The sequence below is a fragment of the Streptococcus sp. 2018037 genome (assembly GCF_019754195.1).
Classification (GTDB): Bacteria; Bacillota; Bacilli; order Lactobacillales; family Streptococcaceae; genus Streptococcus; species Streptococcus hashimotonensis.
The window spans coordinates 1-115,343 of the sequence record NZ_JAIJZQ010000003.1 but is presented as its reverse complement, the minus strand read 5'-3'; the positions used below and the strand labels follow the sequence as shown (position 1 = coordinate 115,343).

Sequence of the window (115,343 nt, the reverse complement as noted above, 5' to 3'; positions counted from 1 at the left end):
ATGTATCGCCACAATCGTTGGACTATTGGTGGCACTATGTATCCAGTATAATACTATAAGGAAAGAAATCAGTATTTTATTTATATTTCGTTATCTAATTAAGTATTTATCAATGGCCTTGGTTATGGGATTAGTCATAAAGGTTTTATTCTTTAATGCAGAAAGCGTTATCGCTACTACAGCTTTTCAAGCTTTAATTGGTTTAGTTGTATATGTTTTAATAGGTATCGTGCTTGGAGATGAAATATTATTTAAATTGTATAATCAGTTTACAAAGAGCTTTGGGAGAAAATCATGATATCACTTTTGTTTTACTTTATGTTTTTTGTTAATTTATTTCTTGTGGTAAACAAAAAGAGTTCAAAAACAATAGCTAGTATATCCTGGGTAATTTTGTTATTTGTATATGGTGGTAATATTAGGGCTGGTTTTTCAGATTTAACTTATTACAGACAACGTTACTATGAAAATCTTAATTCGATTATTTTTGATGATAAAGGGTATGTATGGTTGGCAGACTTCTTTTCTCACAATGATGTATCTTTCCAAGTGTTTTTGGCAGTCATTTTTATTATTTCATCAATCTCTATTTATTTTATCGCTAAAAAACTGCAATGTAACTATAATTTGTTAATATTACTCTTTTCGTTGTTTTATTTTTTCTATAGTTTAGAGGTTATTCGTTTTTTTATTGCAAATAGTATCGCTTTGGTTGCATATTATTGGTTATTTCATCAAAAAAGGTTATTTTTTATTTTAGGAATGATTATAGCTTATTTTTTCCATGCCTCAATTATTTTTTTGCTACCATTTGTTTTCTTCTATTCTATTAAAGATGGAAATAAAAAAATCAGCTTACTAATAGTCGTCTCGGTATTTTTAATTGTTATGAATTTACTGAATGGGAATCAATCAAGTTATTTGATAGGTTTATTCGGTCCAATTTTTAATAGTGATAGTTTGAAAGAGCGTATTCAATTTTATACAGGTGCTTCAACAAGATTAGGTTTTTTGATATATTATCTGTATTTTATATTTAATATGGTGACAATTTATCATATTCGAAAAATTAGCTATCATATTGAGAATCTTCCCTTAAATAAATTAAAGGTTGTTGCTGGGGTCTATCAGCAGAATTTATATTGTGTAATATTTCTTCCATTGATAATGTTCAATGTTACATTTTTCAGGTATATTATTTTTACTACAACTTTAAACTTTGTATGCTACGCAATGATTTTTCCTTATCTAAAGAAATCATTTAGTAAAAATAATAATCATTTAGTGATAATTCTCTCTATCACAGGTTTTACAATTTTATGGTGGATTATGAAAGAAAATGTTTTAATGTTTTATGAGGCGCTACAGGTGAATATGTTTAATTAGGAGAAAAAAATGTCATTATTTTCAGGAAAAACACTATTAATTACAGGTGGAACAGGTTCTTTCGGGAATGCTGTGTTAAATCGCTTTTTGGCGACAGATATTGCAGAAATTCGTGTTTTTTCTCGCGATGAGAAAAAACAGGATGATATGCGCCATGAATTTCAGGCTAAAATGCCCGAAGTTGCACATAAAATTAGTTTCTACTTGGGAGATGTCCGTGATTTGCAATCGGTTAAAAATGCCATGCACGATGTGGACTACGTATTTCATGCGGCTGCTTTGAAGCAGGTGCCATCTTGTGAATTTTTCCCTATTGAAGCAGTGAAGACAAATGTGATTGGAACGGAGAATGTGCTGACAGCGGCTATTGACGCAGGTGTTGAAAGTGTTATCTGTTTGTCAACGGACAAAGCTGCATATCCAGTGAATGCTATGGGAACTTCTAAAGCGATGATGGAAAAAGTTGTTGTGGCTAAGAGTCGAACAACTACAAAAACGAAAATCTGTTGTACTCGTTATGGAAATGTTATGTGTTCACGTGGTTCCGTTATTCCTCTCTGGATTGATCAGATTAAATCAGGTCAGTCACTGACAATCACAGATGGTAGCATGACACGTTTTATCATGAGCCTGGAAGAAGCTGTGGATTTGGTCCTTTTTGCTTTTGAAAATGGGGAACCAGGAGATATTCTTGTTCAGAAGGCTCCTGCTTGTACGATTCAAACACAAGCAGAAGCAGTGTGTGAGTTGTTTGGAGGAGATAAAGAAGCGATTCGTGTCATTGGGGTTCGTCATGGGGAAAAAATGTATGAAACCTTATTGACAAATGAAGAATGCGCCAATGCAATTGATTTAGGTGATTTCTATCGAGTTCCTTGCGACAATCGCAATTTGAATTATGATAAATATTTCAATCAAGGAGATGTTGATCGTAATCCACTGACAGAATTTAATAGCAATAATACAGAGTTGTTATCAGTAGAACAAACCAAGGAAAAAATTGCTTCCCTGGCCTACATTCAAGAAGAAATGGCAAAGTTAGGAAAATAGGAATGACAAAATATACAGAAGTAAATTGGAAAAACAATGGCAAGTTAAAACTCTTGATTATTGTTGGAACTCGGCCAGAAATCATTCGCCTATCAGAGGTTATTAAGAAAACTCGTCGTTATTTTGATGTAGTTCTAGCCCATACTGGTCAAAACTATGATTACAATTTAAATGGTATTTTCTTTCACGATTTGAATTTGGAAGATCCAGAGGTCTATCTGAATGCGGTAGGTAGTGATTTGGGTGAGACCATGGGAAATATTATTGCAGAAAGCTATAAGCTAATGGTTGCGATTCAACCAGATGCAGTACTTGTTCTAGGTGATACCAACTCTTGTCTTTCTGTTATTGGTGCTAAACGCCTGCATATTCCTATCTTCCACATGGAAGCTGGAAACAGAAGTAAGGATGAGTGTTTACCTGAAGAGACCAATCGCCGTATCGTAGATATTATTTCTGATGTCAATATGGCTTACTCTGAGCATGCCCGTCGTTATCTGGCTGACAATGGCTTACCTAAGGAGAGAACCTATGTAACAGGTTCGCCGATGGCTGAGGTTTTGAGGGTGAATTTAGAAAAAATTGAGTCTTCGGATATCCATCAGCGTTTGGGTCTTGAAAAAGGGCGCTATATTCTGTTGTCTGCGCACCGTGAAGAAAATATTGATACCGACAAGAACTTCATCAGTTTGTTCACTGCTGTAAATAAGATGGCTGAGAAATACGATATGCCAATTCTGTATTCTTGCCATCCACGCAGTAAAAACAAGCTGGAATCATCAGGTTTTGTTTTGGATAAACGTGTTATCCAGCATGAGCCGTTAGGATTCCATGACTATAATTGTTTACAGATGAATGCTTATGCTGTCGTTTCTGATTCAGGAACTCTACCAGAAGAATCGAGTTTCTTAACTTCAGTTGGCAAGCCTTTCCCGGCAGTTTGTATTCGGACCAGTACAGAGCGCCCAGAAGCCTTAGATAAGGCAGATTTCATTCTTTCTGGAATTGATGAAATTGGTCTTCTGCAGGCAGTTGATGTGGCTGTAGCTATGAATGAGCACAAACATTTAGGGTTGCCAGTACCTGATTATGTGGATGAAAATGTTTCAGATAAGGTTGTAAAAATCATTCAGTCCTACACTAGCATCGTCAATAAGATGGTTTGGCGCAAATACTAAGGAGACTTCCTATGAAAATTTTAGTAACGGGCGCAAAGGGAATGGTTGGAACAGCATTGGTAAATCACTTGAAGACGATTCAAAGTGGAAAAAACAGAACGCGACCCAATATCCATATCCAGTCCATTTTTGAATATGATATAGACTCGACGATTGAGGAATTAGAGCAATATTGCCAAGAGGCGGACTTTGTTTTTAATCTTGCGGGTGTGAATCGTCCAGAGAATATCGAAGAATTTATGCAGGGCAATTTTGGCTTTACCAGTCAGCTATTGGAACAGCTCAAAAAGTACAATAGTAAGGCCCCTATCATGTTATCTTCTTCTATCCAGGCAACCTTAATTGGGCGCTATGCTGAGGGAGAATATGGGAAAAGCAAGCTGGCAGGAGAGGAATTATTCTTTCAACATGGCCAGGAACAGGGAGTAAAAGTAGCAGTTTACCGTTTCCCAAATTTGATGGGGCATTCCAGACCCAATTATAATTCGGCTGTATCAACATTTTGTTGGGCGATTGCTAATGATCAACCTTATTCTGTTTCAGATCCCAAGGCGGAAGTCGAACTGCTCTACATTGATGATTTAGTAGATGGTATGTTGGATTTGTTGGAGGGCAAGGAAGTTTATTGTAACTATGAGGGGCTAACTCCAGTTGAGGATACTAATGGCAAATATGCTTGGATTCCAACCACTCATCGTGTTACCTTGGGAGAAATTATTGCTCTCTTGCAATCCTTCAAGCAACAACCATTGACTTTAATGATGCCTAAGATACCAGCCGATTCCTTTGCGAAAAAACTATTTTCACTCTATCTGACTTACTTGCCGACAGAAAAGTTCAAATATGGTCTAAAAATGAATGTGGATGATAGAGGTTCTTTCACGGAGTTGTTACACACAGCTGATTGTGGTCAGGTTAGTATCAATATTAGCAAGCCAGGTATTACCAAGGGGCAACATTGGCACAGTAGCAAGTGGGAGCAATTTATAGTAGTTAGTGGCAGAGGTCTGATTCAGCAGAGAAATATTGTCACAGGTGAATTTGTGGAATTTGAAGTATCTGGAGACACTATTGAATCCATTTACATGATTCCTGGTTGGACTCATAATATTATTAATCTATCAGATACAGAAAATTTAGTTACAGTTATGACCTGCAATGAGATTTTTGATCCAAATCGACCAGATACCTTTTTTGAAGAAGTTTAATAAAGTGACAGTTTTCTTGAATATATAGTAAAATTCTCCTAATTATGGAACATAACTACGATTAATAATTTCTATGTGGTGTTTGGAATAGTTCTTTTCCAACTCTTTATCAAGAATGATATGTTTTGGTAGTCCGGAATGTTTTCAGAATAAGTATTGAAGAGTCAGCTAGAATATGAGGGTTAATTGTATTTTTTGAAGTTTTACTATAATCACAATTGTTATTTTTAATGGATTCATTTTATATCTTAGATAGGCAAGGGTTGTGGAGATGTTTTAAGAGTAGCACTGATAAATGGTTGATAATGGTTGCATATTTTGTAACCGCCCAATAACGGAGTATATTGAAAAACGTTCCAAAGCATAAAACTCTGGAACGTTTTTTATGGTAACTGCCTAATAACAAGGCATCTATCCAATCACTCCCTCCTCCAGTATACTGTTATAAAAAACAAAACTGGAGGATTTTTTATGTCACACCCCATCGTCCCATTGACTGTTCCCCAATCTCGCCGCTTTGAGAAGAAAGGCAGAAATGATATTCTGATGAAAATTCGTCTCGGAAAAGTGGAAGTCACATTCTTTCAATCTATCAACCAAGAAATATTAGAAACAATCTTGGATAAGGTACTGTTCTATGACAATCCGGCTCAGTGATTTAGGACAAGTTTACTTGGTTTGCGGTTACTTATGTATGAAGTAGTGGTGTGATTTGGTTAAGAGGATTATGCTCACTTAGAATTTCTACCTGCTTGCTTTGAGAGACATGAGTGTAGATTTGTGTCACATTGATGTTACTGTGACCCAGTAAATGTTGTATTTGTCGAATATCGACACCATTATCAAGTAACATAGTTGCAAAACTATGTCGAAACATATGTGGAGTGATATGTTTTTTCAGTTGTAGCGAGTGAGAAATATTTTTCAGAATTAAGCGCACACTTTGTTCTTTAAGATGATCATCGTTTTTCACACCGGTAAATAGATAACTAGAATGACCACAATGATGCGCTATATAGTCTTCAAGTAACGAAAGTGTTTCATCGTTTCCAATATAGAGTAATCGCTCTTTCTTTCCTTTTCCGAGTATTTGAATGGTTCTATTTTCCAAATTGATATTATCAAGTTTTAAATTACATAATTCAGAGATGCGTAGCCCAGTTGATAAAAGTAGCGAGATAAGGAGTAGATTTCGCATAGCTTTCCGCTTAGAATGCCTATTTTTAGAATTTTCTATTTGTTGGTGGGCGAAACAATATATTTTTTGTAAATCTTTCAAGGAAATCGTTTTAGGAAGCTTTTTCTCTTCCTTGTAGTGGAGTCGAAGCTGATGGAAGGGATTTTTTGAAATTAGTTTTTCTTCTTCCAGAAATTTATAGTATGATTTAAGACTAGCAATCTTACGTTTTAGCGTGCTAGTCTTTTTTATATGTTGGTTGAGAAAAGTAAGATAGGACCTAATATCATTGGTCCCAAAGTTATAATACTGATGTAAATCAGATTTGTATGCTCGGATAGTATGAGAACTAAGTCGTCTTTGAATAGCACAAAAGTCAAGATATCTCTGGATAGTGTCGTAATTCATAATATAATCTCCTTAATATGTCGTAATAAAGCTATTATATACGATAATTTATCAATTTACTAATGATAATAAATTGTTATCGGTAGGAAAATGCTATGAATATATGGATTGTTGATAAAATTCTTTCAAAAAAATGTCTATGGGGCATTATTTTTACATGCTGGATTTTTTTTGGAATAATTCTATCAATTTTTGACTCTTCGCTGAAGAATAACTATGTATACGTACTCGGTGTAAATCTTTTGCTATTTGCACAGATTGTAACGTATCATTGCCTAATGAGGAAAGAAGATCTACTTTCATTGTCTATTTCAGGTATTACTATTGATGGATATTCGCTATTTTCGATATGTAACAGATTTGGAACTTATCTACAAAAATGGTATAGTATCATTATTTCTATAGCAATCGGAATTATCTATATCATTTCATTGATTTTGCTAAAAGTATTAATGTGGAATAAAGTTATTACAGTATACGGTAGTATTACTTTAATCTTTACAGTTTTTATTGCAATACAACTATACTTAAAGTATATATTTTACATTCTTACTTTAAGAAAAATTGCAAATCTAGAATTTAGTACATTTACTCCAATTTCTCTTCATAATCCATCTGAGACTACTTGGATTGTTAAATTCACAGACACAATGAGCACTTTTGGTAATTACTTTGGTGTCCTTGGGATTGCTTATACTTTATTATTTTATTTAACAACTCCTTTATCAGCTATATCATTTTCAAATAATAAACTAAATATAAATACGTCTAATGATACTGTATTCATAATAACATGGGGAATTATCGCTATATTAATTGGTTTGGGTTATATATTGTTTGATTATCTATGGAAAAATTATATCAAGATAATTATAAAAAAAATAAAGAGAAATAGACTTTTAGAATATGACAATATCCCGAATCAACAATCACAATTAAATAAAGACTTTATCGATCTCTTTAATTTATATAGAGACACACCTAATTTCCCTGAATTATTCAACGGGCAATACGTAAATCCTCTTGGTTATATTCCAGTTATAATCAACCTGTATAACGTAATAATACCTTTTCTATCACAATAATAACTGAACAAAAACCTAGAAACATTAAGTTGTTTTCTAGGTTTTTAATTGATACTTGCCCTTGTTTTAGCTAAATTTATAGCATAGTCAATAAAGAATGATAAGCGTTGCACATTCATAGTTTCTCCTAAAATATTTAAATTATTCTGTATATCTAATTCAATACAATAAATTTCTTTTTTTATTGAATCCAATATGTTATATTTATTCAATAAATTATCCAGAATAGAGTACCTTCCGCAATCAAGTTCGGATTTTTCTTTATAGTTAAGAGACTGTTCTAAGTATGAGTAACATAAATTTTTTCGCTGCTTGTTAATATCAAAATTCATATTTCCTTTATATTGTATGGAAAATTCAGGATTAAAAAATACTTCACAATCATTCAACAATTGAAACAGATACCCTAATTTATAACCAACTATTTCCAAATATTGATTATTGATAGATTCATTGTAGGATTTCATGCCAATCAATAAACTATTCTGTATCACTTGAGAAGTTTGATTGTCCAAAATTTTTCTAATATCTGCAATAGCTGTCTCATCGTTAATATTTAATTCACTCAATGTTCCTTGGCACATCTTAATAATCATCTGACTAAATAATCTAACAGTAGAATCATCAATATCTGACAGCATTTCTATACACTTTCCTAGTAAAAATACTGATATTATCAAAGCTTCATTAAGAGAATATTGTTGATGAACAGTTGGCATACCATGCCTTTTTTTATCCTGATCAATAATATCGTCAATTATAATAGAAGCCTTATGAATTAATTCGATTGCTGTAGCTGATTGATAAATAGTTTCATTTAACTCATCAGAATATAACGTATACCCATAATATGTTAATAGGGGGCGAAAACGACTTCCTCTTACAATTTGTAGGCTATTATGATATGATTCAGGCAACTCTAGTAACAATGCTTTTATTCTAGAATCAATTTCAAATAAAAAGAGTTTTTCATCCTTATTTAATTCAATTTCAGGCAAATTTTTCATAGTTCTCCTCTACCGATAACAATTTATTATCATTAGTATACCATAATCTACATTTGTTTTATAGATTTTATTAAAATTTTTATAGTAAATATTTTTAGTTTTTTGTTTCCCAAAATGTAATGTAATGTAATGGAGATTGATTTTTCACAAGTAATTGTCATAAAAATCAGAAAATATTTTATAAATATGATAAAATAGAAGTGATACTAGTTTGAGGTAAGGATATGAAATTAAGAAGAAGCGTAGAAAAACTACAGGGTGTGATTCGTGTCCCAGGTGATAAATCAATCAGTCATCGTTCTATTATTTTTGGTTCCCTTGCAAAAGGTGTTACCCGTGTTCACGATATTTTGCGTGGAGAAGATGTCTTGTCAACCATGCAGGTCTTTCGTGATTTGGGTGTGAAAATTGAAGACAATGGTGATATTGTTGAAGTACACGGTGTTGGTTTTGATGGTCTTCAAGCACCCAAAAATGATTTGGATATGGGAAATTCTGGAACTTCGATTCGTTTGATTTCAGGCGTTTTAGCAGGTCAAGATTTTGAGGCGACTATGTTTGGTGATGATTCCTTATCCAAACGTCCTATGGACCGAGTAACTATTCCACTCAGTCAAATGGGAGTAGAGATTTCTGGACAAACTGAACGTGACCTACCTCCGTTGACCATCAAAGGGAATAAGAATTTAAAACCAATTCGCTACCAACTCCCTGTAGCCTCTGCCCAAGTAAAATCAGCTTTGATTTTTGCTGCCTTGCAGGCTGAGGGAGAGTCGGTCATCGTAGAAAAAGAGTTGACTCGAAACCATACAGAAGATATGATTGTCCAGTTTGGTGGACAGTTGGAAGTCAATGGCAAGGAAATCCGCATCCAAGGTGGTCAGGAGTTTATTGCCCAAGAGATTACAGTTCCAGGAGATATTTCAAGTGCTGCCTTTTGGTTGGTTGCTGGCTTAATCGTACCAGGTTCAAAAATTGTCCTTGAAAATGTGGGAATCAATAAAACTCGGACTGGTATTTTAGATGTCATTAAAGCTATGGGCGGTAAAATGACTCTTTCTAACATAGATGAACTTGCAAAATCTGCTACCATTACAGTTGAAACGTCGGAATTGAAGGCTACGGAGATTGCAGGCGAATTGATTCCTCGTTTGATTGATGAGTTGCCAATTATTACCTTACTAGCGACTCAAGCACATGGAACAACGATTATTCGTGATGCTGAGGAGTTGAAAGTTAAAGAAACAGATCGTATTCAGGTTGTTGCAGATGCTCTAAATAGTATGGGAGCAACTATTGAACCAACAGAAGATGGTATGATTATTCACGGACCAACTGCTTTACATGGTACTGAAATCAATACATTTGGTGACCACCGTATCGGTATGATGACTGCCATTGCCGCCTTGTTGGCCAAAGATGGAGAAGTTGTATTGGAAAGAGCAGAAGCTATCAATACTAGCTATCCTGCCTTCTTTGAACACTTAAATAGTTTGATGGATTAGGAGAACGTATGCCAATCGTTTTACTTGGATTTATGGGAGTTGGAAAAACAACAACAGCACATTTGTTAAATCTCCCCGTTTACGATATGGACCATATCATTGAAGAACGGATTGGTATGCCTATTGCTGACTATTTCAATCTTGAAGGAGAGGCTTCGTTTAGACAACTGGAGACAGAGGTGTTGAAAGAATTGCTGGACTTACCTAGTAATTGTATCGTGTCAACTGGTGGTGGTGTGATTAAATCTGAAGTAAACAGAGAATTGCTGTCGGCAAATAGGGAGGACAATGTACTTCTTACTGCCTCCTTTGAAGTTTCCTATCAGAGAATTCGTAAGGATAGACAATCGCAAAGACCTCTCTTTTTACAGTGTAGTAAGGAAGAGTTTGAAGCCCTCTATCGTGAACGAATGGCACTTTATCAAGGTTTAGCCGATACTGTAATCGATACAGATAAACTGAATCCAGAACAAGTAGCAAGGAAAATTTTATGCAAGTAGCCTATCTAGGACCTCGTGGTTCTTTTACACATCAAGTGGCCCAGCAGGCCTTTCCGACTGCGGATTTGCAGGCTTTTGAAACGATTACAGAGGTTATCAAGGCCTACGAAACGGGGGAAGTTACCTATTCCGTTATTCCAGTAGAGAACTCGATTGAAGGTAGTGTTCATGAAACGATTGACTATCTCTTTCATCAGGCGGAGATTCATGCGGTTGCAGAGATTGTTCAACCGATTGCCCAACAACTGTTAGCCACGAGTGCTGATAAGGCTGTAGAGGTTATCTATTCTCATCCGCAGGCAATTGCTCAGGGGAAGAAATATATTCAGGAGCATTTTCCTCAGGCTCGTATTGAAATAACAGCTAGTACAGCCTATGCTGCTCGCTTTGTGGCAGAACACCCTGAACAACCATTTGCGGCAATTGCTCCGCAAGCGGCAGCTGTTGAATATGGACTGGAGGTAATTGCGCAAGACATCCAGGAAATTAGCGAGAATTTTACACGCTTTTGGATTTTGGGGGATAAGGCTCCGTCTATTGCCCTGGAACAAGTAGCTAAAAAAGTCAGTCTTGCACTGACATTGCCAGATAACCTGCCAGGAGCCTTGTATAAGGCTATGTCTGTTTTCTCATGGAGAGGAATCAGCTTAACAAAAATAGAAAGCCGACCCCTGAAAACGGCTTTGGGTGAGTATTTTTTCATACTGGATCTTGACAATCAGTCTGAGGAATTATTAGCCTATTCTCAAAAAGAATTGACTAGTTTAGACATAACCTATAAAGTACTAGGGAATTACCTGGTCTATATGACCAGCTAGGATGAAGACAGATGAATAAAAACAATAATATCCTAACCCATCATGAACAATTGAGGTTAGATTATTTGCAAAAAAATATCCACTACTTAAATGACAAAGAAAGTCGTGAGTTGGATTATCTATTATATAAAAAAGAGCTGAGAGAACGGCATGGAAGTCCAAGGCAATCTCTACGTAGCTTCATACCAACGGCTTACGAAGATGACTTCGAGGAAGATTATTTTGAAGAGGATGATGAGCAAGAGGAACTGTTGCCTCGCTATCCTGAACGTAGATCCAGAAAAACAAGACAAGCCAAACCTCAACGGTTTCAGTCTCCTCGTATCGAGCCCAAAGCGAAAGTACCTAAACCTAAAAAAGCTCGTAAAAAGGGTGGTTTCAAGCGCTTTATTAGTTTCGTATTGCTTGCTATAGCGCTAGTGATTGTAGCGATGGGCTATAGTTTTTTCAAAGGTATGAATAGCGTGAGTGAGAAGCCAGTAGCTGAGGTCTTCAACGGCGTAGATACATCGAATGGGACAAATATTTTAATTTTGGGAACAGACGGTCGTGTTGGCGAAAGTTCCGGTGAAACTCGAACGGATACCATCATGGTTCTAAATGTGAATAACACGGATAACAAAGTCAAACTTGTTAGCTTTATGCGGGATACCTTGGTGGATATTGAGGGATATGAATATAAACTCAATACTGCCTATACTTTGGGAGAACAGGATAATCAGCAAGGGGCTGAAGAAGTTCGGAAGGCGTTGAAGAATAATTTTGACATCGATGTCAAGTACTATGCGATGGTGGATTTTGCAACATTTGCGACAACGATTGATACACTTTTCCCTGAGGGCGTAACGATTGATGCACAGTTTTCAACTATTAATGGTGAAGTCGTTAGCTCAGTAGAAGTGCCGAATGATTTACAGCTGGAAGAAAATGCTCCTGCTTATCAAACGATTCAGGTCGGTGTACAGCAGATGGATGGTAAGACATTGCTTAACTACGCGCGCTATCGTTCGGATGATGAAGGTGATTTTGGTCGTACGAGACGTCAACAGGAAGTGTTATCTGCTGTTATGACACAGGCTAAAAATCCAATGAAACTATTCTCTGGCTCCGAAGCTATAGGTAAGGTTGTGGCGATGACTCCGACAACAGTGCCACAAAGCTTTATGTGGCTACAGGGACCAGGCCTTCTATTGGATGCGGCAAATGGTATCGAACGTGTTACAATCCCAGAAAATGGAGACTGGATTGACGACTATGATATGTATGGTGGTATGGCTCTTCGTGTTGATTTTGAAAAATACCAGCAGCGCTTGGCTGAGTTAGGCTTGCGTTAAGAAATATGGTATACTAGAAGTGACTTCGGTCACTTTTTTAGTGGTCCAAAAATAGAAAGTAGAATTATGTTAAAGAAAAACGATATTGTCGAAGTAGAAATTGTAGACTTGACCCATGAGGGGCAGGGTGTGGCAAAAATTGATGGTTTTGTCTTCTTTGTAGACAATGCTCTTCCAGGCGAGAAAATTTCCATGCGCATCTTAAAACTTAAGAAAAATATTGGTTTTGGTAAGGTGGAGCAATGGCAGAGCTTCTCACAAGACCGTAATCAGGACTTGGATTTGACCTATCTAAGAACAGGTATTGCTGACTTGGGGCATCTCACTTATCCAGCCCAACTAGCTTTTAAGAAAAAACAAGTTGAGAATAATCTACGTAAGATTGCAGGTCTGCCAGAAATAGTAGTAGCAGATACTTTGGGAATGGACAATCCTCTTGCTTATCGCAATAAGGCAGCTATTCCTGTTCGTCGTGTGAATGGGCAGTTAGAAACAGGCTTCTTCCGAAAAAATTCACATGATTTAGTTCCGATTGAGGATTTTTACATTCAACATAAGGAAATTGATGCCTTGGTTCTAGCGACACGTAACCTGTTGAGAAAATTAGACTTGAAGCCTTACGATGAAAAAGAACAGACAGGACTTGTGAGAAATATCGTTGTTCGCCGTGGTCATTATTCAGGTCAGTTGATGCTAGTTTTAGTTACGACTCGTCCGAAGATTTTCCGTGTTGAAACCCTTGTTGAGTGTTTGACAAGCCAATTTCCAAATCTTGTTTCTATCGTTCAGAATATTAATGACCAGAATACCAATGCTATATTCGGTCAAGAATTCCGTCTTTTGCATGGCAGTGAAACTATTACAGATACCATGTTGGGCAATGAATTTGAAATTTCTGCACCGTCTTTCTATCAAGTCAACACAGAAATGGCTGAAAAACTCTATCAGACCGCCATTGACTTTGCAGAATTGTCAGCAGATGATGTCGTGATTGATGCCTATTCAGGTATTGGGACAATTGGCCTCTCCTTTGCAAAACAAGTTAAGCATGTTTACGGTGTAGAAGTCGTTGAAAAGGCTGTCCTTGATAGTCAGAAGAATGCTGCTCGAAATGGCATTGACAATGTTACCTATGTCTGTGATAGTGCAGAATCCGCTATGCAAAAATGGGTGGCAGATGGAGTCAAACCAACTGTGATTTTTGTCGACCCACCACGAAAAGGTTTGACAGAAAGTTTTATCAAAGCAAGTACTTCTGTAAAACCAGAGAAAATCGTCTATATCTCTTGTAATGTGGCAACCATGGCGCGTGATATTAAACTTTATGAGGAATTGGGGTACAAATTGACGAAGGTACAGCCGACTGATTTATTTCCAAATACGCATCACGTCGAGTGTGTCGCACTGCTCGTAAAAGCCTAGAAACCTTGGAACGAAAGGGATAATGAAAAGCCTTTGTTGCAAGGCTTTTTGCTTTATGGTGGGTAAGTATCAGAGTGAGAAAATTTTTGGAATGAGTAGAAGTGATAGCTAGAAATTATCAGTTTCTATTTCCATTTACCCTGTGGGTACGTGTTTGTTTCCATTGACAAGGAGTTTGTGGGAATAGAAATGTACCCACCTTGTTTGAATCAAGTGAAGTGTAGTTGAAGGAAATCTGTTGAAAGCAATACTTCATTTTACCGAATAAGTAATAATTTAGGCAACTTCAAATCGATTAAAAAAAACTATTTTAAAGGTTAAGAGTAGACAAAAATTGTCCACTCTTTTTTGTAAACTCAATTTATCAATAAATGAAATGAGGGAATGTAAAATGAAATATTTTGAGGTTGAGTTAGAAAATCCTGATGAATTTTTAAAACTACAAACAGAAGATTTTGTGAAAGCTAATCGCTTGCTACTAAGGAAGATAATCCAGAGCGTTACAGTCTATGAAGAACACTTCGTCATATCCTTTAAATCTGGCATCGAATTGGAAGTATGAGACTCATTCCATAACTTTTATATTGAACATATCATCTTGTTGTGTTATACTATAAATTGAAGTTAAATTAGATGCTAAAAATTTGTAATTAAGAAGGAGGGATTCGTCATGTTGGTATTCCAAATGCGTAATGTAGATAAAACATCTACTGTTTTGAAACAGACTAAAAACAGTGATTACACAGATAAATAAATACGTTAGATTAATTCCTACCAGTGACTAATCTTATGACTTTTTAAACAGATAACTAAAATTACAAACAAATCATTTAACTTCTGTATTTATTTACAGATGTAATCACTTCAGGAGTGATTACATGAACAAAAATATAAAATATTCTCAAAACTTTTTAACGAGTGAAAAAGTACTCAACCAAATAATAAAACAATTGAATTTAAAAGAAACCGATACCGTTTACGAAATTGGAACAGGTAAAGGGCATTTAACGACGAAACTGGCTAAAATAAGTAAACAGGTAACGTCTATTGAATTAGACAGTCATCTATTCAACTTATCGTCAGAAAAATTAAAACTGAACACTCGTGTCACTTTAATTCACCAAGATATTCTACAGTTTCAATTCCCTAACAAACAGAGGTATAAAATTGTTGGGAATATTCCTTACCATTTAAGCACACAAATTATTAAAAAAGTGGTTTTTGAAAGCCATGCGTCTGACATCTATCTGATTGTTGAAGAAGGATTCTACAAGCGTACCTTGGATATTCACCGAACACTAGGGTTGCTCTTGCACACTCAAGTCTCGATTCAGCAATTGCTTAAGCTGCCAGCGGAATGCTTTCATCCTAAACCAAAAGTAAACAGTGTCTTAATAAAACTTACCCGCCATACCACAGATGTTCCAGATAAATATTGGAAGCTATATACGTACTTTGTTTCAAAATGGGTCAATCGAGAATATCGTCAACTGTTTACTAAAAATCAGTTTCATCAAGCAATGAAACACGCCAAAGTAAACAATTTAAGTACCGTTACTTATGAGCAAGTATTGTCTATTTTTAATAGTTATCTATTATTTAACGGGAGGAAATAATTCTATGAGTCGCTTTTGTAAATTTGGAAAGTTACACGTTACTAAAGGGAATGTAGATAAATTATTAGGTATACTACTGACAGCTTCCAAGGAGCTAAAGAGGTCCCTAGCGCCTACGGGGAATTTGTATCGATAAGGGGTACAAATTCCCACTAAGCGCTCGGGACCCCTTGTAGGAAAATGTCCTAAGTGTGGCAACAATATTGTATTAAAAAAATCGTTTTATGGTTGTTCAAATTATCCTGAATGTACCTTCACTTTAGCTGAACATTTTAGAAAGAAAAAACTCACCAAAACAAATGTAAAAGAATTACTAGAGGGAAAAGAAACCCTGGTAAAAGGAATCAAAACGAAAGATAGAAAGTCCTACAATGCCAAGGTAATGAAGTAATTAAAGATTAAAGGAGCTAATATTTTATGATAGGACCAGATAAGAAAAAACTTTATCCAAATGAAAATATAAAGACGGTTTGTTTTATAAGCAATCTACCTAAAAGACCCAATGTGGAGATTGGGGAATATACCTATTATAGCGATAATAAAAAAACACCGGAGAAATTTTATGATAATATAGAGCACCATTACGAATTTCTAGGGGATAAACTTATAATAGGAAAGTTCTGTGCAATTGCAGAGGGTGTTAAGTTTATTATGAATGGTGCAAATCATAGAATGGATGGAATTACAACCTATCCCTTTAATATCTTTGGCCATGGATGGGAAAAGGTGACTCCTACAATTGAACAACTTCCTTTTAAGGGAGATACAGTGATTGGCAATGATGTATGGATAGGTCAAAATGTTACCATTATGCCGGGTATTAAAATTGGTGATGGTGCGATTATTGCCGCTAATTCAACAGTAGTGAAAAGTGTTGAGCCATATACAATATATGGTGGGAATCCAGCTAAGTTTATCAAAAAACGCTTTAGTGACGAAAAGATTGAATTCTTGCTAAAGCTACAATGGTGGAACTGGAGCGAAGAGGAAATATTTAATAATCTTGAAATGTTAACATCCAAAGCAGGGTTAGAGCAATTCATGAAAAATTCCTAGACTTGGGGCCTTTCTACCACGGCACAAAAGGGAACTTAAATCTAGGGGGTGCTGGAATCTCGATTTAGCTCTAATTATTGCGAGCTAAAGAAGGCAAGCTTCATCTTTAGCTTTGATTGGAACAATAGACATTATATTATTAGGAGAAATAGCTTTGAGATTTATCACTTATAGATTTAATTTGAACGGAGGGATTACATGGTAAGTAAAACTGATGCCATTGAGATAATAACATATGCTGAAGAAAATGATATTAACATTTGGATAGATGGTGGTTGGGGAGTAGATGCTCTATTAGAAGAAGAAACAAGAGTACACAACGATATTGATTTATTTGTGGAAGAAAGTAATGGTAAAAAGTTTATTGAAATATTAAAAGAATATGGCTTTGCTGAAGTTATCGAAGCATATACCACCACATCTCATACGGTTTATAAGGATAGTAAAGGTAGGATAATTGATCTTCATATATTTAAATTCAACGAACAAGGATACATTGTTTTTGAGGGAGAAGCATATCCTCCAGAAGTCTTTAGCGGCATTGGGAAAATAGGCGATAAAACGGTAAGATGTATCGATGCTGAAAATCAAGTGTTATTTCATCTGGGCTATGAGCATGATGAAAATGATATGCATGATGTAAAACTATTGTGCGAGAGATTTAATATTCCTGTACCGAGTGAATACAAGTAACTGACAAATTCCGATTTAATTAGAATTTAGAGGAGGAAAAGATACGGCACGTTCTATTAAAGATTCCCTTTCTGGATTTGGAAGTGAACTGTTGGAACGAATAAGAGAAGATAGCAATGCAAGGCTAGATGAAGCTGACTTTGAAGAAAGAGTCATTGGGATTTATGCCTTAGCGAAGCAAAGGAATTTTTGCAGCAAGAAAGATACACTGAAGAAAAGTAAAGGATTCCTGTTGTAAACATCCCAAAGATAAATTTAGTTTAACGATACTAATTACATGTAAGGGAATCGACAATACTGTGCACAGATTGTCGGATGGATAAATGCATCCTCTGATAATATTGATGATGAAAGGAGGTTGTTTGATGGATTCTTTAAGAAGTATGAATAATGCATTGGAGTATATTGAAGAGCACTTAACAGAGGAAATTGATTATATTGAAGTATCTAAAATCGCATATTGTTCAGAGTATCATTTCAAGCGGATGTTTTCTTTTTTAGCAGGCATAAGTTTATCAGAATATATTCGGAGAAGAAGACTGACGTTGGCTGCACTTGATTTGAAAGATAGGGATTTGAGAATAATTGATGTAGCCGTCAAATATGGCTATAATTCGGCTGATTCATTTTCCCGTGCTTTTCATTCTCTGCATGGCATTCTCCCTTCTGAGGCAAGGAGTGAGAATACACAATTAAAAGCTTATCCTCGAATGACCTTTCAATTATCAATTAAAGGAGGATGCGAAATGAACTATCGTATTGTTGAGAAAGGACCTTTTAAGTTAGTAGGATTTAAGAAGAGAGTTCCAATTATTTTTGAAGGTGTCAATCCAGAGATTGCAAAAATGACTGAACTTTTAACCATGGATGTTATTAATCAATTAAAAGCAATTTCAAATGTAGAACCTACAGGTATTATTAGTGCTTCCACTAATTTTTCAGAAGGTAGAATGGAAGAGAAAGGAGAATTAGATCATTACATCGGGGTAGCAACATCAAGTAATGAAACTGCAGATTTTGATGTATTAAAAATTGATGCTAGTACCTGGGCTGTATTTGAATCGATTGGACCATTTCCGGAAACACTTCAAAATGTGTGGGGTAGGATATACTCAGAGTGGTTTCCATCTTCAGGATACGAGGCGGTTGAAGGTCCTGAAATTTTATGGAATGAGAGTCCAGACACTGGAAATCCAAAGTATCGAAGCGAAATCTGGATTCCAGTAAAGAAAAAAGACTATTGATTACATTAATGTTTATTATTGAGGGCGCTCCTAGTAAGAGTGCCCTTTTCGTAAACGGTACGATTGGTGGATATGTTCCCGTCTACCGATAGTGCCAAAAACGCAGTGGATATGTTTCCGAGAACGGACACACTTATATGACATTCATTCTGTCCTCTCGAGCCACGTCGAGTGTGTATTATTGATGTCAAGGGTTAAGGTAAATACGATGTTTTAGGGATCATACAGAGGATTCTGATAATAGATATAGGAATCTATTACAAATTAGAATCATTTGACCTGACAGCGATTAACCAAATTGCTACAGAGTTGGATGATGAGAATAGAAAAAACCTTGTTGTACCTCCCGGAGCGTGGGGTGATTGGGTTAATGGCGGAGGATGGATAGTTATAAACGGGTATCATGTTGACTTGATTTTACGTGATATAAAACGGGTGGAACAAATAATCAAAGATACGGAGCAAGGAATTGTTACTACCAATTATCAGACTGGGCATCCCCATGGTTATATAAGTACTATGTATCGTGGAGAATTGGCGATCAGCAATATACAATATGCTAAGAATGAAAGCTTATGCGAATTAAAAAATCAGGCAGAAATATACCCTGGTGCTCTAAAGAAGAGCTTGATAAACTTTTTTATATTTGAAGCAGAGTTCTCTTTAATGTTTGTAAAAGCGAATGCGGGAGCAGAGGATAAATATTATATTGCAGGCCATGTTTTTCGTATTAATTCATGCTTAAATCAAGTACTATTTGCATGCAATAATGCTAATTGCATTAACGAAAAGAAAGCTATAAAACTGCTTGAAACTTTTGAATATAAACCTGAAAAATATGCCGAAAGGGTTAATCATATTTTTGAAGTACTCGGTCTTTCACTTTTTGAATGCTACGATATGACCGAGAAGCTTTATAAAGAAGTGAAAAAAATTGCAACGGAGATAAATAACTTTTTAAACGAGGGGAATTCAGATGAAAGAAAACAAATATGATGATAATATATTTTTTCAAAAATACAGTCAAATGAGTCGCTCACAGCAGGGATTAGCCGGTGCAGGAGAATGGGAAACATTGAGAAAACTGCTGCCGGATTTTAAAGATAAGCGTGTGCTTGATTTAGGATGCGGCTATGGATGGCACTGTATTTATGCGATGGAACACGGTGCTTCTTCTGTTGTAGGTGTTGATATTTCTCATAAAATGCTCGAGGTAGCCAAAGAAAAAACACATTTTCCACAGGTTGAATATAAATGCTGTGCTATAGAAGATGTGGAATTCCCAGAGGAGAGTTTTGATGTAATATTAAGTTCACTTGCATTTCACTATGTAGCAGACTATGAGAATTTAATAAAAAAGATATATAGGATGCTGAAGGCTGGTGGCAATTTAGTTTTTACAGTTGAACATCCTGTTTTTACTGCTCATGGAACACAAGACTGGTATTATAACGAAAAAGGAGAAATACTGCATTTCCCGGTGGACAATTATTATTATGAGGGCAAACGGACAGCTATGTTTTTGGAAGAAAAGGTTACAAAATATCATAGAACACTGACCACATATCTAAATACACTGCTTTCAAATAGTTTTATAATAAATCAGATTGTGGAGCCACAGCCGCCAGAGAACATGATGGATATTCCGGGGATGGCGGATGAAATGCGACGCCCAATGATGCTGATTGTATCGGCAAAAAAGAAGATGTAATAATATAGAAAAAATAAACGAGGAGTATGTAAATGAGATCAGAAAAAGAAATGATGGATTTAGTACTTTCTTTAGCAGAACAGGATGAACGTATTCGAATTGTGACCCTTGAGGGGTCACGCGCAAATATTAATATACCTAAAGATGAATTTCAGGATTATGATATTACATATTTTGTAAGTGATATAGAACCGTTTATATCTAATGATGACTGGCTTAATCAATTTGGGAATATAATAATGATGCAAAAGCCGGAGGATATGGAATTATTCCCACCTGAAGAAAAGGGATTTTCCTATCTTATGCTATTTGATGATTACAATAAAATTGATCTTACCTTATTGCCCTTGGAAGAGTTAGATAATTACCTAAAGGGCGATAAATTAATAAAGGTTCTAATTGATAAAGATTGTAGAATTAAAAGGGACATAGTTCCGACTGATATAGATTATCATGTAAGAAAGCCAAGCGCAAGGGAGTATGATGATTGCTGCAATGAATTTTGGAATGTAACACCTTATGTTATTAAAGGATTGTGCCGCAAAGAGATACTGTTTGCAATCGATCATCTGAACCAGATTCTACGGTTTGAACTACTTAGGATGATGTCGTGGAAGGTTGGGATAAAGACAGAATTTTCATTAAGTGTTGGGAAAAATTATAAGTATATTAACAAATACATTGATGAAGATCTATGGAATAGATTATTATCTACATATCGCATGGATTCCTATGAAAATATTTGGAAGTCATTATTTATATGCCACCAATTGTTCAGGGAAGTGTCCAAAGAGGTAGCAGAACTACTGGGGTTTGATTATCCAGAGTATGGTAAGAACATAACAAGATATACCGAGGACATGTATAAAAAATATGTTGAAAATGACTATTTTTAAAGATTAGCAAAGATTATTAACCATAAGCAAGGGGTGTAAATGTATGGAAAGTACTGATGTTATAAATGAAATTAGAGGTATATTACCTCGTAACTCAATTGGAAAATATAGATATGATGATAATGCCACAAATGTTAAGGCAATGAAATATTTAATTGAGCATTACTTTGATAATTTCAAAGTAGATAGTATTGAAATAATCGGTAGTGGTTATGATAGTGTGGCATATTTAGTTAATAATGAATACATTTTTAAAACAAAATTTAGTACTAATAAGAAAAAAGGTTATGCAAAAGAAAAAGCAATATATAATTTTTTAAATACAAATTTAGAAACTAATGTAAAAATTCCTAATATTGAATATTCGTATATTAGTGATGAATTATCTATACTAGGTTATAAAGAAATTAAAGGAACTTTTTTAACACCAGAAATTTATTCTACTATGTCAGAAGAAGAACAAAATTTGTTAAAACGAGATATTGCCAGTTTTTTAAGACAAATGCACGGTTTAGATTATACAGATATTAGTGAATGTACTATTGATAATAAACAAAATGTATTAGAAGAGTATATATTGTTGCGTGAAACTATTTATAATGATTTAACTGATATAGAAAAAGATTATATAGAAAGTTTTATGGAAAGACTAAATGCAACAACAGTTTTTGAGGGTAAAAAGTGTTTATGCCATAATGATTTTAGTTGTAATCATCTATTGTTAGATGGCAATAATAGATTAACTGGAATAATTGATTTTGGAGATTCTGGAATTATAGATGAATATTGTGATTTTATATACTTACTTGAAGATAGTGAAGAAGAAATAGGAACAAATTTTGGAGAAGATATATTAAGAATGTATGGAAATATAGATATTGAGAAAGCAAAAGAATATCAAGATATAGTTGAAGAATATTATCCTATTGAAACTATTGTTTATGGAATTAAAAATATTAAACAGGAATTTATCGAAAATGGTAGAAAAGAAATTTATAAAAGGACTTATAAAGATTGATTATATAATATATGAAAAGCTATTATAAAAGACATTAGTATTAAATAGTTTAAAAAAATGAAAAATAATAAAGGAAGTGAGTCAAGTCCAGACTCCTGTGTAAAATGCTATACAATGTTTTTACCATTTCTACTTATCAAAATTGATGTATTTTCTTGAAGAATAAATCCATTCATCATGTAGGTCCATAAGAACGGCTCCAATTAAGCGATTGGCTGATGTTTGATTGGGGAAGATGCGAATAATCTTTTCTCTTCTGCGTACTTCTTGATTCAGTCGTTCAATTAGATTGGTACTCTTTAGTCGATTGTGGGAATTTCCTTGTACGGTATATTGAAAGGCGTCTTCGAATCCATCATCCAATGATGCGCAAGCTTTTGAATATTTTGGTTGATCGATATAATCATGAATCAATCGATTTTTAGCCTCACGCGCTAAGTTAATATCTGTGAACTTAAAAATTCCTTTAACAGCTTCTCTGAAAGATTTTGAATTTTTTTTAGGAATGGTGGTAAAGATATTTCTTAGGAAGTGAACTTGGCATCTTTGCCAACTTACGTTGGTGAAGGATTTTCTAATGGCAGAGACTAATCCGGTTCTGTTGCAAAGTTTTAAATCTACTATCAAATAAGGTAGAATAATAGAAAAAGATAGCAGGAGGAATGACGATGAATCATTTTAAAGGAAAGCAATTTCAGCAGGATGTGATTATTGTAGCCGTGGGCTACTATCTTCGTTATAACCTTAGCTATCGTGAAGTTCAAGAAATCTTATATGATCGTGGCATTAACGTTTCTCATACGACGATTTATCGTTGGGTGCAAGAATATGGCAAACTACTCTATCAAATTTGGAAAAAGAAAAATAAAAAATCCTTTTATTCATGGAAAATGGATGAAACGTACATCAAAATTAAAGTAAAATGGCATTATTTGTATCGAGCCATCGATGCAGATGGTTTAACCTTGGATATTTGGTTACGTAAAAAACGGGACACACAAGCAGCCTATGCTTTTCTTAAGCGGTTAGTGAAGCAGTTTGATGAACCGAAGGTTGTAGTCACAGATAAAGCCCCCTCTATTACAAGTGCCTTTAAGAAACTAAAAGAATACGGCTTTTATCAAGGGACAGAACATCGTACCATTAAATACCTGAATAATTTGATTGAACAAGACCATCGTCCAGTAAAGAGACGCAATAAATTCTATCGAAGTTTACGCACTGCCTCTACCACGATTAAAGGCATGGAAGCCATCCGAGGATTATATAAGAAAACCCGAAAAGAAGGCACTCTCTTCGGGTTTTCGGTCTGTACTGAAATCAAGGTATTATTGGGAATCCCAGCTTAAATCATAGATACCGTAAGGGATTTTATTCTTTATTTAAAACTTTGCAACAGAACCCTTTTGTTCCATGAGAAGGTTGTGAGTTAGCTCATCGACCTTCTTTTTGTTTGTCTTGTTGAGTTGTTTGTAGAGGGTGAGGTGGGGATGTTCTTCTTGAAGGTTACTTGCTTCTATATGGAGGACTTGAGCCAGTTCTTTGAGGTGTTTCTTATTAGGGACAGTTTTGCCTGTCTCCCAAGCAGACAGTGTGGCTCTTGTGACCCCTAGTTCGTTTGCGATAGCTGTTTGGGATAGATGATTGGTTAATCGATATTCTTTTAACTTACTGGCAGAAAACATTTTCTCACCCCTTTTGTCATTTTATAGATTGACAAAATTATATCATAGTGTATAATATAAAGCAAGAGTAAAGAGTAGGTATGTTTGTAATTCAAATCTCGATAGCACTATGTTTTAGGAGAACAGGATATGGCGTTTAATTCATTCGAAAAATTGCTTCAATCAAACTATTATAACGATATTTTCAAAGCAGTAGATAATTATATTTACCACCACCGTTCCTATATATCGGTCAAGTCACATACTGTTGAAGACCCAAACTTTAAGAAGTTGGATGATTTTGCGATAAAGAAAGTCTTGTCTCGTAAAGTTAGAGACGGAATAATTGTTTCTGAACTTCAGGTCATTGCTTCTCTTGAAATTAAGGGGCAGACGAAGTATGGCTATGAAATAGATAGTGCCAATCTGTGGTTAAGAATGACGGTTGAGTATGAGTTGAATGAAGGAATACATAATTTTACAGTTCTTCAGGTTAATCCCTTTGATCCAAAAGATTATGATAATAGTGAATTAGGTCTTAGTCCAGAATTTGTTCCATACATTAAAGCTAAGGATATGGATGAGATTGCGGAAGGAATTTTGAAGCAATATTACCCTCAAGCACTAGAAGCTCCCATGGCTTTGCCGATTGATGGCTATCTTGCCAATATCGGATTGACTAAGATGGAGGGTAAGTTAACAGAGGATAGTTCCATTTTTGGAGAGATGGTCTTCAAAGATACAGAAGTTCTATTTTATGATGAGGATACTCCAGAATCAAGACTCGTGAAGAAAAAGACTATTTTAGTAGATCCCGAAGTTATCTGCTTGCGTAATCAAGGGAGTTATAATAATACAATAGTCCATGAATCAGTTCACTGGTTGCTCCATCGTCATCATAATGAGTATAAAATGCTATTTGATCAGAATCATAAACGAAGTAGTAGTCTAAGAGATAACACTATCTCTAGTTCATCAGAGTGGAGAGACTATGACTGGATGGAGTGGCAGGCAAATGGAATTGCTGCTAGAATTCTGATGCCTAAGTCCATGACAAGGCAAAAGGTCAATCAACTCTTTACAGACTACTCCTTAAAATATGCTAGTGATGAGAAATTAACCATGTTTGAAAGAATCATAGATGACCTCGCAGAATTCTTTCAGGTCTCTCGCCTAGCGGCTAAAATTCGGTTACAACAATTGGGCTATCATGAATTTGAAGGCATTTATAATTTCGTTGGAGATGAATATCTACGAAGCTATGGTTGTGAACTTAAAGCTATGACTGAAAACAAAAGCTTCACTATTGCCTTTCCCAACGCTTGTCTGTTGAGTTGGAAGAATGAACAGTTTAGGAAGTTGATGGATTCAGGTCGATATGTTTATGTGGATAACCATTTTTGCTTGAATGATCCTCAATATGTGAACATGGTGGAGTACGGTATTTACGAAATGACAGACTATGCATACAAACATATGGATGAGTGTTGCCTATTGTTTGATATTTTCTATAAGACAGATAAAAATAAGTCTATATCGATCACTATCTTTAATGAGTATGTGATGTATCGTGGAAAATCGACGGTTGAAATAGAGGTGGATTTCTCTGAGTTCACCAATATTGTTAATGGTTCAATAATTCTAGATAGTGGACGAATATTTGAAGAGGTAGTCAGAATCAATGATGAGATGCCGAGTGGCTTTTGTGCCATGCTTATCTACCATCGTACACGCAAAAACATCACTCAAGAAGATCTTGCTGAGGCATCAGGTGTTAGTTTATCTACTATTCAGCGTTTTGAAACTCAAAGAGATGCGAGTAGGAAACTGGAAAAGATGATGGGGATTACTCTTGGAATGAAGCTATATCCTGACTTTAGCTTTAAGTTGATTGAAAAGAGTGGTACAACATTTAGAGATGAGATGCCGACTCATTGTGCTTATAAGATGTTGCTGAGATATTACTATCATTTGGGAGCTTATGAATGCAACCAGAAGTTGATAGAGATGAAGATTCCTGAATTTTGGGAAAAATAATTTTAACGACACCCTTCAAATTTTGAGGGGTGTTTTTTTGTTTGTTATGCGTGTATTTGAGAGTGGAGGTCATCAAGTTAAGTATGTGAAAGGAAGTTTCAAAAACACTGATTTTAACGATTTTATTGAATGAGGGAAGCTGTTCTACCCCTCATTTTTTGCTGTGTACCATTTCGTTCAATGGTACTATACTAGACTTATCAAGAACACCTTCTGTCAATACGGAGTCATGACGATGACCATAATTTCAGATGTAGAGATGGTGGGAAACTATTTCAGCTTGTGAAATTGGCTGACCGATAACATAGAGGAAAGTAACTATGCGGTCAAGAATATTTTTTGCATGCCTTGATTTGTCATGTGTGCTTTCGGTATTAACTGGAAAGCCAATCAATCATGACAATCAATGTCAACTTTTTCAACTACTGCCAAGCTCAATCTTCATCAACTGGAGTACATCCAACTGAAAGTGAAGTACTAGCACCTATGTTTGTACAGGATTACTACATGACTTCACATCATTCAGGTTTGCTACGTGGCACGTTTCGTCAATGTCGTATCATGGGTATTTCAATACTAACTGCCTTTGTTCCAGTCGCAGAAGAGGACTATGAACAGATGGTCTGGTGGTATAACAACTCAGTTAATGATTATCTCAAAGATTTTCGTAAGCCGAGTAAAAATGCCCCTAAAGTTTCATCCTGGGAAGCATTCACAGAGAAACAAGATTTACCAGTTATTGATGATGGGATTGAGCTTTATCTATTCATGGATCAATTTGAGTTTTTGAAATCAAAACTTGCAGAATCAAACTTTCAAGCACCAGAAATTTTGGAAATGCTATTTGATGGTTATGAGAATAAGGAAATCTTTGAAAAACTAGGAGTTCAGAAATCTGCAGGCTATAAAAAAGTCAATAATACTAAGAAAGAAGGGTTTGAGCTTTACAAAGAATTAAATAAATAACAGAATCGCCATCTCAATTATGAGGTGGCGATTTTTTGCTAATCTTTCTGATAGAATATGCATTCGTATCCATCGGCACGAAGGTTAATATCAGACATCCAGTCTGGTGCAATCCCCATTAATAATGCAATCTCATCAAGTTTTTGTTCCATTGGGCATTCGATTATTACTTCATCATGTACATGTCCTACAATTTTAAACTCTTTCAGTTGTTTCAAAGAGTATGCAAGAATGTCACGGCTGATAGCTTGTACAATGTTCTCCACAAATTTTGGACCATAACTTTCTAACCTCTCCCAACGTTTAGCAGTTCCAGTTCCCTCATAAGTGACGGACTCTCCACCGAACTGGTTCTCTCCAATTCTTGGTTTAATATATGCTAATTTACGACCAGATGGGAGTGTAATGAATAGAATGCCACTTCTTACTTCAAATTGAATACCGTGAGTAGATGTTGGAATTTGTTCCTTTACAGCAGTCTTTACAGCATTATCGACATCCCACCATAAGAGAACGATATTGGGATTTGCTTGTCGCCAAGAGTTCACTAGTGGTTGGAGTTCTTCCTCCGATAGTCCCATATCAATTGCTCCCATGGCTTTGAGTGCACCGACTGAACCACCATATCCGCAAGCAAGTTCCGCAATTTTCCCTTTTTGTCTCAATTCAGAATTTTGTCCGTGTTTTTCAACTGGTACTCCAAACATCTGAGAAGCGGACATACAGTAGATGTCTTTTCCCAGTTCAAATACCTTACTACGCCATCTCTCCCCTGCCAAGTGGGACAGGATTCGAGCTTCGATAGCTGAAAAGTCGCAAACAATGAATTTCTTTCCTTTACTAGGGACAAAGGTCGTTCGGATAAGTTGAGATAAGGTATCTTGTGTGTCGTAGAGTAGCTCAGTAGCTTCTAAGTCACCTGTTCTGAAAAGTTCTCTAGCTTCCTCTAGGTCAGGAAGATGGTTCTGTGGTAAATTCTGAAGTTGCACTAAGCGTCCAGCCCAGCGCCCTGTTCGATTGGCTCCATAGAATTGAAACATCCCTCTAGCACGTCCATCCCTACAGATACAGTTCATCATGGCTTGGTATTTGGAGACACTAGATTTGGCAGCTTGCTGACGAAGTTTGAGAACTTGAGCTGTTTTTTCATCAACCGTTTTGAGTAATTCTTTCACAGCTTTTTTGTCTAGAGAATTGGTAGTTACTCCATGTTCACGTAGCCAGTCAATCATCTGCAGAACAGAGTTGGGATTCTCAAGGTCAGTTAATGCTTTTAGTTCCTCTTGGATTTTAACTTTGCTCTCTGCATCCATTTTGATTGCGGCTTTTACAAAGTCAACATCTATGCCAATACCTCGGTCGTTGATAATCTGATCCTGGAGGTACTCATTCCAAACAAAATCAGGTACTGGGAAGTTTTTCAGTCGTTCCTTGATGGCCAATTCGACCTCAACATCACGTCTGTTGTAATCGATAAAGGTAGCCCACTTGTCAGGCGCGTGATGAGGAAAGTTGCGAACTCGTCCCCCATTGACTTTGGTTGGCTTACAAGGTACGCAGAAGTAGCGAATGAGGTCAGTACCCTCACTCATCTTTTGGTCTTTGAGTTTGAGAACTGTTCCAACTCCTTCAAGGGAGAGGGGAAGTCCTAAATAGGCTGACCAAATCATGCTACATCTCCATGAAACTGGAGATAAAAATCTATCTAATAATAAATCAGGATGATATTTCTTGAGCCAGTTTGATAGACAAATTCGCTCAAACGAAGCGTTGAATGCCCATTTGATGACTCTATCGTCTATTAAAGCTTCAAGAATGTCTTGTGGTAATTTCTCCTTAGTTAAGTCGTAAACAGTCACTGGTCCATTATTGACAGATACTGCAAACAGAAGGAGTTCAAAACTGTCATCTTCCGCATAGCGATAGACACCAGATTTTCGTAAGTCAATTTCACAATAAGTTTCGAGGTCTATACTAATCTCTTTAATTGGCATAGTTTGTCCTTTCTGAAAAAGGTGACAGAAGTACTGCCACCTAAAGTTCTATTTATTTATTCTACTGAGTGGTGTTTGGCTAAGTTTTTCTTTATTTTGCTTTGCCTTTCGTTCCATTTCATTTCGAATATCATCTCTAATGGTCATATACCCGAAATATAGTCCGATAAGCACCCAGAGTCCCATAATAGTACAAGTTAAAATAGTATACATCATCAATCTCATTCTCTCTTTCTAGTTCAAAAAGTCATCATCTTCTTCTGTCGCAAAATCATCCTCGGCACGAGTGCGTCCTCCGAGTGGTTCACCATCACGCAATTTTTGCAAGTTATTCAAACCGCAAGCAATACCTTTATTGCCATTGGAATTAAATGCGTAGAAGGTGATAGAAGCACGTCCGTAGATGCCTGAATACAATTCTGATGTATCAATGATTTCTTGACGATTTCCGTCAACCACACCAGGTTTGTGTGGAGAGTTAGCATTTACGAAGTAAGCATTTTTGTATGCCTCATCATCCGGGCGTTCAAGGTCACCATCACGAAGTGGAGTTTTCAGAGTAGATAATGCAGGTACCGATTTGCCATTGCCTTTGAGTTTTGACTCACCTTCTTTGTATGCTTGCTCAATGGCGGCCTTGATTTTGTTAATGGTTACAGTATCCTCTTTTGGGATGATGAGTGAGGCACTGTACTTAGGAGTGCTACCGTTAATCGACTTTGGCTCATTGGCATTTAAGTAGCTGAAGCGAGTGTTTGGTCCTGTAATTACTTTAGTTGTCATATAGTTAATCCTCTTTAAATTCATTTTTTGCTAGGTTCATCTCTTGACGGCTATCGTCAATTGGAACGAGTATTGGTTTACCACTTGGTTTTATTACGAGACCACCAAGTAGGTCGTTAAAAGTTTTCTTGCCAAGTAACTTAGTCATGGCAGTGATAGTGAGCAGTTTCTTCTCATAAGGGTCATAGCCTGCTTCAATCACTGCTTGGCTAACGGCTGACTCATCTGAGAATTTACGAACAGAGCGACCTTCAACCAGTTTGTATCCTGGGATAGGGTGTCCATCTGTGGCTTGATTTAAAGCATAAGCTTTGATGTCGTTTGCCCATGAAATCAACAGGTCTACTTTAGGCAAAATCTCTGCAATATCCTCGTTATCAAGGGTAGCTGGATTCGCAAACTCCATCTTGGCAAGTGCCAAATTATCCTCAGCACGTTTGCGACAGACATTCTTGAGTTTACAGAATTGGCAGTGTTTACCAGACTGCATCTCCCCCTCACCTTTGAATGCAAGTTCAGCTTTTGGAGCGAGTTCGTTTTCTGCCCATTCAAGCAACTCAGCTTTTTCCATCTCAAAGGTGGAGATGTTGTTCTTGCGTGGTTGAAAGATAGTCATGGTAACTTTTTCAAAATCATAAAGTCCATCAAACATCTCAAGAGCACCTAGGGCATAACACATCATTTGTGGGTTATGGTCTGCATCAACTAGAACACCAAGTCCGTGCTTATAATCAATAACCTGAAGAAGTCCATCTGCCACAATAAGGCAATCTCCAGTTCCAAATCCTTCAGGTACCCACTTAGAAAAGTCCAGTCGTTGTTCGATAAGAACTGTAGGGTCACGAGAGTAGCCTCTGGCTTTCTCAACTTGCTCCATGACATAGTTGCGGTATTCTTCTGCGCAATTCTGCATGTCATCGTTGTAAAATGCCAAATCCTCAGTTGGATCACGCGCATTCCTACCTAAAGCTTTCTCGACTAGATAAGCACATAACTCGTGAGCATCCGTACCTTCAAGGGCAAACTCAGAGTTTACATCTGGCATATCTTCTGTTAACCGAATGGAAGGTGGGCAGTTCAACCAACGATGTGATGCAGAAGCAGATAGAATGGCGTGGTTAGTCATTACCAATCCCTCCAGCTTCTTCAAGGACTGCCGCAAAGTGTTTAGGGTCAAGAGCTGATAGAGAAGAAGCACCGTATGCATTTAGAAGAGCACGAACCTCATTCTTAAAGCCATCTTTTGCCTTTGTTGCAAGGACTGCACGGACATCCTCCAATTGAATTTCCTTTTGTAGTTCATTTTTTGGTGGATTTGATTTAGGTACTGTTTCATCATCAGTAGATAGGAGTTTTTTGAACTCATCCACCAATCGAAGGTAGTACTTTGCAGTTTCTTCCATATCATGAATTAGTCTATTCAGTTCTTTCATTTTGCTCATTGTTTTCTTCCTCCATAATTTTTCTAGCGAGTAGTTTTGAGATGACGCTGATAGCGATGAGAGTATCAGCTACGTCTTCATCAGGTTTGATGTATGGTTCGTTTACCATATTTGGACCTCCTATCTTACTAAGTAAGGATTTTATTAAATTTTCCACTTTGCAAGAGATTTTTTTAGACATATCTCTTACACATTACTAAGTAGAACCAAGTGATGTTTTTCCGTTAGATTTGAAAAAATTTTTGAATATCAAAAAAAGTTTCCTGTGCAATTAATAGGAAACTTCTTTTTTTTTGAATAATTTTTTCTGAGAGAGCGGAAAGATTTGTCAGATTCTTACTTAGTAAGTTAAGAAGATATATTTCTAAAAATACTGTAAAAATATGGAGGGTGCATAATGCAATTTACCTTGTCTCATTCTGGACAGACTGGAGTTCAGACAACCACGGTTTATCCCAATCAAGTAACTATTACTGATGAAATATCGCTACAAACTGTTGCGCAATTTGACCATGTGGCAGGGCTGTTTTTAAACAATACACGATCAAATACCAATTTCGTCAAGTCGGACGTCTTGGTCATGGATATTGATAATGACCATTCTGAAAATTCAGATGAGTGGATAACTGTAGAGAGATTAAAAGAAATCTTTGCGGATTATAACTTTGCCTTGGTAACTAGTCGAAGTCATATGCAGGCAAAGGACGGAAAAGCACCTAGACCCAAGTTTCATATCTACTTCCAAATCAATGAGGTAACAGATAAAGACATCTATGTAGCCATGAAGGAAGAACTCTGTAATCAATACAAGTTTTTTGATGATCATGCCAAGGATGCGGCACGGTTCTTCTTTGGAAATCCCAATGCACAGGTTATATGGCATGATTCATGGCTAACTATTGATGAAGATTTGTTTCAAGCTGTTTCTATTGACGACGAGGAAGATTTCGATGCAGACTTCTATACTCCTCCAAGTGGACCAATCCAGCAAGGGAGTCGTAATTCAACGATGTCTGTATTTGCATCTAAGATTGTCAAACGTTTAGGTGTAACGCAAGAAGCAAGGGATGGCTTTGATGAGCAGGCTAAGAAATGTGTACCGCCACTTGATAAAGCAGAGTTAGACACCATTTGGGGTAGTGCTGTGCGATTCTACAACAGAACTATAAAAACATCTAAAGGTTATGTGGCTCCCGATGCTTTTAATAGAGAAACATTAAAACCTGATGATTACTCGGATGTTGGGGAAGCGGGAGTTCTTGCTAGAGAGTATGCCAATAAGCTAGCTTACACCAATGCAACGGACTATCTTTACTATGATGGAACTCACTGGCGTGAGAACAAGCAGTTGGCATTAGGTGCCGTTGTACAATTTACCGATGAACAACTTGCTGAAGCGAATGCACTCTTGGAATCTGCAGAGAAGCAACTTCAGTCTTCAGGTATTGATGAATTGACCATTAAGGCTGGAGGAAAGCGTCTAGAAAATGCAGTCGAAACTCCACTTCAGTTGAAATATTTAAAAGCCTATCTAGCAGCTAAAGAGTTCCATAAATTTGTTATGAAACATCGTGACTATAAGAATTTGATGGCTGTATATAACACAGCTAAGCCAATGCTTTCAGTAGAATTGTCAGAATTAGATAGTGATGACTTATTACTCAATACGCCAGAGGCTACCTATGATTTACGAAAAGGAATAAATGGGTCACAAGAACACAATCCTGAAGATTATATAACTAAAATGACAGCAGTCTCTCCAAGTGATCAGGGAATGGGCTTATGGCAGGAAACTTTAGCTACCTTTTTCTGTAATGACCAAGAGTTAATTGATTATGTTCAAGAAATTATTGGTATGGCGGCAATCGGCAAGGTCTATCAGGAACACATGATTATTGCCTATGGAGGCGGAGCGAACGGCAAGTCTACTTTTTGGAATACCATTGCTCGTGTGCTAGGTAGCTATTCAGGTAAATTATCTGCGGATGCCTTAACCATGTCAAACAAGCGAAATGTCAGTCCTGAGCTTGCAGAGCTTAAAGGAAAACGTCTTGTTATTGCTTCTGAGATGGCCGAAGGGATGAGACTCAATACAGCCGTTGTTAAGCAGATTACCTCAACTGATGAAATCCAAGCTGAGAAGAAGTACAAGGATCCCTTTCACTTCGTGCCATCACACACGCTGGTTCTTTACACCAACCATCTGCCTAAAGTAGGTGCGAACGATGATGGAACGTGGCGACGTTTGGTCGTAATCCCATTTAATGCCAAAATCACCGGTCGCTCTGACATCAAAAATTTTGCGGACCATTTGTATGACAATGCGGCACCAGCAATTTTGTCTTGGATCATTGAAGGAGCTGAAAAAGCCATCAAAGCGAACTTCAAAACAAATGTACCAACTGCTGTATCAGCTTCCGTCAAAGCCTATCGTGAAGCCAATGATTGGTTAGGACACTTCCTTAGTGACTGCTGTCAAATTGGTGATCAGTTGACAGAAAAATCAGGAGAACTCTACAGTCAGTATCGTGCTTATTGCGCCAAAAACATGGAGTATACACGCAGTACGACCGATTTTTATTCTGCTCTTGATCAGGCAGGGTTTAAACGAAAACGGACAAGTAAAGGTAACTTCATTCTTGGTTTGAAATTGGTAGATGATGGCTATGATTTTCTAGACTAGTGACCGTCATTTTTTGAGACCGACATCCACAAGAAAGGTGGGGGAACTATTTTAGGTGTGTAGGTCGTTGACTAAATGGTTGAAACTTATTCTGAATAAAGGTTCTGAAAAATGCTTAAAACGACCAACATGAGTAACATTTTTTGATTTTGTGTAGGTCTATTATGGTCTTTTCTAAAACTATCCTATAAGCAAAAATTACTATAAAAAAAGCCTATAAGAGGAGTTTTGGAAATGACTGCACTAGACCTACACACTTCAATTTGACGAAAGGATTTAGAACGATGAGAGAAAAGTACGTTGAGCAAGCCTTGGTGAAGTCTGTGAAAGCTCGAGGAGGCATTTGTCCTAAGTGGGTATCACCATCTTTTTCTGGTGTGCCAGACAGGTTGGTTTTTTTACCCAATGGCAAGTTTGGCTTGGTGGAAGTAAAAGCTCCTGACCAAAAGCCAAGGGAGTTACAAGTGTCAAGGCATAAACTGTTCGAGCGGTTAGGTTTCAAGGTTTACGTTATTGACCGAATTGAGATGATTGGAGAGGTGCTAGATGAAATTGACATTACATAACTATCAGGTAGTCGCCAAGGACTTCATCATAGGTCACCCTAATGCAGCAGTCATCCTAGACATGGGGATGGGGAAGACGGCTACAACATTATCCGCTGTGAATGAATTGATGTTTGATAGATTTGAAGTCACTAGGGTTTTAGTTATTGCCCCACTTCGAGTCGCAAATACAGTATGGAGTGATGAGATTGAGCAATGGGCGGAGTTGCGTCACTTACGGTATTCGAAAATTGTGGGAACTCCCAAGCAACGAAAAGTAGCTCTCCAGAAAGATGCGGATATCTATATTGTCAATCGTGAAAACCTTCCTTGGTTGGTGGAACAATGTAGTCCCTATTTCAAGTGGGATATGGTAGTGATTGATGAATTGAGTTCTTTCAAGTCTTGGCAGTCCAAGCGTTTCAAAGCCTTTATGGCAATGCGTCCTTACATGAAACGTATCGTTGGGTTGACTGGAACACCAAGTTCAAACGGACTAATGGATTTGTTTGCAGAGTTTAAAGTCATTGACGGAGGAGAACGCCTTGGTCGATTCATTGGTGAGTTTCGTAGTCGTTACTTTGAAGAAGGTCGTCGCAACGGAAACATTGTCTATGAATACATCCCCATGGACTATGCGGAGTGTCAAATTCAAGACAAGATTAGTGATATTACCATTTCCATGAAAGCATTAGACTATCTGGATATGCCTGAATTGATTTCAACCAAGAAACTGGTGCGTATGTCAGAAAAGGAAAAAGAAAAGTACAGTCAGTTTAAGAAAGAGTATGTAATGTCAGAGTTAGATGGATTAGAAGTGACTGCCGCCAATGCTGCAAGCCTGACGAACAAGTTAGTTCAGTTGTCCAATGGAGCCGTATATACTGATGATCATACGGTTGTGGCATTACATGAACAGAAACTAGATGCCCTTGAAGATATCCTTGAATCCGCAAATGGAGAACCTGTCTTAGTTGCCTATTGGTTCAAACATGACTTAGCTCGGATTATTAATCGTTTAGAAAAACTCAGGGTAAAGAGTCGGGTGTTGAAAACAGAAGAAGATATTCGTGAATGGAACAAGGGAAATGTCCCAGTTGGCTTACTTCATCCAGCTGGAGCAGGTCATGGGTTGAACCTCCAAAAAGGTGGTCACAACTTGGTCTGGTTTGGTTTAACATGGTCGTTGGAACTATACCAACAAACAAATGCACGACTTTGGCGTCAAGGCCAGGAGGCTGAAACAGTTGTTATCCAACACATTGTGACTGAAGGAACGATTGATGAGGAAATCCTCAAGGCACTAGAAAACAAAGATGCACAACAAGAACGGCTGATTGCAGCTGTAAAAGCACAAGTAGGAGGAGCAGATGGATAAGGCAGAGCACATTCTGACGCATTACAATGAACTTAAAAGTGACTTGGAGATGTTAAAGTATCGTTTGGATCATTTTAAACCAGTGACAGAAAATGAGGTTATTGGTTCGCTAGTTTTTGAGAAATCTGATGAACCTAGGGTTAAAAGTACACCTACCAATCGACGATCAGAGATGATTGCACTGAATTTTCGTGAGAAGATGATTCAGGAAAACGAGGAACAATTGGCAGATTTATCTCAGCGGTATATCCGATTGGCTAATGACCTTGATAATTTTGAGATGGCTTTAAAATTTCTAAAGGGAGATTTATATGATTTTGCTCAATCCATGCTTAAGACAGATAGTAATTGGGATAGCTTGATGAGAGAGTTTCATATTAGCCGAAGTACTGTTAGAAATTGGCGACGTAAGGTCTTAGACCATGTTAGGGAAGTTTATCTGAAAATGGGATTTTCTTTGGAAAAGTAACCTCTCCCTGACCTCTCCCTAACCTACCAGTAACCTACCCCTGCACTAAGTGTGACCCAACATTGACCTCACTTTGTCAAAATTTGTGGTAGAATTGTAAGTGTCAAAATAGATAAAAATCTCCCTCAAATGACTGGATATTCTTTGGCTGATAGGGTAATATACACCTAGAAAAACCAAAGGAGAATAACCATGTGGACTGACGGACGGATTGATTATCAAGGACAAAAAGTGGATTACATTGCCAAGGTTAGTCCCCAACCTTCAGAAGTTGGAATTGACCTTGGATGTGTTTTCAAATTAGATATTGAAGTAGCTGAAGAAACAATCGTTTCTTACGACAGAGGATGGGAAATCTATCCTGAAACAGAAAATCGTGAAGCCATTCTTGAGGCGGTTTTGTTGGTTTTAACTGTTTAAAATATCTTTAAATTAATGCAGAAAAGACTGGATATATCTCCTTTTTAGAGTTAATATGTACACAACAAAAGAAGAGGAGAACAATACAATGACAAAACGCCAAGAAGAAAAACTCAATGCCCTTTTAACAGAGATTGCTAAAGAAGAACTACTAGTTGAAACTTTGGAAAAACGTTGGAGTGACAACCTTGATTTCTACGATGTTTCGGTTTGGGGAATCAAAAGAGCATTGGAGAGAGCCTACGAAGCAGGCCGACAATCAGTAAAATAAACCAAAGCCTAGCCCAAGGGTTGGGCTTTTTGCGTGGAGGAATTATGATTATTTCTAGTGAACAAGTGTCGGTTGGACACCCAGATAAAATCTGTGACCAGATTTCAGATGCCATTTTGACGGAGTGTCTCAAGTATGATAAATCAAGTCGAGTGGCAGTTGAAACCTTAATCAAGGATAACCAAGTTGTGGTAGCTGGTGAAATTTCAACTAGACATTACTTTAATCTCGAGAACATTGTACGTCAGGTTGTCGAGCCACTTGGTATGAAGAATGTTCGGGTAACTAACCTACTTGGACTCCAAAGTTCTGATATTGCCAAAGGTGTTGATAATGGTGGTGCTGGTGACCAAGGAATGATGTTCGGTTATGCGACAGATGAAACACCTGAGTACCTACCCCTTCCTTATGTTCTAGCCACTCGAGTCCTTGAGAAACTGATGTCACTTGGCCACCCCATACTTGGAAAGGACGCTAAGGCACAGGTATCCTACGACTATGAGAAGAAACGGATTGACACCTTCTTAGTTTCCATCCAACATGCAGATACAGTAGACCTAGCCAAAGTGAAGCGAATTGTGACTGAGGCTATGATGGCAGTAGCTCTTCGTTACAATCAGAATCTAGATTTCAACGTTCTAGTCAATCCAACTGGACGTTTTGTTCTTGGTGGTTCATTTGCGGATGCAGGAGTTACTGGACGTAAGATTGTTGCAGATACATATGGTGGTTTCGCACATCATGGTGGGGGTGCCTTCTCTGGAAAAGACCCAAGCAAGGTTGACCGCTCCGCAGCATACATGGCACGAAAGATTGCCAAGGATATTGTTCGTGAAGGGTATGCGAAACGATGTGAAGTACAATTAGCCTACGCCATTGGAGTTGTAGAACCAGTGTCGGTGCATGTAGAAACCTTTGGAACCAGTCGCTACACCACACAACAAATGGAAGGAATGATTCGTGAACGGTATGATTTAACACCACAAGGGATCATTAAGGAACTTCATCTCTTGAATGTAGACTACACCAAAACATCTTGCTTCGGGCATTTCACGAAAGCCTATCTTCCTTGGGAGAAGTAAGATGCCAAGAAGACCAAGCACACCTTGTAAACAAAATGGTTGTCCAAACTTAGTACCATATGGACAGAAATATTGTGCGAACCATAAAGTAAACCACCAACTGGATGCCAAGTCAACCAAAGCAAAAGGATACAATGGCCAGTGGACCAAAGCACGACTTCGTTACTTAAAAGTTCATCCACTCTGTGTTCAATGCAAAGCCAAAGGTCGACTGACCAAGGCAACTGTTGTTGACCATATCACACCCCACCGAGGTGACCAAGAACTCTTTTGGAATCAAACTAACTGGCAAGCACTTTGTAAGTCTTGTCATGATAGAAAGACCAAGACGACTGACCGATATGTGGAGTATACGTATCGATTTTAGTCTTGGAGTTTCGTTACAAAAGTATCTCATTTTTCACCCATTGGGGGAGGGGGGATGAAATCTCTAAACCCTTGGGAGACTAAGACCGACGCCCCCTCAAACGTGCAATTTCGCAAAATTCGCAAGCGGGTACATTAAAATTGCTCAATTTTGACGTTCCTTCCCACCGTTATCACGTTTCTAATGTGGGGATGTAGCGTTCCCTAGTATGTCATTTTGGTAATAAAATAGTGAAAAAGGCTAGAAACAATGGTGAAAATAGTTGTTTTTAGTCCTTTTTTGCTGGAAAGGAAAACAAATGGACGAAAGTCAACGTAAACAAATCTGGAAAATGCGCGCAGAAGGTCTTAGCTATGGTTTCATCGGTAAGGTTACAGGTTTATCTAGAGATTCCGTTAAGAAATACTGTAAACGAAATCCAGAATTGCTTGGACATGGTGCTGCGACAAAGCAGATGGCAAAAGCCGACCAGAATGATGGACTTCGTTGCCCTCAGTGTTATCAAGTACTTAAAACTCACAAAATAGGTAGACCAAAGAAGTTCTGTTCGGATAAATGTCGTAAGGTTTGGTGGACAACTCATTCTGACGAACACGACAAATCAAAAACTGCATATGAAGATTTGACTTGCCAACATTGTGGCAGGTCATTTTTATCTTATGCTAATCCAAATAGAAAATATTGTAGCCATTCGTGTTACATCCAATCACGCTTTTATAAAGGAGAAATCAATGACAAGTCAACCAACAATGGAAATTAGAGAGATTCGATTATCTGAACTACACCCAGCCTCTTACAATCCTCGAAAAAAACTCAAAAAGGGTGACAAGGAATATGAAAAGATTAAGCAAAGCCTACTCAAGTTTGGCTACGTTGACCCCATCATCGTCAATAAAGATTTGACGGTTATTGGTGGCCATCAACGATTAACTGTATTGAAGGACTTAGACTATGAAACTGCCAAATGTGTTATTGTCGATTTATCCAAGGAAGATGAAAAGGCCCTAAACATTGCCCTTAACAAAATCACCGGTCAATGGGACGACCAGCTTTTGGCGGATTTGCTTTTGGATTTACAGGAGTCGGATTTCAATCTCGACCTGACTGGTTTTGAACCACCAGAAATTGATGACATTCTCTCCAACATTCATGACAAGGAGTTATCTGAAGATGACTTTGATGTGGACGAGGAGTTGAAGAAACCGACAGTAGCAAGACGTGGGGACGTCTGGCAACTTGGTAAACACCGAGTGATTTGTGGTGACTCAACTAAGGCAGAAACCTACGACCAACTTTTAGGTGATAAGAAAGTCAATCTTGTTGTGACAGACCCGCCGTATAATTGCGATGTTGAAAAGACGGCAGGTAAAATTCAAAATGATAATATGGGTGATTCTGAATTTTATCAGTTTCTTTTAGCTATGTTTACTCAAGTTGAGAACCACATGGAAGTCGACGCCTCAATCTACGTATTTCATGCGGATACGGAAGGATTGAACTTCCGTAAGGCATTTAAGGATGCTGGTTTTTATCTCAGTGGATGTTGCATTTGGAAGAAGAACTCATTAGTGCTTGGACGTAGTCCTTATCAATGGCGACATGAGCCAGTCTTATACGGGTGGCGTCAAAAAGGCAAACACCAATGGTTCAGTGACCGTAAACAGACGACCATTTGGGAATACGACCGTCCTAAGTCCAGCAAAGACCATCCAACCATGAAGCCGATTCAGCTCATGGCTTACCCTATTCAAAATTCATCCATGAGAGGGACTTTGGTATTGGATCCTTTCCTTGGGTCTGGGTCAACCCTCATTGCGGCAGACCAGACAGGACGTATCTGTTATGGGATTGAACTTGATGAGAAGTTTGTGGATGTCATTGTGAAACGCTACATGGAAGCAACGGACAATACAGATGTGACGGTAGTCCGTGAAGGTCAATCAATCAGTTATGAAGAAGCAGTGAAACAGTTAGGGGGGATGTAATGTCTAATGTTCACTATTCATTTATTGGTTCAATTGGTATAGGAACTTTGAAAGATGGCACTCAATTTAGGTTTGATAGAGACAGATTCTCACTTATAGAAGATATTAACTTCTACCGAAATAAAAGTAACGATGAAGATGCAAAGTCGTACATTATTTGTGCGAAAGGCAAATATCTTCATCGTTACTTATTTGGTCATCGCCATGGATATGAAATCGACCACATTAATCTAGATACCTTTGATAATCGTTCTGAGAATATTCGTTTTTGTACGCATCAACAAAACCAAATAAATCAAGGTCTACAATCAAATAATACTTCTGGAGTAACAGGGGTTAGTTATTATAAACCAAGACAAAAATATCGTGCCAGAATCAAAATCTCTCAACGTGATATTCACCTGGGTTATTATGATACATTCCTAGAGGCAACCCAAGCTAGGAATGTTGGCATTGAATTGTTGTTTGGTGAGTACGGTCGTTATAACAAAGTTCCTGAAGTACCAAACTGGATTCGTAATAAAGTTGAGAAAATATGTAGGAATTATAAGTCATTCGCTTTAACAAATTATAGGGAGGAGACGGTATGACCTTAACTTTTCTTGATTTCTTTGCAGGAGTGGGTGGTTTTCGTCGTGGTTTGGAACTAGCGGGTTTCAAATGTATCGGTTACTGTGAGAAGGATAAGTTTGCACGAAAATCTTATGAAGCAATGTATGACACGAAAGGAGAATGGTTTCATGACGACATTACAAGCATTGACCCAACACAACTTCCAAATGCAGATTTATGGACTGCGGGAAGCCCTTGTCAAAATGTGTCTATCGCAGGGAAGCGAGCAGGACTATACGGTGAACGAAGTGGACTCTTTTTTACATTTGTTGACCTCCTCCAAAGCCAAGAGGAAGAAGATAAACCCGAGTGGATACTCCTTGAAAATGTTAAGGGACTTTTATCAAGTGGCGGGGGACGAGATTATCTCGACTATCTCTCTATCTTGGATGAAGCAGGGTACGACCTTGAGTGGCAAGTGTTCAATTCAAAAGACTACGGAGTTCCCCAAAATCGAGAACGCATCTACACTCTCGGACATCTTAGAAGTAGAGGTCGACGAAAAGTACTACCTATCAGCGGAGAAAGCGGTAGCCATCTTAAGCAACTTGTAGGTGGTATGCAAAGCTACCGTGTCTACGACCCTAGTGGAATTGCCACAACTCTTGTTGGTGAGGGTGGAGGACTAGGTGCTAAAACAGGTCTTTATCTAATTGACCAATCTTTGACAGAACCAAAGTTGACAGATGAGGCACGTTGTATCACTGCACGATATACTGCTGGAGCTACAAAACGGACTGCGATGAATTCTGGAGTACTCGAAATACAACCCATTCTGACACCCAATCGAATCAACAAGCGTCAAAATGGGCGTAGGCTCAAGGAACAGGATGAGCCAATGTTCACATTGACCTCTCAAGACCGCCATGGTGTTCTTGAAGGCATCAAGGTCAGAAATGGTACGAAGCAAGGTTATCAAGTTGCAGAGGTTGGAGATTCGGTGGATTTATCTTATCCCAACTCACCAACGAGACGAGCAAGAGTTGGGAAAGGAATTGCCCATAACCTCTCCTGTGGTGGTCAAATGGGTGCTGTAGTTTGGAATGATCGAGTTGTAAAAATCAGACGCTTAACCCCTCGAGAATGTTTTCGCCTACAAGGATTTTCAGATGATTTGTTCGAGAAAGCCCAAGCAGTAAACTCCGATGCTCAACTATATAAACAGGCTGGAAATGGTGTGACGGTAACAGTTGTTTATGCCATTGGATATGCCATTCTAGCAAGCGAAGAATTATCGAAAATATCTTCAAAATAATCGAGAAATGACTGGATATATGTCTCCTTTAGAGGTAATATGTACACAACAAAGGAAGAGGAGAACACATCCATGACAACAACACTTGAAAAACTTTACGACATCTACCCAGCAACCGCAAGCATCATTCCTTACAAAGATTGGGTCATCGTTGCATCGAATGGGTATAATGGAACAGAAGTTGAGATTTACGAAACGGCTGATAGTCTTGAAGAGTTTGAAAACTTTGACCGCAGATTTGACCGCATTTACCAAGAAGCAGGAACATTCGAAGACTTTGGGCATGCAGTTAAGTGGGCGTTTGAAAAGATTGGAGAATAACATGGACGCAAAAATGTTCAATAACCTAAAGGCAATCTATCCAGTTGGTACAAAGGTTAGACTAGTAAAAATGGATGACCCACATCCAGTTCCTAAAGGCACACTTGGAACTGTGATTGGAGTGGATGACATTGGTTCACTCTTAGTTAAGTGGGAAAATGGCAGTTGCTTAAATGTTTTGTATGGTATTGATATCGTAGAAAAGGTAATGTGAGATGTGGGAAATTATGACTCGAACGGTTGGAGACAGACATTACGCTTGTGAATTTCTCCGTGAAGACACAACAGACCCAAGGAATATAGACGGTGCATGGATTAGAATACTGACAATAAAACGTGATGGTGAATATATCTACCAATATAGATATGGGAATGAAATAGATAACATGGACGATATTGACAGAATTGTCTATCAGGCCGTACTTGATAACTTTAATGAACTTTAAGAATGAACTCGAATTGAGTTCTTTTTTTCTTACTCTAAAGGAGGTGAGATTGTGGCAATCAGGGGGCGAAAACCAAAGCCTACGAATATGAAAATACTTGAGGGAAATCCTGGTAAGCGACCACTCCCTACGAATGAAGTCAAACCCAAACAAAAAGCCCCACGTTGCCCACAGTGGCTTGAAGATGATGCAAAAAAGGAGTGGAAACGGATGGGAAAAATTCTCGAACAGATGGGAATTTTAACCGAAATGGACATGACTGCTTTTGCAGGTTACTGTCAAGCATACGCTCGCTGGAAAGAGGCAGAAGAATTCCTTTCCAAGCATGGCTCCATTATCAAAACTCCGAATGGCTATCTCCAACAAGTCCCTCAAGTCTCTATCAGCCAGACCAACCTCAAAATCATGCTTAAATTCTGTGAGCAATTTGGTTTGACACCTTCAGCACGAAACCGATTAGCAACGATGGATGCGGAAGTTGGTACAGGTGATGAAATGGAAGATTTGTTAGGAGGAATTTTATGAGCTATCATTATGAACTAAGTCCATTCATGCTTCCAACCTCACACTATGATAAGGCAAAGGCTGATAGGGCAGTAACCTTTATCAATAACCTCTCCCACACCAAAGGCAAGTGGGCAGGAAAGCGATTTGATTTGTTGCCGTGGCAGGAACAGATTGTCCGTGACCTATTTGGAATTGTCAAGGAAGATGGTAATCGCCAATTCTTAACAGCCTATATAGAAATTCCAAAAAAGAATGGCAAGTCTGAGCTAGCAGCAGCTATCGCTCTTTATCTACTATATGCGGATAATGAAGCCAGTGCAGAAGTATATGGTGCCGCTTGTGACCGAAACCAAGCGTCAATCGTATTTGATGTAGCCAAGCAAATGGTGCAGATGAGTCGCCCTTTAGAAAAGCGTTCAAAGATAATGGGAGCAACCAAGCGTATTGTAAATTATTCTAACGCTGGTTTTTACCAAGTTCTCTCCGCAGAGACTGGGACAAAACATGGACTAAACGTTTCTGGCTTAGTCTTTGATGAAATCCACGCTCAGCCTAATCGTCATTTGTATGATGTATTGACCAAGGGGTCAGGAGACGCAAGGGAACAACCCCTCTTTTTTATTATCACAACAGCTGGAACGGATAGAAACTCTATCTGTTATGAGTTACATACCAAAGCATTGGATATTCTGAATGGTAGAAAGAAGGACACTTCATTCTATCCAGTGGTTTATGGTTTATCTGATGAAGATGATTGGAATGATGAAGCTAACTGGCTCAAAGCCAACCCTTCATTAGGGCATACTATTGGGATTGACAGAGTTCGAGAAGCCTACCAACAGGCACTAGACAATCCTGCAGAAGAGAATGTATTTAAGCAGCTCCGTCTAAATATGTGGACAAGCTCAAGTGTTGCTTGGATTCCAGAACATGTTTATGCGAAGGGAAATGATCCCATCCAATATGAAAGTCTCAAGGGTCGTAGCTGTTATGCAGGTTTAGACCTTTCTAGTACGTCAGATATAACGGCTTTAGTCTTGGTGTTCCCTCCTAGATTTGAAGAGGAGAATTATATCGTTCTGCCATTTTTCTGGCTACCTGAGGATACATTGGAGCTTAGATGTCGACGTGACCATGTTCTATATGATGTTTGGGAGCGTCAGGGTTACATCAAAACTACAGAAGGTAATGTCGTTCATTATGGTTTTATCGAAAAATTTATTGAAGACTTATCGGAAATCTATCATATCAAGGAGATAGCCTATGACCGTTGGAATGCGACACAGATGGTTCAGAATCTAGAAGGAATGGGCTTGACCATGGTGCCTTTCGGTCAGGGATACAAGGATATGAGTCCACCATCAAAGGAACTCTATAAACTTATGATGGAAGGCAAGATTCAACATGGTGGGCATCCAGTTCTGAAATGGATGGGACAAAACGTAGTCATGAGACAAGACCCTGCTGGCAATATTAAGCCTGATAAGGAAAAGTCAGTCGAGAAGATTGACGGTATTGTTGCACTCATTATGGGGCTGGACCGTTGTATTCGTCACCAAACCGAAGAAGGAAGTGTTTATGATGAACGTGGTATATTGAGTTTTTAGTTGACAAAATAAAGCAAAATACGTTACAATTGCAGTACAAAATTTAAAGGAGAAGTAGTATGGGAAAAACAGCCACTTTAAATGTACGTGTTGATTCGGATGATAAATTAAATGCAGAAAGTGTCTTGAAAGAGCTTGGAATGCCTATGTCTACATTGATTACCCTACTATTAAAGCAGGTTTCTATGACACGAAGCATTCCGTTTGATATTGCCTTACCACAAGCACCTTCTTCTGTAGATGTCTCACCACTGTCTGCTGGTGAATTGAAAGACCTGTTGGTGCAGAGCTATCACTCAGCGGATCATGAAGAAACGATATTGGCGGAAGATTTTTTCAAAGGTATTAAAGGGGTAAATTAATGATTGAATATCCCGTGAGATTGACAAAACAAGCCAGTGACGATTTGACTGCCATTTATCGCTTTATTGCGATAGAGCTACAATCACCCTTAACAGCAGATAAAAATATCCATCTCTTTGAACAATCCATCAAATCCTTATCAACGTTTCCAGAACGTTGTCCTATTCTTGAAGGGTTTGAGAGTGAGGGTATTTTGATTCGAAAACTTATTGTTAAAAACTATGTTATATTTTATCGTTTTGTTGGAGAGGTTGTAACTGTACTTCGAGTATTACATGGTACTTCTAACATTGATGCATTATTGAGAGATATCGCAGAAGATAATGATGTGAACTAATATTGGCATCTCCAAGCGGAGGTGCTTTTTCTATTCAAAGTGTTCAAAAAATAGTTGATAATATCGCCAAAATGACTTGATAAGTCCTTGCTTCTACGGTAATATGTGACTACAAAAAGAAGAGGGGAACAAAACAATGGCAACAAAAGCACGGATTGGATTATTGACGAAAAACCATACAGCACAAACAATCGAGGTAGCGTATGAAGGATATCCAGAATACACTGGGGAACTTCTAAAGAAACACTTTAAATCAAGCAAAGAAATTCGTGCATTACTTCAGAAAGGTGATATCATTCGGCTTGAAGATAGTCTTGACAAAATTGAACACGATGACTTACAGGAGAATGCCCAGCAACATCGTTTCATCGGTGACATAAGTCAATTGGCAGAGGATACCCTGGCAGATTACATTTATCTTTTTCAAGAAAGCGACAAAACATGGTATCTTCTTGAAGAAGGAGAAATGAAAAACATCTAAGAACAAACGATAAGCACTTCAATCGAGGTGCTTTTTTCGTACTCAAAAGGAGGAAGTATGGGACTACTAGATTTACTGGGACGTAAGCGTGCTAGGGATAAACCACGAAATAGTTATGAAGGACAGGACTTTTCATATCTGTTTGGACGAACGACCAGTGGGGAGAATGTGGATGAGTTTAAAGCTATGCAGACGACAGCTGTTTATGCTTGTGTCCGTATCTTGGCTGAAGCAGTAGCTTCACTACCCATTCATGTTTACGAGAGAACGGCAACTGGAAAGGAGAAAAAGGTGGAACATCCCCTATATTTTCTCTTGCATGATGAACCTAACCCTGAGATGTCATCCTTTGTTTTTAGAGAAACCTTGATGACCCATCTATTGATATGGGGCAACGCCTATGTCCAGATTATCCGAGATAGAAGCGGACAGGTTATCAGTCTCTACCCACTTTTGCCAGATAAAATGTCTGTACATCGGGACGAGAGTGGAAAGCTCTATTACAAATACAAGCGTCAGTCAGAAGAAAATCCAAACTTTAAGGAAAAGGGAGATGCTATATTGAAAGCAGAGGATGTGCTTCATGTTCCTGGTCTAGGTTTTGACGGCTTGATAGGTTATTCTCCAATTGCTCTTGCAAAAAATGCTATCGGTATGACCTTAGCTACGGAAAACTATGGGGCATCATTCTTTAAAAATGGTGCAAATCCAGGTGGCGTTTTGGAACACCCAGGTATTCTCAAAGATCCTAAACGAGTGAGAGATTCATGGAATGCAGTCTATAATGGGGTAACCAATGCCCACAAAGTGGCAGTTCTTGAGGAAGGGATGAAATACACTCAAGTAGGCATACCGCCTGAAGAAGCCCAGTTTCTTCAGACAAGAAAATTCCAAATCAATGAAATTGCAAGGCTCTACCGCATTCCACCTCATATGGTTGGTGACTTGGAGAAATCCTCATTTTCAAACATTGAGCAACAGTCTTTAGAATTTGTTAAATATACCTTAGACCCTTGGGTAGTTCGTCTAGAACAGGCTTTCAAGAGGTCTCTTTTTTTACCTGAAGAAAAGAAAACCTACTTTGTGAAGTTCAATGTGGATGGTCTTCTACGTGGAGACTATCAGAGTCGAATGAATGGCTATGCGATTGGTAGACAAAACGGCTGGCTCTCAACGAATGATATTCGTGAACTTGAGGATTTGAACCTCCTTTCAGATGAAGAAGGAGGTAATCTCTACTTGATAAACGGAAACATGACGAAACTGAAGGATGCGGGTGGCTTTATGAAACAAGCACCGCCAGAACAAGAAACTCAATCTGAGGAGGATATGGATGCATAAGTTTTGGAATTTTACAGAAGATGATAGTGGTCGAACACTTCGTATAGAAGGACAGATTGCTGATGAGACGTGGTTTGGCGATGAAGTCACGCCAAAAGTATTTAAAAATGATTTACATGCAGGAAACGGAGACATCACCCTCTGGATTAATAGTCCAGGGGGTGATGTTTTTGCGGCTGCTCAAATCTATAACATGCTGATGGATTACAAAGGTGATGTCCATGTAGTGATTGATGGATTAGCCGCAAGTGCTGCGAGTGTCATTGCCATGGCAGGTACAACGGTTTCTATGAGTCCAGTTGCCATGATGATGATTCACAACCCTTGGACTGTGGCACAAGGTGAAGCCAAGGACATGCAGAAGGTCATTGAAATGTTGGGAGAAATTAAGGAATCCATCATCAATGCCTATGAACTAAGAACAGGACTTTCAAGAACCAAACTCTCGCACCTCATGGACTCAGAGTCTTGGTTCAATGCCAAAAAGGCTGTTGAACTAGGCTTTGCGGACAAGATTCTCTTTGACAAACAAGATGATCAGGGAATGGATACTGAGAGTTATTCTTTCAGTCGAAATGCTGCCCAACAAGATTTACTTGTAAAAATGCAGGCGAAACTTGAAGTCCAACAACCAAAGAAAACAATCCCTATCAATCAGTTGGAAAAACGATTGAATTTGCTCAAATAATGAAAGGAATATGAACTGATGTCTAAATTACTTGAATTGAAAGAAAAACGTAACCAAGCTTGGCAACAAGCAAAAACCTTCCTTGATTCTGTTCGCTCAGAAGACGGATTGGTGTCAGAGGAAGATTCCAAACGCTATGATGATATGGAATCAAAAATTAACCTCTACAATCAAGAGATTGCTCGGTTGGAGCGTCAAGAAAAGATTGACCTTGAACTTTCTCAACCAGCATCACAGGCTCTAATTGGGCAGCCCACTACAGTTTTGAATGACAAGACTACTGAAGAGGAAAAGAAAGGTGTCGCTTCAGATACCTATGCCAAGACATTTTGGACAAGTGTCCGTAAGCGTCATTTCTTTGATGTCAAAGACGTCCTTCGAGTAGGGGAAGATACCGAAGGTGGTCATCTTGTTCCTGATGAGTATGAGAAGAAACTGGTTCAAGGATTACAAGAAGAGAATTTCTTCCGCAGCCTTGCGACTGTCATCAAAACCTCTAGTGGTGAGCGTAAGATTCCTGTTGTAACTGGACATGGTTCAGCATCATGGATGGATGAAAATGGTCTTTATCCTGAAACAGAAGAAACCTTTGGTCAAGTGACACTCGACTCTCATAAGATAGGGACTGCTATTCGTATTTCAGAAGAGCTACTTAACGATTCAGTCTTTGACCTTGAGTCCTATATGACGGCTGAATTTGCTCGTCGTATTGGAACGGAAGAAGAAAAGTCGTTCTTGATTGGTGATGGTTCTAAGAAACCGACAGGTATCTTTACTCAGGCAGAAGTTACAGGTCCAACGACTGCTACAAAGGATATTACCTTTGACGATATGATTGAATTGTATCATTCTCTACCAGCACCCTATCGTAAGAACGCAGTTTGGATTTTACATGATACGACTGTCAAAGCTATCCGTAAACTCAAGGATAACAATGGCAATTACATTTGGCAGCCATCCACTCAAGCTGGACAACCAGATTTGATTTTAAATCGTCCATACTACACATCAACCTTTGCCCCACTTCCTGAAGCAGGAAATAAAGCCATTGCATTTGGCGATTTTTCTTATTATTGGATTGCGGATCGTCAGGGTCGTACCTTCAAACGTCTGAATGAACTCTATGCCAATAATGGACAGATTGGATTTCTTGCTTCACAACGTGTGGATGGTAAGTTAGTTCTACCTGAAGCCGTTAAGACTCTAACTGTAAAGGCTAAGTAGTTATGGTTAGTTTAGCAGAAGCAAAACAGTATCTCAAAGTGGAACACGATGATGAAGATGGACTGATTGAGCAATTGCTTGAAACCAGTCAACAACTCTGTGAAGATATTTTGCGTCAATCAATTTATTCAGAAGTTTTAAAGACGGCAATCCTATACGGGGTTGCCTATCTTTATGAACATAGAGAAGATGCAAATCATAAGGAGTTGAAGGAGACGCTTTATCACTTATTGTTGGCTGAACGAAAGGATGTGTTCTGATGAAGATTGCACCTTTGAGGGAACGCTTGTCGTTTCATGTTCGACAGATTGTTCAAGATGAGATTGGCAATGAAAGTTCGACATGGATACCTTTATTTGAACGGTGGTGCTCTTGTCGTCCTCTCACCTTGACCGAAAGGGATGGGAGTGTGACAAAACTGGAACAAGAGAAAGTCCAGTTCACCCTCAGGTATGAAAAAGCAATTCTTGGACTTCATACCTTAACGACTCGCATTCAATTTCGTGGTCAAACCTATGAGATTGAGTCGATTGATGGAGATACAGTACCAAGGCAACTGATTTACATCGTCGCCATTAAGGAGGAGAGTTATGACTAGAATTGAATTGGGTGCACTAGAATCTGCCATCGCAAATGAGCTGGCTGAGTATGTGCAGGATACAACAGAGGTGATGCGTGAAGTTGTAGAGGAAGTCACTGAGGAATCTATTGAATCCTTGAAAGCAACGTCACCGAGAAAGAGTGGTTCCTATGCCAAAGGGTGGAAGAGTAAAGCAACGATTGATACCAGTACAGGTCTAACCAAGACCATTCATAATCGAACGCCAGGCCTGACGCATCTATTAGAAAATGGTCATGCCAAAAGATCTGGTGGGCGAGTTGAGGGGATAAAGCATATCTCTCCTGTAGAAAAACAAGCAATACAATCCTTAGAAGAGAAACTGAGAAAGCGAGTGTGATAAGACATGTTCCTAAGTGAAATGTACTCCATTCTCAAAGAATTACAGCTCCCAGTTGCCTACCATCATTTTGAAGAAGGGAGTCGTCCAAGACCACCGTATCTAGTATATTTGGTGACTGATTCAGAAAATCATGGTGCAGACAATTGGACCTATCATAAGCAGAATAACCTGCAAGTGGAACTCTATACTACTAAGAAAGATTTAGCAACTGAACAAAAGGTGGAGTCATTATTTGACAGCCACCTTATTTATTTTGAAAAAGTAGAGACCTATATCTCATCTGAGAAACTCTACCAAATAACCTATTACATCACATTACATGGAGGATAGTATGGCTGAAAAGAATAAGGTCACCTTTGGACTACAAGATGTCCATTGGGCAGAAGTTACAAGCGAAGGTTCTGATGGTACGTTGACATACGGCAATGTGGAACGACTTCGTGGTGCTGCAGAATTAACTCTTGAACCAACAGGAGACAAGGGGTCTTATAAGGCAGACAATATCAATTTTTATACAACGGAGTCAAACGATGGTTATGAAGGAACACTAAAAGTTGCACTTCTAACGCAGGAATTTTTGACTCGAGTCCTCGGAGAACAGTTGGATGCGACGACAAATACCATTTCAGAAATCGCAAATAGCGAAAAGAAAAATTTTGCGTTGATGTTCCGTTTTGAAGGGGATAAAAAAGAAACATTACACGTTTTGTATTATTGTTACGCATCTCGTCCGACTGTTGGTTCAAAAACCAAGTCAGGTTCGGATATCAATGAGGTAGAGTTGACCTTTACTGCCAGTCCTCGCCCACTCGATAAGGTTGTACGTCGACGAACAACAGAGGAAACGAGTGATGAGATTCGTCAAAATTGGTTCAAGGCAGTTTTTGAACCTCGTAAGTAAGGAGTAGGCAATGAGAGAAAGTATTACCATAGCAGGAACAACCTACGAGTTAGCTACCAATGCCTACACACCAATTGCTTATAAAGAGCAGTTTGGTAAGGACTATTTCCAAGATCTCTTTTCTATGGTCAATAGTCAAGCTATCTTGGATAAGCTAGACCAGCTGGAGGAAGGGGAAGAACTCAAGGCAAGTCAGGTTGATGTGTCTATCTTATCTGACTTTGATATGACCTTTTTCCATCGTCTTTTTTGGGTTTTTGCCAAATCTGCCAATCCTCGTGTGAAACCTTTTGTGGATTTCTTCATGGAATTGGAGGAATTTCCAGTTCAGGAAGTAGCCCCTGTCTTGATGAATATGTTGAACCAAGGGATGTCAACCAGAAAAAAGCAGATGAAACAGAAACAGCGAGTGAGGAAATCTTCACAGTAGAGAGCTATTTCTCCTGTTGTAAGGAGACTGGTTTGACCATTGACGATTTAAAACATATCTCTATTGGGATGGCACTTGACTACCAAACGGATTATGTGGAGATGCGTACTCGAGAAACTTCTCAAACACGCCCAGCAACTCAAGCTGATTTTGATAATTTCTGATGGTAGAAAGGAGGGACTATGGCTGGAAACATAAAGGGAATTACGATTGAAATTGGTGGCGATACCCAACCCTTACAAGATGCACTTAAGGGTGTAAACAAACAAGCATCTGAAGCTACCAAAGAATTAAGACAGATTGATAAGGCTCTCAGGTTTGATACAGGAAATGTCACCCTCCTCACTCAAAAGCAGGAAGTGTTAGCTAAACAAGTTGAGACAACCAAAGAAAAATTGGCAACGCTCCGTCAAGCCCAATCACAGGTGGAAGCTCAATTTAAGGCTGGGGATATTGGGGCAGACCAGTACCGTGCCTTTCAACGTGAGGTGGAAACTACTCAAAGGCTGCTAACGTCCTATGAAACTAAGTTAGCTGATGTGTTATCAACACTTGAGAATCACGGTCGAGCCAGTAGTTCAGCGGCTCAACAATTAGATAAACTCCAAGTGGAGCAGGGGCAGTTAGCAAGTGAGATGAACAAGGTCACGTCTCAATTTGAGCTACAAGAAAGTGCTTTGTCATCCAATAGTTCTGAGGCAGAACGCAATGCCATAGCCCAACAAAAGATTGGAGCACAGTCAGAAATTGTTTCTAAACAAATTTCCAATCTCGAAAAGCAACTAGCCTTGACAAAGAGGGAATATGGTGAGAATTCCATTGAAGCCAATAAGATGGAAGCTGAGTTGAATCAAACAAAGACCGCTCTCAATAACCTGAACAACGAGATGGATGAGACCAAATCCTCTGCCGATGGTGCTCAAGATGGCATGAAAGCCATGTCTGACACCATTCGGGCTGAGGCACTTCAAGCGACCAGTGAGAAGCTTGCAGACATCTCTCAGAAAATCTTCGAAGTCGGAACAGAGTCCATGTCTGCGGCAGCTCAACTTCAAGCCAGCAATGCCCAATTCTCTACCGTCTTTGGAGATATGGAGAATGCTGCTAAGGATGCACTCAATAAGATTGGGGAAGAGATGGACATTGTTCCAGAGCGTCTTCAAGGTTCCTTCACTCAGATGGCTTCCTTTGCCAAAACCTCTGGGATGGATACGGCTCAGGCTTTGGATCTGACCACTCGTGCCACCAGAGCAGCGGCTGATGGGGCAGCATTTTACGACAAATCCATCGAAGAAGTCACCGAAAACCTGCAGTCCTTTCTCAAAGGAAACTATGAAAATGACGCAGCTCTAGGTATTTCTGCGACAGAAACCACTCGTAATGCAGCGGCGAACAAGCTCTATGGAAAGTCCTTCAATGAACTATCAGAAGCTCAGAAACAGTTAACCCTCCTTCAAATGGTAGAGGACGGCAATGAACTTTCTGGAGCCTTGGGACAAGCTGCAAGGGAATCAGACGGACTGGAAAACGTTCTGGGTAACTTAAGACAGTCTGGAACTAATGCTCTAGCAGCAATCGGTCAACCGATTCTGGAGATGCTTATTCCAGTCTTCCAAAGTTTGGCAGACATTGTTAGTCAACTAGCGACTTGGTTTACCAACTTATCCAGTCCCATCAAGGAAGTCGTCATTATATTCACAGGTATTTTAGCCGTGGTAGGGATGTTACTTCCAGTTTTCTTGGGCTTACAGGTTGCGGCAACCGCTATGGGGACAACCGTTGTTGGAATGATAACGGCATTTTTGCCGATTGTGGGGATTATTGTTGGTATTGTAGCTGCCATTACCTTACTGATTGTTGGGTTAAAAGAACTCTGGACGAATCACGAAGGCTTTCGAACGACTGTGATGGAAATCTGGAATAGTATCTATGCCTTTCTGACTATGATCATCCAGCAGATTTCTAGTTTTGTTATGTCCATCTGGGGAACGCTAACCACATGGTGGACTGAAAACCAACAACTGATTCTTGATGCAGCAAACACAGTATGGAATGCCATTTCAACGGTCATCACTACAGTAATGACAATTCTTGGACCATTGATTCAAGCTAGTTGGGAAAATATCAAACTCATTATCACAACCGCATGGGACATGATAAAGGTTGTGGTTGAAACAGCTATCAATATGGTTCTTGGAATCATTAAAGCTGTGATGCAAGTCATAACTGGTGATTGGGCGGGTGCTTGGGAAACGATTAAGCAGGTACTTTCAACGGTATGGGAGGGAATTACATCCCTTATTTCCATTGCGTTAAACTTCATTGCCCAATTTATTTCAACTGCTTGGACGGGGATCAAGAATACTATCTCAAATGTACTATCTGCCATTAGTTCTGTTATTTCAACTATCTGGTCAGCTATTCAATCGACAATATCCAGTGTCCTATCTGCGATTGGTTCAACTGTTTCAACTATCTGGAACGGTATCAGTAGTACTGTATCCAACATCTTGAATGGTATATCTAATACGGTTTCATCTGTTTGGAATGGTGTGAAAAATACCATTTCAAGTGCTATCAATGGTGCAAGAGATGCCGTGAGTAATGCCATCAATGCCATTAAAAATCTCTTTAACTTCCAAATCAGATGGCCACATATTCCCCTTCCACATTTTCGAGTGTCAGGCTCAGCCAATCCACTGGATTGGTTAAAGGGAGGTATTCCAAGAATCTCCATTGATTGGTATGCCAAAGGTGGAATTTTAACCAAACCAACCGCATTTGGTGTAAATGGCAATAGCCTAATGGTAGGGGGTGAGGCTGGAAAAGAAGCAGTCTTGCCTTTGAATGAACAAACATTGGGTGCAATTGGTCGAGGAATCGCAAAGACCATGACAAGCAATCTACCAACTATTCATATCACCATTACTGGAAATACAGTAAGAGAAGAGACTGACCTTCACCGACTTGCGGAGATGGTTGGAGAGAAATTAGTGTATGAATTAGAACGTCAGCAAGGATTGAGAGGAGTGAAACCATGATTAGACATAATGCATTAACCATTGGTGGAGTGTCCACGGCTAGTTTTCCTTTTAAGGTAATCGTGGAAGATAGCCCTTCTATCACAGTTAGTGAAAGTAAGACGCAATTGATAGAACACCAAGGTCTATCAGGTGCGGTTCTTCAAACCAATCCTCGCAGAAGTGTCATGGAACTGAGCTATACCCTCTATCTTGTTAAACCTAGTGAAGAACAGCTATTTTCCTTTTTGAAGCTATTTTTGAAAGAAGGATTTTGGCTTGAGAACGCTAGTTTCAAGACCATACGCTTTTGGTGTTACAAGGTTCACCATACTCCAGTTCAAAAGGATAAGTTGGGGGTGTATGAGCTTAAGGTTACCTTTTCTTGTCACCCAACCAAGTGGTTCAAAACGACAACCTCGCAGGTGTTTAGAACCAGTGGTGTTTTGCGATGTCAAGGTTCAGCCATTGCTTTTCCAAAGATTACCATAAGCGGCAACTCAAGTAGTGAAACTAGCTTTACGATTGGGGATGATGTCATCCGCTTGGAGCGATTACAAGAAACACTCATTATGGATAATAATCCTAGTCAGCCAAGTTTTAAGACACAAAGAGGTCAGCCTGTAAAATGGTCTGGTGATTTTATCTCCATTGATGCAGGTAGAAATGACTCAGTTGGAGTTGTCTTAGGTTCTGGCATCACATCATTAACAATAGAAACGAATTGGGGGTGGGCTTAGTGTTATCATTATTAGACATAACTGTTCGAACGGCAAAATGGCATGGGAAACCACTCCCAGAAACCATTAAGGCAAGTGTCAAAGAAACATTGAATGGGGATTTTGTTTTGACCTTTACCTATCCAATTACGGATAGTGGTTTGTATCGTGAGCTTAAAGAGGATTATTTGGTTCGAAGTCCAGTACCAGTATTAGGACACCAGTTGTTTCGGATCAAGAAAATTATTGAAGGTGATTCAACTCTAGAAGTGACAGCTTATCATATTTCAGATGATGTCATGACTAGAATTGTTTCTCCTTTTTCTTGTGAACAAGTTGCCTGTGCAACAGCTCTCTCTTCTCTAGTCATGGCGAGCAAGTCTCCACTGGGAGATTTTTCTTTTACAAGTGATATTGTCAAGAACAGAACCTATACAACAGACAAGGAACAGACGCTTTACTCCAGCCTGCTGGATGGCAAACATTCTATCCTTGGTACTTGGGAGGGAGAATTGGTTCGAGATAACCTTGCCCTATCAATTAAAAGTGAGCGAGGACGAGACCGTGGGGTAGTTATCTCTACTCACTACAATTTGAAAAAGTATCAACGAACCAAAGAAAGTTCACAGGTTATCACTCGTATCCATGCCACTTCAAGCTTCAAACAAGATGGGCAGGATAGGGAGACTGTACTTCAAGTCACTGTAGATAGTCCGATGATTAACTTCTATCCTTTCATCAATGAAGTGACCTATACAAATAATAGCGTCAGAACTCGTCAAGAGTTAATAGAGTGGGCTAGTAGCAAGTTTCGCTTAGAGGGAATAGATAAACCAAAAGATGCCATCATCATTGAGGCATTTGAGTTAGATGGTCAAACAGTTCATCTAGGCGATACCGTAACTTTAAAAAGCAAGCTACACGGCATTGATATGAAGAAGAATGCCATCGCCTATGATTATGATCCTTTAGCTAAGAATTACCGCTCTATCACTTTTGATGATAAGGCAAGTAGCGGTACAGGTAAAACTGGCGGTAGCTTAACTACACTAGCCAATAATCTCCTTGATGGAAATAAGCGGAGTGAGGATGTTGCCGTTGAAATTGCCATTGATAATGCCAACAGAGCATTTGATGCGGAATTTGAGAAACGTCAAGTAGCCATTGATAATGCTATCGAACAGGCTCAAAGTCGTGGGGAGGTCTATGCGGATCGATTAAAGGCCAGAATTGATAATGAACTTACTTCTATTCACCAACAGATGCGGCAACAGGAAGAGGAACAGCAACGTACAACTCGTGAATTATTGGCAAAGGCTGGGGTAAATACGAACCTAGCCACGGAAGCCAAACTGAAGGCAGAACAGGCTCAAACTGGGGCAACTGAAGCCCTCAGAAGGGCAGAACAAGCCAAGCTTGATGCCATTCAAGAAGCTAACCGATTGACTTCAACGGAGCGTAGTCAAACAGAGTCAAAGATTGCGACAGCTAAATCACAAGCTATCTCTGAAGCTAGTCGATTGGTTGATGTAGCAAAATCACTATTAGGTGGACAGTTGGCAACTGTCAGTACCAATCTCTCACAAACCAAGGAGGAAATAAAACTTCTTGCGAGTAAGCAACTGGTGGATAGTCTGACTGGTCGGGTAACCAGTGCAGAATCCATGATTCAAGTACAGGCAGACCAAATTTCTCAGCGTGTTAAAACCAGTGATTTTAACCAAGCAAAACAGAGAATCGAAACTGCCGAGTCATCGATTACGCAATTGGGGAATCGCATAACAACTGAAATCAGTCAGGTGGATGCGAAAATTCCAACTAGCCTAGACGGTCTCAATTTGATGACTGGTACTCGTGATTGGTCAAATAAAGGAAATGCATGGCATTTAGGAAACAACTGGTCTACCGAAACAGAGAATTTCAGAGGACTGGTTGTTCGTTCAACCCAAGCAGGGTTCAACGGAAGTCATCAGAATATTGTTGTGAAAGCAGGAGATGTCATTACCTTTAGCTTTTATGCCAAAGCGAATCTGCCACTTTCTTCCATCAAAGTTTCAGCGATTTGGACTGGTTCGAGTGTCTATCGTGCTCCAGTGGCAAGAGTGAGGGAATCGGACGATATTATATCCGTCACAAGTGACTGGAAACGCTACTGGAAAACAGTTCATGTCATATCTGATGGTTCACTCCAATTTCGAACGGAGTACAATGCAAGCACAATCCCAAATGGGAATAAATTCTATGTTGCAGGATTGAAAGTCGCAAAGACCTCACTAGACACAGGTTATTCAGAAAATCCAGCAGATATAGCTGGTGAATTGACCACCCAACGGACACTCATCACTCAAACGGCTTCTGGTGTAGAGCAGGTTTCTACAAGATTAACCGAGGCGAGTGGAAAGATTTCTAGTAGTGAAACACAGATTCGACAATTAGTTTCGGATGTATCCTCAAAGGTCAGTCAGACGGATTTCAATAACTTGAAACGAACTGTTGAAGGACATACTACATCCATCCAACAGACGCAACAATCTATTTTGCTTAAGGCTGATAAGACCGTTCTTGAAGGGGTCAAAACCACCGCTGACAATGCCTTGGCTAAGGCCAACACAAACGCAAGTCAGATTACTCAAACCAAGGCTGATTTACGGATTGCCAATGACGCCATCTCACAGAAAGTTGCAAGGACTGATTTTAATAGCTTGACTGGTCGAGTAGCAAATGCAGAAACCACTATCCGAACACAGGCTGGACAAATTGAGCAACGTTTAACAAGTACGCAAGTTGAATCAGCTATTAACTCAAAAGGTTATCAAACCAAGTCACAGGTTGATTCCAATATTACTGGTCGTGGCTATCTAACCAGCAGTTCTCTCCAACCCTATGCGACGACAACTAGTGTGCAGAATTTGGTCAAAACAACCTCTGATAGTTTTACTCAACGAATCAGTCAAACGGAAAGCAGAATCCCTACCTCAGTTTCGCATCGCAATTTGATTGCTGGTACTTCGGATAGATGGAGTGCTTATCAGACGATAAATGCCAGTAGTAACTGGATAGCCTCTTTAGGAAGGGTGCAATTTGGAGATAGTAGTGGTATCTATGTTGGGTCAAAAGTGCATTTATATGTTCATATCTCAGCGGATGAGATTACATTTGACCCTGCGGTGACGACTCGTACTATGAAACTTCAAGGTCCAATCTTGGATAGTCAAAATGTTTGGACATGGACCAACTGGAATTTGTATCACCCTTTCTACAATAAATGGAGCAGCAATCTGACGACGGGTAACAACTATCGGTTAATTAAACTGACCTCTACCATCACTCAAGAGATGTACCAACAGTCTAAAGGATTTGAACTTCAAGTCAGAATTGATGGAGTTAAAACAGGTAAGTTCCATGTGAGAGCTTTAATGGTATCAACTGGTGATATCTTTCCAGACTATTGGACACCGTCATTAGACGACTTTACGACAATGAGCGTCTTTCATGAAGTGCGGGATACTGTAAGTAGTCACACTCGGACCATTGGAGATCACACCAATCAAATCAGTCAGGTTGTTCAAACGGCTAATGGGATTGTGACACGAGTTGGCAATCTAGAAACAAGTCGAGCAACAACTGCCACAGTAAATGCCATTCAAACACAGGTTTCGACACTTGCAGGGGCGTGGTCGGTTCGAAATCTGACCAGTGCAGGAACAGTCCTCAGTCAGCTCAATCTCAATAAGGATGGCACAGTCAAAATCGATGGAAAACTTGTCCAAATTACAGGAACTACCTATATCCAAGAGGGTGTCATTGCAAGTGGTAAGATTGCAAGTCTTGATGCAGGCAAGATTACGACAGGTATTATCTCTGCAGCTCGAATTGGAGCAGAAGCAATCACTGCGGATAAGTTAAAGGTTGACCAAGCTTTCTTTACCAAGTTTATGGCAACAGAAGCCTATCTTAAGCAGTTATTTGCCAAATCAGCCTTTATAACCCAAGTGCAGTCAGTAACGCTATCTGCCAACAAAATTTCTGGTGGTATCTTGTCAGCAATCAACGGAGCCATGAAAATCAATCTGTCACTTGGAAACATCAAGTTCTTTACAAACTCTCCATCCATTTCTCGTGAGGTTAGTGGCTATCCTCACCAATGGGTTTCATTTGAAACAGGTACCTCAAACGGTAAGCCATGTGGTGTAACCATTATCGGTTCTAATCGATGGAACAACTGGAATGCCAATGACGGTGGCTTTGTAGGAATTCGAGCATGGAACGGTACAGATACCGACCAAATTGATGTGGTAGGCGATAAGGTACGTTTAGCTAGTGCTCCATATACCAATCCAGATGGCTGGGAAATAGTAACGTTGCCTAACCGACTGAGTATTGATGCCTATAAAGCTTCTGACCGACCAAGTTCAATTTTGAATATCGGAGATATCCGCATCTATCGAAACAGTACAAGCTATGTCAGCTTGAAGGACGTACTTCATCAATTCAATCACAATTTTAAACACTTAGTAAACATCACTGGTCGAGGTGACGTCATCTTGACATGGGATACGATTAAATAAAGGAGTTCACAGATGAATCTAGAACAAATCAACCAATCACTAAAACTAACTATTCAGGAGCTTGTCACAAAGCTATCTGATGAAATTACCGCTAAGAACCTCATTGCCATCCAATTGGTGGAAAGGGATGAGGAACTTAGTCAATTGCGGAAAGAAAAACAGGAATTGACTGAGTTGTTAGAAGTTCAGACAAAACCTGAAGAAGGGAAAGGAGAATAGTTATCATGGCACTTCTCAATATTGACAAAGTAACAGAACCATTTGATTTGGAAACAGCTCTCGCTTACATGCGTAAGAATGGAGAGTTCATACGTTGTAGGACCGCAGAGCAGGATTTTTACATGTATCTTGAAGAAGTAAGGCGACCTGCCATTAAGAATGGAAAGCGGCAGTTGATTACAACTGAAACAGTTTGGGCATTTAATCAGTGGGGCAGTACCACATTAACACTGAACCTTTCTGATTTGTTCCATGATTGTTTCTATCTGATGCGGTTTGATGAGAACGGTCAACCAGATTGGTCAGACCCTACCATTGTGCAGGAGGGTTCAGTAGAAAGTGAGGTGACCGATGAAGGAATTGTTAACACTTAATAAGATTTTATTTTCCATGATTGGAGGCTTGATTGGTAGTCTATTTGGAGAGTTGGATGGCATCCTATATGCTCTACTGGTCTTCATTATTATTGACTATCTAACAGGAATTTTTGCGGCAGTTGTAGAGAAACAGTTGTCGAGTAGTATCGGTTTTCGTGGTATCTTTAAAAAGATAGCCATTTTATTTTTGGTTTCATTAGGTCATCTGATTGATACAGCTATTATCAAGCAGGGTGGAACAATTCGAACCATGGTCATTTTCTTTTATCTCAGTAATGAGGGGTTAAGTATTCTAGAAAATACCGTTCGAATTGGTTTACCAATACCTGAGAAACTACAAGCAATCTTAAAACAAATCAACGAGAGGTGAGAAGATATGGGAAAACATCTAGTCATTTGTGGTCATGGCCAAGGGCGAACAAGCTATGATCCTGGAGCAGTGAATGCCAAACTAGGTATCACAGAAGCAGGAAAGGTTCGAGAATTAGCCAAGTTAATGTCTAAGTACAGTGGACAGCGAATTGATTTTATTACCGAACAAAATGTTTATGATTATCGGAGTATTACTAGTATTGGTAAGGGATACGACTCGATTACTGAATTGCACTTCAATGCCTTTAATGGAAGTGCTAAAGGTACAGAAGTCTTGATTCAATCTTCCTTAGAAGCAGATAAGGAAGATATGGCTATCCTGTCTCTCCTTTCACACTATTTCCAAAATCGTGGCATTAAGAAGGTAGATTGGCTATATAATGCCAATCAAGCAGCAAGTCGTGGATACACCTATCGTTTGGTGGAGATTGCTTTCATCGATAATGAACAAGATATGGCGATTTTTGAGAACAAGAAAGAGGATATTGCGAGAGGTCTTGTATCAGCAATAACAGGAGTTGAAGTCAAGACCATAGTTCCCTCGACCCCCAGTTCAACCGCTGGGAGTTCAGGAACTCCTTCAAAACCAATCTATCTTGTTGGTGATAGTCTTAGGGTGTTGCCTCATGCGACTCATTATCAGACTGGTCAAAAAATCGCCAACTGGGTCAAGGGGCGCACCTACAAAATCCTCCAAGTAAAAAATGTTCACCAGTCCAACAGTAAGAGAGCTTATCTACTTGATGGAATCAAGTCTTGGGTGCTTGAGCAGGATGTAGAAGGAACTACTAAAGGCCACAGTGAGCAGACCTATCAAGCACAGAAAGGCGATACCTATTATGGAATCGCTCGGAAGTTTGGTTTAACAGCTGATGCTCTTCTTGCGGTAAATGGCTTGAAGAAGACGGATATTTTAAAAGTTGGACAAACTCTAAAGGTCAATGCGGCTTCAAGGACAACAACCGCTATTCCAACCAGTGTTGCAAGTCGTGTAGTTGCGTCCGCTTTATCTAAGGTTGGTCAAAAGGTGACTGTTCCATCTAACCCTTATGGCGGACAGTGTGTTGCCCTAGTGGATAAGATTGTTCAAGAGCTTACGGACAAGAATATGTCCTATACTAATGCCATTGATTGTTTGAAGAAAGCAAAATCAAATGGTTTCCAAGTAATCTACGATGCTTGGGGTGTGAATCCTAAAGCAGGTGATTTTTATGTCATTCAGACGGATGGTTTGGTATATGGTCACATTGGTGTCTGTGTAACGGATTCAGATGGAAAAAGTATAGATGGCGTGGAACAGAATATTGATGGATATTCTGACCATAATAGGAACGGAATCAATGACCAATTGGAAATTGGTGGCGGTGGTATCACTCGTCGTGTGAAACGTCAATGGATGGCGGATGGCTCACTTTACGATTCAACTGGAACAGTTAAACTGGGTAAAGTTGTAGGTTGGTTTAGAATTTCATAATTATGTTATTAGCCTGGTGGAAACATCAGGCTTTATTTTTTTGCCTTTTTTTCAATAACTGCGGAAAAATTACTCCCAAACCTACCTAGTAAGGTAGGAGGAATATTTGTATTCCATGAACTGTGGCATAAATTTATCAGGTCGAAATAGTTGGTCTGATAACTTGACTAATATTCCCTTTAGAGTGATATATAGTGTGCCATTACATAGGAAGGAGAGTAAATGTCCGTAAAGAAGATTAGAGTCAATAGACAAAAACATAGGAAGAGGGTCTGTGCCTACATTCGAGTTTCGACGACTAATGGAAGTCAGTTAGATTCATTAGAAAATCAGAAGCAGTATTTTGAAAAACTGTATTCCAATAGAGACGATATTGATTTTATAGGTGTTTATCATGACAGAGGTATATCTGGTTCTAAGGATAATCGTCCAAATTTTCAAGCTATGATCGAAGATTGTCGTAGAGGTAAGATTGATGTTATTCATACCAAGTCAATTGCACGCTTTGCCAGAAATACGGTTACAGTTCTTGAAATTAGTCGTGAACTGAAGGCGATAGGAGTAGACATATTCTTTGAGGAGCAAAACATTCATACCCTTTCAAGTGAAGGGGAAGTGATGCTTTCAGTTTTAGCGAGTATTGCCGAGGACGAGTTAAGGAGTATGAGTGGCAATCAACGTTGGGCCTTTCAAAAGAAATTCCAGCGAGGAGAGCTGGTCATTAACACCAAGCGATTCTTAGGATACGATGTTGACGAAAACGGGGAGTTGATTATCAATCCAGAAGAAGCTTTGATAGTCAGGCAAATATTTGCACTTTACCTTGAAGGGTATGGTACTCATCGTATTGCCAAGCTGTTAAATGAAAAGGGCGTTGCGACTGTTACAGGTGCTAAATGGCATGACACCACAATCCGTCAAATGTTAAGCAATGAAAAATACAAAGGTTCAGTCTTACTGCAAAAGTATTTTCATGATGGTGTGAATGGTCCCAAAAAATTGAACAAAGGCGAACTTGAACAATACTTGATTGAAGATAATCATGAAGCTATCATATCAAAAGAAGATTGGCAAAGAGTCCAAGATAAGCTAACTAGTAGAAGATGGCAACAAGGTAGAAACAAAACTTATAAATTTACAGGTTTGTTAAAGTGTCAGCATTGTGGTTCGACTCTAAAGAGACAAGTTTCTTACAAGAAAAAAATTGTTTGGTGCTGTTCCAAATACATTAAGGAAGGAAAAGCAGCTTGTCAAGGGATGCGTGTGCCAGAAGTAGATATCTCAAATTGGACAGTAACCTCGCCAGTAAAAGTGATAGAAAGGGATAGAGATGGGGAAAAGTATTACAGTTATTCCAGCCAAGAAAGTGCAGACCAGTATTCTTCATCAGGACAGGAAGAAAATCAAAGTAGCCGCATATTGTCGAGTGTCCACCGACCAAGAAGAACAGCTATCAAGTTATGAAAACCAAGTTAATTATTACCGAGAGTTTATCTCTAAACACGAGGACTATGAGTTAGTTGACATCTATGCGGATGAGGGCATCTCAGCAACCAATACCAAAAAACGTGATGCTTTTAACCGCTTGATACAAGATTGTAGGGCTGGTAAGGTGGATAGGATTTTGGTCAAGTCAATTAGTCGATTTGCCAGAAACACCCTTGATTGTATCAAATACGTCCGAGAGCTGAAAGAACTGGGTGTTGGTGTCTCTTTTGAAAAGGAGAATATTGACAGCCTTGATTCCAAAGGTGAAGTTCTCCTTACAATCCTTTCTTCCTTAGCACAGGATGAGTCACGCTCTATCTCAGAGAATGCTACGTGGGGAATTCGTAAGAAGTTTGAACGTGGCGAGGTGCGCGTGAATACCACTAAGTTCATGGGTTATGACAAGGATGATAATGGTAGGCTTATCATTAACCCTCAACAAGCAGAAACAGTTAAATTCATCTACGAGAAATTCTTAGATGGGTATAGTCCTGAGTCCATAGCTAAATATTTGAATGACAATGAAATACCTGGTTGGACAGGAAAGGCAAATTGGTATCCAAGCGCAATACAGAAAATGCTTCAAAATGAAAAGTATAAGGGTGATGCTTTATTGCAAAAGACTATTACAGTTGATTTTCTGACTAAGAAACGTGTTCAAAATGATGGTCAAGTCAACCAATACTATGTAGAAAATAGTCATGAAGCTATAATTGACAAAGACACTTGGGAATTAGTACAGTTGGAATTGGAAAGGAGGAAAGCCTACCGAGAGGAGCATCAGCTCAAGTCCTATATCATGCAAAATGACGATAATCCTTTTACAACTAAGGTGTTCTGTGCAGAATGTGGTTCAGCCTTTGGTCGAAAGAACTGGGCCACCAGTCGAGGTAAACGTAAGGTGTGGCAATGTAACAATCGTTATAGGGTCAAAGGACAGATTGGTTGTCAGAATAACCATATTGATGAAGAAACGCTAGAGAAAGCCGTAGTAATGGCTGTAGAACTATTGAGTGAGAACGTGGATCTGTTGCATGGGAAGTGGAATAAGATTATAGAAGAAAATCGTCCGCTAGAAAAGCATTATAGTACAAAGTTGGCTGATATAATAAACAAGCCATCCTGGGAATTCGATTCGTATGAGATGTGTCAGGCATTGGATAGTATTACAATTGTGGAGGATGGACAGATAACTGTCAGATTTTTAGAAGGAACTGAGGTAGACTTGTAACTAGGCTATTACTCTAGTTAATGTTTGCAATTAGACATATATGCATTATACGAGATTTCCAATGGCTCATAAATCGAAATAGTTTTAAGCTCAATCAACGGTCGTGGGCTGACCCCAAAAAAGTGAGAATTTAATAAAAACACCCTAGGGCTACCGTCTCCGGTATTCAACCGGAGACAGGTAGTCCGATTTTTGTTGGATTCTTTTTTCATTATAATATTTGATGTAATTTTCTACAATTTGAATTACAATATATTTCTGAAACAACACAATACAAATATTGACATGCAATTATTAATTGGTGGATTTTAAGTTGACATCTACAAAGTTTAATGTTAAAATTCATTCAAAAATATATTTGAATGAGGTGTTTTATGATTCAAAATGTTGTTACTTCAATAATCCTGTATTCTGGGACAGCCGTAGACTTACTTATTATCCTAATGTTATTTTTTGCCAAAAGAAAAAGCAGAAAAGACATCATTAACATCTATTTAGGACAATTTCTAGGCTCTGTTAGTCTAATATTGCTAAGTTTGCTTTTTGCATTTGTCTTAGATTATATTCCTAGTAAAGAGATTTTAGGTTTGCTCGGTTTGATTCCAATTTTCCTAGGCCTCAAAGTTTTGCTTTTAGGAGATTCTGATGGAGAAGCTATTGCCAAAGAAGGTTTGAGCAAAGATAATAAAAACCTGATTTTTCTAGTCGCTATGATTACTTTTGCAAGTTGTGGTGCTGACAATATTGGTGTCTTTGTCCCATATTTTACTACCTTAAATTTAGCGAATTTGATAGTGGCTTTACTGACCTTTCTAGTCATGATTTATCTCTTGGTTTTTTCTGCCCAAAAATTGTCACAAGTCCCTTCTGTTGGAGAAACTTTGGAAAAATATAGCAGATGGTTTATTGCCGTTGTCTATTTAGGATTGGGGATGTATATCCTGATTGAAAACAACAGCTTTGACATGCTATGGACTGTGTTAGGCTAGGAGAAAATATTTTGAAAAAAGATAGTATCTGCCAAGTGAATGTTATAAATCAACAAAATGTTACAACCGCAACGAACTACCTTGAAAAGGAAAAAGTCCAAAAATCACTTCGCATTTTATCAAAATTTACCGATAATAAACAGATAAATATCATCTTTTATCTCCTTGCCGTCGAAGAACTCTGTGTCTGCGATATAGCCTGTTTATTAAATCTCAGTATGGCATCTGCCTCCCACCATCTTCGTAAACTAGCCAATCAAAACATCTTGGACACTAGAAGAGAGGGGAAAATTATATATTATTTTATAAAAGATGAGGAAATCAGAGATTTTTTTAATCAACTAGGATAACAACTATTTTTACTACTTTTCCATGATTATAGGGAGATTATATATGAAATTTTTGATGAAAATTACTCACAAGAAATACCTACTCGTATCAAATGTTTAAGAAAAAAGTATAATTTAAAGCAAAGCGACCTACGATTTTATCAGCGTTTACAGACATTCAAGAGAAATCTCTTGGATGTCTTTTTTGGGCTAAAGCAAGGCTATGATTAGCCTTGGCAAATTTGCCTAACAGCTCCAAACCTGTCATCAAATGAAATCGATGAGTTATCAGAATGAGTCGTAGCCTTCATCTCACAGTATAGGTAGATGGCTAATTTCATTTTAAAACTTTCAGTTTTAAGGGACTGACCCCAAAAAGTGAGAATTTAATAAAAAGACTTGACATATTTCGTTTACAATAGTAAACTTATTTTGAACATATTCGTTTACATATGTAAACAACAAGGAGGAAAGGAAAATGAGCACAATAGAACTTAATACTTCTATCACAGATGCTGAATGGGAAGTAATGCGTGTAGTTTGGGCAAATGATCGAGTAACTAGTAAAACAGTCATCTCTGTATTGAAAGAAAAAATGGACTGGACAGAATCCACTATCAAAACGATCTTAGGTCGGTTAGTTGAAAAAGGCGTACTAAATACAGAGCAAGAAGGTAGAAAGTTTATTTACACTGCCAATATTGTAGAGAAAGAAGCCGTAAGGGATTATGCAGAAGATATTTTTAACCGTATTTGCAATAAGAAAGTTGGAAATGTAATAGGAAGCATCATTGAAAATCATGTCTTAAGCTTCGATGATATAGATCGACTAGAGAAAATATTAGAGATAAAAAAATCTTTCGCAGTAGAAGAAGTGGATTGCAATTGTCCAGAAGGACAATGCGAGTGTCATTTACATCATCATTAACATATGGAGGAATAAAAATGAGTAAGAATAAATATATGTTATTAGGTATTGGACTTACAGTCGTATTAACTGCAGTTGGATATATTACACTTTTAGAACCAATGATCAGTTATTTTAAAATAAACCAGAGTGCAGTTAATATAGAAATTCAAACAAGTAAAACAAAAAGTACACTTCCTATACCACCACTATTAGAGGATAAAAATCCAGATCCTAATATTGCGGATTTTACTTTAGAACCTCAAGAAGGAGAAACTTCATTTTTACCAAATACCAAGACACGAACTATGGGTTACAACGGAAGCTTCTTAGGCCCTGTCATCAGAGTAAGTAAAGGTGAGCAAGTAAATGTGCACGTAAATAACAAGCTAAAAGAAGCAACTACAGTTCACTGGCATGGACTAGAGGTAGAAGGAGAAAAGGATGGGGGCCCTCATCAAGGAATTGAACCAGGAACAACTTGGGAGCCTAGTTTTACAGTAAATCAACAGGCTGCAACATTGTGGTATCATCCGCACTTTGGAGGAAATACTGCTACCCAAGTTTATAAAGGTTTAGCAGGACTATTCTATGTGGATGATGAAGTATCAAAAAGCTTAAATATTCCTAAGGAATATGGAGTAAATGATATACCCTTAGTAATTCAAGATAGAAGCTTTGGCAAGGACGGCAGTTTTATTTATAATACAAATATGATGGATGGAGCAACAGGGGATACTGTCATAGTTAACGGAGCTATTAAACCTAATTTAGAGGTTAATAGAGTCAAGATGAGATTTAGAATAGTTAATGGTGCTAATGCAAGTAACTTTAATTTGAAGTTAGATAATAGAGATGGATTCTATCAAATAGCATCTGATGGTGGATTTTTAGAAAAACCGGTTAGCCAGAGAAATATTATGTTATCACCTGGGGAAAGAGCAGAGATAATAGTGGACTTTTCAAAGTATGAAAAGGGAACGCAGCTATCACTTATGAGTAATAAGGAAGCCATTATGACATTTAATGTTAAAGGCGATGGGAAAGATGATACTGAAGTACCTAGCACTTTAACGAATATAGAAAGAATGTCAGAAGCACAAGCTACTAAGATAAGAAGCTTTGAGCTTCAAGGTATGGGTCAAATGGTATCAATAAACGGTATAAAGTTTGATATGAATAGAATTGATGAAACAGTGAAGCTTGGAGATACAGAGATTTGGGAAATTACAAACCCAGGATCTATGATGCATGAAATGGGGCACCCATTCCATATTCATGGCACACAGGTTCAAATTCTATCAAGAAACGGTAATGCGCCTTCTCCAGAGGAGAGCGGATGGAAAGATACTGTATATATTGAGGCTAACGAAAAAGTAAGACTTATAGTTAAGTTTAATAAGAAGGGTAGTTATATGTACCACTGTCACATTCTTGAACATGAAGAAGCAGGTATGATGGGACAAATTAAAGTAGAATAATAAATAATATTGAAGATCATGTCTTAAGCTTCGATGATATAGATCGACTAGAAAAAATATTAGAGATAAAAAAATCTTTCGCAGTAGAAGAAGTGGATTGCAATTGTCCAGAAAGACAATGCGAGTGTCATTTACATCATCATTAAGAATAAGGAGGAATTTAAAATGAACAATAACAACAAACATTTATCCCACTGTCACCATAATCATGGCGACATGGATCATTCAAAACATGAGCACGTAAGCACGGAAGAACATGGAGACCATAAGAATCAACATCGAGAACATCATGCTGAGCATGATCACAGCGGGCACAGTGGGCATGACCACAGTGGGCATCACGGAGGGCATGAACACCATCATCACGGTAACTTTAAGGAACTTTTCTTAAAATCATTGCCACTAGGAATCATTATTATGCTCTTATCCCCTATGGCTGGGTTTGACCTACCATTCCAGTTTACTTTTCCATATTCTGATATTGTAGTAGCTATTTTATCTACTATATTAATTATTTATGGTGGACGTCCATTCTATCAAGGCGCAGTTGACGAATTTAAACAAAAAGAACCTGGAATGATGGCTCTAGTTTCTTTAGGTATAAGTGTTTCATATTTATACAGTATTTATGCTGTTATCATTACCTACGTAACGGGTGGACACGTGATGGACTTTTTCTTTGAATTTGCTTCATTATTATTAATCATGTTATTAGGTCACTGGATTGAGATGAAAGCTATTGGAGAAGCAGGAGACGCACAAGCAGCATTGGCTAAGTTGGTACCAAAAGATGCTCACGTTGTGTTAGAAGATGATTCAATTGAAATACGTCCAGTTGCTGACTTACAGGTAGGCGATTTAATTCGTGTTCAAGCCGGAGAAAATGTGCCAGCAGACGGAACTATCGAGCGTGGCGAATCACGTGTAAATGAAGCTCTTTTGACTGGAGAATCAAAAGCAGTTAAAAAAGGTCCTGGCGATGAAGTAATCGGAGGCTCAACAAATGGAGAAGGGGTTCTTTATATTAAAGTGAATGAGACAGGCGATCAATCCTTTATCTCTCAAGTACAGACTTTAATTAGCCAAGCTCAAAGTCAGCCTTCCAGGGCAGAAAATATTGCGCAAAAGGTTGCAGGGTGGCTCTTCTATATTGCTGTTATTGTCGCGCTAATTGCTTTTGTAGTGTGGATGATTATTGGAGATATCCCAACGGCAGTTATATTTACTATTACTACATTAGTTATTGCTTGTCCGCACGCATTGGGTCTGGCTATTCCATTGGTAACCGCCCGAAGCACAAGCTTAGGGGCTAGCCGTGGCTTACTAGTAAAAGACCGCCAAGCCTTAGAAATAGCTCAAGATGCAGATGTGATAATTTTAGATAAAACGGGTACTTTAACAACTGGTGAATTTAAAGTATTAGATGTAAAACTTCTTAATGACAAATATACAAAAGAGGAAATCATTGCCTTATTGGCAGGTATTGAAGGAGGATCTAGCCACCCAATTGCTCAATCAATTATAAGGTTCGCCGAGCAGCAAGATATACGTCCAGCATCTTTTGATTCGATTGATGTGATTTCCGGTTCTGGAGTAGAGGGTAAAGCAGGTGGGCACCGTTACCAATTAATCAGTCAAAAAGCCTATGGACGTAATCTTGATATGGATATTCCAAAAGGAGCAACTCTTAGTGTCTTAGTAGAAAACGATGATGCCATTGGTGCTGTAGCTTTAGGGGACGAATTAAAACCAACGAGTAAAGAGTTAATTAAAGCTCTTAAAAAGAACAATATTCAACCAATTATGGCAACAGGTGATAATGAAAAAGCGGCTCAAGGCGCGGCAGAAGTCTTAGGGATTGAGTATAGATCAAATCAATCTCCACAAGACAAATATGAGTTAGTTAAAACACTTAAAGATGAAGGAAAGAAAGTTATCATGGTAGGTGATGGTGTAAATGATGCTCCTTCTCTTGCCTTAGCAGATGTTGGTATAGCTGTAGGTGCTGGAACTCAAGTTGCATTGGATTCAGCTGATGTCATATTGACTCAATCCGATCCAGGAGATATTGAATCATTCATTGAATTAGCACACAAAACAACTCGTAAAATGAAACAAAACCTATTTTGGGGAGCTGGTTATAACTTTATAGCTATCCCTCTAGCTGCAGGAATTTTGGCTCCTATTGGTATCACATTAAGCCCTGCATTAGGAGGAATCCTAATGTCTGTGTCAACAGTCATCGTCGCCATTAATGCTATGTTATTAAGTTTAGATCCAAAAAATAAGGGTTAACAGATTGAATGATTGAAACTCATTAAAGTATCAAGATACAATAGTTTTACAGGAAAAAAAGAGATGTAAGTACTGGCTCTTTGTAAAATCGTGTTGTCAGAAGTAGTCGATTGATTTAGATCGAGAAGTAGTATTAGTTGCTTTTGAAGATGATGAAATTATAGGTGCAATTTGGGAGAGATTGCTTGATGCAGATAAAAGAGGCTGAAAAACTAAGAGTACAGAAATATGCAGTCTATAAAAAAGTCAATAATACTAGAAAGAAAGGATTGAGCTTTACAAAGAATTAAGTAAATAACAGAATCGTCATCTCGTTTTGAGGTGGCGATTTTTTGCTAGTCTTTTTGATAGATAAAGCATATCTATGAAATGACAGGTGCGGATTTGTGTAAAAAATGTATTTTGAAAGATAGTGTTGTTTTATCTATTCTTTTCAAAATATTTTTTAATTTAAAGATTTATTCAATTTAAATTGTAAGGACTTTAAATGACGACTCATAGTGTAAAATCAATTCTTGAGAAAAAATAATGAAGTGGAGTTCTCATTTATACTGGAATAAATAATAAAATTTAGTGCATTATTCTGTTCCACAGTATTTTTCCAAAATTTCACTCATGTCTTTCGTTCTATAATATAGGTAAGGCCTATCAGCACATATAGAAGTTGTGGGATTATTAAAAAAACGCAATTAGATTGTCCAGCTTGCTCTCCTGTTTTTGAGCAAGCTACTTCAAAGGTCCCCAGGACCTTTGAACTCCCAAAGAGAATGGCACTTCAAAAATAAAATGAATGAGGGGAAAATTAAAGAATTTGACGGTATCACTTTGATTGTTTGGACATCCGATAATAAGATAAAAGTATTGAAAGAGTTTGGCTGTAATTGTAATAACTACAATCCTCACAAAGAGAGTGAAACACCATTGTTTAGAGATGAAAAAGTAAATTGGTTTTGAGGAGATAAAATATTGATAGAAAGTAGACCTGAGTTTGACAAAATTACATCGTTTGACGAGTTTAATAAATATTATTGGTATCGTGAAGAACTTTCACGGATATGCAAGTCATTAGGATTAGAATATAGAGGTACAAAACAGGAATTCAATTATATTATTGAGCAATACTTTAAGGGTAATTTCATTAAAAAGTCAACAACAATAAATGAAAAGAAACAGGTAGAAACTATTACCTTAGATATGCCATTACTTGAATGTGGTTTTTCCTTTAATGCAAAGTTCAGAGAATATTTCTCTGTTTTAACAGGTATCTCACCATTTAAATTTACTGCTGATATGGCAATAGCTTGGAGGAAAGTAAAAAGAGAAAAGGATTTGAGTTTTACAATTCAAGATATGCTAAAAGTTTATTATGGAAAATCAAATTATGCTAAGTATGACAATTCGGTTTGTCAATGGAATCAATTTTTGAAGGATTTCTGTGCAGACGAAAATAGTTGCAACTACTCAAACAAATTAAAAGTAGCTTCTATTCTTTGGAAAGAAGTCCGAAATTCAAAAAATGAAAAAATTTATTCAAAGAATCTTTTGACTAAATATTCGACTAAAATAAAAGAGTGTTGCAAGTAGGATATTCTTAGCTTGCTAAGCTAACAATTCGATAAAAACTAACACATGAATAGTAAATCAAAAAGTGAATAGATGTTGGAATTTTTTGGTAAGTATTCAATGTCAATGATTTTAATAGGAATAGTCTTAGTAGGAATCATTATTATAGGAATTGCAATAAATTTATCTATTGTAATTATGACGAAAAAAGAAGATTAGAGAATAGTATTCTTTGATATTAGTTTGAATTAGGAAGCTGATATATGGAGAAAAAATGCTGCTGCATTGTTTTTTATTTTAGGCTTTGTAGACTTGTTATGTGACTTTCAGTCCATCACGCTCTGCAAGGTGCGCGACGAAGGTTATACCAAAAAAACTCCAAACGCGATACAATAAAGGTGTTCAAGCCTATTGTAAAGCGAGAGGAGAAGAAAAATTATCCAGTGGATGATTTTTGCCGAAACTAAAAAAATTAAAAGTTGAGGGGCACAAAAGGCACATAGCTAGAGGGATACGGACTACAGCTACGAATTGAACAAATTATTCTAGCTCATAACTTACGCTATTTTGAAACGAACTAGCACCACGGGTATTATTTTATCTTAGTCCTCTTTATCATTGCTAAACTTGATGAAGGTTGTATTGTCTGTTATAATATTGGATATTGCAAGCTTTAAGTGAAAGGTTTTAGGGAAGAGATTATCACAATTCATTCTTTATTGGTAATGAGACGATGATATAAACGATAGTCTAGTAAAAGATTTGGAGAATTGACTTCCTTAGAAAGTTAAATGTAAAAACAATATGAAAAAATACGATTATCTAGTTGTTGGTGCGGGTCTGTTTGGAGCGGTCTTTGCTCATGAGGCAGCTAAAAAGGGTAAAAAAATAAAGGTTATCGAAAAACGAGACCACATTGCAGGTAACATCTATACCAAAGAAGTAGAAGGTATTCAAGTCCATGAATATGGTGCGCATATTTTTCATACTTCTGAAAAAGAAATTTGGGATTATGTGAATCAGTTTGCGGAGTTCAACCGCTATACAAACACACCAGTCGCCAATTACAAAGGTGAAATCTACAATCTTCCATTCAACATGAATACTTTCAATAAACTGTGGGGCGTGGTGACCCCTAGTGAAGCAGAAGCGAAAATTGCAGAGCAACGAGCTGTTTTGGGAGGAAAAACGCCTGAGAACTTGGAAGAACAAGCCATCTCACTAGTTGGTACAGACATCTATGAAAAATTGATCAAGTCATACACCGAGAAACAATGGGAAAAACCATGTACGGAGTTACCTGCCTTTATCATCCGTCGTTTACCCGTGCGTTTGACTTATGATAATAACTATTTCAACGATAGCTACCAAGGTATTCCAATCGGCGGTTACACGCAGATTGTTGAAAAAATGTTGGAACATGATAATATTGATGTGGAGACAAATGTTGATTTCTTTGCCAATAAGGAAGACTATTTAGCTACCTATCCAAAGATTGTCTTTACAGGAATGATTGACGAGTTCTTTGATTACCAACTTGGTGAATTGGAATATCGTAGCCTTCGATTTGAGACAGAAGTGTTGGATATGGAAAACTATCAAGGGAATGCAGTTGTCAACTACACAGATAGTGAAACGCCATTTACTCGTATTATCGAACACAAACATTTCGAATTTGGTACACAACCGAAAACCATTATTACACGCGAGTATTCGAAGACCTGGAAACGAGGCGATGAGCCGTATTATCCAGTGAACAATGATCGTAACAACAAACTCTATACTGCTTATAAGCGCCTCGCAGAACAACAAGAGAACGTTATATTCGGTGGGCGTCTTGGTCATTATCGTTACTACGATATGCACCAAGGCATCGGAGCTGCCTTGCAGTGTGTGAGAAGTGAAGTTGGGGAATGATTTTGAGAAGTTATCAAAGTAGTAATTGATTCTTGTCAGAAGTCGGAATGCTCTTAAAATGTTAATAAAAAAAACCAGAATTTCTGGTTTTTTTGATTATTGAATTGCTGCCAACAGGTCAGCTGCTTGTTGTTCGAGTTTTGTTAGAGTTTCGTCAGATAACTCCAATACACCTGTTCCCCATGCTTCTGGATTGATGGTTGAACCTGTAAATTCACCAGCAATCTGAGTACGGATAAATGGAAGAAGGTGTTGGAAGTCTTTGAATAGGTGGTCGTGACCACTGTTTGCGACTGCAGAGACAGTTGTGATTTTATCTTGTAGGATAGATGGTCCTTTTGGATTGGATAAATCGAGCGAACGACTGAGCCAATCGAGAGCATTTTTTACGATGCCTGGGATTGCATAGTTATATACTGGTGAGAAAATCCAGATAGCATCCGCAGCGTCTACTTGTGCACGTAGCTCTGCAATTTCAGGAAGGATAGGTGTCTCGATGTCTTGGTTGAATAGGGGAATTTTTGCAAGATCAATGTAAGATACTTGAGCCTTATCAGCTAAGAATGCTTCGGCTTTTTTTGCCATTTGATGGTTAAAAGAACCGTCACGTAGTGAACCAACTAAAAACAATACGTTTGCCATGATGGCCTCCTTTTCATAAAAACATAAATTTAGTATATCGTATTTGTCTTTTGTTGGCAATCCTAGGTCTGCTGATTCTTGAATTTTTTAAGTATCTCGGCTAATTGGTCTTGTTCTTCTGAACTAAGGACAGAAAAAATCTCTCCAACGTGATCATAATGCTCAGGAAGGATTTTTTCAATGGTTTCGCGTCCAAGTGGAGTGAGAGCAATCAAGGAAGCACGACGGTCATTTGTATCGATAGTCTTGTAGATATAGCCATCTCGAATCATGTTTTTTATAACGACAGTCATATTGCCAGATGTGCTTAATAATTTATCAATTAAGTCTTGAATCCGCAGATTTCCTTTGTTGTAGAGTGCCTCCATCACTCCAAACTGACAAACTGTCAGTCCGTATTTTTTGATTGTTTCTAATTCTGATTTTGCGATAGTATTAGCTGCTCTGCGAAAGACGACTAGACTGTGAAGTGCATGCTTGTTCTCGTTTAAAGATTGTTCAACAGTTCTCATGAGAATATTTTAGCAATAAATAGTTCGGTTATCAAGCAAAAAAAGTTAGATTCTATATTCATCGGTAAAGTGCTTTTATAGAAAAGATAGTTTTTCGTTAATCAAGTTCGTTTTTTGAGGTAATACTAACTGTACTGGAAAAAACGAGCAATGAGCATTTGAAAAATAGTCTTAGATGGAAGTGCAAAACTGTGAATGTAGGTTCTTATATCCTTTTCTTTGTGCGAAGGAAAAGGAAATTTTATTTACAATCACGGAAAGAATGGAAATATGCTTTAATTTGTAGTATAATGGGACTACTATGGAAAAAAAGATTTTTCAACTGTTGGAGTGGATGGCTTCCAAGACAGGTCAGTTAGTGTTGGGCTCTTTTATCCTTCTCAGTGTTGTGACTTTTTCAATTTTTACTATTTGGGATATTGCTGCTGCCCCTTTCAACAATGCGCGTAGTCATGCAGTTGCAGTAGCTACAGAATATGCTGATTTGCAAACTGTCAATGATTTTTCTATCTACAATGGTACTGAAACCTATTTTTGTGTATTTGGTGTAACCAGTCAGGGAGAAGAGGTTGCAGTTTTGATTCCAGAGGCTTCTAGCACAGTATATGTCTATCCTTTAGCTCAGGGAATTTCGCAAGAAGAAGCGCAAGCTATTGCCAAGAAAAACGGTGCAAGCCAAGTAGAGCGAACTATTCTAGGTTTAAGGGATGGCAAATCTATTTGGGAAGTTAAGTCTGGAACAGCATACTACATAGTTGAATTTGAAACAGGGAACTTTATCAAACGGGAGGGCTTATGAGCAAGTTATCAAGACGAGTCTTAGAGATGGAAGAAAGTGTAACTCTGGCAGCAGGTGCGCGTGCAAAAGCCTTGAAGGCAGAAGGACGTGATATTTTAGAGCTGACCTTGGGTGAGCCAGACTTCGTCACACCGAAAAATATTCAAGAAGCTGCTATTAAGTCTATCGAAGATGGTAAGGCGAGTTTTTATACGGTAGCTTCAGGACTTCCAGAATTGAAGGATGCAGTCAATACCTACTTTGAGAATTTCTATGGCTACTCTATCGAACGCAATCAAGTCGTTCTTGCGACAGGTGCTAAGTTTGTTCTTTATGCCTTCTTTGCGGCGGTCATCAATCCTGGTGATGAGGTGATTATTCCGACACCTTACTGGGTTTCTTATGCAGATCAAATCAAGATGAATGATGGGGTGCCTGTCTTTGTCACTGCGACAGAAGAGCACAATTTCAAGGTAACGGTTGCACAGCTGGAAGCGGCTCGTACGGATAAGACCAAGGTATTCCTACTCAATAGTCCTTCTAATCCGACTGGCATGATTTACAGTCGTGAGGAATTGGAAGCTATTGGAAACTGGGCTGTAGAGCACGATATTCTCATCTTGGCAGACGATATTTACGGTCGTTTGGTCTATAATGGAAATACCTTCACACCGGTTTCAAGCATTTCAGAAGGCATTCGCCAGCAGACTATTGTTGTCAATGGGGTGGCCAAGGCCTATGCCATGACAGGTTGGCGGGTTGGCTTTGCGGTTGGCAATCCTGAGATTATTGCGGCTATGAGCAAGATTGTCGGACAAACGACTTCTAATCTATCCACCGTTGCTCAGTATGCGGCCATTGAGGCCTTTACTGGTCCGCAAGATACGGTAGAAACCATGCGTCAGGCTTTTGAAGAGCGGCTTAATACCATTTATCCCTTGCTGGCAGAAGTGCCTGGTTTTGAAGTTATCAAGCCAGAAGGTGCCTTCTATCTCTTCCCAAATGTCAAAAAGGCTATGGAAATGAAGGGCTATACAGATGTGACTGAATTTACCACAGCCATTTTGGAAGAAGCGGGAGTTGCAATGGTGACAGGTGCTGGTTTTGGAGCTCCTGAAAATATCCGCCTCAGCTATGCGACAGATATGGACACGCTCAAAGAAGCAGTGGCCCGACTACACACATTTATGAAAAAATAAAAAGAGGAAAAATAATGTCTAGAAAATTGATTACCATCAACCAAGTAAAAGATTATGTCGGTCAAGAAGTGACCATTGGTGCCTGGGTTGCCAACAAGTCTGGCAAGGGGAAATTGGCCTTCTTGCAGTTGCGTGACGGAACAGCCTTCTTCCAAGCTGTTGCTTTCAAGCCAAACTTCATTGAAAAATTCGGCGAAGAAGCTGGTGCGGAGAAGTTCGATGTAGCAAAACGCCTCAGCCAAGAAACGTCTGTCTATGTGACAGGGATTGTCAAAGAAGATGAGCGTTCTAAGTTTGGTTATGAGTTGGATGTAACAGACCTTGAAGTAATTGGTGAGTCACAAGATTATCCAATTACGCCTAAAGAACATGGTACAGACTTCCTTATGGACAACCGTCATCTCTGGTTGCGTTCGCGTAAGCAGGTCGCTATCCAGCAAATCCGTAATGCGATCATCTATGCGACTTATGAATTCTTTGAAAAGAATGGCTTTATCAAGTTTGATAGCCCAATCTTGTCTGGAAATGCGGCAGAAGATTCAACAGAATTGTTCGAAACAGACTACTTTGGTCAACCAGCCTATCTCAGCCAATCAGGTCAGCTTTATCTTGAAGCTGGTGCTATGGCACTTGGTCGTGTTTTTGACTTCGGACCTGTTTTCCGTGCGGAAAAATCAAAAACTCGCCGTCACTTGACAGAGTTTTGGATGATGGATGCCGAGTATTCCTTCCTCAGCCATGAAGAGTCACTTGACTTGCAAGAAGCTTATGTCAAAGCCTTGATTCAAGGTGTGATTGACCGTGCTCCTCAAGCCTTGGAGACTCTCGAGCGTGATGTGGATGCTCTTAAACGCTACATTGCGGAGCCTTTCAAACGGGTATCTTACGACGATGCCATTACCCTTTTGCAAGAGCATGAGGCTGACGAAGATACAGACTACGAGCACATTGAACATGGGGACGATTTTGGCTCACCACATGAAACCTGGATTTCAAACTACTTTGGTGTACCAACTTTCGTAGTCAACTATCCAGCAAGCTTCAAGGCCTTTTACATGAAACCAGTTCCTGGCAATCCAGAGCGTGTGCTTTGTGCGGACCTTTTGGCACCAGAAGGCTACGGAGAAATCATCGGTGGTTCTATGCGTGAGGACAACTACGATGCCTTGGTGGCTAAAATGGATGAACTTGGCATGGACAAGTCAGAGTACGAATTCTACCTTGACCTCCGTAAATACGGCTCAGTGCCACACGGTGGTTTCGGTATCGGTATTGAGCGTATGGTAACTTTCGTTGCAGGTACAAAACATATCCGTGAAGCCATTCCGTTCCCACGTATGTTGCATCGCTTGCATCCGTAAGCAAATAAATAGATATACAAACAGACTACAAACGTGGTCTGTTTTTCTGGTGTCAATTGACATTTTGAACGAATTGTTTTACAATGTATTACAAGAAGAAAGTAGGTGGAATGATGGGAATTGTATCCTTGCGATTAAATGAAGCTGAAGAGGAAATTTTCAGAAGTTATGCTATTCATACTGGAAAAAGCCTGTCTGAGCTATTCAAAACTGCACTTGCAGAACAGATAGAAGACCAGCTGGACTATGAAATTGGTATCAAGGCTTTGAAGAAATTCCAAGAAAATCCTGTTACACACTCGATTGATGATGTTCTTGCGGAGTTAGAAGATGGCTTATAAACTTGTTCTGAGCGATGACGCCTTGAAGCAGCTGAAAAAAATGGACAAGTATGTGAGGCTGATGCTTGTTAAGGATTTGAAAAAACGTTTGGACGGTTTGGAAAATCCAAGGCAGTTTGGCAAGGCCTTGGTTGGAGACTATACGGGCCTGTGGCGGTATCGAGTGGGAAATTACCGTGTAATTTGTGATATTATTGATAATAAAATGGTGATTTTAGCTCTTGAAATTGGGCACCGGAAAGAAATCTATAAAAAGTGAAGTCTTAGGAAATTAGGCTAGAAATGCTCGAACAGACTACAAATGTGGTCTGTTTTCTTGCTTCTTCACTGAATTTTATTTATAATTATTCTAAATAAATCAGTGGAGAGAGAAATGAAGCAAGAGAGTTTAGGAAAAGAAATTATTCGTTTGGCTTTACCTGCTACGGTGGAAAATATCTTTCAGACCTTGGTTGGTTTTGTGGATACCCTTCTGATAGCCCAGCTGGGTCTGGTAGCGGTGACGGCAGTGGGCTTGGCCAATACGATTTTGAATGTCTACTTGGCAGTGTACATGGCTTTGGGTGTTGGGGCAACGGCTCTGATTGCTCGGTCCATTGGTGCGGGTGACAAGGAAGCGGTCGCCTATCAGGTGCGTCAGGCGGTGGTTTTATCACTGGGAACTGGTTTGGTCTTTGGTCTCTTATCGCTTGTCTTTGGTCGGCAGATGCTGGTACTGATGGGAGCAGATGCGGAGAGTTTGGCTGGTGCCCAGGCATTTTTTTACTGGGTTGGTGGCCTGACGATTTTCCAGGCTCTGATGACCATTTTGGGAACAATCCTGCGGGCATCTGGCGACACGGTTTCCCCTATGAAAATCAGTCTTCTGACCAATGGTTTTAATGTGGTCTTGGACTATTTCTTGATTTTTGGTATTGGCTCTTGGTCAGGTTTGGGGATTGTAGGGACGGCCTTGGGAACCGTCTTAGCTCGCTTGCTTGGTACTGTCTTGCTGTATCGTAAGGTACAGCAGACTGACTTGGCAGTTGATCTCAAACAATTGTTCCACTTCGGAAGTCCTAAGGAAATGGTGGATTTGACCATACCTGCAGCCTTGGAACGCTTGGTCATGCGGTTGGGACAGGTGGTCTATTTCAGTTTGATTGTGGGGCTGGGGACGACTGTCTATGCTTCTCACATGATTGCAGGCAATATCGAGAGTTTTACCTATATGCCAGCCTATGGTCTTGCGACAGCGGCAGCGGTTTTGATTGGTCAAGCCTTGGGAAAGAGGGACATCCTCACAGTTAGACGAGTCGCATTTCTCAGCTCTGCCTATGGAGTAGCCATCATGTCTCTGCTCGGTACCATCTTATTTTTCGGAGCTCCAAGTTTTGCTCTGCTATTTACCAAAGACCTAGAAGCCGTCAAACAAGTCGTCACAGCCTTACGGATCGATGCTTTCAACCAGCCAGGCCTTGCGGTTTCTTTGATCATGGCTGGCGCTCTGCAGGGCTTGGGGGATACCAAGTCGCCACTCTACTCCACAATGATAGGGATGTGGGGGCTGCGCGTCGTAGGTGTTATCGTCTTAGGTCAGATGTTCGATTTAGGAATTGCCGGCGTCTGGCTGTCGATTTTGATTGACCTGCTCTTGCGAGCAATCTTCCTAAGCTGGAGATTTACTATTACAACGCGAAAACTGGCTGATTAGGCTAGTTTTTTGGTATAATATCAGTAGAATGATAAAAAGGAGATAATCAGATGAAAACCATTCACACAGATAAGGCACCTGCAGCAATTGGCCCATACGTTCAAGGGAAGGTTGTTGGAAATTTCCTCTTTGCCTCTGGGCAAGTTCCTTTGTCACCTGAAACTGGTGAAGTGGTTGGTGAAACCATTCAGGAGCAGACTGAGCAAGTCTTGAAAAATATCGCAGCAATTTTATCAGAAGCAGGAACAGACTTTGACCATGTGGTGAAGACGACTTGTTTCCTAAAAGATATGAATGATTTTGTAGCCTTTAATGAAGTTTATAAAACAGCTTTCTCAGCAGATTTTCCAGCTCGTTCAGCGGTGGAAGTTGCTCGCTTGCCACGTGATGTTAAGGTTGAGATTGAAGTTATTGCAGTTATTGATTAGAAGAGAAAAGGAGGGAATGTCATGTCGGACAAACTCCATTTAGTGATTGTGACAGGGATGTCTGGAGCTGGTAAGACGGTAGCCATTCAGTCTTTTGAAGACTTGGGTTATTTTACCATTGATAATATGCCACCGACTCTCTTGCCAAAGTTTTTAGAGTTGATTCGCCATAGCCAGGATAACAATAAGATTGCTCTTGTTGTAGATATGCGGAGTCGCTCCTTCTTCTCGGAGATTCGAGAGGTGTTGGATGAGATTGAGGGGGCAGAGGATTTAGATTTTAAAGTCCTATTCTTGGATGCAACGGATAGTGAATTGGTTGCTCGCTATAAAGAAACTCGTCGTTCCCATCCTTTGGCGGCTGATGGTCGTGTTTTGGACGGGATTCAGCTAGAGCGTGAACTTTTGGCTCCCTTGAAAAATATGAGTCAAAATGTTATTGATACGACAGAGCTGACTCCTCGTAATCTGCGTAAGGAAATTTCGGAGCAGTTTGCTAGTCAAGATAATCAGCCGTCGTTTCGCATAGAAGTGATGTCCTTTGGTTTCAAATATGGGCTACCTCTGGATGCAGACTTGGTTTTTGACGTTCGGTTCCTACCAAATCCCTACTACAAGTTAGAATTACGGAATCTTACAGGACTAGATCAGCCTGTCTTTGACTATGTCATGGAGCATCAAGAATCGGAAGAGTTTTATAGTCATTTGCTCGGCTTGATAGAACCGATTCTTCCTGGTTATCAAAAGGAAGGAAAATCCGTTCTAACGATTGCCGTTGGATGTACGGGTGGTCAGCATAGAAGCGTAGCCTTTGCTAAACGTTTGGCAGACGATTTAGAGAAAAATTGGAATGTCAATCGTAGTCATCGTGATAAGGATAGACGGAAGGAGACGGTCAACCGCTCATGAGAAAACCAAAGATTACAGTTATCGGGGGCGGGACTGGTATTCCAGTCATCTTGAAGAGTTTGCGGGATAAGGATGTAGAGATTACCGCTATCGTGACGGTAGCTGATGACGGAGGATCTTCGGGGGAAATTCGTCAGGCTTTGCAGGTGACCCCTCCAGGTGATTTGCGTAATGTCCTTTTGGCTATGTCGGATATGCCCAAACTTTATGAACAAATTTTCCAGTATCGTTTTGCGGATTCAGATGGTCCTTTGGCTGGTCATCCGCTAGGCAATCTCATCATTGCTGGCATTTCAGAAATGCAGGGTTCTACCTACAATGCAATGAGGTTGTTGACGCGCTTTTTCCATACGACAGGGCGGATTTATCCATCTAGCGAACAGGCCTTGACCCTTCATGCTATTTTTACAGATGGGACCGAGGTAGCAGGTGAGAGCAAGATTTCCAAGCATAATGGGATGATTGATCATGTCTATGTGACAAATTCTTATAACGATGATGAACCGAAAGCCAGTCGCCAAGTAGTTGAAACGATTATGGAAAGTGACATGATTGTACTTGGACCGGGTTCTCTTTTTACCTCAATCTTGCCGAATCTGATGATTTCTGACATTGGCAAAGCCCTAAAAGAAACCAAGGCTGAAGTGACCTATGTGTGTAACATTATGACCCAACGGGGAGAGACTGAGTTTTTCTCAGATGCGGACCATGTGGCGGTTCTCAATGCCCACCTAGCTGAACAATTTATTGATACAGTTTTGGTCAATATTGAGCCAGTTCCACAAGAGTATATGAATAGCAATCAGTTTGATGAATACTTGGTACAGGTAAAACACGATTTTGCAGGTTTACAAAAACAGGCTAATCGTGTGATTTCTTCGAATTTTCTTCGTTTGGAAAATGGCGGAGCTTTCCATGATGGTGACTTGGTGGTAGAAGAGTTGCTCAAGATTTTGCAGGTGCGGCCATGAGTTTTACAGTACAAGTAAAGGAAGAATTGCTGCTTCAGTCTAGCCAAAATAAGAGCGAGCTATCTGCTATTATCAAATTATCAGGTAGTTTGGGCTTAGCTTCATCAGGTTTGACTCTTTCTATCAGCACGGAAAATGCAAAGATTGCCCGTCACATTTATGAACTGTTACTCCATTTCTACCAGATTAAGGCTGAGATTCGCCATCATCAAAAACCTAATCTCAAAAAGAATCGTGTGTATGCAGTTTTGATAGAAGACGGCGTGAATGAGATGTTGAACGATTTGCATTTGGCTGATAGCTTCTTTGGATTAGAGACGGGGATTTCTCCCTTGGTTTTGGAAAATGATTCATGGAGTCAAGCCTATCTTCGTGGAGCATTTTTAGCGGCAGGCTCTGTTAAAGATCCTGAAAAAGGAAAATACCAGCTTGAAATAGCTTCTGTCTATAGTGACCATGCCAATGACCTGGCCAATCTGATGCAGAAATTTCTTTTGGATGCCAAAGTCATTGAGCGAAGTAAGGGAACTATTACCTATCTGCAACGTGCAGAGGACATTATGGATTTTCTTTTGGTGATTGGAGCAGAAGAGGCAAAGACAGAATTTGAGAATGTTAAATTGCTTCGTGAGGCTCGAAATGATCTAAATCGAGCTACCAATGCGGAAGCTGCTAATATTGCAAAGACGGTCAATGCTAGTATGAAAACAATTAATAATATTATCAAAATTATGGATACTATCGGTCTAGATCAGTTGTCAGGTGACTTGCAGGAGATTGCCCAGTTGCGAATTCAGCATCCAGATTATTCCATTCAGCAATTGGCGGATAGTCTAACGGTACCGATCACTAAAAGTGGTGTCAACCATCGTTTGCGGAAAATCAATAAGATTGCGGATGAATTGACTGAATAGATAGGTATACATAGAATGCTATAGTCTTTTGAATTAACTTTGATACATCGTTACTTTTGGCTTGCCGTACTCTAGTATTGCTTGCACCTCAGTTCCTTGTCTGAAAGTTCATTCATTCGACGAGACTAAGACTGGTTCGAGAGGACCAGTTTTTTGTATTAGCTGTAATAGCATTCTTCTTCACAGGAATGATCCTGTTTTATGAATTTTTCAGTAATGATTAGCATAGAACGTTAATATATGTTAGAATAGATAGAAGGATACTTTAGCTAGAAAGGAGTTTTGATGATAAGCAACGAACAATATGATTATCTAAGGGCACATCCAACTTTTGAATGTTTGACACGTGATAGCTTTGATCAATTAGCTAAGCATATTCGTTTTCGAAAGATTCCTAAGGGACAAATCTTTTTTTACGCAGAGGATCCTAGAGATTATCTATTTGTATTGTATAAGGGCTATGCTCGGATTGAGCAATATGATGAGACGGATAGTTTTACGTATTTGGACTATATTCGGCAGGGAGGTGCCTTTCCTTTTGGAGATATGTTTCAGGACAAACCTTATCATTATACTGCCATTGCCATAACGGACCTAGAGTATTTTATTGTGCCGATGGTCTTGTTTGAAACCTTGTCGAAGATAAATCCTAGTCAAATGGCCTATATCTGTCAAAAATTATCCAAAGTGCTTCGTTTTCAAGAGTTGCGCTTGCGAAATGCGATGCGTTCCAAGGCATCAGATCGAGTCGTTCAAGCTTTGGCTCTTCTTTATTGGGATATGTGCCAGCGCGATCAGTTTGCTACCTTGCCATTTGAAATTCATATTCAAGAGATTTCGCGTTTAGCAGCTACGACACGGGAAACGGTTAGCCATGTTTTGAAGCAACTGAAACAGGATGGTAAAATTGCTTATAGCCATAAACAGTTAACTTATTTAGATATTGATTATTTCTTAGAAAATTTGACAGAAACTCATTGAAGTTTCTGTTTTTTTATAAAAAAATAAAAATTCATATAATGATATAACGGAAAGAATTATGCAGAATATAGGCGATATAATCGATAATTATTTATAAATAAGGTTAAAAATGTGAAGAATTTCTCAAAATGAATGTGAGCGTTTTCAAGTTTTTGTTTTTTTGCTCTGTTAAACTATGGATGTAAAGAGGAAATGAGAGGCAGGAAAGCGTACGGTCCTCCTCGTTTCCCATCATGTATAAATCTACAAGGAGGACAGATCATGTCAAACCATCCAATTCATGTTTTTTCAGAAATTGGTAAGCTGAAAAAAGTTATGTTACACAGACCAGGTAAGGAAATTGAAAACCTCATGCCTGACTATCTAGAACGCCTACTCTTCGATGATATTCCATTCTTAGAAGATGCACAGAAAGAGCATGATGCTTTTGCTCAAGCTCTTCGTGATGAAGGTGTCGAAGTGCTCTACTTGGAAAAATTAGCTGCTGAGTCACTTGTTACACCTGAAATTCGTGAACAATTTATTGATGAATATCTCGAAGAAGCTAACATTCGTGGTCGGGCGACTAAGAAGGCAATTCGCAAGTTGTTGTTGTCTATTGAAGATAATCAAGAACTGGTTGAGAAAACGATGGCCGGTGTTCAAAAGGCAGAATTGCCAGAAATCCCTGCTGAAGAAAAAGGTTTGACAGATTTGGTTGAATCCTCTTACCCATTTGCAATAGACCCAATGCCAAACCTTTACTTCACACGGGATCCATTTGCTACGATTGGTAATGCTGTTTCTCTTAACCACATGTATTCAGAAACACGGAACCGTGAAACCTTGTATGGTAAATATATCTTCACTCATCACCCAGAATATGGTGGAAAAGTTCCATTGGTTTACAATCGTGAAGAAACTACTCGTATCGAGGGTGGGGACGAATTGGTTCTTTCAAAAGATGTTTTGGCAGTAGGTATTTCACAACGTACCGATGCTGCATCAATTGAAAAACTATTGGTAAATATCTTTGAACAGCATGTTGGCTTCAAGAAAGTATTGGCATTCGAATTTGCTAACAACCGTAAATTCATGCATTTGGATACGGTATTTACCATGGTTGACTATGATAAGTTTACTATCCACCCAGAAATTGAAGGTGACCTTCGCGTCTTCTCTGTAACCTATGAAAATGATACGCTTCATATTGAAGAAGAACATGGTGACTTGGCAGAACTTTTGGCTGCGAACCTTGGTCTTGAAAAAGTAGAATTGATCCGTTGTGGTGGCGGTGATATGGTTGCTGCTGGTCGTGAGCAATGGAATGATGGTTCAAATACATTGACCATTGCACCAGGTGTGGTAGTTGTTTACAAACGCAATACGATTACCAATGCAATCCTCGAGTCCAAAGGGCTTCGTTTGATTAAGATTGGTGGAAGCGAATTGGTTCGCGGTCGTGGTGGACCTCGTTGTATGTCAATGCCGTTTGAACGGGAAGACATCTAATGCCAAGTATAGAACGAACAACTATCGGTTCGGAAGAATGGCAACGTGCAGCCTCTATCTATGTCCGCTATAAGGTATTTGTCCTTGAGCGTGGCATTGCAAAGGAAGATGAATTTGACCAGAATGATACGGAAGGAAGAGTTTACGCCAATCTCTTTATTGGTGAAGAGCCTGTTTCAACGGGACGTTTTCTTCCTGTCGGTCCTGGTCAAGCTCGTCTAACCCGAATAGCCACTCTACCGAATTTTCGTGGAAAAGGCTATGGAAAAATGATTATCAGCTCTTTGGAAGCTTATGCACGTGAAACAGGCTTTCATCAGTTGGATATACATTCGGAGTTAACTGCAAAGACTTTTTATGAGTCAGTCGGCTACCAAGCAACTTCTGAAGTTTATCAAGAAGATGGAGAATGGTGCCAGACATTGACAAAATTTATTTAAACATTAGGAGAAGAGACAATGACAAACGTATTTAAAGGCAGACATTTCCTTGCAGAGAAAGATTTCACACGCGCAGAATTGGAATGGTTGATTGATTTCTCAGCTCATTTGAAAGATTTGAAAAAACGCAATATTCCACACCGTTATTTGGAAGGTAAAAATATTGCTCTCTTGTTTGAAAAAACATCAACACGTACTCGTGCTGCCTTCACAGTAGCATCTATTGACCTTGGTGCCCATCCAGAATATCTTGGTGCAAATGACATCCAACTTGGTAAGAAAGAATCTACAGAAGATACTGCTAAAGTTTTGGGACGCATGTTCGACGGTATTGAATTCCGTGGTTTCAGTCAAAAAATGGTGGAAGAATTGGCAGAATTCTCTGGTGTGCCAGTATGGAATGGTTTGACAGATGCATGGCACCCAACTCAAATGTTAGCTGACTACTTGACTGTCAAAGAAAACTTTGGCAAGTTGGAAGGTTTGACCTTGGTTTACTGTGGTGATGGCCGTAACAACGTTGCTAACTCACTTTTGGTAACGGGCGCTATCCTTGGTGTCAATGTCCATATCTTCTCTCCAAAAGAACTCTTCCCAGAAGAAGAAGTAGTTGCCTTGGCTGAAGGTTTTGCGAAAGAAAGTGGAGCACGTGTTCTCATTACTGACAATGCTGACGAAGCAGTCAAAGGCGCAGATGTTCTCTATACAGACGTTTGGGTATCAATGGGTGAAGAAGACAAATTCGCAGAACGCGTTGCTCTCTTGAAACCATACCAAGTGAATATGGAATTGGTGAAAAAAGCAGAAAATGAAAATCTCATCTTCTTGCACTGCTTGCCTGCCTTCCATGATACAAACACTGTTTATGGTAAAGATGTCGCTGAAAAATTCGGCGTAGAAGAAATGGAAGTAACAGACGAAGTATTCCGTAGCAAGTATGCTCGTCACTTCGACCAAGCTGAAAACCGTATGCACACAATTAAAGCGGTGATGGCGGCTACTTTAGGGGATCCATTTGTTCCACGTGTGTAATAATTAACTATCTAATAACGCATCGCAACCTCCGGGGGCTGGCACCCAGCCCCCTTATTTTGAGGATAGATGTGTAAGCGACTACTATTTCGCGAAAGTGAGGAAAAAGCAAGAGATATGGCAAATCGTAAAATTGTAGTAGCCTTGGGTGGCAATGCCATTTTATCGTCTGACCCATCGGCTAAAGCACAAAAAGAGGCCTTGGTACAAACAGCCAAGCACCTTGTAAAATTGATAAAAAATGGGGATGACCTTATTATCACGCATGGTAATGGTCCTCAGGTTGGAAACTTACTTCTTCAAAACCTTGCTGCTGATTCGGAAAAGAACCCAGCTTTTCCACTAGACAGTTTGGTAGCCATGACAGAAGGTTCGATTGGTTTCTGGTTGCAAAATGCCTTGGAAAATGAATTGATCAAGGAAGGCATTGAAAAAGATGTAGCATCTGTTGTGACCCAGGTTATCGTGGATAAGAATGATCCAGCCTTCGAAAATTTGACCAAGCCTATTGGGCCATTCTATACAGAAGACGAAGCGAAAGCAGAAGCAGAAAAGACTGGTGCAACCTTTAAAGAAGATGCCGGTCGTGGCTGGCGCAAAGTCGTTGCTTCGCCAAAACCTGTAGGAATCAAAGAAATTGGTACCATTCGTACCCTTCTCAATGCAGGTGAAGTTGTCGTAGCTGCTGGTGGTGGAGGTATTCCAGTTGTCCAAGAAGCAGACGGTACTCTTACCGGTGTGGAAGCAGTTATCGATAAGGACTTTGCTTCTCAATGTTTGGCAGAATTGGTTGATGCAGACTTGTTTATCGTCTTGACAGGTGTAGACTATGTCTTTGTTAACTACAACAAACCAGACCAAGAAAAATTAGAAACAGTTACCGTAGCTGAATTGGAAGAATATATCAAACAAAATCAATTCGCACCAGGTTCCATGCTACCGAAAGTTGAAGCAGCTATCGCTTTTGTAAACAATAAGCCGCAATCAAAAGCAGTCATTACCTCATTAGAAAACTTAGGCGCTTTGATTGAATCCGATAGCGGTACTATCATTGTCAAGGGCTAAGCAGCTATATGTATCGTTGAGGCTTCTATTTGTTGATGTACTCTGCATGCAAATATAGTTTTTAAACTAGACGGGTTATTTATTGATGGAGTTAGGGGAGTGGAAGTGTTGATAGTCCTACAAGGGTTCCCTTTAATCGAAACATGAAGGTCTGGGCTTCTAAGCTCCCTCCCCTCTCATCCATTTCCTATCAAGTATCTATCTATAAGCAATGATTTCAGATAATAGACTGAAGGAGATAGACATCTCTTGAAGATAGGTGGATATTTGATACGGTTATTACGGATACAATTTCCCTTAAATAGGGGATAAACTTTTAAAATATTATAGGAGGTTTTTGCGATGAGCGAAAAAGTGAAAAAAGGCTTTAAATTGCCTTCGTCTTATACAATATTGATGCTCATTATTGCCTTTATGGCAGTGATGACATGGATTATTCCAGCTGGTCAGTATCAGGTTGATGAAGCCGGACGTTTAGTGGCTGGTACCTATGAGAAGGTTGCTCAAAATCCACAAGGGATTTACGATGTTTTTATGGCTCCAGTTCGTGCCATGCTTGGTCACGGTGCGACTGAAGCAGCGATTAACGTAGCATTCTTCATCATCATGGTTGGTGCCTTTCTTGGTGTAGTTAACGAAACAGGTGCACTTGATGTAGGGATTGCTTCTATTGTAAAACGCTTCAAAGGTCGTGAAAAAATGTTGATTTACATCCTCATGCCTTTGTTTGCCTTGGGAGGCTCAACCTATGGTATGGGTGAAGAAACAATGGCTTTCTTCCCACTCCTTGTTCCTGTTATGATGGCGGTTGGTTTTGATAGTATTACTGGTGTAGCCATTATCTTGCTAGGTTCTCAAATCGGCTGTTTGGCTTCTACTGTAAACCCATTTGCAACGGTTGTAGCCTCTGATGCAGCAGGTGTAAGTGTTGCAGACGGTATGATTTGGCGCTTTGTCTTCTTCGTTGTTATTCTCTTGATGGGGGTTCTCTTTGTAGCCAACTATGCTGAGAAAGTGAAAAACGATCCGACTAAGTCCTTGGTTTACAAACAGCGTGAAGCAGATATGCAACACTTTAATGTAACAGCAACTCAAGAAGTGAATGCAGAATTATCACCAGCTCAAAAACGTGTTCTCTGGGTATTTGTACTAACATTTGTTCTCATGATTTGTAGCTTTATTCCATGGGAAGATTTGGGTGTGACTATCTTTACACAATTTAAAGATTGGTTGATTGGTCTTCCATTCATCGGTCAAGTGATTGGTTCTTCAACAGCTGCTCTTGGTACTTGGTACTTCCCAGAAGGAGCAATGCTCTTTGGTATCGCAGGGATTGTAGTTGGTTTAGTTTATGGTATGAGTGAAGAACGTTTGGTAAAATCCTTCATGTTCGGTGCGGCTGATATTTTCAGTGTAGCCTTGATTTGTGCTATCGCGCGTGGTATTCAAGTCATCATGAACGATGGTATGATTACTGCCACTATTCTCCACATGGGTGAAGAAGGATTGCAAGGTTTGTCTTCACAAGTATTCATCATTTTGACCTATCTCTTCTACCTACCAATGTCCTTCTTGATTCCATCTTCATCAGGTCTTGCAGGGGCTTCTATGGGTATCATGGCACCTCTTGGTGAGTTTGTAAATGTACCAGCGAGCTTGGTTATCACAGCTTTCCAAGCTGCATCAGGTCTCTTGAACTTGGTAGCTCCAACATCAGGTATTGTAATGGGAGCCTTGGCACTTGGTCGTGTTGAAATTGGTACTTGGTATAAATTTGTAGGTAAGTTAATCGTAGGCATCATGATTGCCTCCATAGCTATTTTGGTCATTGCGACATTCTTCTAATCGAAATTCTGGGTCAGATTTTATCACGAATACAGATAAAATTTGGCTCAGTTTTTCCTTTTATGATAGAATAGTGCTAGAAAATATATAATATCTTATTATGTTGAAAGGGGACACAATGAGAACGAGTTTTATTCAGTCATCGCATCAGGAGGCATGTATTCAAGCCATCCAAGAACTGGTTGCTTTTCCTTCTGTTTTGCAAGAACATCAGGCAGATACGCCATTTGGTCAAGCGATTCAGGATGTTCTGGAGCACACGTTGGCTTTGACGGAAAAGATGGGTTTTAAAACTTATTTAGACCCTGCTGGCTATTATGGCTATGCTGAAATTGGGCAAGGCGAAGAATTATTAGCAATACTTTGCCACTTAGATGTGGTACCTGCTGGTGATCTTAGTCAATGGCAGACGCCACCTTTTGAGGCTGTGGTAGAGGGAGACTATATTATTGGACGCGGGGTTCAGGATGATAAAGGTCCTTCGATGGCGGCTTTATTTGCAGTAAAAGCACTTCTTGATGCGGGAGTCCAATTTAACAAACGGATTCGTTTCATTTTTGGAACAGATGAAGAGACCTTATGGCGGTGTATGAACCGCTACAATCAGTTGGAAGAAGTGGCAACTATGGGCTTTGCACCAGATTCTTCCTTCCCTTTGACTTATGCTGAAAAAGGATTGCTACAGGCCAAATTGCATGGTCCAGGGCACCCTTGTCTGAGTATCGAAGCGGGGACTGCCTATAACGTAGTACCTGCCAAGGCGAGCTATTCTGGTCATTTATTAGCGGGAGTTATTGCGGAATTAGATCAATTAGGCTTTGATTATGAAACCAAAGATGATCAAGTAACGGTTCTTGGTATTTCGCGGCACGCCAAGGATGCTGCCGAGGGGGTCAATGCCATCGTTCGATTGGCAAAGGCCTTAGAACATTTCGAAAGCCATCCAGCCTTGGACTTTATCGTCAATGCAGTTGGTGAAGATGCCACAGGATTTAAGCTTTTTGGTGATGTGACTGATGAACCATCAGGGACACTCAGTTTCAATATTGCAGGTCTAACCATTAGCGCAAAAAAATCAGAAATTCGCTTGGACATTCGTATTCCTGTCACTGCGGATAAAGAAGCCCTAGTTTCTACTTTACAAGCCAAAGCGCAATCATGTGGCTTGACCTATGAAGAGTACGACTACCTTGCTTCCTTGTATGTGCCATTAGACAGCCAGCTGGTATCTACGCTCATGTCTGTTTATCAAGATAAGACAGGAGATTTGACAAGCGAGCCAATCTCGTCAGGTGGGGCTACCTTTGCTCGTACTATGCCAAACTGTGTGGCCTTTGGTGCATGTTTCCCAGATACAGAACAAACAGAGCATCAGGAAAATGAACGGATGCCATTAGAAGACTTATATAAAACAATGGATATTTATGCTGAGGCAGTCTATCGCCTAGCTGCGGAATAGACATTGTCAGCATTGATTATTAAATTACAGTTTAAAAGTTCTTAGTGAAATATCTAAGGGCTTTTTTTATGAAGAATATCATTAAAAAGATGAGATAGAAATGTGTCACTGTTTACAAGAAGTATACAAAAATATATGAAAGTGTGACTTATTATATGCTGTTTTAGAAATAGACCCCATCTGCATATAGAATAAGTCAAGTTAGACTATTCTACAATAAAACGCTTACATGTTATATTTGTGACAGAAAATGCGATCGCACATCAACCAGTAAACTGAATTTTGAGTCTTATACGAGGCTAAAAAGGTTTACAAACTGCTTTATTTTGGCTATAGGTAGGATAAACTTGCAGACTTTATAGGAGGAAATAATGAAAAAAGAAACAGGTAAGTTTACGAAAAAAGTCATCCTTGGTCAGCTTCTCATCTGTACCAGTTTTTTGGTATGGGCAGGACAGACCGTTGCAGCAGAGGAGGTATCTCAGGGAGAACCAGTAGCAATCAACAATGAAACTCCACCTGCTATTGAAGCAAAACCACTTGTGGAAGCTACTCCATCAACTGAAACAGAACCTCCAACTCCAGAAGAAAAACGGGAGGAACCACAAGTAGCTGATAAAAATGTGGTAGAAGGGAAAAAGCCCGTAACTAACAGCCAGCATCAGATGGTTTCGGAATTATCAACGGTCCCTTCTGTTTCTATAAAAAATCCAGATGCAGCTACCGATGGGAGTGCTTACGGTAGTAGCGATGATGCCAATAGCAATACCAAAATCATTGCTGGTAAAGAAACTGGCGAATCAGATAACGGTTACTCCAAGTGGGATCATGTTTACGTTCAGTATGATTTTGAAAAGGAAGTTCCCGTCCATACTGTAAAAATTCATCGTAATACTTATGATAATGCAGTGTCTACTTTTAAAGATGTTAAAGTGGAATTGTCTACAAGTGCAGATTTTTCTCCTGAAACCACAGAAGTCATTTTCAAACAGGCAGATGTAGAAGAAACAGTTGCAAATAAAGGACAGCCTCAAGTCATCCAATTGCCAACATCAATCAATGCTCGTTATATTCGTATTTGGGGACGGGGGCATTATATCCAAAATACAAACAGTTCCTGGAAGGGATATAGTAATGGCGTTCTCTTTAACGAGATAGAAGTCTTGGCGCAGGTTGAAGCAGATGCTGGTACGAATGAAGAACCACAAACCGAGCTAGTCAACCTCGCTAAATTGAAAAAACCATATTTCTATGGTAAGGCTCCAACTAATCCAGAAGCCATTAACGATGGCAAGTTCGACGAGAATTATACTACTCAAGAATCAATAGGGAACCAGGCCTATCTTCAATATGAATTTAGAAATGTCTATACTATTGAGGAAATCAAGGTTCAGTTAGCTCCTGGAGAGTATCGTAATTTCCGGATAGATTTGGATGATGATTATAATGATGGTAATAATTATAATACAATCTATAAGAATGAAAATTTCACCATTGACAAGGAACAGATTATAACGATTAAAACTCCAAAAAATTCTAAGGCGCGTTATGTTCGCTTTAGAGGTACTCGCGTAGACGATACTCCTCTTCGCTATTCAGAAATTCAGATTATGGGACGAGGAAAATCTTATGACGAATCTGCTCCAGAATACGTTCCACCAAAATCTGAATACGATACATTAGTCTGGTCTGATGAATTTAATGGCGACAAGATTGATGAAAGTAAATGGCAAATTATTGATGGCATGTGGAATCATGCGGCTATATACAATCGTAAAGCAGTTTCTATCAAAAAAGATGGTGACAAGAGCTATTTGTCTATCCGTAGCACGAACCATAAGGATAAAAAAGCTTTGGTTGAAGCAGTTGGGCACGATCGGTATGATGATAAAGAATTACCAGATAAAGTAACATGGTCTTCTGGTCGCCTAGAATCTAAAGATAAGTATTCTTTCCAATTTGGTCGAATGGCTGTTCGAGCTAAGGTAAATGACTCTAAGGGAATCTGGCCTGCTATTTGGATGTTGGCACAGGATGAGACCGGGCATGACGAAATTGACGTTTTGGAATACCTTGGTCAAAATCCATGGGATGCATGGACAACTAACCATTTTGGTATTTTGGCAAAAAATAAAAAATCTGATGGCTCAGCTTATAAGAATTACGAAGCTTGGAGTCAGGAATTCCATGTCTACGAAGTCGAATGGACTCCAGATGTCATCAAATGGTATATTGATGGAAAATTTGTTTTTCAAACAGACCGTGGTAAGGATCGGGATGGTATGCACACCCGCCCTATGTTCCCAATACTGGAAACCCAAGTTGGTGATGGCTGGGTTGGTGATGTTGATTACAAACGCAACATGACTAAACAGGATAGTGAGTACTTGGTTGATTGGGTTCGAATTTATCAAAAAGCAGATCAAAGTAAGGTACGTTTTGATAATCTAGATGATGCCAAGCCTAATGATTATGTCATTAAGCCACAGCAAAAACTTGGTCACCTCGTAACAGTCTCTAACGGGAAAGCAGCTCATGAAAACAAAAATAATTTCTACTATGGAGGTCAACCACGTTACGAAACAAGCAGGCTCTATGCTGATGGTGATGGCGAAAATGCACTAGTTTACAAGATTGCTAATCCAGAGGCTTTGCACTTAACGACTTATTACAAAACACTTGAAGACTATTCTGTCTATAATAAAGAAGCAGGGGCTAATGAAGGAAAATCTGTTCGCAAACATTTGATAAATGCAAAAGACGGTGAAATTGACTTCACTGTGTATTCATCTGTTGATGGCAAAAGCTGGAATAAAGAGAATGTTACTGTAGTGGATAATTTCGTAGAAGCAACCCCAGCTTATGCACGCACTACATTTGATATTCGCAACATTCGAAAAGGTACTAAATTTGTGAAGATCGTCTTTCCAACGGTCAAAGGTATTTCCTATAAGTTGGAAGATGGAACAGAGAAAAGCTTGCAAGCCAGTGATGTTCAGTTAGCAAAAGTAACTTTTGTAGCTACTCATCCTGAAGCAGAACCAGAAAAACCTATTGTTGATCAAGAAAAACTAGCTTTGTCCAAAGTTTTTTCACTCGATGCCGGTCGCAAGTATTTCTCTGTAAATCAGATAAAGGAGATTATTGATTTAATTTCTTCTTATGGTTACACGGATATGAACCTCTTATTGGGAAATGATGGTCTGAGATTTTTATTAGATGATATGAATTTGACCGTTGGAGATAAGGTGTATGACAGTGAAGCAGTTAGAAAAGCAATAATAAATGGTAATAAGCATTATTATGACGATCCAAACGGTACAACCTTAAGTCAGAGTGAGATGGATGATATTCTTGCTTATGCTAAGGAAAAAAATATTTCCATTATTCCAACTATCAATAGCCCAGGTCATATGGATGCGATTGTAGAAGCAATGGAAGAATTGGGGATAAAATCGCCAAAATTTAGTTATAATGGCAAAACATCTGCACGTACAGTTGATTTAAAAAATGACCAAGCAGTTGCTTTTACTAAAGCCTTAATTGATAAATATGCTAGTTACTTTGCAGGCAAATCTAAAATTTTCAATATTGGCTTAGATGAGTATGCTAACGATGCTACAAATGCTTCTGGATGGCACATTCTTCAGACACAAGGTGATTATGGTAAGTTTATTCAATATGCCAATGATTTAGCAGCTATCGTCAAGAAGCATGGTTTAGAGCCAATGGCTTTCAATGATGGTATCTATTATAACCACGATACTAGTTCGGGTACTTTTGATAAAGACATTATTGCTTCTTTCTGGACAGGAGGTTGGGGAGGATATGATGTTGCTTCCTCAAAATTCCTTCATGAAAAAGGGCATAAAATTCTTAATACAAATGATGCTTGGTACTATGTTATTGGACGTGAAGCAGAAGGTTTGGGATGGTATAACCTTGATCAAGGTCTTCGAGGAACTAAATCAACAAGGTTTGATCAAGTACCGAAATCTGAGAATACTAAGGTACCCATTATCGGTAGCATGGTTGCGGTATGGGCAGATGACCCAAGCAAGCCTTACAGCTATGACTCAATTAAAAAACTTTTGCACAGTTTTACGGAAAACAATTCTGATTATTTTTGGGCAGAGTACCGAGATTTGCGAGAAGAAGTTGGGAAGATTCCTACTGATTTAAATTCCTATACACCAGAGAGCGTGGCGACTTTAAAAGAGGTCTTGAACAAGATTGATTGGAAACTAAGTAGAAATAACCAAGCGTTTGTTGATGGTTACTTGGCAGAAGTAAAAGCAGCGCGTGAAGCGTTAGTTCCTGTGACAGCAAAAGGAGACAGCGTCAAAGCGGAGCCCTTACCAGAAGGCAAGCTACCTCTGATTACTGCTAAAGGAAAAAGTGTCCAAGCAGAACCACGCCCTGCCTTTAAGGGATACCTGACATCAAACTATGGACCATCTGTCACACCTTTATCCCTTGTATCAAAACCAAGCAGTGAGCAGTCAAATTCCAAGCAAGTAGCTTCTCAGAAGAAAGAATTGCCAAATACAGGCGCAGTAGATGGTCTTGGATTCACTCTTCTTGGACTTATCGGCCTAGCAGCTGCTATTCGTCGGAGGAAAGAGGAGTAACATAGCCATTTGAGTGAATGTTTAGGGCTTTCTAATTGTAATGATATAGTCATTTAGTTTTTCTTTCACTCGCTTTGCCGTACCCAAGTATAGCATGTAGCTCATTGCCTTGTACAAAAAGTAAACTAGAAGGCTATGAATAACAGGATAATTTTTTATAGGCTACTAAAAATCCCCCGTAATAAATCTTATTACGGGAGATTTTCGTTTATGAGTATAAAGGGAAGTTATTGATATTTATTTGAAAAATTATCTTTAAAATTAAGTATTTGTTTGTGAACACAAATTTTTATAATTTACTAAAGAAAAATGGTGGAGTAAACTGTTTCAAGTGCTCGAAGCAAGCTTGTGCCCCCTCGACATCTTCACAAATGATGAGACAGACATCGTCACCGCAGACGGTCGCTACAATTTGAGGAATTTCCATGGCATCCAAAATAGAACCGAATGAGTTGGCCAATCCAGGTAGGGTCTTGAGCACCACTTGATGTTGGATAGGTTTTAGCATGACCAAAGCATCTTCCATATAGAGTCGCAGTCGTTTTTCCCAGCGAGTAGGAGCAATGGGGTTGATGACATAGTGAGAAGAATCATCTTCGTTGACTTTGACAAGATTGAGCATCTTGATGTCACGGGAGAGGGTAGATTGGGTGACGGAGACTCCGTTGACCTCTAGTAATTCTTGCAATTCCTGCTGGGTATGTATTTTCTTCTCCATGATTAGAGACAGGATTAGCTGATGGCGGCTTTCAATCTTGTTCATAGGGCCCTCCTTGAGATGTAAGGAAAATAAAATCTGAACTCAGAATAAATTGGTGATAACAGCCTATTGAATAAACATTGCATCCCCAAAACTAAAGAAGCGGTAACGTTCTTCAACAGCATGTTTATAGGCATCTAACGTAAATTCTCTACCTGCAAAGGCAGAAACTAGCATAACCAAAGTAGATTTTGGTAGGTGGAAATTGGTTGAGAAGGCATCAACGATTCGGAAGATGTAGCCAGGTTTGATGAAGATATTTGTCCAACCAGAATCAGCTTCCAAACGGCCATCAAATTTATTACCGATGGTTTCGAGGGTGCGGATGGATGTTGTGCCGACTGCGACGATACGACCACCGCTATCTTTGACCTGATTGAGTGTTTGAGCAGCTTCTGCTGATAGGTTATAGAATTCCGAGTGCATTTCATGCTCATCAACGTTATCAACAGAGACTGGTCGGAAGGTCCCAAGCCCAACGTGAAGAGTCAGATAGACTAGTTTCACTCCTTTAGCTTCGATTTTTTCGAGTAATTCTTGGGTGAAATGTAGTCCAGCAGTTGGAGCTGCGGCAGAACCGTTTTCCTTGGCATAAACTGTTTGATAGCGTTCACGGTCTTCTAATTTTTCATGAATGTAAGGTGGAAGTGGCATTTCGCCTAGGCTTTCCAAGACTTCAAGGAAGATACCTTCATAGGAGAATTCAACAATTCTTCCACCGTGTTCTAATTCTTCTACGATAGTAGCAGTTAATCGTCCGTCACCAAAGGCAACTGTGGTACCGACTTTCAGGCGTTTTGCTGGTTTGGCAAGCACTTCCCACTGATCACCTTGGGTATTTTTCAAAAGCAAAAGCTCAACATGTCCCATAGTTTCAGGCTTGTAGCCATAGAGACGGGCAGGCAGAACACGTGTATTGTTCATGACCAGAGCATCACCGGGATTCAGCTGGTCGATGATATGGTCAAAGTGACTGTCAACCATGCTCCGTTTTTCGCGGTCGAGGATCAATAGTTTAGAGCTGTCGCGCTTTTCAAGGGGAACTTGAGCGATAAGCTCTTCGGGTAAATCAAAATCAAAATCTGCAGTATTCATATTCACTCCTTAGACTAAAATAAAATATAGGTAAAATAAATCAATAGGGCAAATGGCAAAGCCACCAATAGACTACCAATCAGGTAGAAAATAAACTTTAGGACCTTTGATTTAGAAATAAAATAGCCAGTAAGGCAGAACAGAATACCAATAAAAAATAAGTAAAAAAGCACATCTGTCATAAATGTATTATATCATAGTTAGACACTTTAGTCTTTATGGAGTGAGAAGAGATTTAAAATTATTTGTGTTGATTTAATACTCTATAGGAATAAATTCTTGACAAAAATTGGTCTATACCATATAATAAAGAAAAAACTAGAAATGGTATAGACCAAAGAGGTGTGTTATGAAAATTCATGTAGTAAACAATCAAGTTGAAGGAGCAACTGTAGCATTAGACATTTTGAGAGAAAAAATGAACGGAGGTGCCAAGGTATTAGGTTTGGCAACAGGCTCCAGTCCGTTAGAATTTTACAGATTGATTCGTGAGTCGGATTTAGACTTTTCGGATGTGACATCTGTAAACTTGGATGAGTATGTCGGTTTAGGTGAGGAGAGTGACCAATCCTATATTCATTTTATGAAGGAAAATCTTTTCAATGCCAAACTGTTTAAACAATCTTTTTTACCGAATGGTTTGGCGACAGATGTAGTTGCTGAAACAGAACGTTACAATAAAATTTTAGCTGAACATCCAGTTGATTTTCAAATTTTGGGTATCGGTCGCAACGGCCATATCGGTTTCAACGAACCAGGTGCTCCATTTGATGGTCAGACCCATCTGGTTGAATTGGCGCCATCAACCATCGAAGCCAATGCTCGCTTCTTTGCGGATCCAGAGGAAGTGCCTAAACAGGCTATCTCAATGGGCATCGCCAACATTATGGCAGCCAAGACCATTGTCCTCATGGCTTATGGTCAGGAAAAAGCTGACGCCATTAAGGCGACTGTGGAAGGTCCTGTGACAGAAGATGTCCCAGCAAGCGTCCTCCAAAACCATGACGATGTCGTTCTTATCCTCGACCAAGCCGCAGCAAGTAAATTAGTGTAGTATGTTGTAAACGATTATTCTTAGACATAAAGTTGGTTGCAACAGTACAATAAGTATAATTTCTGAATGAATCTAGGTTCTTTTTCCATTGTGAATTTGACAAAAATTGTGAAAAGGCATGTAACTTATATTTTTAAGGGCATGCCTTTTGCTATTCTGATAATCCATATCAGTTGTTATATATTGAATGGATTATAACATTAAGTTGGATTTGAGAGAAACTTTCAACAAGAGGTATTGCTATCCTTTATCATGTTGAAAATTGATAGGAACAAGTGAAATAGGCGAAGCAGTATCATTTTCTCTACGTTTTGTATAACGTTTTCATTTTTTTCAGGTAGTTTTCTGGTTTTTATATAATCTTTTTCTAAAGTTGGTTTTTGAGTTATTTTTTTGTGCTATACTGTTACTACGTTTCCGATAGGAGGAAGCAAATATCTATACAAAGGAGATGTTTCATCATGAAACATATTGTAACAAAACATAATTATAAAGTTGGCGCATGCGCTATGGCACTTGCATTGTTGATGACTACTGCAGGTGGTGCAGTTGCAAATGCAGAGCAACGACTAACATCAACAGGCAATATTTCAGAACGAGGAGATAGTGTCCTTCTAGCAACTCCAGCCCAAAATCAAGGTTTTCAAAATGGTGGAGTTCACAACTTAGAGTCTATCAACTCACCTATGCATCAAGTAGCCCCTTCTGGACAAAAAACATCATGGTTTGGTTCATTTTGGGGTGGTGTAAAAAAATTCTGGAAAGCACTCTGTTGTGGAGTTGGATGGTGTTAAGTAGAATGTTTACTATTTAGAGTTATAATCTTGTAATATTTAGTCAATTAATTTGCAAATCCTTCATACTTCACTAACTTTCTTAAATTATTTAATTTTCTATATATTACCCTCTTAGAAATCTTTTTCATCTATACATTCATAACTTTAATAATATAACTCGAATTAGTATGCCCTCTATGAAAATAGAGGGTTTTAAACATTTTAGAGATATTTTTTCTTTATTATCACAATTATTCGAGACAAGTTTTTTGAACCACAAACATTGCATGTATATTTTTTATCTTTATATTAATATTTCCATATCTTGGAGTTTTATAGTTTTTTATCTAACCTTTTTCTAAAGTTGGAATTTGAGTTGTCTGTTTGTGCTATACTATCACTTGTAGAGACGAATATCGTATAAAGGAGATATTTCAACAATGAAGCAACTTGTAACAAAACGTAGTTATAAAATTGGTTTGAGTGCCATGGCTTTGGCCTTGCTAATGACCACTGCAGGTGGCGCAACTGCACATGCAAGTACGGAGACCTACAGTGTCGAAACCCGAGGTGATACCAAAGTGTATAGGCTGTTGGAAGCTCCAGCGGAGTCTTTTGCACAGGGGAGCATAGTTTTGAAACCTGTGAATAATTCTACAACTAAACCATCTGAAACCAAATCATGGTTTGATTCTTTTTGGAGTAGTGTAAAAACATTCTGGGAAGCGTTCTGTCGTGGAGTTGGATGGTGTTAAGTAGAATGTTTACTATCTAGAGTTATATTCTTGTAATATTTAGTCAATTAAATTTGCAAATCCTTCATACCTTCATTAATCTTTCTTAAATTTTTAATTTTCTATATATTACCCTCTTAAATATTACCCTCTTAAAAATCTTTTTCATCTATACATTCATAACTTTAATAATATAACTCAAAATAGTATGCCCTCTATGAAAATAGAGGGTTTTAAATTTTTTAGAGATATTCTTTTTTATTGCTTCGCTTATTCGAGACAAGGTTCTCTTGAACGGAGCGTATCCTATTTCCTAATTTTTATATTAATATTTTTATTTTTTGGAATTTAATGGTTTTTTATCTAATCTTTCTCTAAAGTTGAGATTTACATTATTTTTTTGTGCTATACTGGCATTACATTGTCTAAAAAAGGGCGAATTGTATAAAGGAGACATTTCAAAAATGAAACGTATTGTAACAAAACGTAGTTATAAAGTTGGTCTGTGTGCTATGGCTCTTGCTCTGCTGATGAGCACTGCAGGTGGTGTAACTGCTGGTGCACAAGACTATAGTGTCAAATCATCAGGGACTCTTAAGCCAATAGGATATAAGGTTTTTATGATTACAGAGCATAGTCCTTCTTATACTATGAATGAGGGAGTTGAAAATTTGAGATCTATTAATGGTCAGGATGCTGATTCAGCTAATTCATCTGATTCTTGGTTTTGGAACTTATGGAAGAAGTTCAAAACAGTTTTCCAAAAATTTATTCACAGTGGAGTACGTCGTGGTTTCGGTGTGAAAAATTTGTTCAATAATAGATGGTGGTAATCTAGAATTTATTTATCAAAAAATATATGTAAAGTTATTGTGTAAATTTTAATATGTAAATCTTGGTAATTTTTCTATATTACCCTTTAAAAATCTTTTATATATATTTATAACCTCAATATAGCATTCCTGCCATTGCTCTTTTGGGTTGAGGTAGGTTTCGTTTTTACAAAAGGAGACATTTCATGAAACGAGCTAATTCAAAACTAGCAGCTTTAACACTCATTACAACTCTTGCGGTTGCAACTTTTGCTAGCACAACCGCCCACGCAAATGACAATATTAATGCAGGAGATCAGACTGTAGCACGAGGATATAATCCGATAAATGAAAACTCTTTGAAGAATGCTCTCAAAAATCCGAACTCAAAGGAGTATAGAATTATTGCAAAATTTCCTAAAAATACTAATTTAGAAAATAAAGGTGTCAGCATGCTTGGACCAATTAAAATGAGTCCAGAATCTCCTGAAAACTCTTCATGGTTTTGGAAGCTTTGGAATCGTTTTACAACTTTTGTCAAAAATATTTTTAGCTAAGATTTCTATTTTTTGTTGACTTCATATGGATAGAGAACAGTGGTTCATTTGAGCCTTTATTCAAATGAAAAGCGTATGAAATATTGGAGAGATCTAGGCATCTAAACCAGAGATTGTGCAAGAAATTATGTAATAGACCTCACATTTTTTGCGAATGAGATGTTGACACGAATTCCATATTTCTTGAGTCTCGGTTGTAATTTTTCTTAGATAAATTAAAGAGTGAAAAGTTTAGGATATTGTAATTGTTCTAAACTTTTTATATTGCATTGATAAAAAATACAGTCTTTGTATAACAGGCATATTCTTGTATTTTTTAGTGAAAAAAGAAATAAATTGACAAAATTATGGTAAAATATAGGTTGATTTAAAATTAATCATTTAATGAATAATGAGTTCGAAGTAAGTCAAGATTGACTAGACATTGTATTTAAAGCAATTCACAAGAATAAGAGATGGAAGGAGATAGAACATGCAACATCCAGTTGTACGATTTATCTGTAGAACCCTGTTCTATTTTTTTATATTGTTACTACTTTTGTATCTGTATAGTTATTTAGACATTGGACAGGGAGGATTTATCTATAATGAGTTTTAAGGAGGAGAGTATAAAAATGATTAGCAGCATGTTAGAGCGGGTAGAGCATTTTGCAACAGAAAATCCTGACTACCCTGTTTACCATCATCTAGGACAGTTGTATAGTTATGGGGATTTAAAGGCAGATTCAGATTCTTTAGCAGCCCATATTGATAGTTTGGATTTACCAGCAAACTCTCCTGTCCTTGTTTTTGGCGGACAGGAGTACCAGATGTTGGCAATCTTTGTTGCCTTAACCAAGGCTGGTCATCCGTATATCCCTGTAGATAGTCATTCTGCTTTGGATCGGATTGAAGCCATTCTGGAAATAGCAGAGCCGAGTTTGGTGTTTGCGGTAGCAGACTTTCCGCTAGAGACAAGTTTGCCAGTGCTTGGTTTGTCTGAAGTTGAAGCCATTTTTGAGAAGAAATCGACTTATCAGTTGATGCATCCTGTAAGCGGAGATGATACCTACTATATTATCTTCACTTCTGGGACGACGGGTAAACCAAAAGGGGTGCAAATTTCGCATGACAATTTGCTCAGCTTTACTAACTGGATGATAAGGGATAAGGAGTTTGCGCTACCAGAGCGACCACAAATGTTGGCTCAACCTTCCTATTCGTTTGACTTGTCGGTTATGTATTGGGCTCCGACGCTTGCCCTTGGTGGGACCTTATTTGCTCTACCGAAAGAGTTGACTTTGGATTTTAAGACCTTATTTGCAGCTATTCAAACTTTGCCATTTAAGATTTGGACTTCGACACCATCATTTGTAGATATGGCTTTGCTATCTCGTGAGTTCGATGGGGAACATTTACCAGATTTGACGCATTTCTATTTTGACGGAGAGGAGTTAACTGTAAAAACAGCTCAGAAGCTCCGCGAACGTTTTCCAAAAGCTGTGATTGTTAATGCTTATGGACCGACCGAAGCTACAGTCGCCTTATCAGCAGTTGCCATCACTGATGAGATGCTGGTGAATTATAAACGTTTGCCGATTGGTTATACCAAACCAGACTCGCCAACTTTTATTTTGGATGAGGATGGTCAAGTAGTACCGAATGGTCAACAGGGAGAAATTGTTGTATCAGGTCCTGCTGTCTCTAAAGGGTATTTGAATAATCCTGAGAGAACCGAGGCGGCATTTTTCCAGTTTGACGGCTTACAGGCCTATCATACTGGGGATTTGGGTGTAATGACAGATGAAGGTCTGTTACTCTATGGCGGACGTATGGATTTCCAAATTAAATATAATGGTTATCGTATCGAGTTGGAAGAAGTTGCCCAACACTTAAATAAATCGACCTACATTGAGGCTGCGGTGGCTGTTCCACGTTATAATGCTGACCATAAAGTGCAAAATCTGTTAGCTTATGTTGTTCCTAAAGCAGGGATTATGGAGCAGTTCGATCGAGAGTTGGAGTTAACCAAGGTCATCAAGCAGGAGTTAAAAGAACGGATGATGGATTATATGATGCCTTCGAAGTTTATTTATCGAGACAGTCTTCCTTTGACTGCAAATGGGAAGATTGATATTAAGGGGTTGATCGCTGAGGTGAATGCTCAATGATGGAGTTTTTCAAACAGCTACCTCAGTTAGAGCCTTATGGAAATCCATGGTACTTTTTCTATCTAGTCTTGGCGCTAGTACCAATTTTTATAGGACTCTTTTTTAAAAAACGTTTCCCCTTGTATGAAACAGGTGTTAGTTTAGCCTTCATTGTCTTGATGTTTACAGGTACAAAGACAATGCAGTTGCTGTCTTTATTGGCCTATATTATTTGGCAGACAATGTTGATTTTTTTCTACAAGCATTATCGTCAACGGGCAAATCAAAGCTGGGTTTTCTATATAATTGTGTGTTTAGCTGTTTTTCCGTTGACTTGGGTAAAGTTGGTACCGACTTTTAGTCAGCATGGGGCAATTTTCGGTTTTTTAGGTATTTCTTATTTAACGTTTCGGTCGGTCGGAATGGTGATTGAAATGCGGGACGGTTTACTAACGGAATTTAGTTTGGGGAGTTTTCTGCGATTTTTGCTATTTATGCCAACTATTTCGAGTGGTCCTATTGATCGTTATAGACGGTTTACGGAAGATTACAAACAAATTCCAGAGCGAACTGAGTTATTAAATATGCTCGATCAGACTGTGCATTATATTATGATGGGCTTCTTATATAAGTTTATTCTAGCCTATTTTATCGGGCATACTTTACTGGAGCCTTTAAAGGCAGTAGCCTTGGATCAAGGTGGATGGTTTAACTTACCTACTATTGGAGTTATGTATCTTTATGGTTTTGAATTATTCTTTGACTTTGCAGGCTATTCCATGTTTGCCATAGGTATTTCCAATCTTATGGGTATTCGCTGCCCAATTAACTTTGATCAACCGTTCAAATCGCGTGATCTTAAGGAATTTTGGAATCGATGGCATATCAGCTTATCTTTTTGGTTCCGTGATTTCGTCTTCATGCGTCTGGTTAAGACTTTGTTGAAACATAAGGTTTTCAAAAATCGAAATACGGTATCTAATGTTGCCTATCTGCTAAATATGCTCTTGATGGGCTTGTGGCATGGTGTAACATGGTATTATATTGCATATGGTCTCTTTCATGCTTTGGGGTTGATCATCAATGATGCTTGGATTCGTAAGAAGAAATCAATTAATTTAGCTCGAAAAAAAGCTGGGCAAGAACCACTGCCGGATAATCGTTGGACGAGTTTCGCTGGTATGTTTGTGACCTTCCATACGGTCATGTTCTCTTTCTTGATATTTTCAGGATTTTTAGATAAATTGTGGTTCAAGTAGACAATAGGTAACGATTGTATGAATCGTAGAAAGGAATATAAAATGGATGTAAAAGAAACAATATTGAATATTATCGAAGAATTATTTATGGAAGATGTATCTGAAATGATGGATGAAGACCTATTTGATGCGGGTGTTTTAGATAGTATGGGGACTGTAGAACTTATTGTGGAGTTAGAAAGTCGTTTTAATATTACAGTTCCAGTTTCAGAGTTTGGTCGTGAAGATTGGAATACAGCTAACAAAATCATTTCTGGTGTTGTGGAGTTGATGCATGCGTAAGCAATTGTGGCAGATTTTTGGGCCTGTGATTTGTGCAACGTTTTTAGTTATTCTCACCTTGTTGTTTTTCCCGAGTGCTTCTCGGCCAAATTTCAAAGAAGAAAAACAAGATGCAGTAGCATTGTCTTATATTAGTTTTAAGAGCAAATATAAGAAAAATAGGGCTCTGGGAGACAAAAATCATCGTTTTGTTCCTTTCTTTGGGTCAAGTGAGTGGTCGCGTTTTGATAGTATGCATCCATCAGTGTTGGCAGATGCTTATCAGAGAGAGTATACTCCCTATTTGTTAGGACAACGTGGTGCAGCTTCGCTGACACAATATTTTGGCATGCAACAGATTGGGGAACATTTAAAAAATAGTCAGGCTATCTATGTTGTTTCTCCTCAATGGTTTTCACCAAAAGGGGCATCATCTAAAGCATTTGAACAATATTTTAGTAGTGATCAAGCCACTCATTTTCTGCAAACAAGTGCTGGGGATGACTATGATAGATATGCAGCAAAGCGTTTCTTAGAGCTTAAATCAGACTATAGTTTGACAGGAATGTTTCAAAAAGTAGCTAGTGGTAAGGAATTGTCGAAATGGGATAGAGAACAGTTGATCTGGCAAGCCTATTTATTAGAAAAGCAAGATGCCTTATTTAGTCGCTTTGCTGATTCTGGTAGTAATTTAGGATTGGTAGAAACGGAAGCGATGAAACTTCCAGAGACTTTTTCCTATGACCGCTTGAGTAAAGTGGCTAATAAGGACGGGAGTCGTTCTACTCAATCAAATGATTTCCAAATTGATGATAGGTTTTATAGAAATCGCCTTCAGTCAAAAATCAAAAAACTCAAACAATCCCAGACAAAAATATCTTATCTGCAATCACCGGAGTACAATGATTTTCAGCTGGTTTTGAATGAATTTGCTAAACATCAGACCGATGTGCTATTTGTAATTCCCCCGGTTAATGAACGCTGGATGAACTACACTGGTCTCAATAAAGATATGTATCGGGCAACAGTAGCAAAGATTAAGTACCAGTTGACCAGTCAAGGTTTCAATCATATTGCTGATTTGTCGGAGCAGGGGGGGATAGATTATTTTATGCAAGATACGATCCACATCGGTTGGCAAGGCTGGCTGGAGCTTGATAAGTATATCCACCCATTCTTGACAGAACAACAGGCGCCTGTTCATTATCAGCTAAAAAAAGAATTTTTAACTTCCGAATGGGCTACGTACAAGGGAGATTTTAACCTATTTTTGAAATAGTTAGATACAGTTATAATAAAAAGCAAGAAGGCTTTGAATTAGGAAGTCTCCTTGCTTTTTTTGTACGAATCCCGAGAAAAACTTGTTTTTAGTCCAGAGAGAAGTGAAAGAGGCTTATACTCATTTAAAATCAAAAATAGCCACCTACCACTCCAAGTGGATATGGAGCGTTTCGATTTTGTTATTTTTTTAGAAGAAAACAGCTACTTGAAATCCACAATCCTCAACTCAAACTTATAAATTAAGGTTTCACATGTTATAAGTAGCTTAGACTTGCTATTTTTGATTTTTATTGAGTATTAAAACGTACGAAGGCGACACGTCTACAAGATAATTACTATAGGTTACAAGAGAGTCCAGATTTGCAGGAGTTAAATAGACTTCTAGGAATTAAGTGGAATCGGAGGCTAAAGTTTGAGGAATTTAGTAAAACCTACTTGCCTTTAGTTTTCAAGTGTCCAGTCCAAGTAAGGGCCAACTGGGACAATACCTGTTGGGTTAATGGTCTTGTGGCTATCATAATAATGCTGCTTGATATGGTTGAAGTCTACCGTTTCCGCAATACCAGCATGATTGTAGAGTCGCTTAGTGTAATTCCACAGATTTGGATAGTCAACCAAGGCCTTTATATTACATTTAAAATGCCCAAAGTAAACTGGATCAAACCGCGCTAATGTAGTAAAGAGACGAAGGTCTGCTTCCGTTAATTGATTGCCCACCAGATAGTCCTTGTCTGCCAAATGCTCTTCCAATTTATCCAAGGCGGCAAAAAGGTTCTTGACCTCTTTTTCATAAACTTTTTGGTTGGTTGAAAATCCAGCCTTGTAGACTCCGTTGTTGATGTTTGGATAGATAAAATCATTCATGGCATCAATCTCGGCTTGCAGGTTTGCTGGATAATAGTCATCGTAATTTCCAGTAATATCATTAAAAGCAGAGTTAAACATGCGCATGATTTCAGCCGATTCATTGCTGACGATGGTATTTGTTTCTTTGTCCCAAAGGACAGGAACGGTCACACGGCCAGTGTAATTTTGGTCTGCTTTCAAATAAACTTGATAAAGATAGTCGCTGTTAAAGAGGGAATCCTTGATAACACCAGGTCCATCCGCGAAAGTCCAACCATTTTCCAACATGAGCGGATGGACGATTGACAGGGAAATATGGTCTTCCAAACCCTTCAATTTTCGCATGATTAAGGTCCGACTGGCCCAAGGACAGGCAAAAGAAATGTAGAGATGGTAACGTCCTGATTCAGCCTTAAAACCACCCTCACCTGTCGGTCCTGCTTGTCCATCAGGTGTAATCCAGTTGCGAAATTGTGTTACGGTACGGACAAATTTACCGCCTGTTGACTTGGTGTCATACCATTGATCCACCCATTTGCCATCTTGTAAAAGTCCCATAAAGTTCTCCTTTATTATAAAAAGTAGGAAATCCAAGCAAACTGGATTTCATCTGCAAATATATATCACTAATTAGTATTATAATCTTTTTTCAATCAAAGTCAAGACCTAGGTTTTATGCTAGAATAGAGATATGAGATTGGACAAATGTTTAGAGAAAGCCAAGATTGGCTCGCGTAAGCAAGTTAAAAAACTTTTCAAAGCCCAGCAAATCAAGATTAATGGACAAGCAGCTCAAAGCCTAAGTCAGATCGTCGATCCTGAACTCCAAGAGATTCAGGTGGCAGGGCGAAAAATCGAGATAAAAGGCTCGGTCTACTATTTACTCAACAAACCAGCAGGAGTCGTTTCTGCTGTGACAGACCAAGAGCATCAGACAGTCATCGACTTGATTTCTTCGCAAGACAGTAGGGAAGGTCTCTACCCCGTCGGTCGCCTGGACAGGGATACCGAGGGCCTAGTCCTCATTACCAACAATGGTCCGCTCGGTTATCGTATGCTCCATCCCAGCCACCATGTGGACAAGGTCTACTATGTGGAGGTCAACGGCCCCTTAGGTCCAGATGCCCCGACATTTTTGGCTTCAGGTGTTACCTTTTTGGACGGCACTCGTTGCCAGCCTGCAGATTTGACAATTTTGGAGGCTTCTTTGGACCATAGCAGAGCGACCATCAAGCTAGCAGAAGGCAAGTTTCATCAGGTCAAAAAGATGTTTTTAGCCTATGGTGTCAAGGTCACTTATCTCAAGCGGATTTCCTTTGGAGGTTTTGAGCTGGGGGATTTGGAACGAGGTGCATACAGACAACTCACTCCAAATGAATTGGAACATTTATTCACTTATTTTGACTAGAGGAGGATATATAATGAGCATTTATAATTTTACAGTACAAAAACAAGATGGCACAGACCAGGCCATGGCTGATTATCAAGGACAGGTGCTTTTGATTGTCAATACGGCACCAGGTTGTGGGTTGGCACCTCAATACAAGGAACTACAGGATCTATATGGTTGCTATAAAGAAAAGGGTTTTGTCGTGCTCGATTTTCCTTGCAATCAATTTTTAAATCAGGCTCCCGGTTCTGCTGAAGAAATCAATCAGACCTGTAGTTTGACTTATGGAACAACCTTTCCTCGCTTTGCAAAAATTGAAGTGAACGGTGCAGGAGCTAGTCCGCTATATCGCTATCTTAAGAAAGAAAAATCGACCTTATTAGGAGGTCGAATCGAGTGGAATTTTACCAAGTTTTTGGTGGATAGACAAGGGCGTGTGGTTAAACGATATTTACCAACAACTAGTCCATTAAAACTTAAAGAGGATATTGAACTTTACCTAGAAAAATAATAAGAAGGCTGGAGTCATCTAGCCTTCTTGTTTTAGTAACCACAGAAAATAGGGGGCGCCGATAAGGGAGACGATGATGCCGGTTGGGATGCCTGTTCCGACAAGTAGTACTCGTCCTATGGTATCCGCTAGAAGTAGAATGAAGCTTCCTATTATCATAGTAGCTGGAATGATGACACGATGGTCATTTCCTAACCATTTGCGCACAATGTGACCAGCAATGAGACCGACGAAGGTGATATTACCAACTAAAATGACACTAAGAGAGGCTAGGGCGGTAGCCAATACCAAGGTAATCCGCCTTTCACGCTGTAAGTGGAGTCCCAAAGCCATGGCTGTCTGGTCGTTTAGATTCATAATATTGAGTGAGCGACTTCGACTAAACGTTGCCAGCCATATCAAGAGAAGAAGAGGAGTATAGATTGCGATAGTTTTCCAATCTCCACCATTTACTCGACCACTGAGCCACTGGACAATGTATTCCATCTTAAAGTCATCTAATTGGCTGATGATGCTAACCATAATACCAGATAACATGCTCGAAATTCCAACTCCCGTGATAATTAAGCGTGCAGGATGGATGCCGTACAGCTTCTTACGTGCAATCCAGTAAACTAGAAAAATGGTTAATCCACCGCCCATCATAGCAAATAGAGGCATGAGACTCAATAAGACAGGGCTGATTTTTGAAGAGAGACCGACAAATAGTGCCACAACAAGACCAGCTCCTGCGTTGATTCCTAATATTCCAGAATCTGCCAGAGGATTGCGGGTCAAAGTTTGTAGCAACAAACCCGCCAAAGCCAGAGAAGCCCCTCCGATAATGGAGGCGATTATTCTAGGTAAGCGAATTCGCCCAATGATAAGTAGAGTCGATGAACTGGCACGACCACTCATGATGTCAATGAGATCAGAAAAGGATGAATTGCTATAGCCGATAGATAAGGAAAGTAGGAAAATGACAAATAAAAGGATTAGTAGGAATGTGAATATTTTTAGAGAGTTGTGATGTCTTATCAAAAGTGTTTCTCCTTTCTAATCAACCATAGGAAGCAAGGGAGACCAATGATACTGATGACTGCGCTAATGGGAGTTTCAACAGGTGGATTGATAGAACGGCAAACCAAATCTACCCAGATGAGGAAACTAGCCCCTGCAAAGGCAGTTAATGGCAAGAGTAGCTTGTAATTTTTCCCTGTAAACATGCGGATAAAGTGAGGAATAATGAGCCCGACAAAAGAAAGTGAGCCCACAAGAGCTACCGCAGAAGCTGAGAGTAGAAGGACAATTCCCAACAAAATCAAGGTCATCAGTAAGGTTCGTTGCCCTAGATTTTTAGCAACGGTTTCGTTGAGACTCAGGATGGTCAGCTGATGTGAAAAGAGTTGAGCAAGGATGAGGCCAATGATGATAAGAGGAGCGATGATGGCCAGCATCTTCCAGTTTACCTGTACCAATCCCCCTGCTTGCCAGCCAATCACTGCAGTTGATAAATCAAAGTAGATAGTAATAGCTTGACCAATAGCAGAAAATAGACTTGCTACCATGGCACCAGATAAAATTAACCGTAGTTGATTGTAGCCTTTTTGTACCTGATAAGCTAGACCAAAGACTAGACCGGCTGCCAGACAGGAGCCCAGTAAACATATTAATAAAATTTGACTGTAGTGCAAACCACCGAATAGAGCATAGGCAACAATGAGAGCCAGTCCTGCGCCAGCATTGATTCCTAATAAGCCAGGATCAGCAATCGGATTACGTGTAATTCCTTGCATCATTGCCCCAGCTTGAGCCATGGCAGCTCCTACCAAGATGGCGGCTACCATTCTAGGTAAACGCAAATCGATGATAACATCCTGAGCGGAAGAATCTGTCAGTGGATGCTTTAGGGTTTCTATCAGTTGTTGGTGGCTATAAGAAATAGCTCCAAAGCGTAAACTAAGATAGACTCCAGCTATGAAAGAAAGACAGATGATGAAAAAAACAAGCCAAATATTCTTTGGCTTTGTTTTGGGATAATGAGAACTCGCTAGTTTGTTCATATATCCAGTCCTTTTACTGAAGTTTTTGAATTTCTGAGACAAAGGCGTCAATTTGTAAATCTAAAGACATCGGATCGGAGAAGTAGAAAAGGTTATAGTCTATCTCGATGACGTGACCATTCTTTACAGCAGGTAGATTTTTCCAAATATCACTTTCTTTGAGAGAGGCAGCTGCTTCTTTTGTTTTATCATTGACGTTAACAAGGACATAGTCGCCAACATATTCTGGAAGAGCTTCTTGAGATACCCCAAACCAGCCTTCTTTATTGATGATGTCTTCTTGAACCTTTGCAGGAGCGGCAAAACCGAGAGCGCGATAGATTAATTCTCCCCCACGACCAAAGTTATTACCATAAAGGAAGATGTTCTTATCGAAGAAGTCCATGACGGTAAATGTTGAACTTGTATCAATCAATCCTTTCAATTCCTCTTTCGCAGTAGCAACTTTCTTATCCCATTGATCTAACCAGGCTTGTGCTTCCTTTTCTTTTCCAAAAATCTGACCAATATCTGTCAGCATTTTTAAGTAGTCACTCTTTCCATAAGTGATTTCAATAACTGGAGCAATTTCTTTCAGTGTTTCTAAGTTATCATCACCAGCAAATACTAGAATGACATCTGGCTTTTGTGCGGCAATCGCTTCTGTATCTGCCGTTGTCAATTGTGGAACATCCTTTAGTTTGTCTCCAAAGACGGGACTATTTTTCTCTAAATCTAGACTATAGCTAGATACATCAATTCCTAATTGTAAGAGATAGCCTGTGTAAGAGTAAGCAAAGTTGACAACTTTTTTAGGATTTTTTGGAATGTCACCGTGGTAAGTAATGCCTTCAATCTTTGGCATGCTAGACAATTCTACGTCTGTTGAAGAGGAAGAGTTAGAACAAGCTGTTAAGAAAACCAGCCCAACAAATAAACTAAAAATAGCTAAAAACTTTTTCATTTTTTCTCCTTATTATTTTTTTAAATCGTAAGTTAGCAAAATAGGGTAATCTTGACCAGCAACCTGCATCAATTGAGGTTCAATGCTAAAAATGTCCCTCAGTATCTCAGTTGTCATCATATTGGACACAGAACCATGGTAGCGAATATCTCCCTCTTTCATGGCAATCATATAATCTGAAAATCGAGCTGATAAATTGACATCGTGAAGGACCATCACAATGGTTTTCTGTCGGCTTTGATTCAGTTCTTTTAAAAGTTCTAAGACTTCCAATTGATGATTGAGATCAAGATAGGTTGTTGGTTCATCTAAGAAAATGGTATCCGTATCTTGGGCAAGTGCCATCGCAATCCAAACACGTTGCCTCTGACCACCTGATAAATCATCAACTGGTAACCTAGCGTAGGGAGCGGTCTGGGTGACTTCCAAGGCCCAGTTGATTTTCTCTCTATCCTGATCAGTGAGATGTCCCAGCCCATTTTGATGCGGAAAGCGACCATAGGAGACCAGTTCATAAACGGAAATCCCTTCTGTCGCTTCTAAGACCTGAGGGAGCAGGGCCAATTTTTTTGCAACTTCTTTGGTTGGCAGTTGTGAAATGGCTTGTCCATCTAAATAGATAGCCCCTTCTTGAACAGGAATAATCCTTGTCAACGCCTTAAGCAAGGTCGATTTTCCACAGCCATTGGCACCAATGATTGTAGTTATACTTCCTTTTGGAATACTTGTTGATAATTCATCAATGATAATCCGATTGTCGTAAGAGACTTGGATATTTTCCGCTTGAATCGAAGACACAAACTCCTCCTTTCCAGAATATGATTCATTAATAATTTGTTCCGACCAGTATTATATCAAAAAAATTTACCAAAACAAAGAGTTTTCTGAAAATTTTAATTTAATGAGAATCATTATAAAAAAAGAGGCTGGGCAAAAACTAGCCAGTAAATAAAAAACACAGACAGATTGAGCTGCTTCTGATGAAATCCAGCTGAACTGCCTGTGTTTTTCTTTCTGTTTCTACTCTTTTGGGCTAATTTCTTAGCCAATTTCGTTAGATTCATGCTCATTAGGAGGAATCCTATCTCTGTTTCAACCACCTTTTGACCTCTGACATGAACTCTGCGTACGCCAAAAATACCCTTCATCCTACCAAATACAGGTTCGACATCTACCTTGCGTTTGGCATAAATGCGGGCTCCCTCTTTACTTGTCAATTTCTCTTTGACTAAGTTCTTGAAATAGTTCCACGTAGGATTATACTGAATTTGTTTGAGGTTTCCTTTCTCTGTCCGTGCTAACTGGTCCAATTCCTCGCTAGCTTGTACTGGATCAGCTTCGTAAATCTTAATATCTTTCTCAAATCCATTCTGCTCCGT

General features: G+C 38.9%; 116 protein-coding genes and 9 pseudogenes (1 of these 125 running past the window's edge). 105 read left to right on the top strand and 20 right to left on the bottom strand.

What is annotated here, in order from left to right:
- The 6 genes from K5Q29_RS02180 to K5Q29_RS02155 all read left to right on the top strand — a co-directional run.
- Positions 1–298 carry the end of a flippase gene (locus tag K5Q29_RS02180; protein ID WP_105139275.1) on the top strand. The gene continues 1,139 nt to the left of window position 1, outside the view, so the window shows 298 of its 1,437 coding nt (coding positions 1,140–1,437); the start codon falls outside the window, past its left edge; it ends in the stop codon at positions 296–298.
- Positions 295–1,386 carry an EpsG family protein gene (locus tag K5Q29_RS02175; protein ID WP_105139274.1) on the top strand — a complete coding sequence of 364 codons (1,092 nt, stop codon included), beginning with the start codon at positions 295–297 and terminating at the stop codon, positions 1,384–1,386. Before K5Q29_RS02180 ends, K5Q29_RS02175 begins: the two co-directional genes overlap by 4 nt.
- 9 nt (positions 1,387–1,395) lie before the next feature.
- Positions 1,396–2,436 (top strand): polysaccharide biosynthesis protein, encoded by a 1,041-nt coding sequence (locus tag K5Q29_RS02170; protein ID WP_105139273.1) that lies wholly within the window; start codon positions 1,396–1,398, stop codon positions 2,434–2,436.
- A 2-nt stretch (positions 2,437–2,438) separates the two neighbouring features.
- Positions 2,439–3,614, top strand: coding sequence for a non-hydrolyzing UDP-N-acetylglucosamine 2-epimerase (wecB, locus tag K5Q29_RS02165; RefSeq protein WP_105139272.1), 1,176 nt, complete (start codon positions 2,439–2,441; stop codon positions 3,612–3,614).
- An 11-nt stretch (positions 3,615–3,625) separates the two neighbouring features.
- Positions 3,626–4,822, top strand: coding sequence for an NAD-dependent epimerase/dehydratase family protein (locus tag K5Q29_RS02160; RefSeq protein ID WP_024399709.1), 1,197 nt, complete (start codon positions 3,626–3,628; stop codon positions 4,820–4,822).
- A gap of 471 nt (positions 4,823–5,293) precedes the next feature.
- The gene (locus K5Q29_RS02155; RefSeq protein ID WP_105139271.1) at positions 5,294–5,479 is read left to right on the top strand and encodes a hypothetical protein; all 186 of its coding nucleotides are present in this window, start codon (positions 5,294–5,296) and stop codon (positions 5,477–5,479) included.
- Positions 5,480–5,510: 31 nt separating this feature from the next.
- Here the strand turns inward: K5Q29_RS02155 and K5Q29_RS02150 are convergent, their stop codons facing one another.
- On the bottom strand, positions 5,511–6,407 hold the full coding sequence (locus K5Q29_RS02150; RefSeq protein WP_105139270.1) for a tyrosine-type recombinase/integrase: 897 nt from the start codon (positions 6,405–6,407) through the stop codon (positions 5,511–5,513).
- A gap of 278 nt (positions 6,408–6,685) precedes the next feature.
- On the opposite strand from K5Q29_RS02150, the gene K5Q29_RS02145 reads away from it, so the two are divergent.
- Positions 6,686–7,492, top strand: coding sequence for a hypothetical protein (locus tag K5Q29_RS02145; RefSeq protein ID WP_239515161.1), 807 nt, complete (start codon positions 6,686–6,688; stop codon positions 7,490–7,492).
- 44 nt (positions 7,493–7,536) lie between these two features.
- Here the strand turns inward: K5Q29_RS02145 and K5Q29_RS02140 are convergent, their stop codons facing one another.
- On the bottom strand, positions 7,537–8,499 hold the full coding sequence (locus K5Q29_RS02140) for a polyprenyl synthetase family protein (protein WP_044761477.1): 963 nt from the start codon (positions 8,497–8,499) through the stop codon (positions 7,537–7,539).
- A 224-nt stretch (positions 8,500–8,723) separates the two neighbouring features.
- On the opposite strand from K5Q29_RS02140, the gene aroA reads away from it, so the two are divergent.
- The 17 genes and pseudogenes from aroA to aph(2'')-Ia form a co-directional block, all read left to right on the top strand.
- Positions 8,724–10,004 carry a 3-phosphoshikimate 1-carboxyvinyltransferase gene (gene aroA / locus K5Q29_RS02135; protein WP_105139397.1) on the top strand — a complete coding sequence of 427 codons (1,281 nt, stop codon included), beginning with the start codon at positions 8,724–8,726 and terminating at the stop codon, positions 10,002–10,004.
- Positions 10,005–10,012: 8 nt separating this feature from the next.
- On the top strand, positions 10,013–10,504 hold the full coding sequence (locus tag K5Q29_RS02130) for a shikimate kinase (protein WP_105139398.1): 492 nt from the start codon (positions 10,013–10,015) through the stop codon (positions 10,502–10,504).
- Positions 10,495–11,322, top strand: a complete 828-nt coding sequence (pheA, locus tag K5Q29_RS02125) for a prephenate dehydratase (RefSeq protein ID WP_002941297.1) — start codon at positions 10,495–10,497, stop codon at positions 11,320–11,322. Before K5Q29_RS02130 ends, pheA begins: the two co-directional genes overlap by 10 nt.
- 11 nt (positions 11,323–11,333) lie before the next feature.
- Positions 11,334–12,656: an LCP family protein gene (locus tag K5Q29_RS02120; protein ID WP_221876898.1), complete on the top strand. Its 1,323-nt coding sequence runs from the start codon at positions 11,334–11,336 to the stop codon at positions 12,654–12,656.
- Between the two features lie 66 nt (positions 12,657–12,722).
- Positions 12,723–14,078 carry a 23S rRNA (uracil(1939)-C(5))-methyltransferase RlmD gene (gene rlmD, locus K5Q29_RS02115; protein ID WP_205032517.1) on the top strand — a complete coding sequence of 452 codons (1,356 nt, stop codon included), beginning with the start codon at positions 12,723–12,725 and terminating at the stop codon, positions 14,076–14,078.
- Between the two features lie 391 nt (positions 14,079–14,469).
- Positions 14,470–14,640 (top strand): hypothetical protein, encoded by a 171-nt coding sequence (locus K5Q29_RS02110; RefSeq protein ID WP_002941306.1) that lies wholly within the window; start codon positions 14,470–14,472, stop codon positions 14,638–14,640.
- A 108-nt stretch (positions 14,641–14,748) separates the two neighbouring features.
- Positions 14,749–14,832, top strand: a complete 84-nt coding sequence (locus tag K5Q29_RS02105; protein WP_001865637.1) for a 23S rRNA methyltransferase attenuation leader peptide — start codon at positions 14,749–14,751, stop codon at positions 14,830–14,832.
- Between the two features lie 124 nt (positions 14,833–14,956).
- On the top strand, positions 14,957–15,694 hold the full coding sequence (gene erm(B) / locus K5Q29_RS02100; protein ID WP_002321849.1) for a 23S rRNA (adenine(2058)-N(6))-methyltransferase Erm(B): 738 nt from the start codon (positions 14,957–14,959) through the stop codon (positions 15,692–15,694).
- A gap of 169 nt (positions 15,695–15,863) precedes the next feature.
- Positions 15,864–16,085 (top strand): annotated as a pseudogene (locus tag K5Q29_RS02095) (topoisomerase DNA-binding C4 zinc finger domain-containing protein); the annotation flags it as partial.
- A gap of 26 nt (positions 16,086–16,111) precedes the next feature.
- Positions 16,112–16,750, top strand: a complete 639-nt coding sequence (locus K5Q29_RS02090; protein ID WP_024411463.1) for a Vat family streptogramin A O-acetyltransferase — start codon at positions 16,112–16,114, stop codon at positions 16,748–16,750.
- Positions 16,751–16,948: 198 nt separating this feature from the next.
- Positions 16,949–17,443, top strand: a complete 495-nt coding sequence (locus tag K5Q29_RS02085) for a nucleotidyltransferase domain-containing protein (protein WP_024411462.1) — start codon at positions 16,949–16,951, stop codon at positions 17,441–17,443.
- A 365-nt stretch (positions 17,444–17,808) separates the two neighbouring features.
- Positions 17,809–18,687 (top strand): AraC family transcriptional regulator, encoded by an 879-nt coding sequence (locus K5Q29_RS02080; RefSeq protein WP_024411461.1) that lies wholly within the window; start codon positions 17,809–17,811, stop codon positions 18,685–18,687.
- Positions 18,688–18,908: 221 nt separating this feature from the next.
- Positions 18,909–19,683 (top strand): annotated as a pseudogene (locus K5Q29_RS02075) (nucleotidyltransferase domain-containing protein); the annotation flags it as partial.
- Positions 19,664–20,398, top strand: coding sequence for a bifunctional 2-polyprenyl-6-hydroxyphenol methylase/3-demethylubiquinol 3-O-methyltransferase UbiG (locus K5Q29_RS02070; RefSeq protein ID WP_024411460.1), 735 nt, complete (start codon positions 19,664–19,666; stop codon positions 20,396–20,398). The pseudogene K5Q29_RS02075 and the gene K5Q29_RS02070, both read left to right, overlap by 20 nt.
- 32 nt (positions 20,399–20,430) lie before the next feature.
- Positions 20,431–21,294 (top strand): aminoglycoside nucleotidyltransferase ANT(6)-Ia, encoded by an 864-nt coding sequence (locus tag K5Q29_RS02065; RefSeq protein ID WP_002294505.1) that lies wholly within the window; start codon positions 20,431–20,433, stop codon positions 21,292–21,294.
- Between the two features lie 43 nt (positions 21,295–21,337).
- Positions 21,338–21,403 (top strand): annotated as a pseudogene (locus tag K5Q29_RS10830) (adenine phosphoribosyltransferase); the annotation flags it as partial.
- Positions 21,398–22,312, top strand: a pseudogene (gene aph(2'')-Ia, locus K5Q29_RS02055) (aminoglycoside O-phosphotransferase APH(2'')-Ia); the annotation flags it as partial. The pseudogenes K5Q29_RS10830 and aph(2'')-Ia, both read left to right, overlap by 6 nt.
- Positions 22,313–22,441: 129 nt before the next feature.
- Here the strand turns inward: aph(2'')-Ia and K5Q29_RS02050 are convergent.
- Positions 22,442–22,906: pseudogene (locus K5Q29_RS02050) on the bottom strand (transposase); the annotation flags it as partial.
- Between the two features lie 74 nt (positions 22,907–22,980).
- On the opposite strand from K5Q29_RS02050, the gene K5Q29_RS02045 reads away from it, so the two are divergent.
- Positions 22,981–23,661: an IS6-like element IS1216 family transposase gene (locus K5Q29_RS02045; RefSeq protein WP_029180466.1), complete on the top strand. Its 681-nt coding sequence runs from the start codon at positions 22,981–22,983 to the stop codon at positions 23,659–23,661.
- Between the two features lie 33 nt (positions 23,662–23,694).
- Here K5Q29_RS02045 and K5Q29_RS02040 read toward each other — a convergent pair whose 3' ends face one another.
- The gene (locus K5Q29_RS02040) at positions 23,695–23,997 is read right to left on the bottom strand and encodes a helix-turn-helix transcriptional regulator (protein WP_029743928.1); all 303 of its coding nucleotides are present in this window, start codon (positions 23,995–23,997) and stop codon (positions 23,695–23,697) included.
- 129 nt (positions 23,998–24,126) lie between these two features.
- On the opposite strand from K5Q29_RS02040, the gene K5Q29_RS02035 reads away from it, so the two are divergent.
- The gene (locus K5Q29_RS02035; protein ID WP_024376919.1) at positions 24,127–26,013 is read left to right on the top strand and encodes an XRE family transcriptional regulator; all 1,887 of its coding nucleotides are present in this window, start codon (positions 24,127–24,129) and stop codon (positions 26,011–26,013) included.
- A 396-nt stretch (positions 26,014–26,409) separates the two neighbouring features.
- Positions 26,410–26,979 carry a hypothetical protein gene (locus K5Q29_RS02030; RefSeq protein WP_024376920.1) on the top strand — a complete coding sequence of 190 codons (570 nt, stop codon included), beginning with the start codon at positions 26,410–26,412 and terminating at the stop codon, positions 26,977–26,979.
- A gap of 38 nt (positions 26,980–27,017) precedes the next feature.
- On the opposite strand, the gene K5Q29_RS02025 is transcribed toward K5Q29_RS02030, so the two are convergent.
- The 5 genes from K5Q29_RS02025 to K5Q29_RS10635 form a co-directional block, all read right to left on the bottom strand.
- Positions 27,018–28,973: a DNA polymerase gene (locus K5Q29_RS02025; protein WP_221876896.1), complete on the bottom strand. Its 1,956-nt coding sequence runs from the start codon at positions 28,971–28,973 to the stop codon at positions 27,018–27,020.
- Between the two features lie 234 nt (positions 28,974–29,207).
- Entirely contained in the window at positions 29,208–29,756 is a 549-nt protein-coding gene (locus K5Q29_RS02020) for a DUF2815 family protein (RefSeq protein WP_014638136.1), read from the bottom strand.
- Positions 29,757–29,760: 4 nt separating this feature from the next.
- Positions 29,761–30,882 (bottom strand): DUF2800 domain-containing protein, encoded by a 1,122-nt coding sequence (locus tag K5Q29_RS02015; RefSeq protein ID WP_221876894.1) that lies wholly within the window; start codon positions 30,880–30,882, stop codon positions 29,761–29,763.
- On the bottom strand, positions 30,875–31,198 hold the full coding sequence (locus K5Q29_RS02010) for a hypothetical protein (protein ID WP_024411456.1): 324 nt from the start codon (positions 31,196–31,198) through the stop codon (positions 30,875–30,877). Before K5Q29_RS02010 ends, K5Q29_RS02015 begins: the two co-directional genes overlap by 8 nt.
- Positions 31,173–31,307: a hypothetical protein gene (locus tag K5Q29_RS10635; RefSeq protein WP_014636320.1), complete on the bottom strand. Its 135-nt coding sequence runs from the start codon at positions 31,305–31,307 to the stop codon at positions 31,173–31,175. The genes K5Q29_RS02010 and K5Q29_RS10635 overlap by 26 nt, the downstream gene beginning before the upstream one ends.
- A 288-nt stretch (positions 31,308–31,595) precedes the next feature.
- Between K5Q29_RS10635 and K5Q29_RS02005 the strand changes: the two genes are divergently transcribed.
- From K5Q29_RS02005 to K5Q29_RS01820, 39 genes are all read left to right on the top strand, one after another.
- Complete coding sequence (locus K5Q29_RS02005) at positions 31,596–33,881, top strand: phage/plasmid primase, P4 family (RefSeq protein ID WP_221876892.1); 2,286 nt, start codon at positions 31,596–31,598, stop codon at positions 33,879–33,881.
- A 284-nt stretch (positions 33,882–34,165) separates the two neighbouring features.
- Positions 34,166–34,447 carry a VRR-NUC domain-containing protein gene (locus K5Q29_RS02000; protein ID WP_058621803.1) on the top strand — a complete coding sequence of 94 codons (282 nt, stop codon included), beginning with the start codon at positions 34,166–34,168 and terminating at the stop codon, positions 34,445–34,447.
- Positions 34,428–35,804, top strand: coding sequence for an SNF2-related protein (locus K5Q29_RS01995; RefSeq protein ID WP_221876890.1), 1,377 nt, complete (start codon positions 34,428–34,430; stop codon positions 35,802–35,804). The genes K5Q29_RS02000 and K5Q29_RS01995 overlap by 20 nt, the downstream gene beginning before the upstream one ends.
- Positions 35,797–36,273, top strand: coding sequence for a hypothetical protein (locus K5Q29_RS01990; protein WP_029180474.1), 477 nt, complete (start codon positions 35,797–35,799; stop codon positions 36,271–36,273). The genes K5Q29_RS01995 and K5Q29_RS01990 overlap by 8 nt, the downstream gene beginning before the upstream one ends.
- A 192-nt stretch (positions 36,274–36,465) precedes the next feature.
- Positions 36,466–36,693, top strand: coding sequence for a hypothetical protein (locus K5Q29_RS01985; RefSeq protein ID WP_029180475.1), 228 nt, complete (start codon positions 36,466–36,468; stop codon positions 36,691–36,693).
- Between the two features lie 88 nt (positions 36,694–36,781).
- Positions 36,782–36,964 (top strand): DUF6900 domain-containing protein, encoded by a 183-nt coding sequence (locus tag K5Q29_RS01980; protein WP_014638129.1) that lies wholly within the window; start codon positions 36,782–36,784, stop codon positions 36,962–36,964.
- Positions 36,965–37,008: 44 nt separating this feature from the next.
- Complete coding sequence (gene metK / locus K5Q29_RS01975; RefSeq protein WP_029180476.1) at positions 37,009–38,046, top strand: methionine adenosyltransferase; 1,038 nt, start codon at positions 37,009–37,011, stop codon at positions 38,044–38,046.
- A 1-nt stretch (position 38,047) separates the two neighbouring features.
- On the top strand, positions 38,048–38,413 hold the full coding sequence (locus K5Q29_RS01970; RefSeq protein WP_029180477.1) for an HNH endonuclease: 366 nt from the start codon (positions 38,048–38,050) through the stop codon (positions 38,411–38,413).
- A 298-nt stretch (positions 38,414–38,711) separates the two neighbouring features.
- On the top strand, positions 38,712–39,173 hold the full coding sequence (locus K5Q29_RS01965) for a helix-turn-helix domain-containing protein (protein WP_221876889.1): 462 nt from the start codon (positions 38,712–38,714) through the stop codon (positions 39,171–39,173).
- Positions 39,145–40,398 (top strand): site-specific DNA-methyltransferase, encoded by a 1,254-nt coding sequence (locus K5Q29_RS01960; protein ID WP_024407639.1) that lies wholly within the window; start codon positions 39,145–39,147, stop codon positions 40,396–40,398. Before K5Q29_RS01965 ends, K5Q29_RS01960 begins: the two co-directional genes overlap by 29 nt.
- Positions 40,398–40,988, top strand: a complete 591-nt coding sequence (locus K5Q29_RS01955) for an HNH endonuclease (RefSeq protein ID WP_024407638.1) — start codon at positions 40,398–40,400, stop codon at positions 40,986–40,988. The genes K5Q29_RS01960 and K5Q29_RS01955 overlap by 1 nt, the downstream gene beginning before the upstream one ends.
- Positions 40,985–42,265, top strand: coding sequence for a DNA cytosine methyltransferase (locus tag K5Q29_RS01950; RefSeq protein ID WP_221876888.1), 1,281 nt, complete (start codon positions 40,985–40,987; stop codon positions 42,263–42,265). The genes K5Q29_RS01955 and K5Q29_RS01950 overlap by 4 nt, the downstream gene beginning before the upstream one ends.
- A gap of 72 nt (positions 42,266–42,337) precedes the next feature.
- Positions 42,338–42,586, top strand: coding sequence for a hypothetical protein (locus K5Q29_RS01945; protein ID WP_221876887.1), 249 nt, complete (start codon positions 42,338–42,340; stop codon positions 42,584–42,586).
- 1 nt (position 42,587) lies between these two features.
- On the top strand, positions 42,588–42,800 hold the full coding sequence (locus tag K5Q29_RS01940) for a DUF4314 domain-containing protein (RefSeq protein WP_014636333.1): 213 nt from the start codon (positions 42,588–42,590) through the stop codon (positions 42,798–42,800).
- 1 nt (position 42,801) lies between these two features.
- The gene (locus tag K5Q29_RS01935; protein ID WP_221876886.1) at positions 42,802–43,032 is read left to right on the top strand and encodes a hypothetical protein; all 231 of its coding nucleotides are present in this window, start codon (positions 42,802–42,804) and stop codon (positions 43,030–43,032) included.
- Between the two features lie 51 nt (positions 43,033–43,083).
- Complete coding sequence (locus tag K5Q29_RS01930; protein ID WP_024414194.1) at positions 43,084–43,557, top strand: phage terminase small subunit P27 family; 474 nt, start codon at positions 43,084–43,086, stop codon at positions 43,555–43,557.
- Complete coding sequence (locus K5Q29_RS01925) at positions 43,554–45,146, top strand: terminase large subunit (RefSeq protein ID WP_221876885.1); 1,593 nt, start codon at positions 43,554–43,556, stop codon at positions 45,144–45,146. The genes K5Q29_RS01930 and K5Q29_RS01925 overlap by 4 nt, the downstream gene beginning before the upstream one ends.
- Before the next feature lie 59 nt (positions 45,147–45,205).
- Positions 45,206–45,508 (top strand): type II toxin-antitoxin system RelB/DinJ family antitoxin, encoded by a 303-nt coding sequence (locus tag K5Q29_RS01920; protein ID WP_014636336.1) that lies wholly within the window; start codon positions 45,206–45,208, stop codon positions 45,506–45,508.
- Positions 45,508–45,846: a type II toxin-antitoxin system RelE/ParE family toxin gene (locus tag K5Q29_RS01915; RefSeq protein ID WP_221876884.1), complete on the top strand. Its 339-nt coding sequence runs from the start codon at positions 45,508–45,510 to the stop codon at positions 45,844–45,846. The genes K5Q29_RS01920 and K5Q29_RS01915 overlap by 1 nt, the downstream gene beginning before the upstream one ends.
- Before the next feature lie 136 nt (positions 45,847–45,982).
- Positions 45,983–46,327, top strand: a complete 345-nt coding sequence (locus K5Q29_RS01910) for a hypothetical protein (protein ID WP_221876883.1) — start codon at positions 45,983–45,985, stop codon at positions 46,325–46,327.
- Between the two features lie 57 nt (positions 46,328–46,384).
- The gene (locus K5Q29_RS01905) at positions 46,385–47,668 is read left to right on the top strand and encodes a phage portal protein (RefSeq protein WP_105155619.1); all 1,284 of its coding nucleotides are present in this window, start codon (positions 46,385–46,387) and stop codon (positions 47,666–47,668) included.
- Positions 47,661–48,356 carry a head maturation protease, ClpP-related gene (locus K5Q29_RS01900; RefSeq protein WP_221876882.1) on the top strand — a complete coding sequence of 232 codons (696 nt, stop codon included), beginning with the start codon at positions 47,661–47,663 and terminating at the stop codon, positions 48,354–48,356. The genes K5Q29_RS01905 and K5Q29_RS01900 overlap by 8 nt, the downstream gene beginning before the upstream one ends.
- 18 nt (positions 48,357–48,374) lie before the next feature.
- On the top strand, positions 48,375–49,580 hold the full coding sequence (locus tag K5Q29_RS01895; protein ID WP_221876880.1) for a phage major capsid protein: 1,206 nt from the start codon (positions 48,375–48,377) through the stop codon (positions 49,578–49,580).
- A gap of 2 nt (positions 49,581–49,582) precedes the next feature.
- Positions 49,583–49,840 carry a head-tail connector protein gene (locus K5Q29_RS01890; protein WP_026217052.1) on the top strand — a complete coding sequence of 86 codons (258 nt, stop codon included), beginning with the start codon at positions 49,583–49,585 and terminating at the stop codon, positions 49,838–49,840.
- Positions 49,840–50,178 carry a head-tail adaptor protein gene (locus K5Q29_RS01885; protein WP_221876878.1) on the top strand — a complete coding sequence of 113 codons (339 nt, stop codon included), beginning with the start codon at positions 49,840–49,842 and terminating at the stop codon, positions 50,176–50,178. Before K5Q29_RS01890 ends, K5Q29_RS01885 begins: the two co-directional genes overlap by 1 nt.
- A complete protein-coding gene (locus K5Q29_RS01880) occupies positions 50,171–50,539 on the top strand; it encodes an HK97 gp10 family phage protein (protein ID WP_221876877.1) in 369 nt (122 codons plus the stop codon). The genes K5Q29_RS01885 and K5Q29_RS01880 overlap by 8 nt, the downstream gene beginning before the upstream one ends.
- A 6-nt stretch (positions 50,540–50,545) precedes the next feature.
- On the top strand, positions 50,546–50,872 hold the full coding sequence (locus K5Q29_RS01875; protein ID WP_221876876.1) for a hypothetical protein: 327 nt from the start codon (positions 50,546–50,548) through the stop codon (positions 50,870–50,872).
- A 1-nt stretch (position 50,873) separates the two neighbouring features.
- Positions 50,874–51,443, top strand: coding sequence for a major tail protein (locus tag K5Q29_RS01870; protein ID WP_014636346.1), 570 nt, complete (start codon positions 50,874–50,876; stop codon positions 51,441–51,443).
- Positions 51,444–51,453: 10 nt separating this feature from the next.
- A complete protein-coding gene (locus K5Q29_RS01865; RefSeq protein ID WP_024414205.1) occupies positions 51,454–51,873 on the top strand; it encodes a hypothetical protein in 420 nt (139 codons plus the stop codon).
- Positions 51,874–51,905: 32 nt separating this feature from the next.
- Positions 51,906–52,037, top strand: coding sequence for a hypothetical protein (locus K5Q29_RS10630; RefSeq protein WP_014638109.1), 132 nt, complete (start codon positions 51,906–51,908; stop codon positions 52,035–52,037).
- An 18-nt stretch (positions 52,038–52,055) separates the two neighbouring features.
- Positions 52,056–54,914, top strand: a complete 2,859-nt coding sequence (locus K5Q29_RS01860; protein WP_221876875.1) for a phage tail tape measure protein — start codon at positions 52,056–52,058, stop codon at positions 54,912–54,914.
- Positions 54,911–55,633 carry a phage tail protein gene (locus K5Q29_RS01855; protein WP_221876874.1) on the top strand — a complete coding sequence of 241 codons (723 nt, stop codon included), beginning with the start codon at positions 54,911–54,913 and terminating at the stop codon, positions 55,631–55,633. Before K5Q29_RS01860 ends, K5Q29_RS01855 begins: the two co-directional genes overlap by 4 nt.
- Positions 55,633–60,180, top strand: a complete 4,548-nt coding sequence (locus K5Q29_RS01850) for a phage tail spike protein (RefSeq protein WP_221876873.1) — start codon at positions 55,633–55,635, stop codon at positions 60,178–60,180. The genes K5Q29_RS01855 and K5Q29_RS01850 overlap by 1 nt, the downstream gene beginning before the upstream one ends.
- A 12-nt stretch (positions 60,181–60,192) precedes the next feature.
- Complete coding sequence (locus K5Q29_RS01845; RefSeq protein WP_014636351.1) at positions 60,193–60,399, top strand: hypothetical protein; 207 nt, start codon at positions 60,193–60,195, stop codon at positions 60,397–60,399.
- A gap of 5 nt (positions 60,400–60,404) precedes the next feature.
- A complete protein-coding gene (locus tag K5Q29_RS01840; protein ID WP_014636352.1) occupies positions 60,405–60,773 on the top strand; it encodes a hypothetical protein in 369 nt (122 codons plus the stop codon).
- Positions 60,751–61,146 (top strand): holin family protein, encoded by a 396-nt coding sequence (locus tag K5Q29_RS01835; RefSeq protein ID WP_014636353.1) that lies wholly within the window; start codon positions 60,751–60,753, stop codon positions 61,144–61,146. The genes K5Q29_RS01840 and K5Q29_RS01835 overlap by 23 nt, the downstream gene beginning before the upstream one ends.
- A gap of 6 nt (positions 61,147–61,152) precedes the next feature.
- Positions 61,153–62,622 carry a LysM peptidoglycan-binding domain-containing protein gene (locus tag K5Q29_RS01830; protein WP_221876872.1) on the top strand — a complete coding sequence of 490 codons (1,470 nt, stop codon included), beginning with the start codon at positions 61,153–61,155 and terminating at the stop codon, positions 62,620–62,622.
- Between the two features lie 222 nt (positions 62,623–62,844).
- Positions 62,845–64,086: a recombinase family protein gene (locus K5Q29_RS01825; RefSeq protein ID WP_221876871.1), complete on the top strand. Its 1,242-nt coding sequence runs from the start codon at positions 62,845–62,847 to the stop codon at positions 64,084–64,086.
- Positions 64,049–65,341: a recombinase family protein gene (locus K5Q29_RS01820; protein WP_313770356.1), complete on the top strand. Its 1,293-nt coding sequence runs from the start codon at positions 64,049–64,051 to the stop codon at positions 65,339–65,341. Before K5Q29_RS01825 ends, K5Q29_RS01820 begins: the two co-directional genes overlap by 38 nt.
- 150 nt (positions 65,342–65,491) lie before the next feature.
- On the opposite strand, the pseudogene K5Q29_RS01815 reads toward K5Q29_RS01820, so the two are convergent.
- A pseudogene (locus K5Q29_RS01815) lies at positions 65,492–65,605 on the bottom strand (IS3 family transposase); the annotation flags it as partial.
- A 110-nt stretch (positions 65,606–65,715) separates the two neighbouring features.
- Here K5Q29_RS01815 and K5Q29_RS01810 point away from each other — a divergent pair.
- From K5Q29_RS01810 to glf, 9 genes and pseudogenes are all read left to right on the top strand, one after another.
- Complete coding sequence (locus K5Q29_RS01810; protein ID WP_172054397.1) at positions 65,716–66,330, top strand: CadD family cadmium resistance transporter; 615 nt, start codon at positions 65,716–65,718, stop codon at positions 66,328–66,330.
- Between the two features lie 11 nt (positions 66,331–66,341).
- Entirely contained in the window at positions 66,342–66,680 is a 339-nt protein-coding gene (gene cadX, locus K5Q29_RS01805) for a Cd(II)/Zn(II)-sensing metalloregulatory transcriptional regulator CadX (protein WP_000711091.1), read from the top strand.
- A 457-nt stretch (positions 66,681–67,137) separates the two neighbouring features.
- Positions 67,138–67,587, top strand: a complete 450-nt coding sequence (locus tag K5Q29_RS01800) for a CopY/TcrY family copper transport repressor (RefSeq protein ID WP_024414213.1) — start codon at positions 67,138–67,140, stop codon at positions 67,585–67,587.
- 17 nt (positions 67,588–67,604) lie between these two features.
- Positions 67,605–69,047: a multicopper oxidase family protein gene (locus K5Q29_RS10890; RefSeq protein ID WP_024414214.1), complete on the top strand. Its 1,443-nt coding sequence runs from the start codon at positions 67,605–67,607 to the stop codon at positions 69,045–69,047.
- Positions 69,048–69,055: 8 nt separating this feature from the next.
- Positions 69,056–69,193 (top strand): annotated as a pseudogene (locus K5Q29_RS10885) (CopY/TcrY family copper transport repressor); the annotation flags it as partial.
- Positions 69,194–69,212: 19 nt separating this feature from the next.
- Positions 69,213–71,342 carry a heavy metal translocating P-type ATPase gene (locus tag K5Q29_RS01785; RefSeq protein WP_024414215.1) on the top strand — a complete coding sequence of 710 codons (2,130 nt, stop codon included), beginning with the start codon at positions 69,213–69,215 and terminating at the stop codon, positions 71,340–71,342.
- 765 nt (positions 71,343–72,107) lie between these two features.
- A pseudogene (locus K5Q29_RS01780) lies at positions 72,108–72,296 on the top strand (hypothetical protein); the annotation flags it as partial.
- Positions 72,297–72,308: 12 nt separating this feature from the next.
- The gene (locus K5Q29_RS01775) at positions 72,309–72,926 is read left to right on the top strand and encodes an SAP domain-containing protein (protein ID WP_105139402.1); all 618 of its coding nucleotides are present in this window, start codon (positions 72,309–72,311) and stop codon (positions 72,924–72,926) included.
- Positions 72,927–73,709: 783 nt separating this feature from the next.
- Positions 73,710–74,822: a UDP-galactopyranose mutase gene (gene glf, locus K5Q29_RS01770; protein WP_105139403.1), complete on the top strand. Its 1,113-nt coding sequence runs from the start codon at positions 73,710–73,712 to the stop codon at positions 74,820–74,822.
- Positions 74,823–74,918: 96 nt separating this feature from the next.
- Here the strand turns inward: glf and K5Q29_RS01765 are convergent, their stop codons facing one another.
- Both K5Q29_RS01765 and K5Q29_RS01760 read right to left on the bottom strand, forming a co-directional pair.
- Positions 74,919–75,464 (bottom strand): NADPH-dependent FMN reductase, encoded by a 546-nt coding sequence (locus K5Q29_RS01765; RefSeq protein WP_002941732.1) that lies wholly within the window; start codon positions 75,462–75,464, stop codon positions 74,919–74,921.
- 62 nt (positions 75,465–75,526) lie between these two features.
- Positions 75,527–75,976, bottom strand: a complete 450-nt coding sequence (locus tag K5Q29_RS01760; protein ID WP_009909619.1) for a MarR family winged helix-turn-helix transcriptional regulator — start codon at positions 75,974–75,976, stop codon at positions 75,527–75,529.
- A gap of 301 nt (positions 75,977–76,277) precedes the next feature.
- On the opposite strand from K5Q29_RS01760, the gene K5Q29_RS01755 reads away from it, so the two are divergent.
- The 18 genes from K5Q29_RS01755 to K5Q29_RS10825 all read left to right on the top strand — a co-directional run bounded on the left by K5Q29_RS01755 (position 76,278) and on the right by K5Q29_RS10825 (position 97,514).
- A complete protein-coding gene (locus tag K5Q29_RS01755) occupies positions 76,278–76,775 on the top strand; it encodes a DUF5590 domain-containing protein (protein WP_105139404.1) in 498 nt (165 codons plus the stop codon).
- Positions 76,772–77,953 carry a pyridoxal phosphate-dependent aminotransferase gene (locus K5Q29_RS01750; protein ID WP_105139405.1) on the top strand — a complete coding sequence of 394 codons (1,182 nt, stop codon included), beginning with the start codon at positions 76,772–76,774 and terminating at the stop codon, positions 77,951–77,953. The genes K5Q29_RS01755 and K5Q29_RS01750 overlap by 4 nt, the downstream gene beginning before the upstream one ends.
- A 14-nt stretch (positions 77,954–77,967) precedes the next feature.
- A complete protein-coding gene (gene asnS / locus K5Q29_RS01745) occupies positions 77,968–79,314 on the top strand; it encodes an asparagine--tRNA ligase (protein WP_105139406.1) in 1,347 nt (448 codons plus the stop codon).
- 113 nt (positions 79,315–79,427) lie between these two features.
- A complete protein-coding gene (relB, locus tag K5Q29_RS01740; RefSeq protein WP_105139407.1) occupies positions 79,428–79,655 on the top strand; it encodes a type II toxin-antitoxin system RelB family antitoxin in 228 nt (75 codons plus the stop codon).
- The gene (locus K5Q29_RS01735; protein WP_105139408.1) at positions 79,645–79,914 is read left to right on the top strand and encodes a type II toxin-antitoxin system RelE/ParE family toxin; all 270 of its coding nucleotides are present in this window, start codon (positions 79,645–79,647) and stop codon (positions 79,912–79,914) included. Before relB ends, K5Q29_RS01735 begins: the two co-directional genes overlap by 11 nt.
- A 114-nt stretch (positions 79,915–80,028) precedes the next feature.
- The gene (locus K5Q29_RS01730; RefSeq protein ID WP_105139409.1) at positions 80,029–81,348 is read left to right on the top strand and encodes an MATE family efflux transporter; all 1,320 of its coding nucleotides are present in this window, start codon (positions 80,029–80,031) and stop codon (positions 81,346–81,348) included.
- Between the two features lie 50 nt (positions 81,349–81,398).
- Positions 81,399–81,776, top strand: a complete 378-nt coding sequence (locus K5Q29_RS01725; protein WP_002937263.1) for a RidA family protein — start codon at positions 81,399–81,401, stop codon at positions 81,774–81,776.
- A gap of 21 nt (positions 81,777–81,797) precedes the next feature.
- Positions 81,798–82,685: an RNase adapter RapZ gene (rapZ, locus tag K5Q29_RS01720; RefSeq protein ID WP_024412169.1), complete on the top strand. Its 888-nt coding sequence runs from the start codon at positions 81,798–81,800 to the stop codon at positions 82,683–82,685.
- Entirely contained in the window at positions 82,682–83,656 is a 975-nt protein-coding gene (locus K5Q29_RS01715) for a YvcK family protein (RefSeq protein ID WP_002937257.1), read from the top strand. Before rapZ ends, K5Q29_RS01715 begins: the two co-directional genes overlap by 4 nt.
- The gene (whiA, locus tag K5Q29_RS01710; RefSeq protein WP_024414616.1) at positions 83,653–84,570 is read left to right on the top strand and encodes a DNA-binding protein WhiA; all 918 of its coding nucleotides are present in this window, start codon (positions 83,653–83,655) and stop codon (positions 84,568–84,570) included. The genes K5Q29_RS01715 and whiA overlap by 4 nt, the downstream gene beginning before the upstream one ends.
- Positions 84,571–84,855: 285 nt before the next feature.
- Positions 84,856–85,551: a Crp/Fnr family transcriptional regulator gene (locus K5Q29_RS01705; RefSeq protein ID WP_024394776.1), complete on the top strand. Its 696-nt coding sequence runs from the start codon at positions 84,856–84,858 to the stop codon at positions 85,549–85,551.
- 261 nt (positions 85,552–85,812) lie between these two features.
- Positions 85,813–87,042, top strand: a complete 1,230-nt coding sequence (gene arcA / locus K5Q29_RS01700) for an arginine deiminase (protein WP_029694042.1) — start codon at positions 85,813–85,815, stop codon at positions 87,040–87,042.
- On the top strand, positions 87,042–87,482 hold the full coding sequence (locus tag K5Q29_RS01695) for a GNAT family N-acetyltransferase (RefSeq protein WP_044768172.1): 441 nt from the start codon (positions 87,042–87,044) through the stop codon (positions 87,480–87,482). Before arcA ends, K5Q29_RS01695 begins: the two co-directional genes overlap by 1 nt.
- 18 nt (positions 87,483–87,500) lie before the next feature.
- On the top strand, positions 87,501–88,514 hold the full coding sequence (gene argF / locus K5Q29_RS01690) for an ornithine carbamoyltransferase (protein WP_011922164.1): 1,014 nt from the start codon (positions 87,501–87,503) through the stop codon (positions 88,512–88,514).
- Between the two features lie 117 nt (positions 88,515–88,631).
- Positions 88,632–89,579: a carbamate kinase gene (arcC, locus tag K5Q29_RS01685; protein WP_105139410.1), complete on the top strand. Its 948-nt coding sequence runs from the start codon at positions 88,632–88,634 to the stop codon at positions 89,577–89,579.
- A 342-nt stretch (positions 89,580–89,921) separates the two neighbouring features.
- On the top strand, positions 89,922–91,424 hold the full coding sequence (locus K5Q29_RS01680; RefSeq protein ID WP_024396021.1) for a YfcC family protein: 1,503 nt from the start codon (positions 89,922–89,924) through the stop codon (positions 91,422–91,424).
- A 118-nt stretch (positions 91,425–91,542) separates the two neighbouring features.
- Complete coding sequence (locus tag K5Q29_RS01675; protein ID WP_013730306.1) at positions 91,543–92,883, top strand: dipeptidase; 1,341 nt, start codon at positions 91,543–91,545, stop codon at positions 92,881–92,883.
- Between the two features lie 371 nt (positions 92,884–93,254).
- Positions 93,255–97,514 (top strand): family 16 glycosylhydrolase, encoded by a 4,260-nt coding sequence (locus tag K5Q29_RS10825; RefSeq protein WP_221876870.1) that lies wholly within the window; start codon positions 93,255–93,257, stop codon positions 97,512–97,514.
- 289 nt (positions 97,515–97,803) lie between these two features.
- Here K5Q29_RS10825 and K5Q29_RS01665 read toward each other — a convergent pair whose 3' ends face one another.
- The gene (locus K5Q29_RS01665) at positions 97,804–98,277 is read right to left on the bottom strand and encodes an arginine repressor (protein WP_002941715.1); all 474 of its coding nucleotides are present in this window, start codon (positions 98,275–98,277) and stop codon (positions 97,804–97,806) included.
- 63 nt (positions 98,278–98,340) lie between these two features.
- A complete protein-coding gene (gene queA / locus K5Q29_RS01660; RefSeq protein WP_044678960.1) occupies positions 98,341–99,369 on the bottom strand; it encodes a tRNA preQ1(34) S-adenosylmethionine ribosyltransferase-isomerase QueA in 1,029 nt (342 codons plus the stop codon).
- 349 nt (positions 99,370–99,718) lie between these two features.
- Between queA and K5Q29_RS01655 the strand changes: the two genes are divergently transcribed.
- The 10 genes from K5Q29_RS01655 to dltD all read left to right on the top strand — a co-directional run bounded on the left by K5Q29_RS01655 (position 99,719) and on the right by dltD (position 108,230).
- Positions 99,719–100,423: a glucosamine-6-phosphate deaminase gene (locus K5Q29_RS01655; RefSeq protein ID WP_105139412.1), complete on the top strand. Its 705-nt coding sequence runs from the start codon at positions 99,719–99,721 to the stop codon at positions 100,421–100,423.
- Between the two features lie 461 nt (positions 100,424–100,884).
- Entirely contained in the window at positions 100,885–101,217 is a 333-nt protein-coding gene (locus tag K5Q29_RS01650; protein WP_024413511.1) for an SSU0592/SSU0593 family protein, read from the top strand.
- 422 nt (positions 101,218–101,639) lie between these two features.
- Positions 101,640–101,954 (top strand): SSU0592/SSU0593 family protein, encoded by a 315-nt coding sequence (locus K5Q29_RS01645; protein ID WP_105139413.1) that lies wholly within the window; start codon positions 101,640–101,642, stop codon positions 101,952–101,954.
- 443 nt (positions 101,955–102,397) lie between these two features.
- Positions 102,398–102,766 carry an SSU0592/SSU0593 family protein gene (locus K5Q29_RS01640; protein ID WP_105139414.1) on the top strand — a complete coding sequence of 123 codons (369 nt, stop codon included), beginning with the start codon at positions 102,398–102,400 and terminating at the stop codon, positions 102,764–102,766.
- 185 nt (positions 102,767–102,951) lie between these two features.
- A complete protein-coding gene (locus tag K5Q29_RS01635) occupies positions 102,952–103,302 on the top strand; it encodes a hypothetical protein (protein WP_105139415.1) in 351 nt (116 codons plus the stop codon).
- Between the two features lie 472 nt (positions 103,303–103,774).
- Positions 103,775–103,900: a teichoic acid D-Ala incorporation-associated protein DltX gene (gene dltX, locus K5Q29_RS01630; RefSeq protein ID WP_002937209.1), complete on the top strand. Its 126-nt coding sequence runs from the start codon at positions 103,775–103,777 to the stop codon at positions 103,898–103,900.
- A 16-nt stretch (positions 103,901–103,916) separates the two neighbouring features.
- The gene (dltA, locus tag K5Q29_RS01625) at positions 103,917–105,452 is read left to right on the top strand and encodes a D-alanine--poly(phosphoribitol) ligase subunit DltA (protein ID WP_105139416.1); all 1,536 of its coding nucleotides are present in this window, start codon (positions 103,917–103,919) and stop codon (positions 105,450–105,452) included.
- Positions 105,449–106,690 carry a D-alanyl-lipoteichoic acid biosynthesis protein DltB gene (gene dltB / locus K5Q29_RS01620; protein WP_105134750.1) on the top strand — a complete coding sequence of 414 codons (1,242 nt, stop codon included), beginning with the start codon at positions 105,449–105,451 and terminating at the stop codon, positions 106,688–106,690. The genes dltA and dltB overlap by 4 nt, the downstream gene beginning before the upstream one ends.
- Before the next feature lie 42 nt (positions 106,691–106,732).
- Complete coding sequence (gene dltC / locus K5Q29_RS01615) at positions 106,733–106,972, top strand: D-alanine--poly(phosphoribitol) ligase subunit DltC (protein ID WP_002937198.1); 240 nt, start codon at positions 106,733–106,735, stop codon at positions 106,970–106,972.
- Positions 106,965–108,230, top strand: coding sequence for a D-alanyl-lipoteichoic acid biosynthesis protein DltD (gene dltD / locus K5Q29_RS01610; RefSeq protein WP_105139417.1), 1,266 nt, complete (start codon positions 106,965–106,967; stop codon positions 108,228–108,230). Before dltC ends, dltD begins: the two co-directional genes overlap by 8 nt.
- Before the next feature lie 443 nt (positions 108,231–108,673).
- Here dltD and K5Q29_RS01605 read toward each other — a convergent pair whose 3' ends face one another.
- Complete coding sequence (locus K5Q29_RS01605) at positions 108,674–109,636, bottom strand: glutathione S-transferase family protein (RefSeq protein ID WP_205032545.1); 963 nt, start codon at positions 109,634–109,636, stop codon at positions 108,674–108,676.
- 133 nt (positions 109,637–109,769) lie between these two features.
- On the opposite strand from K5Q29_RS01605, the gene K5Q29_RS01600 reads away from it, so the two are divergent.
- Both K5Q29_RS01600 and K5Q29_RS01595 read left to right on the top strand, forming a co-directional pair.
- Positions 109,770–110,486 carry a pseudouridine synthase gene (locus K5Q29_RS01600; RefSeq protein ID WP_105139420.1) on the top strand — a complete coding sequence of 239 codons (717 nt, stop codon included), beginning with the start codon at positions 109,770–109,772 and terminating at the stop codon, positions 110,484–110,486.
- A 13-nt stretch (positions 110,487–110,499) separates the two neighbouring features.
- Complete coding sequence (locus K5Q29_RS01595; protein WP_105139421.1) at positions 110,500–110,979, top strand: glutathione peroxidase; 480 nt, start codon at positions 110,500–110,502, stop codon at positions 110,977–110,979.
- An 18-nt stretch (positions 110,980–110,997) separates the two neighbouring features.
- Here K5Q29_RS01595 and K5Q29_RS01590 read toward each other — a convergent pair whose 3' ends face one another.
- From K5Q29_RS01590 to K5Q29_RS01570, 5 genes and pseudogenes are all read right to left on the bottom strand, one after another.
- Positions 110,998–111,999: an iron ABC transporter permease gene (locus K5Q29_RS01590; protein WP_053866960.1), complete on the bottom strand. Its 1,002-nt coding sequence runs from the start codon at positions 111,997–111,999 to the stop codon at positions 110,998–111,000.
- A complete protein-coding gene (locus K5Q29_RS01585; protein ID WP_105139422.1) occupies positions 111,996–113,021 on the bottom strand; it encodes an iron ABC transporter permease in 1,026 nt (341 codons plus the stop codon). The genes K5Q29_RS01590 and K5Q29_RS01585 overlap by 4 nt, the downstream gene beginning before the upstream one ends.
- Positions 113,022–113,034: 13 nt before the next feature.
- Positions 113,035–113,964 carry an ABC transporter substrate-binding protein gene (locus tag K5Q29_RS01580; protein ID WP_024414534.1) on the bottom strand — a complete coding sequence of 310 codons (930 nt, stop codon included), beginning with the start codon at positions 113,962–113,964 and terminating at the stop codon, positions 113,035–113,037.
- A 12-nt stretch (positions 113,965–113,976) separates the two neighbouring features.
- Positions 113,977–114,762 (bottom strand): ABC transporter ATP-binding protein, encoded by a 786-nt coding sequence (locus tag K5Q29_RS01575; protein WP_014636900.1) that lies wholly within the window; start codon positions 114,760–114,762, stop codon positions 113,977–113,979.
- Between the two features lie 226 nt (positions 114,763–114,988).
- Positions 114,989–115,343, bottom strand: a pseudogene (locus K5Q29_RS01570) (transposase); the annotation flags it as partial.

Coding starts and splice junctions, on each gene's coding strand:
- K5Q29_RS02175 (WP_105139274.1), top strand. CDS start 295: ATGATATCACTTTTGTTTTACTTTATGTTTTTTGTTAATTTATTTCTT.
- K5Q29_RS02170 (WP_105139273.1), top strand. CDS start 1,396: ATGTCATTATTTTCAGGAAAAACACTATTAATTACAGGTGGAACAGGT.
- wecB (WP_105139272.1), top strand. CDS start 2,439: ATGACAAAATATACAGAAGTAAATTGGAAAAACAATGGCAAGTTAAAA.
- K5Q29_RS02160 (WP_024399709.1), top strand. CDS start 3,626: ATGAAAATTTTAGTAACGGGCGCAAAGGGAATGGTTGGAACAGCATTG.
- K5Q29_RS02155 (WP_105139271.1), top strand. CDS start 5,294: ATGTCACACCCCATCGTCCCATTGACTGTTCCCCAATCTCGCCGCTTT.
- K5Q29_RS02150 (WP_105139270.1), bottom strand. CDS start 6,407: ATGAATTACGACACTATCCAGAGATATCTTGACTTTTGTGCTATTCAA.
- K5Q29_RS02145 (WP_239515161.1), top strand. CDS start 6,686: ATGAGGAAAGAAGATCTACTTTCATTGTCTATTTCAGGTATTACTATT.
- K5Q29_RS02140 (WP_044761477.1), bottom strand. CDS start 8,499: ATGAAAAATTTGCCTGAAATTGAATTAAATAAGGATGAAAAACTCTTT.
- aroA (WP_105139397.1), top strand. CDS start 8,724: ATGAAATTAAGAAGAAGCGTAGAAAAACTACAGGGTGTGATTCGTGTC.
- K5Q29_RS02130 (WP_105139398.1), top strand. CDS start 10,013: ATGCCAATCGTTTTACTTGGATTTATGGGAGTTGGAAAAACAACAACA.
- pheA (WP_002941297.1), top strand. CDS start 10,495: ATGCAAGTAGCCTATCTAGGACCTCGTGGTTCTTTTACACATCAAGTG.
- K5Q29_RS02120 (WP_221876898.1), top strand. CDS start 11,334: ATGAATAAAAACAATAATATCCTAACCCATCATGAACAATTGAGGTTA.
- rlmD (WP_205032517.1), top strand. CDS start 12,723: ATGTTAAAGAAAAACGATATTGTCGAAGTAGAAATTGTAGACTTGACC.
- K5Q29_RS02110 (WP_002941306.1), top strand. CDS start 14,470: ATGAAATATTTTGAGGTTGAGTTAGAAAATCCTGATGAATTTTTAAAA.
- K5Q29_RS02105 (WP_001865637.1), top strand. CDS start 14,749: ATGTTGGTATTCCAAATGCGTAATGTAGATAAAACATCTACTGTTTTG.
- K5Q29_RS02090 (WP_024411463.1), top strand. CDS start 16,112: ATGATAGGACCAGATAAGAAAAAACTTTATCCAAATGAAAATATAAAG.
- K5Q29_RS02085 (WP_024411462.1), top strand. CDS start 16,949: ATGGTAAGTAAAACTGATGCCATTGAGATAATAACATATGCTGAAGAA.
- K5Q29_RS02080 (WP_024411461.1), top strand. CDS start 17,809: ATGGATTCTTTAAGAAGTATGAATAATGCATTGGAGTATATTGAAGAG.
- K5Q29_RS02070 (WP_024411460.1), top strand. CDS start 19,664: ATGAAAGAAAACAAATATGATGATAATATATTTTTTCAAAAATACAGT.
- K5Q29_RS02065 (WP_002294505.1), top strand. CDS start 20,431: ATGAGATCAGAAAAAGAAATGATGGATTTAGTACTTTCTTTAGCAGAA.
- K5Q29_RS02045 (WP_029180466.1), top strand. CDS start 22,981: ATGAATCATTTTAAAGGAAAGCAATTTCAGCAGGATGTGATTATTGTA.
- K5Q29_RS02040 (WP_029743928.1), bottom strand. CDS start 23,997: ATGTTTTCTGCCAGTAAGTTAAAAGAATATCGATTAACCAATCATCTA.
- K5Q29_RS02035 (WP_024376919.1), top strand. CDS start 24,127: ATGGCGTTTAATTCATTCGAAAAATTGCTTCAATCAAACTATTATAAC.
- K5Q29_RS02030 (WP_024376920.1), top strand. CDS start 26,410: ATGACAATCAATGTCAACTTTTTCAACTACTGCCAAGCTCAATCTTCA.
- K5Q29_RS02025 (WP_221876896.1), bottom strand. CDS start 28,973: ATGCCAATTAAAGAGATTAGTATAGACCTCGAAACTTATTGTGAAATT.
- K5Q29_RS02020 (WP_014638136.1), bottom strand. CDS start 29,756: ATGACAACTAAAGTAATTACAGGACCAAACACTCGCTTCAGCTACTTA.
- K5Q29_RS02015 (WP_221876894.1), bottom strand. CDS start 30,882: ATGACTAACCACGCCATTCTATCTGCTTCTGCATCACATCGTTGGTTG.
- K5Q29_RS02010 (WP_024411456.1), bottom strand. CDS start 31,198: ATGAGCAAAATGAAAGAACTGAATAGACTAATTCATGATATGGAAGAA.
- K5Q29_RS10635 (WP_014636320.1), bottom strand. CDS start 31,307: ATGGTAAACGAACCATACATCAAACCTGATGAAGACGTAGCTGATACT.
- K5Q29_RS02005 (WP_221876892.1), top strand. CDS start 31,596: ATGCAATTTACCTTGTCTCATTCTGGACAGACTGGAGTTCAGACAACC.
- K5Q29_RS02000 (WP_058621803.1), top strand. CDS start 34,166: ATGAGAGAAAAGTACGTTGAGCAAGCCTTGGTGAAGTCTGTGAAAGCT.
- K5Q29_RS01995 (WP_221876890.1), top strand. CDS start 34,428: ATGAAATTGACATTACATAACTATCAGGTAGTCGCCAAGGACTTCATC.
- K5Q29_RS01990 (WP_029180474.1), top strand. CDS start 35,797: ATGGATAAGGCAGAGCACATTCTGACGCATTACAATGAACTTAAAAGT.
- K5Q29_RS01985 (WP_029180475.1), top strand. CDS start 36,466: ATGTGGACTGACGGACGGATTGATTATCAAGGACAAAAAGTGGATTAC.
- K5Q29_RS01980 (WP_014638129.1), top strand. CDS start 36,782: ATGACAAAACGCCAAGAAGAAAAACTCAATGCCCTTTTAACAGAGATT.
- metK (WP_029180476.1), top strand. CDS start 37,009: ATGATTATTTCTAGTGAACAAGTGTCGGTTGGACACCCAGATAAAATC.
- K5Q29_RS01970 (WP_029180477.1), top strand. CDS start 38,048: ATGCCAAGAAGACCAAGCACACCTTGTAAACAAAATGGTTGTCCAAAC.
- K5Q29_RS01965 (WP_221876889.1), top strand. CDS start 38,712: ATGGACGAAAGTCAACGTAAACAAATCTGGAAAATGCGCGCAGAAGGT.
- K5Q29_RS01960 (WP_024407639.1), top strand. CDS start 39,145: ATGACAAGTCAACCAACAATGGAAATTAGAGAGATTCGATTATCTGAA.
- K5Q29_RS01955 (WP_024407638.1), top strand. CDS start 40,398: ATGTCTAATGTTCACTATTCATTTATTGGTTCAATTGGTATAGGAACT.
- K5Q29_RS01950 (WP_221876888.1), top strand. CDS start 40,985: ATGACCTTAACTTTTCTTGATTTCTTTGCAGGAGTGGGTGGTTTTCGT.
- K5Q29_RS01945 (WP_221876887.1), top strand. CDS start 42,338: ATGACAACAACACTTGAAAAACTTTACGACATCTACCCAGCAACCGCA.
- K5Q29_RS01940 (WP_014636333.1), top strand. CDS start 42,588: ATGGACGCAAAAATGTTCAATAACCTAAAGGCAATCTATCCAGTTGGT.
- K5Q29_RS01935 (WP_221876886.1), top strand. CDS start 42,802: ATGTGGGAAATTATGACTCGAACGGTTGGAGACAGACATTACGCTTGT.
- K5Q29_RS01925 (WP_221876885.1), top strand. CDS start 43,554: ATGAGCTATCATTATGAACTAAGTCCATTCATGCTTCCAACCTCACAC.
- K5Q29_RS01920 (WP_014636336.1), top strand. CDS start 45,206: ATGGGAAAAACAGCCACTTTAAATGTACGTGTTGATTCGGATGATAAA.
- K5Q29_RS01915 (WP_221876884.1), top strand. CDS start 45,508: ATGATTGAATATCCCGTGAGATTGACAAAACAAGCCAGTGACGATTTG.
- K5Q29_RS01910 (WP_221876883.1), top strand. CDS start 45,983: ATGGCAACAAAAGCACGGATTGGATTATTGACGAAAAACCATACAGCA.
- K5Q29_RS01905 (WP_105155619.1), top strand. CDS start 46,385: ATGGGACTACTAGATTTACTGGGACGTAAGCGTGCTAGGGATAAACCA.
- K5Q29_RS01900 (WP_221876882.1), top strand. CDS start 47,661: ATGCATAAGTTTTGGAATTTTACAGAAGATGATAGTGGTCGAACACTT.
- K5Q29_RS01895 (WP_221876880.1), top strand. CDS start 48,375: ATGTCTAAATTACTTGAATTGAAAGAAAAACGTAACCAAGCTTGGCAA.
- K5Q29_RS01890 (WP_026217052.1), top strand. CDS start 49,583: ATGGTTAGTTTAGCAGAAGCAAAACAGTATCTCAAAGTGGAACACGAT.
- K5Q29_RS01885 (WP_221876878.1), top strand. CDS start 49,840: ATGAAGATTGCACCTTTGAGGGAACGCTTGTCGTTTCATGTTCGACAG.
- K5Q29_RS01880 (WP_221876877.1), top strand. CDS start 50,171: ATGACTAGAATTGAATTGGGTGCACTAGAATCTGCCATCGCAAATGAG.
- K5Q29_RS01875 (WP_221876876.1), top strand. CDS start 50,546: ATGTTCCTAAGTGAAATGTACTCCATTCTCAAAGAATTACAGCTCCCA.
- K5Q29_RS01870 (WP_014636346.1), top strand. CDS start 50,874: ATGGCTGAAAAGAATAAGGTCACCTTTGGACTACAAGATGTCCATTGG.
- K5Q29_RS01865 (WP_024414205.1), top strand. CDS start 51,454: ATGAGAGAAAGTATTACCATAGCAGGAACAACCTACGAGTTAGCTACC.
- K5Q29_RS01860 (WP_221876875.1), top strand. CDS start 52,056: ATGGCTGGAAACATAAAGGGAATTACGATTGAAATTGGTGGCGATACC.
- K5Q29_RS01855 (WP_221876874.1), top strand. CDS start 54,911: ATGATTAGACATAATGCATTAACCATTGGTGGAGTGTCCACGGCTAGT.
- K5Q29_RS01845 (WP_014636351.1), top strand. CDS start 60,193: ATGAATCTAGAACAAATCAACCAATCACTAAAACTAACTATTCAGGAG.
- K5Q29_RS01840 (WP_014636352.1), top strand. CDS start 60,405: ATGGCACTTCTCAATATTGACAAAGTAACAGAACCATTTGATTTGGAA.
- K5Q29_RS01835 (WP_014636353.1), top strand. CDS start 60,751: ATGAAGGAATTGTTAACACTTAATAAGATTTTATTTTCCATGATTGGA.
- K5Q29_RS01830 (WP_221876872.1), top strand. CDS start 61,153: ATGGGAAAACATCTAGTCATTTGTGGTCATGGCCAAGGGCGAACAAGC.
- K5Q29_RS01825 (WP_221876871.1), top strand. CDS start 62,845: ATGTCCGTAAAGAAGATTAGAGTCAATAGACAAAAACATAGGAAGAGG.
- K5Q29_RS01810 (WP_172054397.1), top strand. CDS start 65,716: ATGATTCAAAATGTTGTTACTTCAATAATCCTGTATTCTGGGACAGCC.
- K5Q29_RS01800 (WP_024414213.1), top strand. CDS start 67,138: ATGAGCACAATAGAACTTAATACTTCTATCACAGATGCTGAATGGGAA.
- K5Q29_RS10890 (WP_024414214.1), top strand. CDS start 67,605: ATGAGTAAGAATAAATATATGTTATTAGGTATTGGACTTACAGTCGTA.
- K5Q29_RS01785 (WP_024414215.1), top strand. CDS start 69,213: ATGAACAATAACAACAAACATTTATCCCACTGTCACCATAATCATGGC.
- glf (WP_105139403.1), top strand. CDS start 73,710: ATGAAAAAATACGATTATCTAGTTGTTGGTGCGGGTCTGTTTGGAGCG.
- K5Q29_RS01765 (WP_002941732.1), bottom strand. CDS start 75,464: ATGGCAAACGTATTGTTTTTAGTTGGTTCACTACGTGACGGTTCTTTT.
- K5Q29_RS01760 (WP_009909619.1), bottom strand. CDS start 75,976: ATGAGAACTGTTGAACAATCTTTAAACGAGAACAAGCATGCACTTCAC.
- K5Q29_RS01755 (WP_105139404.1), top strand. CDS start 76,278: ATGGAAAAAAAGATTTTTCAACTGTTGGAGTGGATGGCTTCCAAGACA.
- K5Q29_RS01750 (WP_105139405.1), top strand. CDS start 76,772: ATGAGCAAGTTATCAAGACGAGTCTTAGAGATGGAAGAAAGTGTAACT.
- asnS (WP_105139406.1), top strand. CDS start 77,968: ATGTCTAGAAAATTGATTACCATCAACCAAGTAAAAGATTATGTCGGT.
- relB (WP_105139407.1), top strand. CDS start 79,428: ATGGGAATTGTATCCTTGCGATTAAATGAAGCTGAAGAGGAAATTTTC.
- K5Q29_RS01735 (WP_105139408.1), top strand. CDS start 79,645: ATGGCTTATAAACTTGTTCTGAGCGATGACGCCTTGAAGCAGCTGAAA.
- K5Q29_RS01730 (WP_105139409.1), top strand. CDS start 80,029: ATGAAGCAAGAGAGTTTAGGAAAAGAAATTATTCGTTTGGCTTTACCT.
- K5Q29_RS01725 (WP_002937263.1), top strand. CDS start 81,399: ATGAAAACCATTCACACAGATAAGGCACCTGCAGCAATTGGCCCATAC.
- rapZ (WP_024412169.1), top strand. CDS start 81,798: ATGTCGGACAAACTCCATTTAGTGATTGTGACAGGGATGTCTGGAGCT.
- K5Q29_RS01715 (WP_002937257.1), top strand. CDS start 82,682: ATGAGAAAACCAAAGATTACAGTTATCGGGGGCGGGACTGGTATTCCA.
- whiA (WP_024414616.1), top strand. CDS start 83,653: ATGAGTTTTACAGTACAAGTAAAGGAAGAATTGCTGCTTCAGTCTAGC.
- K5Q29_RS01705 (WP_024394776.1), top strand. CDS start 84,856: ATGATAAGCAACGAACAATATGATTATCTAAGGGCACATCCAACTTTT.
- arcA (WP_029694042.1), top strand. CDS start 85,813: ATGTCAAACCATCCAATTCATGTTTTTTCAGAAATTGGTAAGCTGAAA.
- K5Q29_RS01695 (WP_044768172.1), top strand. CDS start 87,042: ATGCCAAGTATAGAACGAACAACTATCGGTTCGGAAGAATGGCAACGT.
- argF (WP_011922164.1), top strand. CDS start 87,501: ATGACAAACGTATTTAAAGGCAGACATTTCCTTGCAGAGAAAGATTTC.
- arcC (WP_105139410.1), top strand. CDS start 88,632: ATGGCAAATCGTAAAATTGTAGTAGCCTTGGGTGGCAATGCCATTTTA.
- K5Q29_RS01680 (WP_024396021.1), top strand. CDS start 89,922: ATGAGCGAAAAAGTGAAAAAAGGCTTTAAATTGCCTTCGTCTTATACA.
- K5Q29_RS01675 (WP_013730306.1), top strand. CDS start 91,543: ATGAGAACGAGTTTTATTCAGTCATCGCATCAGGAGGCATGTATTCAA.
- K5Q29_RS10825 (WP_221876870.1), top strand. CDS start 93,255: ATGAAAAAAGAAACAGGTAAGTTTACGAAAAAAGTCATCCTTGGTCAG.
- K5Q29_RS01665 (WP_002941715.1), bottom strand. CDS start 98,277: ATGAACAAGATTGAAAGCCGCCATCAGCTAATCCTGTCTCTAATCATG.
- queA (WP_044678960.1), bottom strand. CDS start 99,369: ATGAATACTGCAGATTTTGATTTTGATTTACCCGAAGAGCTTATCGCT.
- K5Q29_RS01655 (WP_105139412.1), top strand. CDS start 99,719: ATGAAAATTCATGTAGTAAACAATCAAGTTGAAGGAGCAACTGTAGCA.
- K5Q29_RS01650 (WP_024413511.1), top strand. CDS start 100,885: ATGAAACATATTGTAACAAAACATAATTATAAAGTTGGCGCATGCGCT.
- K5Q29_RS01645 (WP_105139413.1), top strand. CDS start 101,640: ATGAAGCAACTTGTAACAAAACGTAGTTATAAAATTGGTTTGAGTGCC.
- K5Q29_RS01640 (WP_105139414.1), top strand. CDS start 102,398: ATGAAACGTATTGTAACAAAACGTAGTTATAAAGTTGGTCTGTGTGCT.
- K5Q29_RS01635 (WP_105139415.1), top strand. CDS start 102,952: ATGAAACGAGCTAATTCAAAACTAGCAGCTTTAACACTCATTACAACT.
- dltX (WP_002937209.1), top strand. CDS start 103,775: ATGCAACATCCAGTTGTACGATTTATCTGTAGAACCCTGTTCTATTTT.
- dltA (WP_105139416.1), top strand. CDS start 103,917: ATGATTAGCAGCATGTTAGAGCGGGTAGAGCATTTTGCAACAGAAAAT.
- dltB (WP_105134750.1), top strand. CDS start 105,449: ATGATGGAGTTTTTCAAACAGCTACCTCAGTTAGAGCCTTATGGAAAT.
- dltC (WP_002937198.1), top strand. CDS start 106,733: ATGGATGTAAAAGAAACAATATTGAATATTATCGAAGAATTATTTATG.
- dltD (WP_105139417.1), top strand. CDS start 106,965: ATGCGTAAGCAATTGTGGCAGATTTTTGGGCCTGTGATTTGTGCAACG.
- K5Q29_RS01605 (WP_205032545.1), bottom strand. CDS start 109,636: ATGGGACTTTTACAAGATGGCAAATGGGTGGATCAATGGTATGACACC.
- K5Q29_RS01600 (WP_105139420.1), top strand. CDS start 109,770: ATGAGATTGGACAAATGTTTAGAGAAAGCCAAGATTGGCTCGCGTAAG.
- K5Q29_RS01595 (WP_105139421.1), top strand. CDS start 110,500: ATGAGCATTTATAATTTTACAGTACAAAAACAAGATGGCACAGACCAG.
- K5Q29_RS01585 (WP_105139422.1), bottom strand. CDS start 113,021: ATGAACAAACTAGCGAGTTCTCATTATCCCAAAACAAAGCCAAAGAAT.
- K5Q29_RS01580 (WP_024414534.1), bottom strand. CDS start 113,964: ATGAAAAAGTTTTTAGCTATTTTTAGTTTATTTGTTGGGCTGGTTTTC.